Here is a 115,343-nt window from a genome sequence, read left to right as displayed (position 1 = left end):
CGCGTGCGGCCATCTCGTCCTGTACCCGGCTGGTGAACAGGGCGCCCATGATGGCGGCGCCGAAGGAGCCGCCGAGCGTACGGAAGAGGGTGGTGGTGGACGAGCCGACGCCCATGTCCTTCATCTCGACGCTGTTCTGCGCGACGAGCATGGTGATCTGCATCAGGAAGCCCATGCCCGCGCCGAGGACGGCCATGTAGAGGCCGGAGGTCAGCCGCGAGGTGCCGGTGTCCATCTGCGCCAGCAGGAACAGACCGACGACCATCAGGGCGCCGCCCAGGATCGGGAAGATCTTGTACTTGCCGCTGCTGGTGGTGACCCGGCCCGCGATCAGCGAGACGACCATCATCGACAGCAGCATCGGCAGCAGGAGCAGACCGGAGTTGGTGGCCGAGGCGCCCTGTACGGCCTGCTGGTAGAGCGGAAGGAAGAGCACCGCGCCGAACATCACGAAGCCGGTCAGGAATCCGATCACGGACATCAGCGAGAAGTTGCGGTTGCGGAAGATGTGCAGCGGCATGATCGGCTCGGGGACCTTGGTCTGCACGAAGACGAAGCCGACGAGGGCGGCGACGCCGATGGCGATCAGCTCCATGATCATCGCGGAGCTCCAGGCGTACTCCGTACCGCCCCAGGTGGTGACCAGCACGATCGCCGTGATGCCGATGGTCAGCAGCGCGGCGCCGAGGTAGTCGACCTTGGCCTTCGTCCGGTCCTTGGCGGGCAGATGCAGGACGGCCGTGATCATCACGAGCGCCAGCGCGCCGAGCGGGAGGTTGATGTAGAAGCTCCAGCGCCAGCCGAGGTGGTCGGTGATGGTGCCGCCGACCAGCGGTCCGCCGATCATCGCGAGCGCCATGACGCCGGCCATCATGCCCTGGTACTTGCCCCGCTCCCGGGGCGGGATCAGGTCGCCGATGATCGCCATGACGCCGACCATCAGACCGCCGGCGCCCAGTCCCTGGACGGCCCGGAAGCCGATCAGCTGGCCCATGTCCTGGGCCATACCGCTGAGCGCGGAGCCGATCAGGAAGACCACGATCGAGGCGAGGAAGACGCCCTTGCGGCCGTAGATGTCGCCGAGCTTGCCCCAGATCGGCGTGGAGGCGGCGGTCGCCAGGGTGTACGCGGTGACCACCCAGGACAGGTGCGCGAGGCCTCCGAGCTCACCGACTATGGTCGGCATCGCGGTACCGACGATCATGTTGTCCAGCATCGCCAGCAGCATCGCGATCATGAGCGCGAGCAGCACCACGCGCACGCTGCGTGGCTGCGGCCCGGGTTTCTCCACTATTTCCGGCTGTTCGGTCTTCCCGGTCGGACTCATCGTGCCCACTCCCCTGTACTTCCCCTGGTACTTACTTGCCGCCCGGCAAGCTGACTACACTGGGGTAAGGTAGACCTCTACTTGCCGGGCGTCAAGTAAGTTACTTCTCGGGAGAGCACCCATGGGCAGCACACAGCACCCTCGGCGGGGAAACACCCGCCAGCGCATCCAGGACGTCGCGCTGGATCTCTTCGCCGAGCAGGGATACGAGAAGACGTCGCTACGGGAGATCGCCGAGCGGCTGGAGGTCACGAAGGCGGCGCTGTACTACCACTTCAAGACCAAGGAAGACATCCTGATCAGCCTCTTCGAGGATCTGACGCGCCCGCTCGACGACCTGATCGCCTGGGGCGGTACGCAGCCGCACACCCTGGAGACCAAGCAGGAGATCCTGCGCCGCTACAGCGAGGCGCTGGCGAGCGCGGCCCCGCTCTTCCGCTTCATGCAGGAGAACCAGGCGACCCTCCGCGAGCTGAGCATCGGCCATACGTTCAAGGAACGGATGATGGAGATGCTCGATCTGATCCTGGACCCGGACGCGTCCATGAAGAACCGGGTCCGCTGCGTCAGCGCGCTCTTCACGATGCACGCGGGCATGCTCGCCCTCAGAGACGTCGAAGGAGACCCCCAGGAGAAGCGCGAAGCCATCCTGGAGGTCTCCACCGAGTTGATGAGCCAGGCTCATCGGGTCACACCTTGACGCCCACCGAGCGCAGGAACGGGACCGGGTTGACGGCCGAACCGTAGTTCGGGGTCGTACGGATCTCGAAGTGCAGGTGCGGGCCGCTGGAGTTACCGGTGTTGCCGGAAAGCCCTATCAGCTTGTCGGTCGTGATCCGCTCACCCACGTACACCTTGATCTGGGACAGGTGCGCGTACTGCGAGTACATGCCGTCCTTGTGCTTGATCACGATGGCGTTGCCGTAGGCGGGGCCGTCACCGGCGCCGTTCGGGCCGGCCTTGACGACGGTGCCGCTATGGACGGCGTGGACCGGCGTGCCGCTCGGCACCGCGAAGTCCTGGCCGGAGTGCTTGCTCGCCCACATGCCGCCGCCGATACCGAAGCCGGCGCTGAGCTTGTAGCGCTTGACCGGGTCGGTCCAGGAAGCGGCCTTCTTGGCGTTCGCCTTGGCCTTGGCCTGCTCGGCCTTCGACTTCGCGGCCTTGGCCTTGGCGTCGTCGGCCTTGGAGGCGGCCGCCGCCTGAACAGCGGCCTGCTGCTTGACGGCCGAGGCGGCCGAGGTGGTGGCCGTGGCGCCGGTGGCCGCGCCACCGCCGGTCGCGGCGAAGGCGGCCCCGGTTCCGGCCACCAACGACACTCCGAGTCCGGCAGCCAGGACGCCGGCACGGGTACGAAGGACGGACGGTCGGGACAGACGGGACAGCTTGCGCTGCGACATACGGGTAAACCTCCGGGCATCAAGGGACCCGGCACACGAGAGCCGGGCTGGCCTCACCTTGGTAACCCGGCCCCCACCCCATCCCAAAACACCCCATCTACGGCATCACGTCGTAGCGATCCTCGCGGCAGTCCGCCTCTTGACGACCACGATCGGCACGCCACGATGGTGCACTATGAGCTGATTTAAACCTGTTTAATCGCACGTGAAACGCCAGAGAATCGGCATCCGGCCCCGGTGCCCGGTTCGGCCGTCGCCATTCCGCCGAACGACCCGCACCCGGCAGGGCCGAACGTCCCGGCCGATGCCCGGCGCCGTGACTATCGCGGCTAGTAGGGTCAAAAACACCTGTGCTGCTTGTCACGGCCGCCGGGTAGAAATGCCTTCCGATTCAGGACCAAAGTCCCGGTTGTTCCGACCGATCACCGGCAGGTACCCACTGCCTCGTACCGCGGGAATCCCGCCCAAGGGGGACACCACCATGACCGCCCCGGCCGACGGCCATGACATCGACGGCATCGAACTCGCCGACGCCATCGAGTCCGTACGCGACCAGCTCCTCGACGCCGCCACCCGCGGCACGGACCGGCCCCTGGCCTTCGAGGTGGGCGACATACAGATGGAATTCACGCTGGAACTGCGCAAGGAGGCCAAGGTCGGCGCCAAGGTCAAGGCCTGGGTGGTGGAAGCGGGCGCCGACGCCACCCTCGCCACGGGCCGCACCCACAGGGTCGCGTTCACCCTGACGCCCCGGGACGCCCGCACCGGCGCGCCGTGGCAGGTCGGCAACCAGGACCCGGGCAGTACGGCCGGATTCGGCCGCGGAGCGCGATGACCGCCGCCCGCGTCGTCGCCGTACAGGGAGAGACACAGGGCACCGGCGTGCTGCTCACCCCGCGACTGGTGCTGACCTGCGCGCATGTGGTCGGCGGCGACGACAGGCCGATGATCGCCCACCCCGACCGGGCGGGGCAGGTCAGCTCCGAGGTCCAGTGGCGCGACGAGTCCCTCGATACGGCGCTGCTCTTCACCGACCACGACCTCATCGACGCGGACCGGGCCGCCCCGCTCGGCCGGCTCCGTATCGGCGCGCTCGCCACCACCTCACCGCTCCCGCACTGCCAGATCGTCGGGTTCCCCGACATCCAGCGGTACGGGGACGACGGCGCCCTGGAGCTGGACCAGTACCGCGCGTCCGTACTGCCCTCGGCCGGCTCGCTCCGCTCCGTCCTCGTCTGTGAGCTGGACCACCCGGCGGCCGACGAGCGCCACGACGGTACGTCTCCGCTCCAGGGCCTCTCCGGATCGCCGGTCTTCGCGGGCCCGGTGCTGCTCGGCATCGTCACGCGGGTCCCGCAAGGGCGCGGCCATCTGCGGGTCGAAGGCATACCGATGGACCGGATCCTGGCCACCGAGGTCCTTCTGGACTCGTTCCGGTCCGAGCCGGTGACCGACTTCCACCCGGGCGACCAGTACTTCGAGGAGCAGTACGCGCGGGCTCTGCGGGCCCGGTACCGCAAGACCCGCATCTTCGGGATCGACGAACTGGGCACCAACGAGGCCACCTGGGACCTGGATACGGCGTATCTGAGTCTGGAGGCGGGACAGCGGGACGAGATCGTCCCCGACCCGCGGGTCTCTTTCCGGTCCGCCCCCGCCCAACCCCGCCGGATCGACGATCTGCTGGCGGACCGGCCCCGCACGCTGCTGCGCGGCGAGGCGGGCGCGGGCAAGACCACCCTCGTCTGGTGGCTCGCCTCCCACGCGGCGTGCGGCACGCTCGACCCCGAACTTGCCGATCTCAACGGGCTGGTGCCGTTCGTCGTCCCGCTGCGTACGCTGCACGCCCGCGGCACCGGCCTCGCGGACCTCGACCAGCTCCACACGGCGGCGCAGATCCCGGCGGGCAGGGCACCCGACGGCTGGGCGAGCCGGGTGCTGGCGTCCGGCCGGGCCTTCCTGCTGGTCGACGGCATCGATGAAGTGCCGCCCGCCGAGCGCGAGAAGGCCCGTACGTGGCTCACCGAGCTGCTGGACCTCTATCCCGGGACGCGTTGTCTCACGACCGTACGACCGCTCGCCGTCGACCAGGACTGGCTACGGTCCGAGGGCTTCGAGGAACTGCACCTCCTGCCCATGCGGGACGCGGACATCCAGCTCTTCGTCGCGGCCTGGCACAGAGCGGCCCGACGGGAGTGCGACGGCTACGCCGACCGGACGCGCGCCGCCGAGGAACAGGCCGAACTGCGCGAGCTGGAAGCGGAGTTACGGACGCGCTTCCGGCAGAACGCGTCCCTGCTCGCCCTCGCCCAGACCCCGCTGCTCTGCGCGGTCATCTGCGCCCTGCACCGCCGCAGACGCGGCCTCCTGCCGGACACCCGCTGGGACCTCTACCGCTCCACGCTGGCCATGCTCCTCGGCAGCCGGGACAGCCTGCGCGAGATCCGGCGCCCCGAAGGCATCACGATGGGCCTGGAGGAACACCAGGAGCTGTTGCAGTCCGTCGCGGTCTGGCTGGTACGGGCGGGTCAGACACAGCTCTCGTACCAGGACGCCGAGCGCCAGATCGAGGTGGCGATGCGACGGCTGTCCGCGGTGAACGCGCAGGGCTCGCCCGCGACCGTACTCACGCATCTGCTGAACCGCAGTGGTCTGCTCCAGGAACGCGGCGACGGAGAAGTCCAGTTCATCCACCGCACCTTCCAGGACTATCTGGCGGCCCGCGCGTTCATCGAGGACGGGTCGCTGATGGAACTGCTCCAGAACGCCCACGACGAGCGGTGGCACGACACGATTCTGCTGGCGGTCGGCCACTGCCGCCCTCACGAGGTCCGGAGGCTGATCAGCGGCCTGCTCGCCGCCGGGGAAGACGCCGTCTCCGACCGCACGCGGCGCGAGGCGCTGTACGTACTCGCGGCCCGCTGTTTCCTCAACGCCGTCGTGGTCGACGAGACGGTCGCTGAAGAGGTCGCGGCGCATGTCCGCGCCATTGTTCCGCCCAGCCCGATGGCGCCGGCGGAAACGCTCGCCTCATTGGGGCCCTACGTACTGCCCTTCCTTCCCGAACCGGCCGATGTCCATTCGGTGACGGCCCAACGCGTCGCCCGTCTCATCTGCGAAATCGGCGGCCCGGAGGCCATTCCCCTCGCGCGCCGGTACACGCCACACGAAAGCGTTTTGGTCCGGTCGGAGTTCGCGAGCAGCTGGAGCCGATTCCCGACGGAGGAGTACGCACGGGAGGTACTGGCCCGTTTGCCGTTGGCGGACACGCTGCTCGTCGTGACGGGCATCGACCAATTGCGACACCTTCGCCAACTGCCCGAGATCGGACGACTCGGGCTCGCGGGCAGTTACGACGGAGCACAACTCCACTCGTTTCTTAAGGGTGTTGACTTCGGAGTGCTGCGTGTCCACTCCAACAACACACTGGACGAGCTGTCGTTTCTCCGTGAACTGCCACGGCTGAGCCTGCTTGATTTGTGGGCCTGTTCGGCGCTGAAAGACCTCTCGGGGCTGCGAGAGTCACGGATCGAAGTGCTCCACTTGGACGTGGGCCGGCTGACGCACGCGGATCTCTCCCCCATCCACCGGATGCCGAAACTGAAGGAGCTGCAGCTCGTCTACGGAGATTCGCCGCTCGCACAACAACTGCCCACCGCACACCCCGCTGTGGAGAACCTTGTCGTCGAGTGCGATAAACCGATCGACTTCTCCTCGCTCCCGGAGTGGCCCGCGCTCCGCTACCTCACTTTGTCGTTCGGCTCATGCGCCTGGCTGGTCCACAGCGGCCGGAGCATGGCCCCCGCTCGACAGGTCCGCAATCTCAGAGTACGTATCCGGTCGGGATATGCGGGACTGGCACATCTCGCCGAGATCTTTCCCTCCCTCTCGCTGCTCGAAATCTCCATGGAGGTATCGGAGAACGCCGAGCTGAATCTGACTCCCCTGCAGAGCCTGCCCGGTCTCCGGGTAGAGGTCTTGCCGGCCTGGGACGGCGTACTGCCCACCGTCATCGGCGGTGAGCCCTTCGGCGACCGGCTGACCGTACACGGTTGAGACACGGCCCCGCGCACACACAAAAGAGGCTGCCCCGGAACCGTGGAAAACACGGTCCGGGGCAGCCCCTTCAGTCACTCAGCCCTGGGGCGTGAGCCTCACACGTCCTTCGTCAGGTTCGGGCCGCCGCCGGCCGCCTGCTCGATCGGAGGGACGTCCGGCAGAGGCGACTTCTCCTCGCCGCGGAAGGTGAACTTCTTCGCCTCACCCTCGCCCTCGGTGTCCACGACCACGATGTGACCGGGGCGCAGCTCACCGAAGAGGATCTTCTCGGAGAGGACGTCCTCGATCTCGCGCTGGATCGTCCGGCGCAGCGGCCGGGCGCCCAGGACGGGGTCGTAACCCTTCTTGGCGAGCAGCGACTTGGCGTTCGGGCTGAGCTCAAGGCCCATGTCCCGGTCCTTCAGCCGCTCGTCCACCTTGTCCACCATGAGGTCGACGATCTGGATGATGTCTTCCTCGGTGAGCTGGTGGAAGACGACCGTGTCGTCGACGCGGTTCAGGAACTCCGGCCGGAAGTGCTGCTTCAGCTCTTCGTTGACCTTGTTCTTCATCCGCTCGTAGTTGGTCTTGGTGTCGCCCTGGGCGGCGAAGCCCAGGTTGAACCCCTTGGAGATGTCCCGGGTCCCGAGGTTGGTCGTCATGATGATGACCGTGTTCTTGAAGTCCACGACCCGGCCCTGGGAGTCGGTCAGCCGGCCGTCCTCCAGGATCTGGAGCAGGGAGTTGAAGATATCGGGGTGGGCCTTCTCGACCTCGTCGAAGAGGACGACGGAGAACGGCTTCCTGCGCACCTTCTCGGTGAGCTGGCCGCCCTCCTCGTACCCCACGTATCCGGGGGGAGAGCCGAAGAGACGCGAGACGGTGTGCTTCTCGCTGAACTCCGACATGTCGAGGGCGATCAGCGCGTCCTCGTCGCCGAAGAGGAACTCGGCGAGCGTCTTGGACAGCTCCGTCTTACCGACACCGGACGGGCCGGCGAAGATGAACGAGCCACCGGGGCGCTTGGGGTCCTTCAGACCCGCTCGCGTACGGCGGATCGCCTGCGAGAGCGCCTTGATGGCGTCCTTCTGGCCGATGACGCGCTTGTGGAGCTCGTCCTCCATGCGGAGCAGCCGCGAGGACTCCTCCTCGGTGAGCTTGAAGACCGGGATGCCCGTGGCCGTCGCCAGAACCTCGGCGATCAGCTCCTCGTCCACCTCGGCGACGACGTCCATGTCGCCGGCCTTCCACTCCTTCTCCCGCTTGGTCTTCGCCGCCAGCAGCTGCTTCTCCTTGTCACGGAGAGACGCCGCCTTCTCGAAGTCCTGGGAGTCGATGGCCGACTCCTTGTCGCGGCGGACGCCCGCGATCTTCTCGTCGAACTCACGGAGGTCCGGCGGAGCGGTCATCCGGCGGATACGCATCCGGGAGCCGGCCTCGTCGATCAGGTCGATCGCCTTGTCCGGCAGGAAGCGGTCCGAGATGTAGCGGTCGGCGAGCGTCGCGGCGGCGACCAGGGCGGAGTCCGTGATGGACACGCGGTGGTGCGCCTCGTAACGGTCGCGCAGGCCCTTCAGGATCTCGATCGTGTGCGGCAGCGACGGCTCCGCGACCTGGATGGGCTGGAAGCGGCGCTCCAGGGCCGCGTCCTTCTCCAGGTGCTTGCGGTACTCGTCGAGCGTTGTCGCACCGATGGTCTGCAGCTCGCCGCGGGCCAGCATCGGCTTGAGGATGCTCGCCGCGTCGATCGCGCCCTCGGCGGCGCCCGCACCCACCAGGGTGTGGAGCTCGTCGATGAACAGGATGATGTCCCCGCGGGTGCGGATCTCCTTCAGGACCTTCTTCAGGCGCTCCTCGAAGTCACCGCGGTAGCGCGAGCCGGCGACGAGCGCGCCGAGGTCGAGGGTGTAGAGGTGCTTGTCCTTGAGGGTCTCGGGCACCTCGCCCTTGACGATGGCCTGGGCCAGCCCCTCGACGACCGCCGTCTTTCCGACGCCGGGCTCGCCGATGAGCACGGGGTTGTTCTTCGTACGGCGGGACAGCACCTGCATGACCCGCTCGATCTCCTTCTCGCGCCCGATGACCGGGTCGAGCTTGGATTCGCGGGCGGCCTGGGTGAGATTCCGGCCGAACTGGTCGAGGACCAGGGACGTGGAGGGCGTGCCCTCGGCAGGACCGCCCGCTGTGGCGGCCTCCTTGCCCTGGTATCCGGAGAGCAGCTGGATGACCTGCTGCCGCACCCGGTTGAGATCGGCGCCCAGCTTCACGAGGACCTGGGCGGCGACGCCCTCACCCTCGCGGATCAGGCCGAGCAGGATGTGCTCCGTGCCGATGTAGTTGTGGCCCAGCTGAAGAGCCTCGCGGAGCGACAGCTCCAGGACCTTCTTGGCACGGGGGGTGAAGGGGATGTGGCCGGACGGGGCCTGCTGGCCCTGGCCGATGATCTCCTCCACCTGCTGGCGGACCGCCTCGAGCGAAATCCCGAGGCTCTCCAGGGCCTTAGCGGCGACACCCTCACCCTCATGGATAAGGCCCAGGAGGATGTGCTCGGTGCCGATGTAGTTGTGGTTGAGCATCCGGGCTTCTTCCTGAGCCAGGACGACAACCCGCCGCGCGCGGTCGGTGAACCTCTCGAACATCGTTAATCGCTCCTCAGAGCGGTCAGGCAGTAAAGGGGTCGGTCCCCTCCCTGTCCTTCCGCAGCTTAGTCCCGCAAGCGGGGACCGCTCATTCCAACTGCCGACTACCTGTCCCAGGCTCCCAGCCCCGAACGCCGGACAACAGCTCCAACCCGATGGTGCGAGACGATGTTCCCGCAGGCCAGGCATATACCCCCACCATCAGTACGCCGATGGCGAACGTGAGACGCCCGGTAACCGCGTGTCGCCCCTTCCCACTAGGAATGTCTTACCCGCAAGCAGTGACACTCCATGCGGCGCACCCCGGTTCCCTCCGCTACGGGCGAACACCCTTGCGCTCCCGAACGCGCTCCCGCGCCCCCGAGTTGACCACTCTCCGCGATCGGATACGGACCCAGCGTAACTCCGGGCGGGGTGGGGGAGTTGCCCCGGGTATGTCCTTCACCGTCCCGTCCCCCCGCGCCCCGCTCGAAGGGGCGCGTACGCAGTGGCACGACCGCGCGCACGACGGGTGGTCGTTGGCGCGGTGGTACGAGAAAGGCCTGGGCTGGGCGACCGTCCCGGGGCCACAGGTCCAGCTGCTCACCGGGCTCCGCTTCGACGTACTGGAACTGCCCGCGGACGCGGGGGACGCCGTGCTGCGGCGGACCGGCGCGACGGGGCCGGTGGCGCTCCACGGGGAGCGGATGGCGTTTCTGGTGGCCGCGGGGAGCGCCGACGAGGTGCCGGGGCTGCTCGACTGGCTGGAGTGGGGCGGGATCGCCCTGGGCCTGACCACGCTCGGCGCGGACGGCCGGATGCCGGCCCCCGTACCGCCGCGGTGGCCGTGTGCCACCGCTGCCGCTGCGCAGGGGGCCGCTGTCTGGCTGCGGCCCCCCGAGCCCGGAAGGAAGGTGGAGCCGACACTGCCGGCGCTCGCACCGTTCGGGTACGGCGGCGGTGACGGGGGCAGCGGTGGGGATGCCCCCGATCTCGTACGACTCGTGGACGCGGCGGCGACGGAGTGCCACCGGGCCCGTTTGCTGCGCAGAAATATTCTTCGTGCGAGAACTCAGCCGTTGGCCTTCTCGTAGGCTTCACGGATCTCAGCGGGAACACGGCCGCGGTCGTTGACGCTGTAGCCGTTCTCCTTCGCCCACTTGCGGATTTCCGCGGTGTCCTTGTTACCGCCCGCGGCGACACGGCCCTTGCCACGGCTGCCCGCGGCGCGACCGCCCGTACGCCGGCCACCCTTGGTGTACGGATCGAGCAGGCCCCGCAGCTTGTCCGCATTGGCGGTCGTGAGGTCAATCTCGTAGGTCTTGCCGTCCAGAGCGAACGTCACTGTCTCGTCCGCCTCGCCGCCGTCGAGGTCATCGACAAGAAGGACCTGAACCTTCTGTGCCACCGGATTCCCTTTCATCGAAAATGCAGTACGCGGAAAGGAAACCGCTTTTCTCAGGAAAACACAAACCCCCGGCAGAGGTTCAGTCCAGCGAGAACACGGGAAACGTGCGCGATTCGGACATAGGGTCTGGTGTCTTCCCGGCGATCACAGGTGCAGAAGCATCCGGCTGTTGCCCAAGGTGTTCGGCTTCACCCGTTCGAGACCGAGGAACTCGGCAACACCCTCGTCATAGGAACGCAGCAGCTCTCTGTAGACATCTCCGTCGACCGGCGTCTCGCCGATCTCCACGAAGCCGCGCTTCGCGAAGAACTCGACTTCGAAGGTGAGACAGAATACGCGCCGCACTCCGAGCCAGCGGGCGGTCTCCAGCAACTTGTCCAGTAGTTGATGCCCGGCGCCGGTGCCCCTGACCGTGGGATCCACCGCGAGTGTGCGCACTTCGGCGAGGTCTTCCCACATCACATGCAAGGCACCACAGCCGATGACAGTCGCGTCCTCGTCGCGTTCCGCGACCCAGAACTCCTGGATGTCCTCGTAAAGCGTCACCGGCGCTTTGTCGAGCAGGATGCCTTCGCTCACGTAAGGGTCCACGAGACGGCGGACCGCCGGTACATCCCTGGTCCTGGCCCGTCTGACGGTGAGGGCATTTGCTTCGGCATTGGGAAGCGGAACGGCTGACGGCATGACTGGACGCTATCGCCCCGACTCGCGCCCGGTGTCGGCACCCTCGTCCGGCTCTTCGGACGCGTCCGGCTCTTCCCGCTCTTGGGGCTCTTCGGGTTCTTCCCGGTCTTGCACACCGGCGCCTTCGTTACTGACCGCTTCCGTTTCCGTACTGATCGCTTCCGTATCGGCTTCTTCGGAAGCGTCCCGGCGCACCAGGGCGACCGCGTCCTCCAGCGAGCGGCGCTGCTCGGACGACATCATGCCGAAGAAGGCGACAAGGGCGGCGGCGGGGTTGTCGCTCTTCGACCAGGCTTCGTTCATCAGCGCCGCCGCGTAGGCGGCGCGGGTGGAGACCGCCGTATATCGATAGGCGCGGCCGTCGACTTCCCTGCGCACCCAGCCCTTCTGATGGAGATTGTCCATTACGGTCATGACGGTGGTGTAGGCGATGGACCGCTCCTGCTGAAGGTCTTCGAGGACTTCCCGGACGGTGACCGGACGGTTCCATTGCCAGACGCGTGTCATGACGGCGTCTTCCAGGTCTCCCAATTGTCGGGGCACAGCGCCACCATAGTGCGAGATGTCCGAATGGCCGGTTATTGACGTAACAAAAAGGACGTACGACTGATTTCAGTCGTACGTCCTGGTCATATGTTGAGCGCGCGTACCTCGCGTGCCTCGCGAACCCTCAGGCGCCGTGCGGATCCGGGGTGCGGCCCTGCTCCTGGGCGGCCTCCGCGCGAGCCATCGCCGCGTCGACGGCGGCGTCCTCCTTGGACTTGTTGGAACCGCCCTGGCTCTTGACGATCGTCACGACCAGGCCGGTGAAGAAGGCGGCCATCACCACGGGGGGCAGGAGCGCGGATACGTAGTCCATGCCGTCCAGAGTAGCTATCCGGCGGCGCGCTCCTCCGGCGGGGGCGCGGGTCGGCGGCGCGGCGGGAAGACCTCGGACGGCTTGGGCATCGGCCGGTCCTTCTCCGGGCGCTCCGGGTGCTCGGGCCGGCGGGGCTCGCGGGGTTTCTGGGGCTTATGGGGCTCGCGGGGCTCCCGGGCCGGCTCGTCGGCGGCGCGTCCGCCGGGGAGCGCGAGGAGACGGGTGCGGGGAGCGGGGGCCGTGGCGGCGGGGACGCCGGTCAGATGGGCGCGCACCGACCGGTCCGCGAGCCGTCGGCAGCGGTCGAGCAGGGCCGCCGCGACCGGATTGCCGCGCAGGGCGCGCAGCGCCGCGAGATCGTCGGGCCGGGGGCGGTAGCCGGCCGCAAGAGCGTCCTGAAGCAGCTCCAGATAGCCCGTGAGGGACCCGGGAAGCGCTTGCCGGTACCTGGCGAGGTCGGCCTGGAGAAAGGCCCGCAGACGCCCGGCCTCGCGCACCGCCTCGTCCACGGACTCGGCGAGGGCCAGGCAGGCCCGGACGTCCTCGTTCGGGAGCGGGGCGGGGTGGAGGGCAACGGCGAGGGCACGTCGGAGCACACTCAGCTCGTCCGCACCGAAGGCCATGCCGCCGCGGGATCCGTATGGCGTGGGCATGCGGCGACACTACGCGCCAAAGGGACAAAATCCGCTTAACACCCCTCTTCTGGCGCGGCCCGCCCGCCGAACGAGGGACGGACGAACGAGGGACCGGCGAACGGGGTACGCCGGTACGCGCGCGCCCGTACACCCGTACGCGTACGGGTGTACGCCCCTGCCGCCCGCCCGCGCTCCTCACCGCCCGGCCCGGGCCGGTCCCCGCGCGCTCACATACGCGAGACGTTGCGCTCGTACACCAGGCGCAGGCCGATCAGGGTGAGCCAGGGCTCGTGCTCGTCGATCACGGACGCCTCGCCGAGCACCATGGGGGCCAGGCCGCCGGTCGCGATCACCGTGACCTCCTCGGGGTCCTCGGCCAGCTCGCGCGCCATCCGCGCCACCACTCCGTCGACCTGGCCGGCGAAGCCGTACAGGATGCCCGCCTGCATCGCCTCGACGGTGTTCTTGCCGATCACGCTGCGCGGCCGGGCCAGCTCGATCTTGCGGAGCTGGGCGCCCTTGACGCCAAGCGCCTCGACCGAGATCTCGATGCCGGGGGCGATGACGCCGCCCGCGTACTCACCTCGCACGCTGACCGCGTCGAAGGTCGTCGCCGTACCGAAGTCGACGACGATCGCCGGGCCGCCGTACAGCTCGACCGCCGCGACCGCGTTGATGATGCGGTCCGCGCCGACCTCCTTGGGGTTGTCCATCAGGATCGGCACGCCCGTCTTGATGCCGGGCTCGACGAGGACGGCGGGGACGTCGCCGTAGTAGCGGCGGGTCACCTCGCGCAGTTCGTGCAGGACGGACGGGACCGTCGAGCAGATCGCGATCCCCTCGATGCCGTCGCCCAGTTCGTCGCCGAGCAGCGGGTGCGTCCCCATCAGTCCCTGGAGGAGCACGGCGAGTTCGTCGGCGGTGCGGCGCGCGTCGGTGGAGATGCGCCAGTGCTCGACGATCTCCTCACCGTCGAACAGACCGAGGACGGTATGGGTGTTGCCGACGTCGATGGTGAGCAGCATCAGGCGCCGGCCTCTCGCAGGTCGAGGCCGATGTCGAGGATCGGGGAGGAGTGGGTGAGCGCCCCGACCGCGAGGAAGTCGACGCCCGTCTCCGCGTAGGCGCGCGCGTTGCCGAGGACGAGCCGGCCCGAGGACTCCAGGACCGCGCGGCCCGCGACGATACCCACGGCCTCCGCCGTCTCGGACGGGGTGAAGTTGTCCAGCAGGATCAGATCGGCGCCCGCGTCCAGGACTTCGCGGACCTGGTGGAGGGTGTCGACCTCGACCTCGATCGGTACGTCGGGGAACCGGTCCCGTACGGCCTTGAACGCCTCGGCGACCCCGCCCGCCGCGACGACGTGGTTGTCCTTCACCAGGGCCGCGTCGGAGAGCGACATCCGGTGGTTGACCCCGCCGCCGCAGCGCACCGCGTACTTCTCCAGGGCGCGCAGCCCGGGAGTGGTCTTGCGGGTGTCGCGGACCTTGGCGCCGGTGCCTTCGAGCACGTCGGCCCACGCGCGCGTGGCGGTCGCGATACCGGAGAGCCTGCACAGCAGGTTGAGCGCGCTGCGCTCGGCGGTGAGCAGATCGCGGGTGCGGGTGGTGACGCTCAGGAGTTTCTGGCCGGCCTCGACGCGGTCGCCGTCGGCGGCATGGCGCTCGACGGCGAACTCCTCCGTGCAGACGAGGGAGAGCACGGCCTCGGCGATGTGCAGGCCCGCGACCGTACCGCCCTCGCGCGCGGTGAAGTCGCCGGTGGCGACGGCGTCCTCGGGGACGGTCGCGACGGTCGTCACGTCCACGCCGTGGTCAAGGTCCTCCGCGACGGCGACATGCGCGATGTCCTCGACCTGGACGGGGTCCAGACCCGCGTCGGCGAGCAGTTGGGCGAGGGCGGGATCGAGGGCGCACTCCAGGTCGTCGGGTCCGTAGCCGTCCTCGCCCGCGGAACAGCCGCAGCCGTCGCCGCAGCCGCCTCCCGGGGCCTGCGCCGCGGCCGGGGCGCCGATCTGGATGAGCGGTACGTCCACGGGCTCGGGGCGCGGACTGTCTTCGGGCGTGCTCACGGTTACGGCTCCCTGGGGGCGTCGGCGGGGGGTGGGGTTGCGGGGCTGGATGCGGCATGGGACACCGGGGCGGGGTCCGCGGGGCCGGGGTCCACGGGCGGGAACGCGGCCGTGGCCGTGCGGCGCAGTACCGGCCGGCGGTCGGGCGTCAGGGTGATGACGAGGTGGCGGGCCCAGTCGGCGTCGTCGCGCTCCGGGCGGTCCTCGCGCCAGTGGCAGCCGCGGGTCTCCTCGCGCTCCAGGGCGGCGGCGACCAGGACGCGGGCCACACAGAGCAGATTCGACGTCTCCCAGGACTCGACGCCGGGAACGGCGGCCTTTCCGGGGCCGTCGTGGTCCTGGGCCTGCTCGTACACGGTCTCCAGGGCCGCGGCGGCGGTGCCCAGGCTGCCGGCGGATCTCAGCACGCCCGCGCCCTCGGACATGATCCGCTGGATTCCGGCGCGGGCCTCGGGGGCGATCAGCGGCAGCGGGACGGTGCCGGCCGGTTCGGCCGGGAGGGCGGCGGGCTCGGGCGTCGCCGCGCGGCGCGATGCTGTCGGACTGTCCGCCACGCTGTCCGCCGCGATGTCAGCCGTTTCGGCCGCCGTTTCGGCCGCCGCGATGTCCGCCGCTATCCGTTCCGCGAAGACCAGCCCCTCCAGGAGGGAGTTGGAGGCCAGCCGGTTCGCGCCGTGGACGCCCGTGCAGGCGACCTCGCCGCACGCGTACAGCCCCGGTACGGTCGTCCGCCCGCGCAGATCCGTACGGACTCCGCCCGACGCGTAGTGGGCGGCGGGCGCCACCGGGATGGGCTCCGTTACCGGGTCGATGCCGTGCGCCCGGCAGGCCGCCAGGATGGTGGGGAAGCGGGTCTCCCACATCGCGGCGCCGAAGTGCCTGGCGTCCAGATACATGTGCTCGGCGCCCTGTTCCAGCATCCGGCGCATGATCGCCTTGGCGACGATGTCGCGCGGGGCCAGCTCCGCCAGTTCGTGCTGTCCGAGCATGAAACGGACGCCGTCGGCGTCGACGAGATGGGCTCCCTCGCCCCGTACCGCCTCCGAGACCAGCGGCTGCTGGCCCTCGGCTCCGGTGCCGAGGAAGAGCACCGTCGGGTGGAACTGGACGAACTCCAGGTCGGAGACCTCCGCGCCCGCCCGCAGCGCCAGCGCCACGCCGTCGCCGGTGGAGACGGCGGGGTTGGTCGTCGCCGAGAAGACCTGCCCCATACCGCCGGTGGCCAGGATCACCGCGGGGGCGCGGACCGCGCCGACGCCGTCGTGCTGGCCCTCGCCCATCACATGGAGGGTGACGCCCGACGTATGGCCGTGCTCGTCCGTCAGCAGGTCCAGGACCAGCGCGTTCTCGACCGTACGGAGCGCGGCGTCGCGGACGGCTTCCACCAGGGCGCGGGAGATCTCCGCGCCGGTCGCGTCGCCGCCCGCGTGGGCGATACGGCGGCGGTGGTGGCCGCCCTCGCGGGTGAGCTGGAGCTCGCCGGTGGCGGAGGTGTCGAAGTGCGCGCCGGTGCCGATCAGCCGCCGTACGGCCGCCGGGCCCTCGGTGACGAGGGCCCGGACCGCCTCCTCGTCGCACAGGCCCGCGCCCGCGACGAGGGTGTCCGCCAGATGCTGTTCGGGGGTGTCGCCCTCGCCGAGCGCCGCGGCGATGCCGCCCTGTGCCCAGCGCGTGGAGCCGTCGTCGAGCCGGGCCTTGGTGACGACGACCGTACGGAGCCCGGCGGCGGTGCAGCGCAGGGCGGCGGTGAGACCGGCGACGCCGGAGCCGACCACGACGACATCGGCGTCGATGGCCCAGCCGGGTGCGGGGGCGGTCAGCCGTATACCGGTTCCGGTCACTGTGAGGCTCCGAAGGTCAGCGGGATGTTGTCGATCAGCCGCGTGGCACCGACGCGCGCGGCGACGGCGAGGACCGCCTCGCCGGTGTGGTCGTCGGACACCTCGGTGAAGTCGGCGGGGTCGACAAGGGCGAGATAGTCGAGGGTCAGCGGCGGTACGGTCCTGGCCGCCTGGTCGAGGACGGCGCGGGCCGCCGCCCGTACGCCGTCCGCCCCGTTCCAGTCCTCGCCGGCGCTGCCCGCGGCGGCCACCGCGTGGGCGTCGGCCGCGAGCCGGGCCTCGCCGAGGGCGGAGAGCGCGGCGGCCCGCGCGCCGGGCGTGGGCGCGTACTCGGCGCGGGCGCGCAGCGCCTGCTGGGCGCCGAGCCGGTCGCGGGCGGCGAACAGGGCCCGGGACAGCGCGAGGGCGGTGCGGCGCTCGGGGACGGACAGATAGCGGTTGCGGCTGGAGAGCGCGAGACCGTCGTCGGAACGGACCGTCGGTACGCCGACGATCTCGGCCGGGAAGTTCAGATCGCGGGCCATCCGGCGCACCAGGGCGAGCTGCTGGGCGTCCTTCTGGCCGAAGAAGGCGGTGTCGGCCCGGGTGAGGTGGAGCAGTTTGGCGACGACCGTCAGCATGCCGTCGAAGTGTCCGGGGCGCGAGGAGCCTTCCAGACGCGCGCCCATGGGGCCCGCGGTGATCGTGACCTGGGGGGCGCCGCCGGGGTAGACCTCGTCGGCGGACGGCGCGAAGACGGCGTCGGCGCCCGCCTCCGCCGCGGTCTTCAGATCGGCTTCGAGCGTGCGGGGGTAGCGCTCCAGGTCCTCGCCGGCGCCGAACTGGAGCGGGTTGACGAAGACGGTGACCACGACGAACCCGTCGGGTCCGGCATGGGCGCGGGCGGCCCGTACGAGGCTCGCGTGCCCGTCGTGGAGCGCGCCCATGGTCATCACCACCGCGATCCGGCCGGGTGCCGCGCGCCTCTCCAGGAGGCGGTCGAGGTCCGCGCGCGTGGGGGCGAGTTCGAGGCTCATCGGATGGTCTCCACGTCTCCAGGATGCGCGTGCGCGGTCCTCTTCGCGGTCCCGTGCGCGGTCCTGCTCGCGGTCCTCCTCACGAGGCGCGTGCGGTCCTCTTCGAGACACGCGTCGTCAGGATGCGTACGCGTGATCATCGGGTGCCCCCGGCGCCGTCCCCGCGGACGTCCCCGAGGGCATCGCCGTCGGCGAGGACATCGAGAAGGTCCTCCGCGAGCTCGGGCTTGAGCAGACCGTGCGCCAGCGCCCGGTCCGCGGTCGTACGGGCCATCGCGAGATACCCCGCCACGGCGCCGGGCGCGTGCGCGCGCAGCTCGGCGACATGCGCGGCGACCGTACCCGCGTCCCCGCGCGCGACGGGCCCGGTGAGCGCGGCGTCCCCGGAGCGCAGCGCGTTGTCCAGCGCGGCGCCGAGCAGCGGGCCGAGCATCCGGTCGGGCGCCTCGACCCCGGCGGTGCGCAGCAGCTCCATCGACTGGGCGACCAGCGTGACCAGGTGGTTCGCGCCCAGGGCGAGGGCCGCGTGGTAGAGCGGACGCGACTCCTCCGCGACCCACTCGGGCTCGCCGCCCATCTCGATGACCAGCGCCTCGGCCGCCAGTCGCAGTTCCTCGGGAGCGGTGACGCCGAAGGAGCAGCCGGCCAGCCGCTGGACATCCACCGAGGTGCCGGTGAAGGTCATCGCGGGGTGGAGGGCGAGCGGCAGTGCGCCGGCGCGCAGGGCCGGGTCGAGCACCTTGGCGCCGTACCGCCCCGAGGTGTGCACGAGCAGCTGTCCCGGCCGTACGGCACCGGTCTCGGCGAGCCCGTCGACCAGTCCGGGCAGGGCGTCGTCGGGAACGGTCAGCAGCACCAGATCGGCGCGGGCGAGGACTTCGGCGGGGGTGACGATCGGGATGTCGGGCAGCAGCGCCGCCGCCCTCCGTACCGAGGCGTCCGATACGCCGGAAACGGCGACCGGACGGTGCCCGGCGAGCCGGAGGGACGCGGCCAGGGCAGGGCCGACACGGCCCGCTCCGACGACACCGACCGTGAGCCGCGCGGGGCGGTCACGGGGATCGGAGGGTTCCTGTGCTGTTGGGTTCACGCGGTGGGGCCTTCCGTTCCAGTCCGCGGTGGGTACCGGACGATTTCTCGCCATGCTACGCCAGCCTCGTACCCCGTCACTTGACTGTCCACAGGCTGTGGGCAGGGGGCCGCGGGTGAGCAATGATCGGTCCATGGGAGAGACAAGTGAGCAGGCCGGTGGAGCCGATCGGGCCGATCGGGCCCATGAGGCCGGGCCGGACGGCGAGAAGGACGGCGAGAAGACCGCACAGGCCGCGCGGCGGCGCAGGCTGGCCGCGTGGCGGGCGTCGGAGCGGGTGATGCTCCGGGCGCCGATGGACCGGCCGATGAGTGAACGGCTGACCGCCCTGGCGGCGGACGCGGGGTCCGTGTACGACGTGGGCGAACAGCCGGACCTGTACGGCGACGGGATCGTCGCGGAGGTGGAGCGCCGGGTGGCCGCGCTGCTCGGCTTCCCGGCCGCGGTCTTCTTCCCGACGGGCACGATGGCGCAGCAGGTGGCGCTGCGCTGCTGGGCGGGGCGTACGGGCAACAGCACGGTGGCGGTGCATCCGCTCGCCCACCCCGAGGTGCACGAGGCAGGTGCGCTGTCGGTGGTCAGCGGGCTGCGTACGGTCCATCCGACCAAGGAGCCGCGGCTGCCGACCGCCGGAGAGATCCAGGACCTGGCCGAGCCCTTCGGCACGCTGATGCTGGAACTGCCGCTGCGTGACGCGGGGTTCGTCCTGCCGTCCTGGGACGAGCTGGTGGCGACCGTGGACGCGGCGCGGGAGCGGGACGCGGTGGTCCATGTCGACGGCGCGCGGCTGTGGGAGTGCGCGTCGCACTTCGGGCGCCCCCTGTCCGAGATCGCGGGGCTCGCGGACAGCGTGTACGTGTCCTTCTACAAGTCGCTCCACGGGCTGTCGGGTGCGGTGCTCGCCGGTCCCCCGGAGCTGGTGGAGGAGGCGCGGATCTGGCGGCACCGCTATGGGGGCCAGGTCTTCCAGCAGTACCCGGCGGCGCTGACGGCCCTCCTGGGCCTGGAGCGCGAACTGCCGAAGCTGCCCTCGTACGTGGAGCACGCGCGCGTGGTGGCGGCGGCGCTGGCCGAGGGCTTCGCGGCGTCCGCGGTCCCGTGGTTCCGCGTACACCCGGAGCCGCCGCACACCCATCAGTTCCAGGTGTGGCTGCCGTACACACCGGACGTGCTGAACGAGGCGGCGGTGCGGCAGGCGGAGGAGACGAAGACGGCGCTGTTCCGGGTCTGGTCGGAGCCGCCCGGCGGCCTCCGTGGTCTCTCCCTCACGGAGGTCACGGTGGCGGAGCCGGGGCTGGAGTGGACGGCGGAGGAGGTACGGGCGGCGGTCGAGGAGTTCGTGACCCGGGTGCTGGAGGCGCGGTCCTGAGGGGCTGACGGTCAAACGGGCTGTCGGGCTGTCGGGCTGTCGGGCTGTCGGGCTGTCGGGCTGTCGGGCTGTCGGGCTGACGAGCTGACGGGCTGACGGGGCACCGGGAGCCGCCGGGCAGCGGCACGACGGCTCCCGGCCGCCCGAACCCGCTCGGGCGGCCCATTTGACGCGGGCCGTCAATCGACGGACCGGCTGTCAGTGGCAGCGTGCACCATGGCTCCATGAGCGTGTTCATCGACATCACCGGCCTGCCCCGGGAGCGGATCACCTTCGGCCCGTCCCCGCTGGCGGAGCTGGGTGCCGCCCTGCACGCGCTCTCCGAGCCCGCCCACCACGCCCGGCTGCACGGCTGGATCACCACCACCTCCGCCACGCTCAAGCCCGAACTGGCCGACCGGCTGCATGAGGCGGACTTCCTGTGGCGGTCGACCCGCGCGGACATCCTGCTGCCCGCCGCCCCCCGGGACACGCTCGCGGAGGAGCTGGACGACCTCGATCTGCTGGACGACGAGAAGTATGTGGCGGCGGCGCTGGAGATCTCCTGCGCCAGCCAGTACGGCGAGGGTCTGCCCTCGCCGCTCGTCGACGCGGGCGTGCGGCAGCGCGCGCTGGAGCTGGCGGCGGCCCGCGGTCCGCGCCAAGCCGCTTTCGTACGGCAGATGCTGGCCGATCCTCCCGGGGTCAGGGCCTGGATACGGCGGCTGCTTGAGGACTGCGAGGAGGTGTTCTTCGCGGACACCTGGCGGCGCGTGCGGGTCCAGCTCGCCGCCGACGCCCGGCACAAGACCGAGGTGCTGCGCCGCAAGGGCCTCGCGGAGGCCGTCGCCGCGGTCTCCGCCGCCGTCACGCTGGAGGAGGACGGGCTCCGTACGAGGATGGTGGTGGACAAGCTGTCCCACGGCTGTACGACCGCGACGGGACGGGGGCTGACGTTCCTGCCCACCGCCTTCGGCTGGCCCCATGTGGTGGCGCTGCACACGCCCGGCTGGCAGCCGGTCGTGCAGTACCCGCTCTCCACGCGGGAGCTGGCCGACACCACGCCCGTCGACACGGTCAAGCTGCGTCTGGAGGCGGTCGCCCACCCCATGCGGATGCGGCTCTGCCGGAGCCTGGCCCGCGGCTCGTACTCGACGGGCGAGCTGGCCGATACGTACGGGATCACCGCACCCGAGGTCTCCCGGCATCTGGCGGTGCTGCGGAAGGCGGGGCTGCTGACGACCCAGCGGCGCGGGCGCTATGTGCTGCATCAGCTGGATGTCGCCGTGGTGGCCCGGCTCGGGAGCGACTTCCTGGAGGGGGTGCTGCGCTGACGGCACGCCGCCCCCGGAAACCCGGAAGGACACGACCTTCTCCGCGACCTGAGGGACGGTCAGCCGGTCCGTACGGATGTGCTCGGCGAACCGCGCGTCCGCCGGCGCCTCCAGGCAGGGGTCCTGTTTCGCCACGGCGAAGCTCTCCCGCCGCGACCCGCCGCAACCCGCCGCGCCCCCAGCCGCGCTCGGTCAGCCGGCGCCCCCGGCCCGCACCATTCCCGTCTCGTAGGCGAGGACGACCACCTGTACCCGGTCGCGCAGTCCGAGCTTGGTGAGGATCCGGCCTACATGCGTCTTCACCGTCGCCTCGGAGAGCACCAGCCGGCCGGCGATCTCCCCGTTCGACAGCCCCTGCGCGACCAGCAGCATGACCTCGCGCTCGCGCTCGGTCAGCCGGTCGAGTTCCTTGTGCCGCGGCTTGCTCGCGCTGGGCAGCATCGGCGAGAAGCGGTCCAGCAGCCGCCGGGTGGTGGACGGGGCGACGACGGCGTCACCGCTGTGCACCGAGCGGATCGCGCTCAGCAGTTCGCCCGGCGGCACGTCCTTCAGCATGAATCCGCTCGCCCCGGCCTTGAGCCCGGAGAACGCGTACTCGTCCAGGTCGAAGGTGGTCAGGATGAGCACCTTCGGGGCGTCGGGCTCCGCGCAGATCCGGCGGGTCGCCTCGACGCCGTCCAGCCGGGGCATACGGACGTCCATCAGGACGACGTCCACGGCGGCGGAGCGAAGATTCTCGATCGCCTCCGCGCCGTCCCCGGCCTCCGCGACGACCTCCATGTCGGGCTGCGCGGCCAGCACCATACGGAATCCGGTGCGCAGCAGCACCTGGTCGTCGACGAGCATGACGCGGATCGACATCTGCGGGGTCCTTGTCCGGTAGGAGGGAGTGGGCGCGGATAGCGGGGAGTGGTCCGGTAGCCGGTACGCCCCCGGCGCCCGGCTCCGTGCCCTGTTCGGTGCGCTGGTCAGTGCCTGTTCGGCTGTTCGGCTGTTCGCCTGTTCAGTGCGCCGTTCAGTGCGCTGTTGCGCTGTTCAGTGCGCGGGTTTCAGCGGCAGCAGCGCGCTGATCCGGAAGCCGCCGCCGGGGCGCGGCCCGGCGTCCAGTGTGCCGCCGACCATACCGACCCGCTCCCGCATGCCGATGAGCCCATGGCCGCGCCCGTCGGCCCCGCCGTCCTCGTACAGCTCGTGGGCGGCGCCCCGCCCGTCGTCCTCGACGAGCAGCCCGAGCCCGTCGTCGAAGTAGACCAGACGCACGCTGGCGCCCACATCGGGTCCGCCGTGCTTGCGGCTGTTGGTGAGGGCTTCCTGCACGATGCGGTACGCGGTCAGCTCCACCCCGCTGGGCAGCGGTCGCGGGGTGCCCTCTATCCGGAAGTCCACGGTCAGCCCGGCGCCCCGCACGTTCTCGACCAGCTCCTCTATCTGTCCGACATCGGGCTGCGGTACGTACTCGCCGCCCTCCTTGGCGTCACCGGTCCGCAGCACGCCCAGCAGTCTGCGCATCTCTGCGAGCGCTTGTCTGCCGGTGCTCGAAATGGTCTCCAGGGCCTGTTTGGCCTGGTCGGGCGCGGCGTCCAGCACATAGGCGGCGCCGTCCGCCTGGACCACCATCACCGAGACGTTGTGCGCGACGACATCGTGCAGCTCACGGGCGATCCTGGCCCGCTCGGCGGCGACCGCCACCTTGGCCTGCGCCTCGCGCTCCTTCTCCAGCCGGGTGGCGCGCTCCTCCAGCTGGTCGAGGTAGGCGCGGCGGGTACGGACGGAGTCGCCAAGCACCCAGGCGAGGACGAACGGCAGGCTGATGACGATGGCGACGAAGACCAGGCCCCAGGTGCCGTCGGTGTTCTCATTGGGCCAGCGCACCTGCGCCAAGGGGGTGGCGAGCAGTCCGCCGATCAGCGCGAGACGCGAGGCCCAGCGCGGCCCGCCCTGCGCGGCGACGGTGTAGATGATCACCAGCATCGCCAAGTCCGCCGGGTTGGGCCGCACATCCAGGGCGAGCTGCGCGAGGCCCAGGCCCAGCACGAGCAGCAGCACCTTCTCGGGCGCGCGACGGCGCAGCGCGACGGACAGACTCAGCAGCAGGACCAGCGGGATGGCGACCAGCCTGGTGCCGACGCCGTCGTTCTCCTGAACCACCCACAACAGGGAAGGCCCGAAGAACAGGACAGCCCAGAAGCTGTCGACGCCCGTCGGGTGTCCGCGGAGAAAGTCGTAGAAGCGCTGCACGTAACCCAGCGTAGTGAGACGGACAAGGGGGGCGGGTCAGCCCGAGGGCCGATCCGGTCGGCGGAAGCGTACTCCCCAAGGTGGAGACTTGACACCGTGACGGATGAGACGTGTAAGTCGCGCGGGGTTCCGGGTACGGGGCGAGGGGTTCCGGGTACGGCGCGAGGGGTGACCGACGGCCTGCGCTGCGACGCCGGACCGCTCCGGTGGCGTACGGCCGCCGAGCGCGCGCTGTACGGACCGGGGGGCTTCTATCTGCGCCCCGAGGGACCGGCCGGGCACTTCCGTACGTCGGTCCACGCCTCCCCGCTCTTCGCCGCCGCGGTCGCCCGGCTGCTGGTCCGGACCGCCGAGCGGCTGGACACGGACGAGGTGGCGCTCGTCGACATCGGCGCGGGCCGCGGCGAGCTGCTTTCCGAAGTCCTGGCGGCGGTCCCTGACGGGCTCGGGGTGCGGCCGTACGCCGTCGAACGCGCCCCTCGCCCCGCCGGCCTGGACCCCCGTATCGAGTGGTGTACGGAGCCGCCGCCCGGGGTCAGCGGGCTGCTCTTCGCGAACGAGTGGCTGGACAACGTCCCCGTCGACATCGCCGAGACCGGCCCCGACGGGGTCGTACGGTACGTCCTCGTCCGGCCGGACGGCTCCGAGGAGCCGGGCGATCCGGTCGAAGGACCCGACGCCGAATGGCTCGCCCGCTGGTGGCCGCCGGCCGGCCCCGGCACCCGCGCGGAGATCGGCCGGCCGCGCGACGAGGCGTGGGCGGCGGCCGTCGCCACCCTGGAGCGGGGGCTCGCGGTCGCGGTCGACTACGCGCATGTACGGGACGCCCGGCCGCCGTTCGGCACCCTGACCGGCTTCCGGGCGGGCCGGGAGGTGCCCCCCGTACCGGACGGCGGCTGCGATCTCACCGCCCATGTGGCGCTGGACGCCTGCGCCCTGCCCGGCGCGGAACTGCTGGGCCAGCGCGAGGCCCTGCACCGGCTGGGGGTGAGCGGCGAACGGCCGCCGCTGTCCCTCGCCACCACGGATCCGGCGGCGTACGTACGGGCGCTCGCGGCGGCCGGGGAGGCGGCGGAGCTGACGGCCCGGGGCGGTCTCGGGGACTTCGGCTGGCTCATGCAGCCCGTCGGCCTCGGAGGCACGACCGGAGGCGCCACCGAAGGCGCCACCGGAGACGCCATCGGAGGCACGACCGACGCTCTGAGAGACTGTCGCCCATGACGGAGACCACCCGGACGACGGTCGGTATCGGCGGCGCGGCGGAGAGCACGGACATGGTGCTCAATATCGGCCCGCAGCACCCCTCCACCCACGGGGTGCTCCGGCTCCGTCTCGTGCTCGACGGCGAGGTGATCCAGCAGGCCGAGCCGGTCATCGGCTATATGCACCGGGGCGCGGAGAAGCTTTTCGAGGCGCGCGACTACCGGCAGGTCCTGGTCCTCGCCAACCGCCACGACTGGCTCTCGGCGTTCTCCAACGAGCTGGGCGTGGTGATGGCCGTCGAGCGGATGCTCGGCATGGAGGTGCCCGAGCGCGCCGTATGGACCAGAACGCTGCTCGCCGAGCTGAACCGAGTGCTCAACCATCTGATGTTCCTCGGCTCGTACCCCCTGGAACTGGGCGGTATCACCCCGGTGTTCTACGCGTTCCGGGAGCGCGAGGAGCTTCAGGGCGTGATGGAGGAGATCTCCGGCGGCCGGATGCACTACATGTTCAACCGGGTCGGCGGTCTCAAGGAGGACCTTCCCGCGGGCTGGCAGGGGCGCGCCAGGTCGGCGATCGCGTCGGTGCGCTCGCGGATGGACGTGTACGACCGGCTGGTTCTCGGCAACGAGATCTTCCGGGGCCGTACCCGCGGGGTCGGGGTGCTGACGCGGGAGACGGTCCACGCGTACGGGGTGTCCGGGCCGATCGCCCGCGCCTCGGGGGTCGACTTCGACCTGCGCCGCGACGAGCCGTACCTCGCGTACGGCGAACTGCGCGACACGCTCAGGGTCGTGACCCGCGAGGAGGGCGACTGCCTGGCGCGGTTCGAATGCCTGCTGGAGCAGGCGCACAACGCGCTGGCCCTGGCGGACGCCTGTCTGGACCGGATCGCGGAGCTGCCGCCCGGACCGATCAACCAGCGGCTGCCCAAGGTGCTGAAGGCGCCCGAGGGGCATACGTACGCGTGGACCGAGAACCCCCTCGGCATCAACGGCTACTACCTGGTGTCGAAGGGCGAGAAGACGCCGTACCGGCTGAAGCTGCGCTCGGCCTCGTTCAACAACATCCAGGCGCTGACCGAACTGCTGCCCGGGACGCAGGTCGCCGACATGGTGGCGATCCTGGGCTCGCTGTTCTTCGTCGTCGGCGACATCGACAAGTAACGCGTTCCGGGCGGCCGTTCGGGCGGTCCGTTCAGGGGGCCGGGTCGCGACCGGCGGCTCCCTCGCTCAGCGACAACCCCTCGTCATCGGCCGCGTCAGCTGCCTCGGCCCCATGTGCCCCATCTGCCCCATCTGCCCTATCTGCCGCGTCAGCCGCGTCAGCCGCTGATCGCGTCGCGCAGCTCTTCCAGTTCGAGCGGCTCGGTCTCGTCGTGCACGGTCAGATCGATGACCTGCCCGATACCGCGCTCCTCGGCCCTGCGCCGCTCGGCGAGAGCTTCCTCGCCCACCACGTCCGCCAGGTCCTCCCGCTCGACGCGCGCCAGTTCGGCGGCCGACGCGGGCTCCTCGGTGTCGTCCGCGTCCGTCTTCCCGGTCCCGCCGCGGGCGTCCCGCGCGGCGGCCTGCGCACCGAAGAAGTCGAAGCCGCCCTCGGGCCGCCGCGCGGGACGGCCGCCCTGTGGGGCGTACGGGACGATCGCGGACGCCGTGGGCACGCGCGTGGCGGGGAGGGCGGACGACGGGCGGCTGTGCTGCTCAGCCCCGGCGGCCGCCGTGTGCTTCCCCCGCGACTCCCCCGCCTCCGTGGCCCGCTCCGCGAGATCGCGCGCACGCGCCGCCTCGACCGTACGCCTCGCCTGCTGGACCGCGGCGTTGCGCGGCAGTTCGTCCAGGGCCCGCGCGGCGCTGACAAACGCCGCCTTGGTGGGTGTGCTGCCCCCGGCGGGCAGCGCCTTGGGCTCGGCCGCCGCCTCCAGGGCGAGCTGACGCCGCCCCTCCAGCGCGGTGGCGCGCTCGGTCTCCGCGGTGGCGTACCGGCGCAGCAGCGCGGCGTGCTCACCACGCAGTCCGGCCAGCTCGATCCGCTTGGAGCGCAGTTTGGCCTCAAGCTTGAGGCGCAGCTCGCGCGACTCCTCGGCGTCGGCTTCCAGTTCGGCTATGCGCTCCTCGGCCTTCCAGCCGTCGCTCTCCCGCGCGCGCGTCAGCTCGGCGACCCGGCGCCCGGCGGCGCGGTCCCAGCCACGCATGAAGACCCCGCCGGTGACCGCCGCGGCGGCCGCCACCGCGACCAGACCGCGGAGCGCCACGGGCTCCGCGAGGAACCAGGCGCCCGCGGCACACAGAACCGCGGCTCCGGCGACCGCCGTCGGCGGCAGAAGCTTGTGGAGGGGTGGGGAATGGCGGTGGCGTCCACGTGGCATGGCCTGAAATTTACCGTGCGTGGAGACCGAATGGGGGGCCGGTCGGACAATCTTTCCCGGCCCGTTGCCGGCCTTCCTCCCCTTCCACTCCTGTTTCCTCTACAGAACTCCGTTTTGCCTGGCGCCGGTTACCGCGCCGATGCCGTCCGGTCGCTACTTCTTGACCAGACCTTTGGACTCCAGGTACTCCTTGGCGACATCCTCCGGCTTCGCACGCTCGGCATCGACCTTGAGGTTCAACTTCGCCAGATCGTCCGTCGTCAGCGCGTCGGTCAACTGGCCCAGGACATCGGCTATCTCCGCCGAACCGGCGTCCTTGGCATTGACCACCGGCAGTACGTTGTCGGCGTTCTGGAGCTTCTTGTCGTCCTCAAGCACGACGAGTCCGAAACTGTCGAGCGTGCCGTCGGTGGTGGTGCTCAGGACCAGCTGGTCAACCCCGTCCTTGACGGCCTGCTTGGACTGCGGGGTGCCGACGCCCTTGGGGTCGATGCCCGCCACGTCGATGCCGTACGTCTTCTTCAGGCCCGGCACGCAGAACGGCCGTACCTCGCACTCGTCACCCGCCGCGATCTTCACCTTGATCTTCGACTTTCCAAGATCGGAAAGCGTCTTCAGCTTGTTCTTCTCGGCGAATTCCTTGGTGACCGCGAAGGCATTCTGGTCAACCGCCTGACCGGCGGGCAGCACCTTCAGTCCGCGCGGCTCGGCGAGCTTCTTCAGCTCGGCGACCGTCGCGGCGGAGTCACTGGACGCGAGCGGCTTCTCCTCGGCCGCCTTGGCGCCGTTCACCTTGGCGTTGAGGAATTCCGTGATCGTCGCGGCGTATTCGGGCACCACGTCGATCTCGCCCTTCTCCAGGGACGGTTCGTACAGCTCACGGTTCTTCACCGTGGTGACGGACGTGGAGTAGCCGGCGTCGCCCAGGATCTGGGCGTACAGCTCCGCCAGCACCTTGGACTCCGTGAAGGCCGCCGCGCCGATGACGAGCGAGCCCTTCTTCCCCGAGTCGGATCCGGAACCGGAGTCGGCGGATCCGCTCTTGTCCTTCTCCAGGCTGTCGCCGCCGCACGCGGCGAGCGAGGTGGTCAGGGCCACCACTGCCAGTACGGCACCCGCGAGGCGCGAGGTCTTGCTCATGAGGTTCACCATCTCCAAGAAGCCAAAGGTTCGGTCGTCACACGGTCGTACGGGCGGGCCGGGCGGCGGGCGAGGGCGCCGGGTCGATGACCCGGTCCAGCGCCACCAGCACGCCTTCGACGAGCAGCGCGAGCAGCGCGACGAGAAGCGCACCCGCGACCACCTGCGGGGTGTTGTACGTGTTGAAGCCGGCGGTGATGATCCGGCCGAGGCCGCCCTGTCCCACCATCGCCGCGATGGTGGCGGTGGCCACCACCTGCACGGAGGCCGAGCGGAGCCCGGTCATGATCAGCGGGTACGCGAGGGGCAGCTCCACCCGCAGGAAGAGCTGGCGCCCGGACATGCCCATCCCCCGGGCGGCCTCCACGACCGCGCTGTCCACCTCCCGCATCCCGACGTAGGCGTTGGTCAGCAGGGGCGGCACGGCGAAGAGCACCAGCGCGATGATCGTGGGCACCGAGCCCGAGTTGCGCAGCGGCGAGACCATGAACAGGGCGAGCACGGCGAACACCGGCACCGCCCGGCCCACATTGGAGATATTGATCGCGAGCGCGCCGCCCTTGCCGATATGCCCCAGATAGAGCGCTATGGGCAGGGCTATGGCACACGCCAGCGCGAGCGCGACCCCGCTGACGAATATGTGCTCCTCCAGCCGCCGCCACACCCCGCTGTCGCCGGACCAGTTGGCACCGGTCGTCAGCCAGCCGAACGCCTCTCCCAGAACTCCCATGGTCAGCCCACCGCCTTCACGGCATCGGCCGGCTCGGCCCCGGCGGGCCCGGCAGGCCCGGCAGGCCCGGCAGGCCCGGTCCGCGCGGCTTCACGATGGGACGGGCGCGCCGGCCGTATTCGGGTCCAGGGCGTCAGCAGCCGCTGCGCTCCGAGCAGCAGCAGATCGGCGACGACCGCGAGCAGCACGCACAGCACCGAGGCCGTCAGCACCTGTGCCTTGAAGAAGCTCGGCAGCGCGTCCTCGATGAGATTGCCGAGCCCGCCCCGGCCGACGATCGACCCGACCGTGGTCAGCGCGACCGTCGACACCGTCGCTATGCGCAGGCCCGCCATCAGCGCGGGCAGCGCGAGGGGCAGCTCGACCTCCCAGAGCAGCCGCCCCGGTCCGTACCCCATCCCGCGGGCCGCCTCCCGTGCCTCTTCCGGCACCGATTCGAGCCCCGCGATGATGTTCCGCACGAGAATGGTCAGTGAGTAGAGCACCAGGCCGGTGATCACCAGACCGGCGGAGAGCCCGAAGAGCGGCAGCAGCAGCGAGAACATCGCCAGCGACGGAATCGTGTAGAGCAGCGTCGTCAGCCCCAGCACCGGTCCGGCGAATGACGGCCTGCTCCGCGCCAGCAGGGCCAGCGGAAATGCCACCAGCAGCCCTATGGCGACCGAAACCGCGGTGATCCACACATGCTGGACCGTGGCGTCGATCAACTCCTGGCTACGGGAGCGGAGATATTCCCCGCAGATCCAGTCGTTGGCCGCCAGGCACCCTTGCGTACTCATCCATCCCCGCCTCCCCCGTCTTCCCGAACGTATGTCTGGCTCTATGTCCTGGCGACCCTAACCCCGACCACTGACATTCGCGGAAGCCCGCCACATTCCAGCAACATGGCCTTCACACAACACGCCGCACAATGGGGAACCATGATCCGATTCGAGCACGTCACCAAGCGGTACCCGGATGGCACGACCGCGGTCGACGACCTCTCCTTCGAGGTCCCCCAGGGCGAACTGGTCACGCTCGTCGGACCGTCCGGCTGTGGCAAGACCACCACCATGAAAATGGTCAACCGCCTCATCGAACCGACCGAGGGACGGATATTCCTCGACGGTGACGACATATCCGCCATCGACCCGGTGCAGCTCAGGCGCCGTATCGGCTATGTCATCCAGCAGGTCGGCCTCTTCCCGCACAAGACGGTCCTGGAGAACACCGCGACCGTCCCGCATCTGCTCGGCTGGCAGCGCGACAAGGGCCGCCGGCGCGCCGCCGAACTCCTCGACCTGGTCGGTCTCGACCCGTCCGTCTACGGCGACCGCTACCCCGAGCAGCTCTCCGGCGGCCAGCGCCAGCGCGTCGGCGTGGCCCGCGCCCTGGCGGCCGACCCGCCCGTCCTGCTGATGGACGAGCCGTTCGGCGCGGTCGACCCCGTCGTACGCGACCACCTTCAGAGCGAGTTCCTCAAGCTCCAGGCGGCGGTCCGGAAAACTGTGCTGTTTGTCACGCACGACATCGAGGAAGCGGTCCGGCTCGGCGACCGTATCGCCGTCTACGGACAGGGCAGGATCGAACAGTTCGACGCCCCCGCCGCCGTGCTCGGCACGCCCGCCACCCCGTACGTCGCCGATTTCGTCGGCGCGGACCGGGGCCTGAAGCGGCTCTCCGTCACCTCCATCGAGGAGGGCGACCTCGAACAGCCGCCCGTCGTCCATCTCGACGACCCACTGGGGCGCGCCGCGGCGAAGCTCGCCAAGGAGGGCGCGCGCTGGGCCGTCGTCCTGGACTCCGCCGACAATCTGCACGGCTGGATCTCCACCGAGCAGACCGGCGCCTCCGGGACCGTACGGGAGCACGCCCGCCGGATGGAGGCATGGCTGCCGGTCGGCGCCTCCCTGAAGCAGGCGTTCGCCACGATGCTCCAGCACGACGCGGGGTGGATCGCGGTGATCGACAAGGAGGAGACGGGGCGCTTCCTCGGGGTCCTCACCCCGGCCAGGCTGCACGAGGCGCTGCGCAGGTCGATCGACGCGGACGCGCAGGCCATCCCCCGTACGGAGGTGGAGCTGGAGACGGTCAGCACGGTCGCCTCCGTCTGAGGGCCGCCACGAGGGCAGGGCCCCGGACCGGCAGAGCACCGGACGGCAGGTCATCAGACAGCAGGGCGTCGGACAGCTGGGCCCCGGACAGCAGGCGTCAGTTCGAGTAGAGCCGCCCGCTCATCCACTCCAGGGCCGGCGGGATCTCCCGGCGCCAGGTGTTGAAGTTGTGCCCGCCGCTGTCGAGGATGATCGACGACACGTGCGAGGGCGCCTTGACCTTGCTGATGAACGTCTGTGTGGCGTTGAGATTTCCCTCACCCTTCTTGGACGAGGTGACCAGGAGGGACACAGGGCCCTGCGGCCGGTTGTCCAGGCTCCACAGCAGATCGGAGCGGTTCCGCAGCTGCTTGTCGCCCCGGAAGAGATCACCGGTCGTCGGGTCGACGGGCGCCTTGTAGTACGCCGAGAGCCCGACGCCCACGGAGAACCGCTCCGGATGGTGCATGGCGATCTTCAGCGCGCAGTAGCCGCCGGTGGAATTGCCGATGATGCCCCAGCTCTTCGGCTCGCGTCCCACCCGGTACGTCCGGGACACCGCCAGCGGCAGGTCCTTGGCGAAGAACGTCTCCGTCTGCGGCCCGCGGGGGATGTCCACGCACTCGGTGTCCCTCGGCGGCGCCACGGTGGGCCTCAGCATCACCAGCACCATCGGCTGCATCTTGCCGTCCTTGGCCAGCTGCCAGGCGGTCTTCGGATAGTTCAACCCCTTGATCAGGTTCTCCGCCATCCCCGGATAGCCGGTGAGCACCACGGCGACCGGGAAGGTCCGGTGCGCGAATCCCTGCCGGAAGTACTCCGGCGGCAGATAGACATACGCGGTGCTGTCGATCCCGGACTTCGGGCCGCTGACGACGATCCTCTGGACCTGGCCGGCCACCGAGGGCACCGAACCGCCGGGCGTGGGCGTCCGCTGTGTGTCCATCACCGTCACGTGATTGCCGCTCGCCGAGTGGTCGACCACCGCCCCCAGGTCCTGCTTGCGCCCGAACAGGTCGGACCACGAACCGTAGAAGAGGAAGGAGTTGTTGGCGACGAGACCGACCGCCATGAACACCGCCACTTGCGTGGCGAACAGCAGTCCGATCCGGCCGAGCACGACACGCGGCGTACCGCGCGACAGACGCGGCCAGAGCCAGATGGTCACGACGAAAAGCGCAACAGCCAGCAGGACGGCCAAGGCCAGGACTTTACGGCTGGTAAGACCCATGTCGACCGAGCTTTCTCCTGTGAGATTTTCCGAAACGCTGAGGAACCCGACCCTCGAAAGCCCCGTCCTAGAGGTCGCGAAATGTCCGGCCCGCGAAGAAGAAGCGGAGACGGGCACCACACTCTCTCGCGGAACCACGGGAAGCGATGTCTGTGACGTTGGATGGGGATAATTCAGGATTGGTTCCGGGTCGGTCACAGCACAACACGGGCATACCTCCCAAGCCACTGACACGCCGTCCGTTCCGGCGGACCCGGCGTCTGTTCCGCGGCCCGCGCCCCGAATCCGTCCCCGCGCTGGTCGGCACCGCCTGCACCCTCGTCGGGCTGATGGACATCGCCGCCGGGGTCTTCCCCCGCTTCCGCCACAGCCGGATGCACACCTTCGCCGAGGTGCTGCCGGGGGCGCTCGGCCCCCTGTCCGCCGCGCTCTCCCTCAGCGCCGGCGTACTCCTCCTGCTGCTCGCGCACGGCCTGAAACGCCGTAAGCGCCGCGCCTGGCGGGCCGCGGTCGTGCTGCTGCCCGCGGGCACCGTGGCGCAGTTCGGCTACCGGCACTCGCTCGTCGGCGCCCTGCTCTCGCTGGTGCTGCTCGCCCCGCTGCTCCGCCACCGCGCCGAGTTCGCCGCCCTGCCCGACCCGCGCAGCCGCTGGAAGGCGCTGGCCAACTTCTTCCTCATGGGCGCGGGCTCCATCGGCCTCGGGCTGATCATCGTGAGCGTCCATCCGCACCGGACCGTCGGCAACCCCAGCCTCGCCGAACGGCTCGAACATGTGCTGTACGGCCTCTTCGGCCTCGACGGGCCCATCGACTACAGCGGCGTCGTGAGCGGCACCGTCGGCGACTCCCTCGGCGCGCTCGGCCTGCTCACCGCCCTCACCACCGGCTATCTCGCCTTCCGCCCCGAACACCCCGCCGCCCGCCTCACCGAGGACGACGAACGGCGGCTGCGCGCCCTGCTCGCCCGGCACGGCGGCCGTGACTCCCTCGGCCACTTCGCCCTCCGCCGCGACAAGGGCGTGGTCTTCTCCCCCAGCGGCAAGGCCGCCGTCTGCTACCGCGTCGTCTCCGGGGTGATGCTCGCCAGCGGCGACCCGATCGGCGATGTCGAGGCCTGGCCCGGCGCCATCGAACGCTTCATGGACGAGGCCAAGGCCCATTCCTGGACCCCCGCCGTCATGGGCTGCAGCGAGACGGGCGGCGAGGTCTGGACCCGCGAGACCGGACTCGACGCGCTGGAGCTGGGCGACGAGGCGGTGGTGGACGTGCCGGATTTCTCCCTGCACGGACGCGCCATGCGGAACGTACGCCAGATGGTGACGCGCATCGAGCGCGCCGGCTACGAAACGCGGGTACGGCGCGTCCGTGATCTCTCCGACGGCGAACTGGCCAGAATCCGCCGCGCCGCCGACGACTGGCGCGGCACCGACACGGAACGCGGCTTCTCCATGGCCCTCGGCCGGATCGGCGACCCCGCGGACGGCGACTCCGTGATCGCCACGGCCCACAGGCCCGGCCAGGACGCGGCCGGCCCGTACGGCGACCTGAAGGCCCTGCTCCACTTCGTCCCGTGGGGTACGGACGGGATGTCCCTGGACCTGATGCGCCGCGACCGCTCCGCCGACCCCGGCATGAACGAACTGCTGATCGTCGCCTCCCTGCGGGCCGCCCCCGCGCTCGGGGTGGCACGGGTCTCCCTCAACTTCGCGATGTTCCGCTCGGCACTCGCCCGCGGTGAACGGCTGGGCGCGGGACCGGTCCTGCGCGGCTGGCGGGGGCTGCTGGTCTTTCTCTCCCGCTGGTTCCAGATCGAGTCGCTGTACCGCTTCAACGCCAAGTTCCAGCCACGCTGGGAGCCGCGCTACGTGGTCTTCCGCAGCACCGGCGAACTGCCCAGGATCGGCTTCGCCGCGATGCGGGCCGAAGGCTTCGTCACCCTCTCGCTGCCCCGCCCCCTGCGCCGGCTCACCCGCGACCGGAACCCCCGCCCCTGCGCCCACGACATCGCGAGCCCGCCCGACCACGAGGTCCGTACCGCATAGGTCGTGTCCGGCCCGCCTCCAGGGCCGCTCCGGCGCCCGTCACGCGCCCGTCGCGCGGATCCGGCCGGGCGGCCCGCCCCCGGGGAAACCCCCTAGGGTGGGCGTATGAGTACGTTGCGCGCGCGGGGCACGGTCGAGGGGCTGCCGGAGTGGGACCGCTGTGCGGTGATGGGAGTCGTCAATGTGACCCCCGACTCCTTCTCCGACGGTGGCCGCTGGTTCGACACCACCGCCGCCATCAAGCACGGCCTCGGCCTCGTCACCGAAGGCGCGGACCTGGTGGACGTCGGCGGTGAGTCGACCAGGCCCGGCGCCACCCGCGTCGACGAGGACGAAGAACTCAGGCGTGTGGTCCCCGTCGTACGCGGCCTCGCGGACGAAGGCGTCACCGTCTCCGTCGACACCATGCGCGCCTCCGTCGCCGAGCGGGCGGTCGCGGCCGGCGCCGCGCTGGTCAATGACGTCAGCGGCGGACTCGCGGACCCGGCCATGGTGCCCACCGTCGCCGCCGCGGAGGTGCCCTTCGTGGTGATGCACTGGCGCGGCTTCAGCGAGCGGATGAACAGCCGCGCCGCCTATACCGACGTCGTCGCGGAGGTCGTCGCCGAACTGCGCGCCCGGATGGACGCGGTGATAGCCGGAGGCGTCGCCCCCGAGCGGCTTGTCATCGATCCCGGCCTCGGCTTCGCCAAGCAGGCCGAGCACGACCTCGCGCTCCTCGCGCACCTCACCGAGCTGCGCGCCCTGGGCCGGCCGCTTCTGGTCGCGGCCTCCCGTAAACGCTTCCTCGGACATGTCCTCGCCGGCGGCGAGGGCTCCCCGCCGCCCGCCCGCGAGCGCGACGCGGCCACCGCGGCCGTCTCCGCGATCGCCGCCCACCAGGGCGCCTGGGCGGTCCGCGTCCACGAGGTACGGGCGACCGCCGACGCGGTACGGGTGGCCCGCGCCGTCGAGGGAGCCCAGTGACCGCGCGTACGGACAACGAACAGGTCGAGGTGGCCAACACCACGTTCTACGAGGCCATGGAGCGCGGCGACTTCGACGCGCTGTCCGCGCTCTGGCTGGACGGCGACGACGACGGGATCTCCTGCGTCCACCCGGGCTGGCCCGTACTCACCGGCCGCGGCGAAGTGCTCCGCTCGTACGCGCTGATCATGGCGAACACCGAGTACATCCAGTTCTTCCTGACCGATGTCGTGGTGTCGGTCTGCGCCGACACCGCGCTGGTGACCTGCACGGAGAACATCCTCAGCGGCGGCCCCGCCGAGGAGAGCGGCGAGCTGGGACCGCTCGTCGGCCAGTTGGTCGTCGCCACCAACGTCTTCCGCCGCACACCCGAAGGGTGGAAAATCTGGTCACATCACGGCTCACCGGTTCTGGCCGAAACCGACGAGGAAACGGACGACGAGACACCCGCGTAAGTGGGTAGGCAGCCTCTGCGGGCCGATCGGCGGGACCCGGGCAGGGGTGGCCGCCGGGCAGGCCCGCACCTGTCCCTCACCCCCGCACGAGAGCACTGTCCGTGCCCGCGGGTAGATTCGAATCAGGGGACCCGGCCGCCCGCACCCGACCGGGTGCTCCGACGACCAACGACAGCAGGAGTGATTCGCGTGGATCGTGTCGCGCTGCGCGGCCTCAAGGCCCGCGGGCATCATGGCGTCTTCCCCCGGGAGCGCGAGGAGGGCCAGACCTTCATCGTGGATCTGATGCTCGGCCTCGACACCCGCCCCGCGGCCGCCGACGACGACCTGGCGAAGACCGTGCACTACGGGATCGTGGCCGAAGAGGTCGTGGAGGTCGTCCAGGGAGAGCCGGTCGACCTGATCGAGACGCTGGCGGAACGGATCGCCCAGCAGTGCCTGAAACACGACGGCGTCCAGGAGGTCGAGGTGGTCGTACACAAACCGGACGCCCCGATCACCGTCCCCTTCGACGATGTGACCATCACCATCACCCGGAGCCGAGTATGAGTGTGTTTTCCGCCAACGGTCCCCAGGGCGACCCGACCGTACAGCCGGTACCCGCCTCCGTGGTCGCGCAGGTCGACGCCGCGGACACCACGCTGTCCAACCCGAAACGCGCCGTGGTCTCCCTCGGCTCCAACCTCGGCAACCGCCTGGAGACGATCCAGGGGGCCATCGACGCCCTGGAGGACACCCCGGGACTGCGGGTCAAAGCGGTCTCCCCGGTGTACGAGACCGAGCCCTGGGGCGTCGAGCCCGGCTCCCAGCCGTCCTACTTCAACGCGGTCGTCGTGATCAAGACGACGCTGCCGCCGTCCTCACTGCTGGAGCGCGGCCAGGCCATCGAGGAAGCCTTCGACCGCGTCCGCGAGGAGCGCTACGGTCCGCGCACCATCGACGTGGACATCGTGGCGTACGCGGACGTCGTCTCGGACGACCCGGTGCTCACCCTGCCCCACCCCAGGGTCCACGAGCGCGCCTTCGTCCTCGCTCCGTGGCACGACGTGGAGCCGGAGGCGCAGGTCCCGGGCCATGGCCCGGTCGCCGAACTGCTGGCGGACGTCGACCGCGGTGGTGTCCAGACCCGGACCGATCTGGAACTCCGCCTGCCCGAGTAATGGTTAGGGTCAGCGGGGCCGGTACCGCGAGGGCCGGTACGGCGAAGGTCAGTACGGCGCAGGTCAGTACGGCGAGGGTCGGTACAGCGAGGCGAAGGGCTTTCTCGGTGAAGCAGTTGCGGATCGGCGTCCTCGCCGGCCTGTTCGTGGTGGCAGGCGTGCTCTCCTGGGGCGCCGCCCGCCTGTGGGACTCCTTCGGCACGCTGCCGAGCGTCCCCCTCGCGGCGCCGATCGTGCTCGCGGTGATCGCCGTCGTCCTGGCCGCGACAGCCCTCTCGCTGCGCGCGAGGCTGAAGGCCCAGCGGGAGCGCCGCCCCGGCGCACAGGGCGTGAACCCACTGATGGCGGCCCGCGCGGTCGTCTTCGGCCAGGCCAGCGCCCTGGTCGCGGCCCTCGTCTCCGGCATGTACGGCGGCACCGGCGTCTTCCTGCTCGGCTCCCTCGACATCCCCGCCCGCCGCGACCAGGCCATCTACGCGGCCTTCTCCGTCCTGGCGGGCATCGCGGTGATCGTCGCGGCGTTCTTCCTGGAGCGGGTCTGCAAACTCCCGGAGGACCACGACAAAAACGGCACGGCCCCGGCGGGCCCCACCGCCTGAACGGCCGCGCCCTCGGACGACCCTGCTCGGACGGCCCGGCTCAGCGGGCCATTATCAGACTCATCGCCTCCGCGCGGGTGGCCGGAACGCGCAGCTGGCCACGGACGGCCGAAGTGATCGTCTTGGCACCGGGCTTCCGTACGCCCCGCATGGTCATGCACATGTGCTCGCACTCGACGACCACGATCACCCCGCGCGGGTCAAGAATCTCCATCAGCGAGTCGGCGATCTGCGTCGTCAGCCGTTCCTGGACCTGCGGCCGGCGGGCGAAGACATCCACCAGCCTGGCCAGCTTGGACAGTCCGGTGATCTTGCCGTCCGAGGACGGGATGTAGCCAACATGAGCAACCCCGACAAATGGCACCAAGTGATGTTCACAGGAAGACATCACTTCGATGTCCTTCACAAGGACCATCTCGTCGTGGCCGAGGTCGAACGTCGTGGTCAGCACCTCTTCAGGTGTCTGCCAGAGCCCCGCGAATATCTCCCGGTACGCCCGCGCCACCCGGCCCGGAGTCGCCCGCAGGCCCTCGCGGTCCGGGTCCTCCCCGACCGCGATCAGCAGCTCGCGCACCGCATTCTCGGCCCGCTTCTCATCGAATTCGCGGATGGGGCTCTCCCCGTCCAGCATCACCGGGTCGGTCATGTGTGCCTCGTTCCTGTGCCGTTCTGTGGGCGGGCAAACGAATGCCGCGCCCCCACAGGCTAAAACCTGGGGGGCGCGGCATCCATTCCGGGCCAGGTGAGGCGCCCGGATCAGCTCTCGGGACGCTCCTCGGGGACCGCCTCGTTGGGCGTCTCGCCGCTCGTCACCGCGGGCATCCCGCCGTTCGAGCCCGAGGCGCCATTGGTCAGCGCCAGCTCCTTGGGCGAGAGCACCGGCGGCCGCGTCGAGGGTGTACGACGCGAGGAGCCGGTCCATGCCGGACGGGACGGGCGCTTCACGATGGTCGAGAAGATCTCGGCGATCTGTTCCTTGTTCAGCGTCTCCTTCTCCAGGAGCGCCAGGACCAGATTGTCGAGCACGTCGCGGTTCTCGACGAGAATCTCCCACGCCTCGTTGTGCGCGGTCTCGATGAGCTTCTTGACCTCTTCGTCGACCAGCGCCGCGACCTCTTCCGAGTAATCGCGCTGATGCGCCATCTCCCGGCCGAGGAACGGTTCGGTGTTGTCGCCGCCGAACTTGATCGCGCCGAGCCGCTCGGTCATGCCGTACTGCGTGACCATCGCCCGAGCCGTGGCCGTGGCCTTCTCGATGTCGTTGGCCGCGCCTGTCGTCGGGTCATGGAAGACCAGTTCCTCGGCCGCGCGCCCGCCCATCATGTAGGCGAGCTGGTCCAGCATCTCGTTGCGCGTGGTCGAGTACTTGTCCTCGTCGGGCAGGACCATGGTGTAACCCAGGGCCCGGCCGCGCGACAGGATCGTGATCTTGTGCACCGGGTCGGAGTTCGGAGACGCCGCGGCGACCAGGGCGTGACCGCCCTCGTGGTACGCGGTGATCTTCTTTTCCTTCTCGGACATGATCCGGGTCCGCTTCTGCGGGCCCGCCACGACGCGGTCGATCGCCTCGTCCAGGGAGTGGTTGTCGACCAGCTTCTTGTCGCTGCGCGCCGTCAGGAGCGCCGCTTCGTTCAGCACGTTCGCCAGATCCGCGCCGGTGAAGCCGGGCGTACGACGGGCGACAGCGCCCAGATCGACGTCCGGGGCGACCGGCTTGCCCTTCTGGTGGACCTTCAGGATCTCCAGCCGGCCCTGCATGTCCGGCCGGTCGACGGCGATCTGCCGGTCGAAGCGGCCCGGGCGCAGCAGCGCGGGGTCGAGGATGTCGGGCCGGTTCGTGGCGGCGATCAGGATGACGCCGCCCTTCACGTCGAAGCCGTCCATCTCCACGAGCAGCTGGTTCAGCGTCTGCTCGCGCTCGTCGTGGCCACCGCCGAGACCCGCACCGCGGTGCCGGCCGACGGCGTCGATCTCGTCGACGAAGACGATCGCCGGGGCGTTCGCCTTGGCCTGCTCGAAGAGGTCACGCACACGCGAGGCGCCGACACCGACGAACATCTCGACGAAGTCGGACCCGGAGATCGAGTAGAAGGGCACCCCGGCCTCACCCGCGACCGCGCGGGCGAGCAGCGTCTTGCCCGTACCGGGCGGGCCGTAGAGCAGCACGCCCTTCGGGATCTTGGCTCCGACGGCCTGGAACTTCGCCGGCTCCTGAAGGAACTCCTTGATCTCGTGGAGCTCCTCGACCGCCTCGTCGGACCCGGCCACATCGGCGAAGGTCGTCTTCGGGGTGTCCTTGGTGATCAGCTTGGCCTTGGACTTCCCGAACTGCATGACACGGGAGCCGCCGCCCTGCATCTGATTCATCAGGAACAGGAAGACCACGACGATCAGGACGAAGGGAAGCAGCGAGAGCAGCACCGAGACGAACGGGCTCTGCTTCGTCGGCGAGACCGTATAGCCCTTGCTGATGTCGCCGTTCTGGAACTTGGTCTGGAGCGTCTTGGCCAGCGTCGCACCCTGGCTGCCGATATAGCTCGCCTGGATCTTGTCGCTGCCGTTGATCTTCTGGCCGTTTTTGAGGTCGACCTTGATGATCTGTTCGTCGCCGGTGGTCAGTCTGACCTGCTCGGCCTGGTTCTTGTCGATCGCCTGGACGACCTGACCGGTGTCCACTGTCTTGTAGCCGCCCGACGAGCCGACGACCTGCATCAACACGACCACGGCGAGGACGGCCAGCACGATCCACATGACCGGCCCACGGAAGTATCGCTTCACGTCCATCCATACGGAGCGAAGTCGCCCCGTCCCTCCTGCCCGTAGGTAAATGCTGCTGTGAGAAAAGACTGTTCTTCGGACGGTACCCCAGCATTGTGGCCCGCGACCGCACGGGACGGCTGGCAAACCCGTCTTCCCATGCTCCAACGGCGCGAGGGGGTCTGGGGTTCCCGGCCGCGGCGAAGCCTTTCCCTGGGACTTCGCCGCTCTTCGGAGCGCTCAGGTGCGCCGAGGTGCGCTCTAGCCGCGTGCGCGCTAACCGCCGTACACATGCGGAGCGAGCGTCCCGACAAAAGGCATGTTGCGGTACTTTTCCGAGTAATCCAGGCCATATCCCACGACAAACTCATTGGGAATGTCAAAGCCGATCCATTTGACGTCGATCGCGACCTTTGCGGCATCCGGCTTACGGAGCAGGGTGCAGACTTCGAGCGAGGCCGGCTCCCGCGAACCGAGGTTGGAGAGCAGCCACGACAGGGTCAGACCCGAGTCGATGATGTCCTCGACGATCAGTACGTGCTTGCCCTTGATGTCGGTGTCCAGGTCCTTGAGGATCCGGACCACGCCGGAGGACTGTGTGCCCGCTCCGTACGAGGAGACGGCCATCCAGTCCATCGTCACGGGGGTGGACAGCGCCCGCGCCAGGTCCGCCATGACCATCACGGCGCCCTTGAGGACTCCGACGAGAAGCAGGTCCTTGCCCGCGTACTCCGCGTCGATCTTCGCGGCCAGTTCGGCCAGCTTCGCGTCGATCTCTTCCTTGGTAATGAGCACCGACTGGAGGTCGTTGCCCATGTCCTTGTCGTCCACCCGCATCACTTTCGTCGTCGGCCGGGGGTCCGGGGCCAAGGCACTGGCGGCCCGGGAGACACAGCCGTAAGTGCATCAGCGCTTCAGCCCTGCCGGATGACCAGTCTGCCACCCTGCCTCCGGGCCTCCACGCGGCCGGGCAGGTTGATGGCTCCCTGGCCGCGCCAGCCGGTGATCAGGCGGTCGACCTCTTCGATGTGACGGGCGAACAGCGAACCCGCGGGGGCGCCCGCGGCGATGACCGCCCGGCGCAGCACGCGGCGGCGGACGGCGGCCGGGAGGACGTACAGCTTGGCGCACCGCAACTGCCCGGAATCGTCCCGTACGGACTCCTCGACGGTGGCGGCCCAGGTGTCCAGGGCGTCGGCGTCGTCGCGGGAGAGCTGTGCCGTACGGGCCAGGGCCTCGACGACGCCCTTGCCGAGCGCCTTCTCCAGGGCCGGCAGCCCTTCCTGGCGCAGTCGTGAACGGGTGTACGCGGGGTCGGTGTTGTGGGGGTCGTCCCAGACGGGGATCGACTGGACCAGGCAGGCCTTGCGGGCGGTCTGCCGGTCGAGTTGGAGGAAGGGGCGCCGGTAGCGGCCGGCCGCCCCCGAGACGGCGGCCATCCCGGACAGCGAGCGGGTGCCGGAGCCGCGGGCGAGCCCGAGCAGCACGGTCTCGGCCTGGTCGTCGCGGGTGTGGCCGAGCAGGACAGCGACGGCGCGGTGGCGCTCCGCGGCGGCGTCGAGGGCGGCGTAGCGGGCGTCACGGGCGGCGGCCTCCGGCCCGCCCTCCCGGCCGACGGTCACGGCGACGGATTCGACGGGGTCCAGGCGCATGGCGCGGAGTCGGGTGACGACTTCGGCGGCGCGGAGGGCGGAGCCGGCCTGGAGGCCGTGGTCGACGGTGACGGCTCCGGCGCGGACGGAAAGTTTGGGGGCCTCGAAGGCGAGGGCGGAGGCGAGCGCCATGGAGTCGGCGCCGCCGGAGCAGGCGACGAGCACGAGCGGCGGCTCGCCGGCGGGGACGGACGAGATGGCGGAGAAGTTCTCCGCCCGGTCGGTGAGAACGTCGTGGAGTACGCGGCGGACCGCCAGGCGTATCGCCGCGACCGCAGGATGGGGACCCATATCCGGTGCCCTTCGTGATGTTATTTGGGGGGTGCCTCGGTCGGAGTAAGGACGGAGAGCGTCACTCAGAGTGCGTCGATGGTGACAGAACCGAGCCATTACCCGAGCATTGCACGCCTATCCCTCACCCACGGTCCCTCGGATGGGTGATACCTGAGGCGTACTTCTGCCGTGAGCCGCGCCCGTCTCAGGAGTCCGCCCTGCGGTGCACCCGCGCGATCCAGTCCGCCGGTTTAGCGATCTCCGCCTTCGTGGGGAGGGTGTTCGGCGAGGTCCAGACCCGGTTGAAGCCGTCCATGCCGGTCTCCTCGACCACGGCCCGTACGAACCGCTCCCCGTCCCGGTACTGGCGCAGCTTGGCGTCGAGGCCCAGCAGTTTGCGCAGCGCCTGGTCGAGACGGCCCGCGCCGCGGGCCCTGCGCTGCTGGAACTTCTCGCGGATCTCGGCGACCGACGGCACGACGGCCGGTCCGACGCCGTCCATCACGTAGTCGGCGTGCCCTTCGAGGAGGGACATCACGGCCGTGAGCCGGCCAAGGATCTCGCGCTGCCCGGGGGTCTGCACCAGTTCGACGATGCTGCGGCCGTCCTCGTTCTCCTCGCCCTCCGGGCGCCCGCCGGCGAGCGACTGCGCGGCTTCGCGGAGCCGTTCGACGAGGGTCATCGGGTCGACCTCGGTCTGGTCGAGGAATGACTGGATCTCGCCCTGGAGGTGGTCGCGCAGCCAGGGCACGCCGGTGAACTGGGTGCGGTGGGTCTCCTCGTGGAGGGCGACCCAGAGCCTGAAGTCGTGCGGCTGAACGTCCAGTTCGCGTTCGACATGGACGATGTTGGGGGCCACGAGCAGCAGTCGGCCGCCGCCGTTCGCGGCCGCGGGGAGATCGCGGGTGGCGGGGGCGAACGTCTCGTACTGGCCGAGGACGCGGGACGACATGAACGACAGCAGCATGCCCAGCTCCACGCCGGTCACCTTGCCGCCGACCGCGCCGAGCACGGCGCCGCCGGGACCGCCGGGACGGCGCTCCTGCATCTTCGACAGGAGGGGCCCCAGCAGCTCACGGAATCCGGCCACGTTCGCCTTGACCCAGCCGGCCCGGTCCACGACCAGGACGGGGGTGTCGGGCGGCTCATGGCCGTCCGGAACCATGCGCGTGTACGCGCGGACGTGCTCCTCCGAGGACTTCGCGTGCCGCCGCAGCTCGGCGACGATCTCTCGCGCCTCGTCCCGGGTCACTTCCGGTCCCGGCCGCACGAGGCGGGTCGCGGTCGCTACCGCGAGATTCCAGTCGACCATCTGGGCACCACCGATGCTCGTCATGCGTCAACCGTACGTGCTCGACCCGGGGAGCGGTGGGGTGTGCGTGGCCCGGTTCTTCCCCTACGGGACCCTTAGGGGGCGCCGCGGGCCAGGCGGGACTTCGACAGGCCCTATGGGACCAGGGCCGCGGAGAGCCTGTCCAGGGCCTCCTGGGCGGTGCCGGGGGCGGGGGTGGCGCCCGCCATGAAGGCGAAGGCCAGCAGCCGGCCCCGCGCGTCGACGACCGTGCCCGCCAGGGCGTTCACCCCGGTGAGCGTGCCGGTCTTGGCGCGGATGAGTCCGGCTGCGGGCCCGGCGTCCGCGAACCGGCTCCGGAGGGTGCCGTTGAACCCGGCGACCGGCAGTCCCGTGAGTACGGGGCGCAGCTCCGGGCGCGCGGGGTCGGCCGCGCGGGCCAGCAGCGCGGTGAGCAGGGCGGCGCTGACCTTGTCCTGGCGGTCGAGGCCGCTGCCGTCGGCGAAGCGGGCGCCGGTGACCGGCAGTCCGAGCTTCTTGAGCTCGGCGGCGACTGCGCGGCCCGCGCCCTCGAAGCTGGCGGGTTCGCGCGCCGCGATGGCGGTCTGCCGGGCCAGCGACTCGGCGATGTCGTTGTCGCTGTCGGTCAGCGCGCGTTCGACGAGATCGGAGAGCGGGCGCGAGTAGGTTCGCGCGACGGTCTTCGAGCCCTTGGGTGTCTTACCGGGCTCGGGCGCCGCGGAGGTACGGACGCCTCGCTCGCGCAGCAGTCCGGCGAAGACGCGGGCGGCGTCGCCCGCCGGGTTGCCGCTGCGGGGGGCGGGTCCGCTGCGGGAGGTGTCGAGCCTGCCCTGATCGGCCATCAGGGCGACGACCGGGGCGATGTTGTCGTTGGGGCCGATCGGGTGTTCCCGGCGGCCGGAGTAGAGGGAGGTGTCGTAGCGGAGTTCGACTTTGGTGACGCCCCGGTCGCGCAGCGCGCCGGCGGTGTCGTCGGCGAGGGCGCGCAGTCCTGCCTGGCCGAGGGTCGCGTCACCGCCGCCGACCAGGGTGATCCTCCCGGCGTCCGCGGTGGCTGTCACCGTGGTGGCGATGCGGTGATCGGGGCCGAGCGCGGAGAGCGCGGCGGCCATCGTCGCGATCTTGACCGTGGAGGCCGGGACCATCGGGGTGCCGGCCGCCTTCCCGTACAGCGGTTCACCGGTCGTGGCGTCGATGACGGACGCCGACCGGGCCGTACCGAGCGCGGGGTCGTCGAGGAGCCGCCCGAGCTTCTTCTTGAGATCCACGGACGCGGTTCCGGCATTCGGGGGCTCGGTACCGGGTGCGGAGAGCGCGGAGAGCACGCCGGCGGCGCTGGGGGCGGGCTCGGGCGTACGGGGGGCGGACGGGCCGTGATGTGCGCCACCCGTACGGCTCTGCGCGACCGCCCACTCCCGCTCGGCCTTACGCTGACCGGAGTCCCAGGGGCCGGCCGCGGCCACCGCCGTGGCGGCGAGCGCCATGCCGACCACGACGGAACCCGCCGTGAGCTGCCACACTTTCGGCTCAAGCACGGTTGACCAGCCCCTTTCGCGATCACACTGCTGCGTGGGGGACACTTAATCACTGCGCCTTGCCACGAGCATGGCACCCCGGCCAGGAGTGGGCCCGCTGTCCGCTCCCGGACGGGGGGTCTCCTGCGTGAAGACGCAGCACCACTGACAAATGTGTTGATCATGGAGGAGCCACCCGTGGAGTTCGACGTCACCATCGAGATCCCTAAGGGTTCGCGGAACAAGTACGAGGTGGACCACGAGACCGGTCGGATCCGCCTGGACCGTCGTCTCTTCACCTCGACCAGCTACCCGGCCGACTACGGATTCGTCGAGAACACCCTCGGCGAGGACGGCGACCCGCTGGACGCGCTGGTCATCCTGGACGAGCCGACCTTCCCGGGCTGCCTCATCAAGTGCCGTGCCATCGGCATGTTCCGGATGACGGACGAGGCCGGCGGCGACGACAAGCTGCTGTGCGTCCCGGCGTCCGACCCCCGGGTGGAGCACCTGCGCGACATCCACCACGTCTCGGAGTTCGACCGCCTGGAGATCCAGCACTTCTTCGAGGTCTACAAGGACCTGGAGCCCGGCAAGTCCGTCGAGGGCGCCGACTGGGTCGGCCGCGCCGAGGCCGAGGCCGAGATCGAGGCCTCGTACAAGCGACTTGAGGCCCAGGGCGGCGCGCACTGATCAGGCACTGACCGCGCACCGGCCGCGCATCGGCCGCGCGCTCCCGCGTGTGACCGGCCGGCCGCCGGGCCGATGGCAGGCGGATGACGGGCGGCGTACCCCCGCGAGGGGTGCGCCGCCCGTCCGCGTGTGTGGACCGTCCGCGTGTGTGACTGCCCATGTCCATGCCCATACTGGGCAGACGTGTGGCTGCGTGGCGCCGAGATCCGGCCCCAGGAGCGAGGGAGCAGAGGGTGGTGGCGGAGTCCGGCGGTCCGGAGGACCGGAAGCCTCAGACGGACGAGGCGCACAGCGCCTTCACGTCGCCGTCCGGAGTGGAGCAGCCGCCTCCCGAGGACGACCATCCGAGCTCGGAGTTCGCCCTTCCCGAGGGGCTGAGTACGGAGCACCAGGCCGAGCCGGAGGGCTCGGCCTTCGATCTGCCGGGCGGTACGCCGGCCGACGGGTCCGGCGCGGGCGGCGGATGGCGGTCGCACCACCCGTACACCCCTACCCGGGGCGTCCCGGTGATCCAGCTGAGCAAGGAAGCGCCCTGGCAGGACCGGATGCGCACCCTGCTGCGGATGCCGTCCGGCGAGCGCCCCGTACCGGAGAGGGTCCAGCGCCACGACGACCAGGGGCCGGCCGTGCCCCGGGTGCTCGACCTGACACTGCGTATCGGTGAGCTGCTGCTGGCCGGCGGCGAGGGGGCCGAGGATGTCGAGGCCGCCATGTTCGCGGTCAGCCGCGCGTACGGCCTCGACCGCTGCGAGCCGACCGTCACCTTCACCCTGCTGTCCATCTCCCATCAGCCGTCGCTGGTGGACGACCCGGTGACGGCCAGCAGGACCGTACGCAGACGGGGCACCGACTACACCCGGCTGTCCGCCGTCTACACGCTCATCGACGACATCACCACCGAGGACACGGACGTCACGCTGGAGGAGGCGTACCGGCGGCTCGCGGAGATCCGCCGTAACCGGCACCCGTACCCCGGCTGGGCGCTGACCGTGTCGAGCGGACTGCTGGCCGGGGCGGCGTCCGTGCTGGTCGGCGGTGGCGTGGTGGTGTTCGCGGCGGCGGCGCTCGGCGCGATGCTCGGCGACCGTCTTGCCTGGTTGTGCGCCGGGCGCGGGCTGCCGGAGTTCTATCAGTTCGTGGTGGCCGCGATGCCGCCCGCCGCGATGGGGGTGGCGCTGACGCTGCTGGGCCCGCATGTGTCGTGGGAGGGCCGGCCCTCGGCCGTGATCACCGGTGGTCTCTTCGCGCTGCTGCCCGGGCGGGCGCTGGTGGCGGGGGTGCAGGACGGGCTGACGGGCTACTACATCACCGCCGCCGCACGACTCCTGGAAGTCATGTACTTCTTCATCGCGATCGTCGTCGGTGTGCTGCTCGTGCTGTATCTGGGCGTTCAGCTGCACGCGCAGCTGACGCCGGAAGCCGCGCTGCACAGCGAGGTACGGCCGGTGGCCCAGACGCTCGCGGCGGTGACGCTGAGCTTCGCCTTCGCGATCCTGCTCCAGCAGGACCGCTCGACCGTACTGATGGTCTCGCTCAACGGCGGTGTGGCCTGGATCGTCTACGCGGCGATGCATGACGTGGGCGGTATCTCGCCGGTGGCCTCGACGGCGGTCGCCGCCGGTCTGGTGGGGCTGTTCGGACAGCTCTTCTCGCGCTACCAGTTCGCTTCCGCGCTGCCCTACATCACGGCGGCGATCGGACCGCTGCTGCCCGGCTCGGCGACCTACTTCGGGCTGCTGGGCTTCGCGCAGAACGAGCCGGCCCGCGGGCTCACCTCGCTGTCCCAGGCGGTGGCGCTGGCGCTGGCGATCGCCGTCGGGGTGAACCTCGGTGGGGAGATCGCCCGGCTGTTCCTCACGGTGCCGGGGGCGGGCCGGGCGTCGAGCCGCCGCGCGGCCAAGCGGACGCGCGGCTTCTGAGGGGTCTCGGATATCTGAGGGATCCCGAGTACGAGGGGTCCCGATATCCGAGGGGTCTCGTGGAGTTCAGCGCTTGGCGTGACGGCCGCGGCCACCGCTGCCCGGGGCGCCCGGCGTACCCGGGGCGCCCGGAGCGCGCCCGTCCGTCGCGGCCGTACCCGGACCGACCAGACCGTCATCGACGCCGGGCAACCGCGCGGCGTCCTTCTTGGACTTGGAGCGCGCCCGCAGGAACTCGATCACGATCGGCAGCACCGAGATCACCACGATGCCGATCAGGATCATCTCGATGTTCTTGGTCACGAACTCGATCTTGCCGAGCGCGGCCCCCAGCAGCGTGACGCCCGCGCCCCACAGCGTGCCGCCGATGATGTTGTACGTGATGAACGAGCGGTAGTTCATCTGGCTCACACCGGCGATGATCGGCGTGAACGTACGGACGACGGGCACGAAGCGCGCGAGGACCAGCGACTTGGGGCCGTACTTCTCGAAGAATTCGTGCGCCTTCTCGACGTTCTCCTGCTTGAAGAGCTTGGAGTCCGGGCGCTTGAACAGCGCGGGACCCACCTTCCGGCCGAAGAGATAACCCACCTGGTCACCGATGATCGCGGCGCACACGATCAGCAGACAGACCAGCCAGAGCGGAGTCTTGAGCGTGCCGGCCGTCACCAGCAGGCCGGTGGTGAAGAGCAGCGAGTCGCCCGGCAGGAAGAAGCCGATGAGCAGGCCGGACTCGGCGAAGACGATGACCAGAACACCGATCAGCCCGAAGGTCCCGATCAGATAATCCGGATCCAGCCAGCTGGGTCCGAGCGCAAGGGTGGTCACGGGTTCCGGACTCCTGTGTCATTAGTCGGTCGATCGTCAATTCGGCGTGGTCGGCCGCGCACAAGCTATCAACGCCTACCTTCCCTTCCAGGTTCCACCCGGCCCCTAAGCGACGCACTCCGGATCCGGCCGGGGACCCACACCGGACGCAGCCGGGTCAGACCCGCCCAAAGCCGCGTGCCGGCCGGGCGCGACCGCGTTCCCGGGACGCCCCGGGAAAGGGCCGCGGGGGCGTTACGGGCGGTTACGGTGAGCGCGTGGCCCATGACGCTCCGTCCGCTGCCCCTTCCGCCGCCCCCTCGCCCTCGGCCCGCACGCTGTTGCCGCTGGTCGTGCCCTCTCTCCTGGTCGGCGCCGCCTCGGCGCTCGTACTGCTGGGCGTGAGCGAGATCGCGCATCAGCTGGAGGACGTGCTGTGGGGGACGCTCCCCGACGCCCTCGGGGTCGGCCGCTACTCCACGCTCTGGATGATCGTGATGCTCACGGCCACCGGGATCGCGGTGGGGATCGTCGTACGGCAGGTGCATGGACACGCCGGACCGGACCCGGCCACCACCGGGCTGGTCGACGAACCGATGCGCCCCGGGGTGGTGCCGGGGCTGCTGGTGGTCACGGTGCTGGCGCTGGCCGGCGGGGTGAGCCTCGGCCCGGAGAACCCGATCACCGCCACCAATGTCGCGCTCGCCTACTGGCTCGGCCGCAAGGCGGCGCCCGGCGCTCCGGCGGCGCTCTGGTTCTCCCTCGCCGCCGCGGGCACGATCGGAGCGCTGTTCGGTACGCCCGTGGCTGCGGCGCTGGTCCTGACCGAGACACTCGCCGCGCGGCCCGGCCCCGGCTCGCTCTGGGACAAGCTGTTCGGTCCGCTGATCGCGGCCGGCGCGGGCGCGCTCATCACCGCCCTGGTCGCCCATCCGGCCTTCGACCTCGCCCTGCCCGCGTACACCGGCACCCACTGGAGCGATCTGCTGGCGGCGCTCGTGATCGCCCCGCTCGCGGCGGCGCTGGGGCTGGCGGCCAACTACGCGTTCCCGTACGTCCACGCCGCCTTCCGGCGTCTCGGCCACCCCGTCCTCGCGGTCACCTCCGGCGGGCTGGTCCTCGGTCTGCTGGGGGCGCTCGGCGGGCCGCTGACGCTGTTCAAGGGGCTGGACGAGGTGAAGACGCTGGCCGCCGATCCGGATGGCTGGTCGGCGGGCTCGTTCGCGCTGATGACGGTGGTGAAGCTGGCCGCGCTGGTCACCGCCGCCGCCTGCGGCTTCCGGGGCGGGCGGATCTTCCCCGCCGTCTTCGTCGGGGTCGCGCTGGGCCTCTGCGCCCACGCGCTGGTCCCGGCCGTACAGCCCGGCCTGGGGGTGGTCTGCGGGGTGCTCGGCATCCTGCTCGCCATCACCCGGCAGGGCTGGCTCAGCCTGTTCACCGCGGCGGTCCTGGTCGCCGATCCCAATGTGCTGCCGCTGCTCTGCGTCGCCGCCCTGCCCGCCTGGCTGGTCGTCACCGGCCGCCCTCGGATGCAGCTGAGCGAGGACGGCACGCCCCTGCGGTGACCCCCCGAACCCGGCGGGCGGTTCGCCGCTTTCGTCCGTATTCTCGCGAGGGGAACCGTACCCATCCCGAGGAGATCCGCCGATGCCACTCCACCGAGGCGCGGACAAGGCGGCCGGAGTGCCCCGGAGCGAACGCGACGAGGTGCTCAGGCTCTCGATCAACCCCTTCTACGGGGAGGCCGATCCGACCAGCGAGATGACCTCGGCGCCGGCCACCCAGCGGCTTCCCGACGGCCCGACCCCGCCGGACACCGCGTACCAGCTGGTCCACGACGAGCTGATGCTCGACGGCAACTCGCGGCTCAACCTCGCCACCTTCGTCACCACCTGGATGGAGCCGCAGGCCACGACCCTGATGTCGGAGTGCCGGGACAAGAACGTGATCGACAAGGATGAGTACCCGCGCACCGCCGAACTGGAGCGGCGCTGTGTGGCGATGCTCGCCGACCTCTGGAACGCCCCCGATCCGGCGACGACCGTCGGCTGCTCGACGACGGGATCCAGTGAGGCCTGCATGCTGGCCGGCATGGCGCTCAAGCGCCGCTGGACCGCGCGCAACGCCTCGCGCTATCCGGCGACGGCCCGGCCCAATCTCGTCATGGGCATCAACGTGCAGGTCTGCTGGGACAAGTTCTGCAACTTCTGGGAGGTCGAGGCGCGACAGGTGCCCATGGAGGGCGAGCGCTTCCATCTCGACCCGCGGGCCGCCGCCGACCTCTGCGACGAGAACACCATCGGGGTGGTCACCGTCCTGGGCTCCACCTTCGACGGGTCGTACGAACCCGTCGCCGAGCTGTGCGCGGCGCTGGACGCGCTCCAGAAGCGTACGGGGCTCGACATCCCCGTCCATGTCGACGGGGCGTCGGGGGCCATGGTGGCGCCCTTCCTCGACAAGGACCTGGTCTGGGACTTCCGGCTGCCGCGCGTCTCCTCCATCAACACCTCGGGGCACAAGTACGGGCTGGTCTACCCGGGCGTCGGCTGGGCGCTGTGGCGCTCGCCCGCCGAACTCCCCGAGGAACTGGTCTTCCGCGTCAACTACCTGGGCGGTGACATGCCCACGTTCGCGCTGAACTTCTCCCGGCCGGGCGCGCAGGTCGTCGCGCAGTACTACACCTTCCTGCGGCTGGGCAGGGACGGTTACCGCGCCGTCCAGCAGACGGCGCGGGACATCGCCGGGAGACTGGCCGGGCGGATCGAGGAGATGGGCGACTTCCGGCTGCTCACGCGCGGGAACGAACTGCCGGTGTTCGCCTTCACCACCGCCCCCGGCGTGACGTCCTTCGATGTCTTCGACGTCTCGCGCCGGCTGCGCGAGCACGGCTGGCTCGTACCCGCGTACACCTTCCCCGCCAACCGCCAGGATCTGTCCGTGCTGCGGGTGGTCTGCCGCAATGGCTTCTCGGCCGACCTGGCGGCGCTGCTGGTGGCCGACCTGAAGCGGGTACTGCCAGAACTACGCGGCCAGGAGGCCCCATTGGGGCGGGACAGGTCGAAGGCGACGGCCTTCCACCACTAGGTCCTGTCTTCAAAGTAGCGCCGTCCGCCCGGAGGGCGGGCTCGGAGGCGGCCGGTGCGTGCGATCGCAAGGCGGAGGGTCGCCCCAGTACTGGATGTACTGGGGTGATCCCGACAACGCCGCGAGCGTACGTGCCGGGCGTCGCCGAGCAGGCGGGACCGACCCCGTACGAGGTCAGCGGCTGAGCCTCCCGAACCGCCGTACCGCCAGCGGGAAGAAGAGCGCGAGCAGCACCACCGGCCATAGGACCGCCAGCGTCCCGGCGTGCTCCGCCGGCCAGGAACCGCCCACCGCGCCCGGGCTGCCGAACAGATCGCGTACCGCCGTCGCCGTCGCCGACATCGGGTTCCACTCCACGACCGCGCCCAGCCAGCCCGGCATGGACTCCGGTGTCGCGAACGCGTTGGAGAGGAAGCCGATCGGCCAGACCAGGATCTGGACCGCCTGCACCATCTCGGGGCGGCCCGCCACCATCGCCAGCTGGATGCCGAGCCAGAGCATCGCGAACCGGAACAGCAGCAGCAGTCCGAGGGCGCCGAGGAAGGACGCGGTGCCCTCGTGCCAGCGCCAGCCGATCGCGTAGCCGACGCCGGTCATCACGATCAGGCTGACCGCCGACTGGAGCATGTCCGCCACGCTCCGGCCCACCAGGACCACCGACGACGCCATGGGCATCGAGCGGAAGCGGTCCACCACCCCCTTGTTCAGGTCCTGGGTGACGGCGAGCATCGTGGACTCCAGGCCGAAGGCCATGGTCAGGGCGAGCATGCCGGGGACGAGGAAGTCGACGTACGCCCCCTCGATCCCCCGTCCGCCGCCGATGAGATAGCCGAACATCAGCAGCAGCATCACCGGGAAGACGAGTCCGACGACGATCTGGACCGGCTGCCGTGCCCAGCGGGCGAGTTCGCGCCGGGTCATGGTCCAGGAGTCGGCGAGCGCCCAGCCGAGCCTGCTGCCTTCAGGGCCCGTGCCCGAGCCCGTGCCCGAGCCCGGACCCCTGTCCGTGGACGCCGATGCCGTGGCGTTCACCGTCGTCACGCCGTCACCACCTGTCGGTTCCGCGGGGCGGCCCCGTCCCGCTCGCTCTTCGCGGTGGCGTCCTTGCCCGTGAGCTGGAGGAAGACCTCGTCCAGCGTCGGCCGGCGCAGCGCGATGTCCTCCGCCTCGATCCCCTCCGTGTGCAGGGTCCGTACGGTCTCCGTCAGCGCCGCCATCCGGTCCGCCACCGGCGCGCTCAGCAGCCGCCGGTCCACGTCCGTACTGACGGCGTGCGTACCCGTTGCGCGCGCCAGCGCCCGCGCGCCGTCCGCGAGCCGGTCCGCGTCGCGCAGTACGACATCGATGCGGTCGCCGCCGATCCGCGCCTTGAGTTCGTCCGGCGTGCCCTCCGCGATGACCCGTCCGCTGTCCACCACCGAGATACGGTCGGCCAGTTGGTCGGCCTCCTCCAGATACTGCGTCGTCAGCAGTACGGTCGTACCGCCGCCGACCAGCGAGCGCACCGCGCTCCACACCTCCGCCCGGCCGCGCGGGTCGAGTCCGGTCGTCGGTTCGTCCAGGAAGAGCACCTCCGGGTCGGTGATCAGGGACGCCGCCAGATCGAGCCGGCGCCGCATGCCGCCGCTGTACCGCTTGACGGCCTTGCGCCCGGTGTCCGTCAGACCGAACCGCCCCAGCAGTTCATCGGCCCGCTCCCCCGAGCGCCGGGCGCCGAGGTGGTAGAGCCGTCCGAACATCTCCAGGTTCTGCCGGCCGCTCAGATCCTCGTCCAGGGCCGCGTGCTGCCCCAGCAGCCCGATCCTTCGCCGTACGTCGCGCGCACGGGTGCGCACATCGAGCCCGGCCACCCGCACCAGCCCCTCGTCGGGCCGCAGCAGCGTGGTCAGGATCCGTACGGCCGTGGTCTTGCCCGCGCCGTTCGGCCCGAGCACGCCGTGCACCGTGCCGCGTTCCACCGTCAGATCGAACCCGTCGAGGGCCCACTTCTCGCCGTACCGCTTCCTTGCTCCCGTCACCACGATCACGTCGGTCACCTCGGCCACTTCGGCCACATCGGTCAACGTCTTCGCCTCCCACCGGGTAATCAAACTTGACTACCGAGCGGGAAGAGTAACCCCGGCCCCTCGATTGGTCAAACTTGATTAGCGATGATCTCCGTCATGGGGAACGCCCGTCGCGTACGGGTTCTCCTCGCCCTCGCCGACCACCGCCACAAAGGGCTCGCCCTCACCCGCGAAGGTGTACGCACCGCCCTCGATGCGCTTGATCAGACCCCGCGTCCACTCCGCGCCCGAGTCCGCCGAGTGCACCCACAGGTTCATGATCTCGCCGATGTGCCCGAGCTGTTCCGGGCCTTCCTCGGGCACGTAGTGCTCGGTCACCGCGGCCCGCCAGGCCTCGATTCCGGCCACCCGCTCCTTGAGCAGTTCCACGACCTCGGCGCGCGGCAGATCGACGATGGCGCCGATCCCCGCCGACAGCACGTCCATCTTCTGGTCGTAGACGGTCAGCGCCTCACGCACGAGCCGCAGATACTCCTCGCGGCCCGCCTCCGTCATCTCGTACTCGGTACGCGGCGGCCCGCCCGCCGTGCTCGGCGCGACCTCGTGCGCCAGCAGCACGCCCTGCTTCGCCATCTGCTTGAGCGCGTGATAGATCGAGCCGGGTTTGGCGTTGGACCACTCGTGGGCGCCCCAGTACTCCAGGTCATTGCGTACCTGATAGCCGTGGGCCCGGCCGTGCTGGCGGACCGCGCAGAGCACGAGCAAACGGATCGCTGACATTGCTCCAGGTTATGACTCCGGAGCGCGACGCCCCCGCCGGGCCCGCGACAGCACGACCGCGCGACTCGTCAGAAGGGGAACGCGGTACGGCCGTGCTGCACCGAGATCCACTTCTGCGTCGTGAACGCCTCCACCGTCGAGTCGCCGTTGAGCCGGCCGAGCCCCGAGAACTTCTCCCCGCCGAAGGCCACCAGCGGCTCGTCCTGCACGGTCGAGTCATTGACGTGCATCATGCCGGTGACGATCCGCTTGGAGAACGCGACGCCACGCTCCACGTTCGCGGTGTGCACGGCCCCGCTCAGCCCGTACGGCGTGTTGTTGGCGAGCCGTACCGCCTCTTCCTCCCCGTCGAACGGGACCAGCAGCACCACGGGGCCGAAGATCTCCTGCCGCATCAGCGGGGAGCTCTCGTCCAGGCCCGCCAGCACCGTCGGCTCCACCAGATTGCCGCGGGTACGCCCCCGTACGAGCGCGGTCGCGCCCTCCGCCAGCGCCTGGTCCACCAGCGCCGTCAGGGCGTCCGCCTGGAAGGAGTTGATGACCGGGCCGATCTGGGTCTCGGGGTCGCGCGGATCGCCGGTCCTGAGCGACGCCACCTTCGCCACGAACTTCTCGGTGAACCGCTCCTCGACGGCGCGGTCCACGAGGATCCGGTTGGCGGCCATACAGACCTGGCCCTGGTAGACGAAGCGGCTGACGACCGCCGCGTCGACCGCGTAGTCCAGCCCCGCCTCGTCGAGATCGTCGAGGACGACCAGCGCGCTGTTGCCGCTCAGTTCGAGTATCGCCCGCTTGAAGTTGCCGCCCGCCACCGCGCCGACATGACGGCCGACCCGGTCCGAGCCGGCGAACGAGATCACCTTCGGCACGGGGTGCTCGATGAGCGCGTCCCCGACCTCCGCGATATCCGTCACCACGACGTTGAGCAGCCCGGCCGGCAGACCCGCGTCCTCGAAGAGCTTGGCTATGAGCCCGCCGCCGACGACCGGCGCGTTCTGGTTGGGCTTGATCACGACGGCGTTGCCGAGCGCCAGCGCGGGCGCCACCGACTTGATCGTCACAAGGAAGGGGAAGTTGAAGGGCGTGATCACGCCGATGACACCGACCGGCAGCCGGTAGACGCGGTTCTCCTTGCCGTCCACCGGGGACGGCAGGATCCGGCCCTCGGGCCGCAGCGACAGCTGTACGGCCTCGCGCAGGAACTCCTGCGCGGCACTGACCTCGTACACCGCCTTGAGCCGCGTACCGCCCAGCTCGTCGATGATCGCCTCGATGATGTCGTCCTTGCGCTCCTCGACCAGCCTGAGGACACGCTCGAAGACCCGGCGACGGGTGTACGGATTGGTCGCGGCCCAGTCGGGCTGGGCGCGTTCGGCGGCGCGGTACGCCTCGTCGATCTCCCGGACGGTGGCGATCGTGATGGCCGCGAGCTTCTCCCCGTTGTACGGGTTGAAGTCGATGATGTCCCACGAGCCGCTGCCGGTCCGCCACTCGCCGTCGATGTACTGGTGGGCCAGGTCGGTGAAGTAGGACATGCGATCCCTTACTGCAGGTGCTGCAGGTGCAAACTCCTGATATGAGGCCATCGTACTGATGTCTCAGATCAGTTGGAGTAGTCCGCGCAGGACATCTCGGCTCTCCTCGGATCCCGGGCTGTCCTGCTGTAGTCGCTCCATCACCCGTTCGTACTGGGCGACCTCCTCGCGCTTGTCCAGATACAGCGCACTGGTCAGCTGCTCCAGGAAGACGACGTCGGAGAGATCCGACTCGGGGAAGCTCAGCATGGTGAAGGCACCGCTCTCGCCCGCGTGGCCGCCGAAGCTGAAGGGCATCACCTGGAGCGTGATGTTCGGCTGCTCCGAGATCTCGATCAGATGCCTCAACTGCCCCTGCATCACGGAGCGCTCGCCGTACGGGCGGCGCAGCGCCGCCTCGTCGAGGATGGCGTGGAAGCGCGGCGCGCGCTCGGAGACGAGGACCTTCTGCCGCTCCAGCCGGAGCGCGACGCGGCGCTCCACCTCGGCGCGGGGCGCCTCGGGCTGGCCACGGGTGACGACGGCGTGCGCGTACGCCTCGGTCTGCAACAGACCGTGCACGAACTGCACTTCATAGATACGGATCAGTGAGGCGGCGCCTTCGAGACCGATATATGTCTGGAACCAGCCGGGCAGCACATCGCCGAAGCTGTGCCACCACCCCGCGACATTGGCCTCCCGGGCGAGGCCGAGAAGGGCAGCGCGCTCGCCCTCGTCGGCGACCCCGTAGAGGGTCAGCAGGTCCTCGATGTCTCTGGCCTTGAAGCTCACCCGTCCCAACTCCATACGGCTGATCTTGGACTCGGATGCGCGGATCGAGTAGCCGGCGGCCTCACGTGTGATGCCGCGCGTCTCGCGCAGCCGCCTCAGTTGTGAGCCCAGCAGGATGCGCCGCACCACGGAACCGCCCGATTCGGCTGCGGTCACGTCTCCAACCCTCCCCATCACATGTGGATCTCCCCGGAGCACCCCCGCAACTCCAAGTGCCGGATTCTGCCATCAAAACGCTTCAGCCCGTACTCATTCGATTACGGAAATAAGAAGGCTTTGCGGAGAGGATAAAACTGGTCACGGGAAGAAATGCCCCAGAACCGGCACGGGACGGGCGAAGTCCGGCGCGTGCACGTGCATCTGCCCTTGCATCTGCCGTACGCATTCGGAACCATGGTCCCCGCGCACCTGCGTGCTCGTTCGTGATTGACGTGATGTGACTCTGGACCACCGCAGTATCGCTACGGCCGCGAATCCCGGGAGTGCCTCGCATGGGGACGGATGGATCGACCATGCTCAAGCCATTAAGGCAGGGGCTTCCCCCCATCGATCCCTCGGCGGCCGCCGGTTCCGTGTCGTGCGCCCTGCCCGCCCGCTATGAAGCGGTGCGCGGGGCACGGCATTTCACCAGGAACACCCTGACCCAGTGGGAGCTGAGCGATCGCTTCGACGACGTCGCGCTGGTCGTCTCCGAACTCGTCACCAACGCGCTGCGGCACGCCCTGCCGGCCGACACCCCGCGCGAGCCCCAGGACGCTCCCGTACGACTGCACCTGATGCGGTGGTCGTCGCGGCTGGTGTGCGCGGTACGGGACCCCAGCCACGCGAGCCCGGAGGCGCGGAAGACCGAGGAGGACTGCGCGGCGGAGTCCGGCCGGGGACTGTTCCTCGTCGAGTCGTTCAGCGACACCTGGGGCTGGCACCCACTGGCGGGATCTCTGCACGGCAAGGTGGTCTGGGCGCTGTTCCAGCTTCAGACGGCCGACTGACGGGCCGCACCGGCCGACGCTTCGGTCATCGGTTGTCGGTCGTCGGTCATCGGTCATCGGTCATCGGTCATCGATTGTCGGACGTCGATCGTCGGACGTCGGTCGTCGGCACGAGCGCCTGGTACGGGCTACCGCTCACCGGTAGGTACTGATGCTGGTACGGGCTTGACGGTGGCTTGACAGCGGACCATTTCGGCCATCGGGCCCTGGAAATTGGCCGGAACCTGACGTGCCGTACGCTCAGCCGCCCTTTTTCGGTCAGCCGCCCGCCGTCAGATGGTCGAACTCCCCATCCTTGACGCCCAGCAGCATGGCCTCGATCTCGGCGATCGTGTAGACCAGCGCCGGACCGTCGGGGTGGCGTGAGTTGCGTACCGCCACCTCGCCGCCGGGCAGCTTGGCGAACTCCACGCACGATCCTTGGGAGTTGCTGTGCCTGCTCTTCTGCCAGACGACTCCGTGAAGCTCTGTGGCCGTAATGCCGTTGTACACGTGGTGCACAGGTCGCTCCCCGAGTTGCAAGGTGCAGTCGTCAACTTTCTCGGATCATAGCTGTGTTTCATGTGCTGATGCATGAGCAAATGCACGTGCACGCGGGGTGTTCCTTTGGTTACAGTCGCCGCCCCCGGCCCCGATCCCCCGCGCTGTCCATAGAGACGCGTTTCAGGGCCTTCCGGATCCCTCGCCGGGCCGAATGCTGTTCACGTACCCCGCGAAGACAGGAAGACTCCCCACGCGGTTCGAGCGCGGGGAGCCTCTGTGCGGCGGTCGCGGGACGCTGTCCGGCGGTCAGCGCGGCGTCGTGCGGTACGGCAGCAGCGCCGTCTCCCGGGCGTTCTTGATCAGGCGGCGTCGGGCAGCGCCGCCGGCCAGGGGCCCACGCTCTCCACGCAGAGCGCGCCGCCGGCCGCGTCCGTGGAGAGCAGCGCGGTGGCGTCGCGGACGGTACGCACGACGGAGCCGCGCGTGGCCGCCGACAGATCGTGGTGGAGCGCGACGCTGCCGGGCACGGTGGCGAGAAGCCGCCGTACGGCCGCCTCGCGGGCGTCGGAGTGCGGCCCGCAGACGATCGCGACGGGGAGTCCACTGCCGGTGTCTCCCACTATCGGGCCCCGGGGCGGCGGCCGTAGCGGCGTTCGAAGCGCTCCACGCGGCCGGCGGTGTCGAGGACGCGCGCGGTACCCGTATAGAAGGGGTGGCTCGCCGAGGAGATCTCGACATCGATGACGGGGTAGGTGTGGCCGTCCTCCCAGACGACCGTCTTCTCGGCGGTGGCGGTCGAGCGGGTGAGGAAGGCGCAGTCCGCGGCCTTGTCGCGGAAGACGACGGGCTGGTACGCCGGGTGGATTCCGGGCTTCATGTCGGCCTCTTCGTTCTCTTCGTTCTCTTCATACGGGTCTTCGTACGTCTCTTCTTGTTGCTTCTCTTCTTGTCGCCGTGGGTCAGCGTTCTTCGCGGAAGTCGGTGTGCCGGCGCAGGAGCGGGTCGTACTTGCGCAGGGTCAGGCGATCCGGGTTGTTACGGCGGTTCTTGCGGGTGACGTACGTGTAGCCGGTCCCCGCGGTGGAGCGGAGCTTGATGATCGGGCGCAGTTCGTTGCGTGCCATGGGGCTAGTATATGGAAATGGTTTCCATTTCCAAAAAGAAGGATGTGTGACCTTGTCCGCCCACTGCCAGCTGACCGGGGCGAAGCCCGGCTTCGGTAACCGGATCTCCCACTCGCACCGGCGCACTCCGCGCCGCTTCGACCCCAACGTCCAGCGCAAGCGCTACTGGCTGCCGAGCGAGGGCAGGCATGTCCGGCTCACCCTCAGCGCCAAGGCGATCAAGACCATCGACTCCATCGGCATCGAGGCCGCCGTCGCCCGGATCCGTGCCCGGGGGGTAAACGTCTGATGGCGAAGAAGAGCAAGATCGTCCGCAATGACCGGCGCAAGGAGGTCGTGGAGCGGTACGCCGTACGCCGCGCCGAGTTGAAGGAGTTGATCCGCCGCCCCGGCACGCCCGACGGCCAACGGCCGGCCGCCCGGGATGAATTGCGACGTCAGCCGCGCGACGCGAGCGCCACGCGAGTGCGGAACCGGGACAGTGTGGACGGCCGGCCACGCGGCCATCTCAGGAAGTTCGGCCTGTCCAGGGTGCGGATGCGCGAGCAGGCGCACGCCGGATTCCTTCCCGGAGTGCGTAAGTCCTCCTGGTAGTTTTGCGCGGTCCGGCCACCGACCAGGGCCTATCGTTTGGATCAGGCCCCGCGAGCCCGGCAAGATCCAATCGATAGGCCCTAGGGGGACTTGAACGTGCAGAAACTCGTACGGACCAGTGCGGCCGCGGCCGGGCTCGTCACGGCGCTCGCACTCGCGCTCACGGGCTGCGGCGGTGACAGCGGGGGCGACCCGGCCAAGGACGAGGGCGGCGCCACGGCACCGAGCGGGACCGGCGGCGAGGGCTCCGGTTCGACCGCGGACTCGGGCTCCGGCTCCGGCGCGGACGCGGACGCGGCGAGCGTCGAGGGCACCTGGGCCGGGCTGAGCGACGGCAAGACCGTCGCCCTGTCGGTCAAGTCCGGCAAGGTCGCGCTGGTCGCGGACCAGCATGTCTGCCAGGGCGCGGTGGAGGACATGGGCGAGCCGATGTTCTCCCTCAAGTGCGCCGACGGCAACACCGACCGCACGATGGGGACGATCGAGTCGAATGACGGCAAGACCCTGGTGATCTCCTGGGGCAAGGGCCTGAAGGACACGCTGGCGAAGGCCGGGGACAACAAGCTGCCGGACGGACTGCCGAGCGACCTGCCGACGCCGTAATGCCGTCGCGATCGCGGTCATGCCGTCGTGATCGCGGTAGTGCCGTCGTGATCGCGTCATGATGCCTGCCTGGCCGACTGGGGCGATCAGCGGGCGGGGCGGATACGGCCACGCCGATCCGTCCCGCCCGGCCTGTCGGGCGAGTCCGTCCCGCCCGGCACCCGCGCCGCGTCCGCCGCGGAGGTGCCATGGGTCCAGCCCTCGGCGTCCGTCGCCCCGCGCACGCGCGTGGCCACCGTCTCCGGGAACATCCGGTCCGTACGGTCGGCCACCGCCACCTCGCGGGCGGCGAGTACGGGCAGCAGCCCGCCAACGTCCTTGTCCGGCCGGTCCGCTCGCTCCTCGGTCAGCTGCTCCGCCGTCACCTGTTCCGTGGCCAGGGCCAGGCGTTCGCCGATGCGATGGGCGTACGCCAGCAGGAACGACTGCCGGAAGGTCTTCGTCCGCTTGCGCCCGGCCGCCCGTTGAGCGGCCTCCGCGCGGGTCATCGCGGCCGTGCCCTGGACCAGCAGCGAGGTATGGAGCAGTTCGACCGCCTCCAGGTCCGGTTCGAAGCCGACGACCGTCGAGAAGCCGTACGCGCTGTTCCAGACGGCACGGCAGCGGTTCGCGGAGGCCACGGCGTCGAGCAGGATCGCCTTCGCCGTCTCGTACGGAGCGTCCACCCCGATCCGGCACGCGCCGGGCACATCGCCCCGGTGGGTACGGTCGGCGAGCAGCGCCTCGTCGATGCTGTGCCGCGCCATCAGCTCCTGCGCCTTGGCGGTGAGCGCCTCCGCCTCCTGCGGATATCCGGTCGCCTCGGCCTTGGCGAGCAGGGCGCGGATCCGGGTGAGCATGCGCGGCTCGCCGTCCGCGGGGGCGGTCAGATGGAGAGGCGTACCGGGCACGGGACCGACCGGTTCGATCGCGGGCAGCCGGATGAGCAGCAGATACAACTCCAGTACGGCGGTGGCGTACGAGAAGCGGTCGGCCCGGTAGGGACGCGCTGCCCGCGCCTCGTCGAGATCCGCGAGCTGGGCGGCCCAGCGCGGCGGCAGCCGCTCGTAGCGCCGCGCCTCCGCGGCTGTCAGCTCGGCGAAAAGCCGCAGGTGCGGGCCGTCGAGGTCACGGCGTACGAGCCGTACGACATCGGCGGGCTGCCAGCCGCGCTCCCAGGCCAGCCGTACGAACCGCTCGCCGCGCCGCCGCAGTTCGGCGTCCGCCGCCGGATCCGCGGCGAGGAGGGAGGCGCCGGTGTCGATGCCGTCGGCACCGCCGCCGTCCCCGGTCCGGGCGGAGAGTACGGCCGTGAGGGCGCGCTCGACGGTACGGGCCGCCGCGCCGGCGGCGTCCTGGTCGGTCATGCCGCGGCCTCGCTGTGCTCCATGATCATGCGGGGTGCCTCCTCGGAACTGCTCCTTGCCGCGTTCCGATGGTCGCAGGTCCCCTTCGGCGATCTTTGTCCACAGGCTGTGGATATCTCATGGCCGTTTCGTACGGCGCACTACCGTGGACGCCTCCGACCGATGACAGATCCGACCGATGACAGAGAGGGCGTCCATGGGCGAGAACAAGCGGCGCATGCTGACCGGGGAGTGGTACCTCCCCGACGACGAGGAGCTGGGCGCGGACACCGAACGGCGCTTCGCGCTGTGCGCGGCGTACAACGCGAACGGCGGCGCCGCGCCGGCCGATCGCGCCAAGATCCTTGCGGAACTGCTCGGTTCGGTGGGGGAGGATGTCCGTATCCGGCCGCCCTTCCAGTGCGACTACGGGACGTACATCAGTATCGGCGCCCGTACGTTCATCAACTTCAACGCGGTCTTCCTCGACGCGGCGCCGATCACCGTCGGATCGGACGTCCAGATAGGACCGAATGTCCAACTCCTCACCCCGACCCATGAACTCGGCGCGGAACGGCGCCGCGCGGGCTGGGAGAAGGCGTCGCCGGTGACGATCGGTGACAACGTCTGGCTGGGCGGCGGGGTGATCGTCTGCCCGGGAGTGACGATCGGCGAGAACACGGTCGTCGGCGCGGGGTCGGTGGTGACGAAGGATCTCCCGGCGGGTGTGCTGGCGGTGGGCAATCCCGCGCGGGTGATCCGCGAGTTGGAGGGCTGAGCCGGGGCGCGACCGCACCTCGCGACCGCACCTCGCGACCGCTACCTCACGGGCACTGTCGCGGGCGCTACCTCGCGGGTGGGCCGACGGCGGGCCCGGCGGCAGGGCGTGGGGCGGCGGGAGCGGTGGCGCCGCGAGTGGCCACGGGGGCGGCGCGAGTGGCGGGGGCGAACTCGCACCACACCACCTTTCCCCGCGTGGGGCCCGCCTGGTCGCCCCAGTCCGCCGCCAGGGCCGTGACCAGCAGCAGCCCCCGGCCCTCCTCCGTCTCCGCGTCGACCGACTCGATCCCCGTGGGCCACCTCGGGGGCGTACGGGACGGATCGGCGACCTCGACCCGGAGACGGCTCCCCGTCCGCAGCAGGGTGAGGGAGACCGTGCCGCGGGTGCAGCCGCAGAGGCAGAGGCCGTGCCGCACCGCGTTCGTGACGAGTTCACTGACCGCGAGCTCGACGGTGGCGATCAGCTCGCTGTCCACCCGGCGCAGCGCGAGGACCTCACGGGCGTGACGACGGGCCCTGGGAGCCGCCTCCGGCCGGTGCGGGAGCGGGATCCTCGCGAGGGGCAGCCAGGGCGGACCCTGGTCGTAGACATCGTGCACAAGTCCACTGTCAGTGAGCATCGTTACTCTCGGACATCAGTAGGTCACGGAAAGCAACCTATGTTGCCCGAGAGGAGTGCCGCCATGCCACATCACCCATACGAGGCCGCACCGAGCGTTCCGGCCGAGCGCCGTGTGTCCCGCCGTTCAGGGCGTGACGCGTCAGGGCGTGATGACGAGCTTCCCGTTCGCGTGACCGTCCTCGCTCGTCTGCTGCGCCTGTGCCGCTTCCGCGAGCGGGAACGTACCGGCGATCCGCAGCCGCAGCGCGCCCTCCGCCGCCAGGCGGGCGTTCTGCGCGAGGCCGGCGCGCTTACGCTCGGGCGCCGTGCCGTCGGACCCGCCGGACGAGAAGGCCACGCCGAGTTCGGCGGCGGCCGGGTCCGCGATGGTGACGATCCGGTCGGTCGTCCCGCCACGCAGCTCGATCGAGTCGGGCAGCGCTCCCTTGCCCGCCACGTCGAAGACCGCGTCCACGCCCTGCGGCGCGACCGACCGGACGCGTTCGACCAGCCCGTCGCCGTAGGTCACGGGGATGGCGCCCAGCGAGCGCACGTAGTCGTGGTTGGCCGGGGACGCCGTGCCGATCACGATCGCGCCACGGGCCGTCGCGAGCTGGGCCGCCACCGACCCGACGGCGCCCGCCGCCCCGTGCAGCAGCAGGGTCTCGCCGTCGCGCAGCGCCAGTTCGTCGAGCACCCGCGCGGCGGTCTCCCCGGCGACCGGGATCGCCGCGGCCTCGGCCCACCCCAGCGAGGCGGGTTTGGGTACGGCCGTGTCGGCCAGGGCGTACTGCGCGTAGGCACCGGTGGCGGACCACCCCAGCACGTCATCGCCGACGGCGACGTCCGTGACCCCGGCGCCGACCTCGTCCACGACCCCGGCGATCTCCACACCGGGTACGGCGGGCAGCGGGGTGGGGAAGGCCTGTTCCATCCATCCGTGGCGGATCTTGTAGTCCAGCGGGTTGACGCCCGCCGCCTTCACGGCCACCCGGATCTCACCGGGGCCCGCGTGCGGCTCGGTGATCTCCTTGACGTGCAGGACGTCCGGGCCGCCGAACTCCTCGAAAACGATCGCTTGCATCTCAGCCTCCATACGGTGGGGACGGTTGGGCGGGCTCCCGATGACAGGGGCCTCGGTCCCGAGCCCGATCCAGGTCTCGATCCCGGTCCTGGTTCCGGAATCGATCCTCCCGTCGTAAGGCCCGGCTCGCCTGCCGGACGGATCCGCCCGTCGTTGTCAGACCCCCCTGCGAGACTCGGTGGTATGAGCGAACGATGGGCTCTGGCCCCGGTGGACGGCGGCGGCGCGCTGCTCGCTTCGCTGGGCCCGGACGGCCGCCCGGCCGGGCCCGTGGTGCGGGAGCCCGATCTTGTCGCGGCGGTCAGGACCCGGCTGCCGGAGGTCGGGCGCTGGGTGTGGCGCTCCACCGCCGAGGTGTATCCGCGACTGCTGGCGGCGGGGGTGCGGGTCGAGCGGTGCTATGACATCGAGGCGGCCGAGCTGCTGCTGCTCGGCCATGAGGGACGGCTCGGGGAGCCCCGGTCGGCCGCGGCGGCCTGGGCCAGGCTGCGGAACGCGCCGGTGCCGCCCGACCCGCCGCCCCGGTCGGCGGCGCCCGGGTCGCAGTCCTCGCTGTTCGAGCCGCACGCGGGCGTGGAGGTGCCGTTCGAGGGGCTGCTCGATGTGTACGTGGAGCAGCAGCGCCGCCATGCGGCCGCCGAGCACCCCGGGCGGATGCGGCTGCTCACGGCGTCCGAGTCGGCGGGGATGCTGGTGGCCGCCGAGATGCATCACGCGGGGCTGCCCTGGCGCGCGGATGTGCACCGTGAGGTGCTGGGGGATCTGCTCGGTGAGCGGTACGCGGGCGGGGGCGAGCCCCGGCGGCTGGCGGAGCTGGCTGACGAGGTGTCGGCGGCGTTCGGGCGACGGGTGCGGCCGGATCTGCCGGCGGATGTGGTGCGGGCCTTCGCGCAGGCCGGTATCAAGGTGAAGTCCACCCGGCGCTGGGAGTTGGCGGAGATCGACCATCCGGCGGTCGAGCCGCTGATCGAGTACAAGAAGCTGTACCGGATCTGGACGGCGCACGGCTGGAGCTGGCTCCAGGACTGGGTACGGGACGGCCGGTTCAGACCCGAGTATCTGCCGGGCGGTACGGTCTCGGGCCGGTGGACGACCAATGGCGGCGGGGCGCTGCAGATACCCAAGGTCATCCGGCGGGCGGTCGTCGCCGACGAGGGCTGGCGGCTGGTGGTGGCGGACGCCGACCAGATGGAACCACGGGTGCTGGCCGCGATCTCCCGTGACCCGGGGCTGATGGAGGTGGCCGGGCACGAGGGCGATCTCTATACGGCGCTCTCCACGCGGGCGTTCTCGGGGGACCGCGCCCACGCGAAGATCGCGCTGCTGGGCGCGATCTACGGCCAGACGTCCGGTGACGGGCTGAAGAATCTGGCGGCGCTGCGCCGGAGGTTCCCGCTGGCCGTGGCGTATGTGGACGACGCGGCGCGGGCGGGTGAGGAGGGCAGGCTCGTCAGGACCTGGCTGGGGCGGACGAGTCCGCGAGCGGCCGGAGCCGAGGAGGACGACGGCGAGGCCGGGATCCCGCAGGAGATATCCCCGGCGCCGGGGGCGGAAGGGGACGGATCACCCGCGTCCGGCGGCGAGTTCACCCCGGGATACGCGTCGTCCAACGGACGGGCGCGCGGTCGCTTCACCCGTAACTTCGTCGTCCAGGGCAGCGCCGCCGACTGGGCCCTGCTGATGCTGGCCGCGCTGCGGCGGGCGACCGCCGGTATGCGGGCGGAGCTGGTCTTCTTCCAGCACGACGAGGTGATCGTGCACTGCCCGGAGAAGGAGGCCGAGGAAGTGGCCGAGGCGATCCGCGCGGCCGGGGAGCTGGCCGGGCGGATCGCCTTCGGGGAGACACCGGTGCGGTTTCCGTTCACGACCGCGACGGTGGTGCGGTACTCCGACGCGAAGTGAGGGGCGGCGCGGCGCGGACCGCGCCGTCACGGACTTCGGACCGCGGACCGCGGACTGCGGACTGCGGACCGCGGGCTGCGGACCGCGGACCGCGGACGTCTGACGATTACGGACGTCCGGCGTCCGGGTCGGCCGACGTCCCGGAACCACCGTCGGCCGGCTGCCGCGCGGACGGCAGGGCGGGCAGTTCGTTCAGTGGCCCGCGCCACTCGTCCGAGGTGACCAGCGCCTTCAACCGCGCGGGGCTCAGCGGCGGATCGGTGCGGGCGATCCCGCCTCCCTTCTGGGGCGGAACGTTGTACGCGGTCGCCTCGACCAGGAAACCGTCGGAGGTGTACAGGACGGCCCGCCAGCTCTTGGTGCCCTCGGGGCGGTCCCCGTACTCCGCCCCCTCAAGCACCATGAGCCGGGAGCCGCCGGCCAGTTCGGATTCGACGCAGTTCTCGTGCGGGATGAACGCCTTGTCGGGGCAGGTCACCTGCTGGTCCGCCCCGGTGCCGGTGCGGTCGGCGCGGATAAGACCGACCGTGACCACGGCGGCGCCCTTCCCGTCGTCGAAGGATCCGCGCACGCTCCGGTAGCCCGGGATGCTGGGCGGGCTCAACGTCGTCGGCATCTTCAGCTCTCCCCCGGGAAGCAGCCCGGCGAGAATCGCGAGGAGTTCCGCGTCGTTGCCCGGCCCGGGGCCGGCGGGCGTGGTGGCGGGAGCGGCCACGGATGTCCTGCCGTCCTGTCCGCCCCCGCCGTCCAGCAGTCCGCCTCCGTACGCGCCGCCGATCCCCACGGCGGCCAGCGCGAACACACTGCCCGTCACCGCCGCCGCGCGCCGCCGGGCCAGCCGGCGGCGGCCCCGGGTCAGCCCGGCGTCCACCAGGGCGGTCCCGTCCGTGGGCGCGAATGTCTCGCCGGTGCGGCGCAGCGCCTCGCCGAGTCCGTTCTCGAAGGGCTCTTCGAATGGCTTTTCAGAGGGCATGGTCGACCCCACTCCTTGGTCGCGTATCGGATGTATCGAGATGTATCGAGATGTATCGGGCGGAATCGGAACCGAGCCCCATGGGACGAGCGCTCAGCGTTCGGCCAACTCGGCGAATCTGTCGCCCAGTTGCTCCCGCAACTTCGCGAGCGCCCGCACCGATCTGGTGCGTACGGCGGCTGAGCTGACACGCATGGCGTCGGCGGTCTCCTCGACGCTGCGGTCCTCCCAGTACCGCAGCACCACCACCGCGCGGTCCTGGGCCGACAGCCGCCCGAGCGCGTCGAGCAGCGCGATCCGCAAGTCGGGGTCGGTTCCCGGGACCTGGGCCGGCTCGGGGAGTTCCCCGAGGGGCCGTTCGGTCGCCGAGCGACGCCGCTGATGTGTGAGGAAGGTACGGACGAGGACGGTCTGCGCGTACCCGGCCGGGTTCTCGATCCGGGCGACGCGCCCCCACAGCGCGTACATGCGGCCCAGCGTCTCCTGCACCAGGTCCTCGGCGAGATGGGTGTCGCCGCCGGTCAGCAGGGAGGCGGAGCGGAAGAGCTGGTTCGCGCGGGCGGCGGCGAACTCCCTGAAGTCATCGGCGCGGGAGGTCCGTGCCGGCTCGCCGCCCGTACGCCCCAGCCACGCCGTACGCCCCATCCATCCCGTGCGCCTCATGGTCCCCGATCCCCCGTTTCCCCGTGGCGCCCGGCTTCCCGCCCGCCCTTCACTCCACTGACGCGGTGGGCGGGCGGAAATGTTTCACCGGGCCCCGGGAAAACGAGCATCCCGGCAGGCGAACGGCGCCGGCCGGGATGCTCGGGGTGGGACACCTGCCCTCTGGGGGCCGGTCACTCGCTCTGTGTCGCGGGATACCTGTCGCGGGTCACTTGCCGTTGGTCACTTGAGGTAGACGATGCCGTCGGTCGTGAGGGTGGGACGGCCACTGGTGCCGACCACGACGATCTTGATCGTGTGCTTGGCGCTGGACGCCCAGGTCTTGGTGAAGATCGCGTCCCGGTACTTGGTGGTGGACGACTTGAGGTCGACGGTCGCCACCTTCGTCCCGTCGAGGTAGACGTACGCCTGTCCGGAGGTCGACGCCCGGGAGACCACCCATGCCACCGAGCGCCCGGTGAAGGTCCAGCTGAGGGAGGCGTTCTTGGCCGAGCTGCTGTAGGACTTGCCGCCCAGGTAGCTGCTGGACGACTTGGTGGTCCAGGACCCGGTCCTGGTCGCCGAGCTCTCCTGGACGATCATCGGCGTACCGGCGACGGACGCGGCGGCGGTGTTGCCCGCCTGGTCGTACGCGGTCATCGACCAGGTCGTCGCCGCACCGGACTTGGCGGTGTGCGACGCGCTCGTGGTGGTCGGCCCGTACGTCTTGGCGACCGGGGCCGTCAGCCGGACTTCCTTGAGCGCCGCGCTGTCGGCCGCCTTCCAGCTCAGGGTCAGCGGAACGGCGGTGGTGTTGACCAGGCCGGCGCGCAGGGCGAGCGCGGGCTTCGTGGTGAAGGTCGGGGCGGTGGTCTCCGCGACGACCGTCGCCGCGGCGCTGGTGGCGGTCTTGCCGGACTGATGGACGGCGCGGACGGAGACCTTGTGGGTGCCGACCGCGAGCGTGACCTTGCCCGAGGTCGTGGCACCGGAGACGGTCGCGGCCACCTTGCCGTCCACCAGCAGCTCGTTCTTGGTGATCAGCTCCGAGGGCGTGGTCGTCGACCAGTTCACGGTGACGGCGGCCTTGGTGTAGTACGTCGAACCCACGAGGCCCGCGCCGGTGACGGACGTGACGGCCGGCGCCGCGGCGGGCCCGGCCGCCCAGGACCGGATGGTGGCGAGCTTGCCGTAGAAGGCGTCGCCGGGGCACTGCGTGTTGTAGCCGTCGCGGTGTCCGTGGATGGCCGGGAAGGACATCTGCGCGCCCTTGGCCCAGGTCTTGCCGAAGTAGTTGCGCCCGCTGTCACCGGCGGTGAGCGTGGCGGTGCCGGCCGGGTTCACCCCGTACTGGCCGAGCTTCCAGGCGGCGATCCGGGCGACCGAGACCATGGCGGCCGACGACGGCGCGGTGTCGGTGTACGTACCGAGGACGGAGATACCGGTCGTCTCGGTGTTGAAGCCGTAGGCGTGCGCGCCCAGCACGGGCCGGTCGACGCCGCCCTTGCGGCCCTCGTAGACCGTTCCGCACTTGTCGACCAGGAAGTTGTAGCCGATGTCCTTCCAGCCCAGTTCCTTCACGTGGTACGCGTACACGCCGCGCACCACGGCCGGGGCCTGGGCGCAGGTGTAGGTGTTGCTCTCGGCGGTGTGGTGCACCACGACCGCCTTGATCCGGCCGTCCGGCAGATAGCCGGGCTCCTCGGGGCTGATCGACTCGTCGGCTCCCCAGCCGGCCCGTGAGGTGATCGGCGGGCGCGGCGCGGTCGACGGCGGCGCGGTGGGGATACTGGCCGTCGGGGTCGGCGCGGGGGACGACGCCGGAGGCGTCGAGGGCTGTGTGGTGCCCGGCGGCTCCGAGGAGGGCGGCGGGGTCGAGGGGGCGTCGCTCGGGCTCTCGCTCGGCGCGGGCGGGACGGAGGGGTCCGTGCCGTCCGTGGGAGCGGTGCTCGGGCCGTCGCTCGGAACGGGGGCGTCCGAGGGCTCGCCCGGCGCCGGGGTGACGGGATCGTCGGCGGTGTCCGCGGCGAAGCCCGCGGGCGCCATCGCCAGGTCCTTGCCGCCGTCACTGCCGCTGTTCGTGCCGCCGTCACTGCCGCTGTCCGTGCCGCCGTCACTGCCGCTGTTCGTGTCGATCATGGCCAGGCTGAGGCCGGCCGGCAGCTGTGCCGAGGTGTTCCCGCCGCTGGTGACACGTACCTCGACACCGTCGGAGGGCCCCACCCACGCGGGCTCGGTCCCGCCGCGCTCGGCCGCGCTCTCGCCCTGGCCGCTGTCGCCGTCGAGCACCAGCCAGCGGGACCATGTGCCGGACCCCACAGCGCGGGTACGTGCCTCGACCTTGCCGGACACGCGTGCCCTCGGGTCGTTCCAGGTGACACCCAGCATGCTGAACCGATCGGTGTCCCGGCGCGGGAGGGCGGCGCCACGGCCGTCGTCCTGGAGCCGCAGATCGGCCGCCCGGACGTCCGTAGGCACCGGTCCCGAGCGCTTGCCGTCCCCGGACGTGTCCGAGGACCCGGGAAACCCGAGGTCTCCGGACATGCCCTGGAAGACGAGTACCCCCGAGACACCGACAGCTGTGATGCCGGCCGTGATCCAGATCCGACGCGACGTCACGCCGTACCTCCCCCTGTTGACGTGGCGCAGAAGAATGCGCGAGCGCGCCATCTCACCACATGACAGCGCGCGAAAAAAGTGCGGTCTTCACGTCGTTTCCGTACAACCATTTCGCCGTGGGCGCGCGGCGGACGCCGTGTGTCCGGCCGACCGCCCCCAGCAGTCACCCCGTTCGCGCCCGGGAAGCGACCAGCGGGGACGGTTGAATGGGGTGGGGGACGCGGTTGAAGCGGCGTGCCCGGCGGTGCGATCCTTTCGGGCGTGCCGCCGACGCTCCGGGAACGGACGTGGTGGAGCGGGGCGCTCACCACGGGGAGGGGGCGCGGGTGAATCCGTATCGTGTGCTGGCGGCGGTGGCCGCCGACTGGGGCCGGCTCGGCCCCTACCTGCGATCGGGTACGGCCGGTACGGAAGGTGCGGCCGGTACGGAAGACGCGGCCGGTACGGAAGACGCGGCTGTGACCGCGAACGGGCTCTCGTCCGCGCTGCGTTCCCTGCGGTCCATGGAGCGCCATGCCCCCGGCCGAACGGCGGCGGCCGGCGAGACCGCGCGCTTCGTCCTCGCCCTGCTGCCTCCCGCCGAGGCCGAACGGCTCGTCGCCGCCCACCCGGACCGCCTCGCCGGAACGCTGGAGGACGGGACGTCGGAAAAGGCGCCGGCGGAGGAGGTGTACGCCGGTTTCACCGTCGCCGACCTCGCCTTCCTGCTGCTGGACGACAACCCCATGGTCGGTCCGCTGCTCGGCCCCGTACGGGAGCGCCTTCTGTCGTATCCCATGCTGGACGACTGGGCCGCCGAGGCGCACGCGCGCACCCACGGGCTGATCCGGCTGCGCGGTGAGTCGGGCGCGCGGGGCATGGACCGTATCCGTATCCGTATCCCGTCCTTCCAGTTCGGCGACGCGGTCACCCCCTGGCCGGTCGTCGTGGCGGTGAACGGGCTGCTGGACGCCGGGCGCGATCCTTGGGGCGCGGCGGACTGGTGGCTGTCGGCGAACGGCTACCTCGGCGTCGCCCCCGCGGAACTGCTCGGCCGCGGCCAGGACAGCCAACTCGTCGGTACCGCACGCTACTTGGTGGAGGGGGAGTAATTCCGTGCCGAACAGCCGTCCGCCCACCACGCTCCCGGGCACGCCCACGAAGGTGCCGCTGCCCGCCGGTACGCCGCTCTTCCGGGTCCACGCGTCCAAGCGTCCGGGCACCGCGTTCAACCCCGTACCGTCCGACTGCCTCTACGACGGGGGCCGGTTCGACGCGACGCGCTGCGACGACTACCCGTTCCTCTACGCCGGGCGTACCGCGCCCGCCGCGGTCTGCGAGTCGCTGCTCCGGTCGGTCCCCTTCACCCCGGGCGGCGGGATCCGGCTGCTGCCGCGCGCCTCCGTACGCGGCAAGCGGCTCTCCTTCCTGCGGCTGACCGCCGATGTGGACGTCGTCTCGCTGGTGTCCGGGGCGGATCTCGCCTCCGTCGCGCAGGACGCCTGGCTGGTCCAGTCCGAGCCCGGCGAGTACGCGTACACCCGGCACTGGGGGCACTGGATCAGGGGCAGGACCGCCCCCTGGGCCCAGGGGTTCGTCTGGCCGTCGAAGCGCGAGCCCGCCGCGCACGCGGTGATCCTCTTCCAGGACCGATGCCAGGACCGGGGCCTTACGGAGATCGTCGAGGAGACGGACGAGCCGCCCGTCGACTTCGCGACGCCCGAGGGCGAACGCTGGCTCAACTCCGTACTCGCGCCGTATCTCGCGCAGATCGCACCGTAGGAGCACCGTCGTGTCCGAGAACGAGCTGCCGGACGTCTCTCGATTGTCCGACGAAGAACTGCGCGCTTCCCGCGATGAGTTGCTGGCGATGCTGGCGCGGACACCGGACGACGACCCCGAACGCCCGTACATGTGGGCCTGGGCCGGGGAGTGGACCTTCCAGCTGCATCTGCGGCAGGGCCGGGACGACGACCTGAGCCGCGCCGCCGAGGCGCTGTCGCGCGCGTTCTCGGCACGGGGCGAGGACGGCGAGGAGATCTGGTACGCGTGGCGGGTGCTGTACGGCCAGGTGCTGCTGTACCAGTACGGCCAGGAGCCGGCCCCCGCCCTCCTCCACCGGGCGGAGGAGCAGCTGACCGCCGGCCTCGCGGGGCTGCCCGACAGCTCACCGTTCGCCGCCGGGAACGCGCCACTGGCCCGCTTACTCGTGGCCCGGACGTCCGCCGCCCGGTACAACGGCGCCCCGGAGGGCGACCCCGGCCGTGCGGACCTCCTCGCCGCGGCCGTACGCCGGCAGCGGGACGCGCTGGCCGACCACGCCGCCGGTTCCGAGGAAGCCACCGAGCTGTACACGTGTCTGGGCGAGCTCACCCTCGAACAGGGCGACTTCGGGGCCTCGGTGGAGTGCTTCCGGACCGCCCTCGCCGGGGCGGCACCCGGCTCCGACATCCCGCTGCTCCGGTACGGGCTCGCGACCGGCCTGCTGTCGAGCGGCCGGGCCGCCGCCGACCGTGAGCAACTGCGCGAGGCCCGGGACGAGTTCGTCCGCGCGCTCGCCGAAGCACGAGAGCGGCGACAGCTACGGCAAGAGGGACAGCAACAGGGGCAGGGACAAGGGCAGGGACAGGAACAGGAACAGGAACAGGAACAGGAACAGGAACAGGAACAGGGACAGGGACAGGGACAGGGACAAGGCGCGACCGACGCGGAAGAGCCCTGGTGGGCCTGGCAGGCGCGGGCCAGGATCATCTTCATCCGCGCCGCCCTGCTCTTCACCTGGCAAGAGCGGGAGCAACTGGCTCCGGCCGTCGCCGAACTGCACACCCTGCTCGCCGAACCGGGTGCCGAGGACGACCTCTCGCCGGTCTTCGCGGACGCGTTCGGCCGGCTGCTCTACGAGCACGCCGCCGAGCAGGACGACGACTCCGCTCGCGAGCGGGCCATCGCCCTGCTCAGGCGGGGCGTACGGGACTGGCTGCCCGCGCGGGACGGCGACCCTGTGCCCAGGGCGATGCTCCTCGCCTCCATACAGCTGGCGCGCTATCTGGTCGACGAGAACCCGGCCCGGCTGGCGGACATCGAGGACTGCACGCGGCGCGTACTCGCGGTCGAGGAAGCCGACGCGGACCCGGAGCTGCGGCGTCACGCGAAGATGCTGCTCGCCTTGGCGCGGTTCCACTTGGCGTCGACCCCGTTCGGGCGGGTGGACGACCCCAACGGGGTGCTCGAAGAGGGCCAGAAGGCGGTCCAGGAGTACACGGAGGACTTCTTCCAGGGCCGAAGCTTCCTCGACTTCGACGACTTCGACGCGGAAACGTACGGCTCCATGTTCCATGACGTGGCGGGCACCGATCGGCTCACCCTCACGTTCGATCACCTCTATGAGAAGTGGCGCTCCCTGGATCCGGCGAGCGAGGAGTACGGGATCGCCGCCGGCCATCTCCTCAACATGGCGCCGATGCTCGACCCGCACGGCGACCACATCACCGAGGAGCGGAAGACCGCCCTCTTCGAGGCCGCCAGAGCGAGCGGACCGGAGAACGCCACCTGGCAGAGCAGGGTGCACGGGGTCGCCGGATACGTCAGGCTCCAGGACGAGATGGCCGGCGCGGGCACGGGACTGGACGAGGTCATCGCCGAGTTCGACCGGGCCCGGACCACGTTGGGTGGCGAGCCCGGCATGTCCGGTACGACCCGGGCGGCGACCGACGCGACCCAAGCGACCGGCGCGTCTCACGAGAACGGCGCGTCCGCGGCCGGTCGAGCGGGCGCCGCGAACGTACCGGAGTCGGGCGACACCGAGCGCGATCACCTCGACGGCGTCAGCCTCCTGCGGTTGTTCGCCACGAACCAGCGCGGCCAAATGCGCGGCGCCGTGGACGACCTGGACGCCGCGGAGGACGCCTGGCAGCAACTGAAGGACAGCCCCACCTTCACCCCGCACATGCGCCGGCTCCTGGACGGCCAGCAGGCGGGTCTCCAGGCGTACCGGGCCGCTCTCAGCGGCGATCTGGCCGGCGTCGACCGGGGCCGCGCCAAGCTGGCGGCGCTCTACGCGGAACTGAACCCCGAGGATCCCTCGCGCATCGAGGTGTGGACGATGCTGGTGAACGTCCACTCGCAACGCGACCACCTCGCGGACAGGCTCGGCGTACCGCCGCTCCCGCCGCCGTCCGGCCAGCCCAGTACGGCCGAGCTGCGGCGGCTGGCGGCCAGGCTGCCGCGTGATCACCGCGCCTGGGTACTCGGCGACAACGGCATCGCGCGCAACGTGCGCGCGGGCGCGCTGGGCGACGCGCGGGGCGTACGGGAGTCCCTCACGCTGGTGGAAGAAGCGCTCACGTTCGTCGACGAGGGCAGCGACAGCTGGCTGCGGTACGCGAGCATCGTCGGCATCTCCCTCTGCGCGCTCGCCGCCGGTGGGCACGACCGCCGTGATCTCGACACCGGCATCGACTGGCTGGAGCGCGCCGCGCGCCAGGCCGGCGGACCCGAGCACCGGCTGTACGGGGCGATGGGGCTCAACCTCGGCCGCGCGTACCGGCTGCGCGCCGCCCCCGGCAGGGACGAAGGGCGCACCGGCCGCCGCACCGGGCTCAAGGCGCTGCGCGGGTGGACCTGGGCCGCGCTGTTGCAGTCCGGCACCTCGCATGCCGCCGAGGTCGCCGCGAACGCCACGGAGGCGGCCCTCGAAGTGGCCTCGTGGTGTCTGGAGGACAACGTCCCCGACGAGGCGGTCCAGGCGCTGGACTCCTGTCGCGGGCTGGTCCTGCACACGGCGATCACGTCGAGATCCGTCCCCGAGCGGCTGGCCGCCGCCGGACGCCGGGACCTGGCCGACGAGTGGCGGGCGGCGGGCGGCATGGACATGCAGCCGGGCGCGGGTACCGGCCCGATGGGGGACGCGGCGCAGGCCGTCCCCAGCGAGCTGCGCCGGCGCGTCCTGGCCGTACTCACCGGTCCCGACGAGACGGGCCGGCCCCGGGACCTGCTGCTCGAACCGCCGTCGCCCGCCCGGATCGGCGACGCGCTCGGCGCCGTAGGCGCCGACTATCTGGTCTATCTCGTCCCCGGCTACGAGGCCCGCCCCGGCGCGGCCGTCGTCGTCACCGCGGCCGGGCGGGTGGGCTCGCTCCCGCTGCCCCTGCTCCGCGAGGACGCGGCGCCCCTGCGCGCCTACGATCCGGCGCCCCTGGCCGCCCGTGACATGGGCCCGGTGCCGGACGGCGGCGGCCCGTACGACGGGGACGCGCACGGGACGGCCGGACAGACCCCGCGCAAACCGCTCGACCGGCTGTGCGGTTGGGCGTGGTACGCCGCGATGAAGCCGCTCCTGGAAGGGCTGGGGGTGGGCGAGGCGCCCGGCGAACCCCCGCCCGCCTTCGTCCTCGTCCCGATGGGCGCGCTGGGGATGGTCCCCTGGCACGCCGCCTGGGAATCCCTCGGGGCGGGAGCCCGGCGTTATGCCGTCGAGGCGGCCGGGATCTCGTACGCGGCCTCCGCGCGGCTGTTCTGCGAGGTCGCGGAGCGGCCCGCGGTCCCGCACACGGGCGCTGCCCTGGTCGTCGGCAACCCGACCGGTGACCTGCGGTACGCGGGCGAGGAGGCCGACGCGGTACGTCACGCCTTCTACCCGGCCGGGCGCTTCCTCGGGCGCGGCCCGGCCAAACCCGACGGCCCGGCCACCCCCGACGGCATGGCAACCCCCGGCGAGGTCACCGCCTGGCTGCGCGACCCCGCGAACACCGGCGGCGTACTCCATCTGGCCTGCCACGGAACGGTCGCGGCGAACCGGCGGCACAGCGCGTATCTCTCCCTGTACGGCGGCGAGCTGGCCGCCGAGGAACTGACCGAGGCCGCCGCGGGCGCCGGGCGCGGCGAGCTGGAACTCGTCGTGCTGGCGGCCTGCCGCAGCCATGTCTCGGGGCGTGGCCACAACGAGGCGTACAGCCTGGCCACGGCCTTCCTCGTGGCCGGGGCCCGGTCGGTCGTGGGCTCGCTCTGGCCGGTGCCGGACGACGCGACCTCACTGCTCATGTTCATGACCCACCACTATCTGCGCGACGAGAACCTGTCCCCCGGTCCCGCCCTGCGCCGCGCCCAGTTGTGGATGCTCGACCCCGCGCGCGTACTCCCGCCCGCCATGCCGAAAACGCTGGCGCTGCGCGCCGGGGCCCTCACCCCGGACGACCTCACCGCGTGGGCCGGCTTCACGCACCTCGGGCGCTGAACCCCGGCACCGGACAGAAGACATCACTGGACATCACTCGGGCACCACCGTGCGCAGGGGGATCGTGAGGGTGTGCCACTGGCCGGGCGCACCGTCGCCGCCAGAACCCGGACCCGGACCCGCGTCGCGGCCCGCGTGCGGAGGACGGGTGAAGCGCAGGACGTGATCCTCCTCGATGCCTCGGGCGGCGGGCGGAGCGTCCGCGCTCCACGGCGCGAGGTGGAACGGAACGGTGCTGAACTCGCCCTCGGCCACGATGAGTTTGAGCCAGTCGCGGACGGACGCGCCGGGCTCTGCCGTGCGCGACTCGGGCAGCGAGAGCCGCACACGAGCGTTGCCGAGGGCGTAGCCGGTGCGCCCCGGGCCGATGAAGTCGCCGGGAAAGAGCACCGAGTGGCTGGCGTAGCTGTCGGTGAGATCGAGCAGCACGCACCAGAGCGTGCGGTCGTGGGAGCGGTTGTGGATCCGTACGGAGAGCAGCGGCTCGCGCCCCTCCGCGTACGCGCAGCGGATCTCGCCGTGGCCGTCCGGCAGAATCCGCTCGCCGTTCCAGACGGACACCTCGACGTCCACCAGCGAGGCGAGGGACGACGCCGGGTTGGCGAGATCCCGCAGCTGGTGCCAGCGGGTGAGATGGACCAGGCAGTCCGGCACCCGGTGGACGGGGAGCGGAGCGGTCAGCTCGGTCCCGTCCCGGCGCAGGACACGGGCCTGTCCACCGTCCCGGACGACGACCTTGAAGACCTGGCCGTGGCCGATTCCGGAACCCGCGCCACCGTCCGCGAGGCGCAGCAGCGGGGCCGCGTCGATGGCGTCGAGGAGCGTGCGGTCGCCGCCGTCCACCACGACCGAGGCCGGTGGCAGGGCCAGCGCGGACACCGCGACGGGATAGATCCGTACCGGATCCGGGGTCCAGCCCACCGGGGTGACCAGCGCGCGCAGGGGCTCGACGGCCCGTACGCGTACGACGCCTCCCTCGCGATCCGCTTCGACGACGCTGAACTCCGTACCACCGTTGTCCCGCGTACCCGGCGTCCCCGGCGTCCCCGGCGTACCCCGCGTACCTTCCGGACCGCTCGGCAGCCCATGCGTGCTACCGCAGTCGACCTGCCAGCCGTCCGGGCCGTGCAGCAGCAGATGCGGGCCGAGCGGGCGGTCCGCCGCGCCCCCGAGGACCGCCCGGTCGGCGATGCCCCCGGGCTCCGCCGGGTACAGCACGGGGTTCTGGTGCTCGGTCGCGGACCGCACCCGCGAGCCGGCCGCGGCCAGCGCCTGCCGGTAGGTCGTGCCGGGCCCCATGTCGCGCAGGGCGCCGAGCAGGGCGCGGGTGAACAGCCCCTGCCGCCCCGTGCCGTGCCCGTCCTCGTACGACGCCTGGTTGAGGCGGCACGCCGCCAGCAGCACATGCCGCGCCGCTCCGGCGGGAACCGGGACGTCGCGTGCCTGAGGGCCACCCGCCCGGGAGCCACCCGCCCGGGAGCCACCCGCCCGGGGACCACTCGCCCGGGAGCCACTCGCCCGGGGGCCCGGGTCCCCGTACGCCGGCCATGACGGGTCGTGCGGCAGCGAGCGCCTGACGAGGTCGTCGCTCAGCCGGGTGGCGCCACCGGAGAAGCAGGAGTCGAGGACGGCGACGGTGTGCGCGCCGTCCGAGGCGACCCCGTCCAGGAGCGCGCCGAGATCCTTGTCGATCAGGATGCCGTCGGCGCAGACCAGGGCCTGGCAGTAGCCGGTCGGCTCGACATACAGATGGGCGCGCTCGGTGGCGGCGAACTGAGTGCCGTGGCCCGCGTACCAGAACAGCGCGGTGTCGCCGGGGCCCGCCTGACCCAGATGCGTACGGAGGGCTTCGGTGACGGCGGCCACCGTCGCCTCGCCGTCGGTCAGTTGGAGGATCCGGGGCGGCGGGCCGCCGAGCCGCCCCTCCAGCCAGCCCCGCGCGGCCCGGATGTCATTGACGCAGCCGCTCAGCGAACCCGGCGCCCCGGACGATCCCGGCGGGGCGGCCGACGACAAGGCCGCGTAGTCGTTGATCCCCACCAGAAGTACGAACACGTTCCCCATGGGAGAAGTCTGTCAGGGAGCGCACGGGCGTGGCGGGCGCGCGCCGGTCGTGAACTGGGCGCTTGCCGGGCGTACTTCGGTTATCCGCTGTCGTTGGCGCACAGCGCTTAGCAGTATGGAGGTGCCGTCGCTATTGTTCTGAGCCCGCGCGGTTCAGGCCGTGCCGGACGGACGCATGACACACGGGGGATCTTGGGGGATCCATGGGATTCATGGAAGGACCGCGCCGGGTGGTACGCCCCGCCGCGGGACCGGCCGCCGCACCGGGCAGGAGCGCCGTACCCGCGCCGCCGACGGGCCGCCCGGCCGTCTCGCCCGACCGCTACCGGGACCGTACGCGCGAACTGATGGACTCCGTGGGGCGGTTGGACGCCGGGCTGAACGAGGCGGCGGTGCGGGAGCTGTCCGGCTGGATCCGCGAGCAGTACGCCATGACGTACGGCGACGTCCCGGTGGGCTTCGTGGCCGTGTGCCGGCTCGGGCCGCCCTTCGTGGACCACCGGCTCAGCCTCTTCCACACGATCATCGACCACTTCGCCCCGGGCGATCCGATGCCGGAACCCTTCGCGGCGGCCCGGATGCTGGTGCGGTCCGGGGCCTATGAGTACGTCGAGGTCTATGCCGGCGGGACGGTACTGCCGGTCCTGGACGACGGCTCGGTCGTACGCCCGTAGAACCCGCCAACCCCGCCAACCCCACTCGCCACCCCCGCCACCCCCACCAGCCTCGAATCCCAGAACTCCAGAGCCACAGACAACGACGGAGGATCCATGTCCGAGGTGGACTACCACCTGCGGCGGCAGGTCGATCGCGTGAACAGCCTCGTGGTGCGGCTGGGCGAGCAGGTGGGAGCGGTCTCCGGCCAGGTGTCGGCCGTCGGCCAGGCCCAGCAGGAGACCCGCACCGAACTCCAGCGACTGCGGGCCGACTTCATGACGTTCGTGCGGCAGGCCGAGCTGACGGCCAACGTCCAGCGTGCCGAGACCCGGGTCGGGGTGATCCAGGACAAGGTGGACCACGAGTTCGGCCATCACAAGGTGGTCAGGCGCTCGGCGGTCGGCATGCTCCAGGCCTTCGACACCGGTCTGGTCTCCGACGAGACCGTACGGAACGTGAGCGAGCAGCTCATGATCCAGACGCCGCGCTACTGGCTGGCCCCCGCGCTGATCGCGATGTCCAGCTGGGCGGCGGACGACCGGTCGCTGTGCGAGCGCGCCGTGGAGGAGGCGTTCCGCCGCTCCCCCGACCGGACCTCGCTGTTCTTCGCGCTCGTGCTGCGCCGCCAGGGCCGTCACGCCGGCGCGGTGCGCTGGCTGCGCCACTACCTCAACGTCCAGGACCCGGCCGCGCTCGGCCGGGAGTTCGCGGTGATCCTCGAATCGATCTCGCAGGGCGCGTTCGGCGCGGCGGGGCGCGAGCTGCTGCGCGACACCCTCGCCACCTGGCGCGAGACCCTGCTCGCCGACGAGACGACCGAGACCGCCCAGGTCACCCGCTGGCGGGCGGAGATCGACTCGCTGCGCGCGCCGTCCGCCGGGGCCGACTTCCCCCGGCTGGCCGCGGTGTCCCCGGAGTGGGCGCGGCTGGACGCCGTGCTCTCCTCGGCCCGTGCCCAGCAGACCGTACTCGACAAGTACACGGCGATGATGGCGCGCGAGTCCGGGCCCACGGACCGTATCGAGGACGCGGTCGACGACATCCTGGACCGGCTGGTCGGGGAGTACGACAACGAGGAGCTGCCGCTCCGCCGCGATCTGGCCTTCAACCACGCCGTCATCGACAACGGCGGCGATCTGGACGCCGCGAAGCAGGCCGTCGACACCGACTCGGCGTCGCTGGAGGAAACCCTCGACTACCTCACCGTCCAGACCACCTCGGCCCTCAACCCGGCGGCCATCGGCGCATCCCCGGCCACTCAGCGGCTCTCGGTGGCCGCCTGCCACAGCTGGTTCAAGCGGGCGCACGCCTCCTTCAGCCGGGACTACCGGGCGGCCATCCCGGCGGACGTGGGGGCGTACTTCGCCACGGCGCACGGCGTGGGGGCTCAGACCTTCGCGCTGCCGCCGTGGTCGGGTTCGTTCACGACCCCGCTGGCGGCCCTGGAGGCGTCCTTGGCCGCGCACTGGGACGGGCACGCCCGGCCGTTCATCGACTCGCTAGCCTTCCCCTGGCGGCAGAAGGCCCTGCTGCCGGGTGGGATCGTGCTCGCCGTCCTGGTGCTGTTCAGCCCGTTCCATATCGGCTTCGCGCTGGTGGCGGCGCTGATCGTCGGTGGGGTGTGGGCGCTGGTCCTGAACAACCGCGCCGACGCGGCCCGCACGCTCCAGGAGACGGCGAGGCAGTCCCTGGAACGGGCCAAACAGGAATCCGTCGAGACCCTGCGCGCGGCCCGCGCCGAACTGACGGACTGGCAGAGCCGGTTCCAGCAGGCGGACGCCGTGGAAGCCGCCACCCGCGCCATGATCGCCTCGCTGGCGACCGCCGCGCACGCCTCGTCACCGTACGAGGGCCGTACCGTCACCGAGCCGGCGGAGGAGCAGTCATCGTGATCCCCGAGCAGCAACCCCGCCGCGTCGTCCCACCCCCCGCGCCGTCCGGGACCCCCCAGGCCGCGCCGTCCGGGACCCCCCGGGTGGCTGCCCAGGCCGCCTCACCCTGGGCGGCCACCCCCACGCGCCCCAAGGAGCGCGCCACCTCCCGGCTGCGCAAGGTGGTGGAGGGGCTGCCCGACTGGGAGCCGCTGCCGCCGGGTGAGATGACCGTACGACGCCCGAAGCAGGACCTGTGACCGGGAGTCTCTGGGCCCATGGGGGTACGTACGAGACCTGGGCGGCGTTCCTGACCGACTGGGCGGCCGGCGGCCGGTCCGACGGCGTGGGGCTGCCGGCCCTGCGCCAGGAGGACTTCGCCACCGACACCTGGGAGCGGCTGCGGCTGCGGCTCACCGACGCGCTCTCCGCGCGCCTCCAGCGCTGCGCCGACGCGCTCGGCGCGGCGCTCGGCGAGGCGGCGGACGAGTTCTCGGTCGGGCGCGCCCTGGCGCAGGCCCGGTCGGGACTGCGTCCCGTACGGGCCCTGGCGACCCACCCCGGGCTGCCCGAGGACCTGCGGCCACGGCTGCTGAAGATGGTGGACGACGCGACCCGCTCCCTCCAGCAGGACCTCGAACGGGCCGTCGAGACGATGGTGTCGGAGGGCGGCGACCCGCGCCGCGTCGAGGCCCGGCGGCGGACGCTGCGCGACAACCCGCTCACGGCGGTGACCTCCGCGCCACCGCCCGTACCCACGGGGGAGCCCGCCGCGACCGGCGGCTGGTCGTACGACCCGACGGCGACGGGCAGGCGCCGGGTGACCCCGCCATAACTCCACCGCCTTCCCGTCCTTCGCGAATGCCTGCGAATGCCCCACTTCCCCTTCCCTCAGCAGAAGGCCCCGCATGCCGAACTACCGTGAGTGCCACGACGACCTGGACAACTACCTCACCGCACGCGTGCCGGTCATCGGCCTGCGCACCATCGAACAGCCGCGCGCGCTGCGCCTCGTGAAGGAGGTCGCCGCGCAGCCCCGCCGGTCGGGGCAGCCGTTCTGGATCTATACGCGCGCCACCGGGCTGCGGGATCTGCGGTCCAACGCGACGGTCCAGGACGACCGTTCGCTGACGGGTGCGATGGAGTTCGCCGCGGCCCAGTTCAGCGGGCGGCCGTACGCGACCCTGGTGCTGGTGGATCCGGACGATCTGGACACCGACACCCCGTTCACCCGGCATGTCGCCGAACTCGCCAGGCTCGCCGACGCCAATTCGGGCAGCCTGGTCCTGATCACCGACAAGCCGATCTGGAGCGGCCTCCAGCGGCTCGGGATGAGCCTTCAGCTCGAACTCCCCGACCCCGACGAGATGTACGCGACGATCCACAGCTTTCTCGCCGACCATCACGAAGTCGTGCCGATCGCCTGGACCGAGGAGGACGCGCGCCGGGCCGCGGAGTTCCTTCAGGGCGTCACCGAGGGCGAGGCCGTCAATCTGATGGCCACGCTGGTCGCCAAGGGCTCCGTGGAGAAGGACGACGTCCTGGCCCTCGCCCGCTCCAAGGACCGGATCTTCAGCGATCTGGCCGGACTCGAACGTATCCACCTCAAGAGCGAGGAGGACTACGGAATCGGCGGACTGACCAATCTCCGCGACTGGCTGCGGCGCAAGCACCAGCTGATGCACTCAGATCTGCGGGGCACGGGCCTGCGGCCGCCCCGCGGCGCCCTCCTGGTCGGCGTGCCCGGCTGCGGGAAGTCGCTCTCCGCCAAGGCCATCGCGTCCCAGTGGCGGCTGCCCCTCTACCGGCTGGACATGGCCAGCATCCACGGCAAGTACCTCGGTGAGTCGGAGAGCCGGATGCGCGAGGCCCTGGAGACCGCGGATCGCGTGGCGCCGTGCATCCTGTGGATCGACGAGATCGAGAAGGGCCTCGCCGGCAGCCATGACATGTCGGGCGTGCCGCAGCGGGTCATCGGTCAGTTCCTCTTCTGGCTCCAGGAGTCCGACTCGCGCGCGTTCGTCGTCGCCACCGCCAACGACGTCCGCAGTCTGCCTCCCGAACTGCTGCGCAAGGGCCGCTTCGACGAACTCTTCTTCGTGGACCTGCCGGACGCGCAGGACCGCAGGGAGATCATCCAGCTCTACTACCGCCGTTACGTCAAGGCCGAGCCCGCCCCGGACCGGCTGGACCTGCTGGTCGACCTCTCCGACGGTTTCGCGGGCTCCGACATCGAGGCCGCGCTCCATGACGTCGGCGCCGAACTCCACCTCCAGGGCGACGACCCGAAGGGGCTCGACCCCTCGTTCGTCGAGGACACCTTCGCCAACGCCTCCCCCATGATCCGCACCAACCCCGAACAGATCGAGGAGATCCGCTCCTGGGGCCGCGACCGCGCCGTCCCGGCGGGCCGCTCCCTCACCACCTCGACTCCGGGCACGGCGGGCCCCTCGCGCCGGGTCGTCTTCATGGGCGACTGACAAGGGACGAGGGGCGAGTGACGAGGGACGAGTGAAGAGGGGCGAGGGACGAGTGAAGAGGGGCGAGTGACGAGGGGCGACTGACACGTCGCGTCGTACGAATCCGCGCCAGGGCCTCTGTGCCGGTTGCCCTGTGTGCCGCTGCCGCGCGCCAAAAACTGGGCAGGCGTGCGAGAACCGTTGACAAACACATGACATGATTGCAGCCTGTGACTCGCAAAAACATCGATAACTAGCTCAATTTCTTTGCGCTCACCGTGCAACTTCGTTTGCGACCGTACGTGCTCCTCGCGTGCGACTTCACGGCAGGGACCCGCCCCCGCCTGCCGCCACCGCACCGCACTGTTCCGGACCGCACCGCTCGCTCTCAGGGCGGCAGCTGTCCGGGATCCCGGCCCGGCGCACCGGCACCGCGCGCCTCGCCCCCCACGCACCCGCGTGGCGCGTGACGCGGGTCCCGCGCGCCGTACGGCCGGCCCAGTCCAGCGGGCTGTCCGTTCTCTCGTTCCGAACAGGCTCTCTCGTTCCGACAGAACAGAGGACACCATGAAACGGAAACAGCCCCGCCGACGGCTGATCATCGGCGCGGTCATCGCCGCCCTGATCACCGTCGGGCTCCTGCCCGTCTCAGCCGCCGGCTCAGGCTCCGGCGCCGCCTACGCGGCCGAACGGCCCAGCGGTGGCGGCGGCGACAGAGTCGCCGCCGCCAATCTGGCCCAGGGCAAGCCGATCGAGGCCTCGTCGACGGTCTTCACGTTCGTCGCGCGCAACGCCAACGACGGCAATACCGGCACCTACTGGGAGGCCGCGGGACACCCGTCGACGCTGACGGTGAAGCTCGGCGCCAACGCCGACATCACCTCGGTCGTCGTCAAGCTCAACCCCGATCCGATATGGGGGACCCGTACCCAGAACCTCCAGGTGCTCGGCCGCGACCAGGCGGCGACCGCGTTCACGTCGCTCGTGGCCCGCGCGAACTACACGTTCAACCCGGCGTCGAACGAGAACACGGTCACGATCCCGGTCACCGGACGCGCCGCCGATCTACAACTGCAGTTCTTCAGCAACACCGGCGCGCCCGGTGGACAGGTCGCCGAACTCCAGGTGATCGGCACCCCGGCCCCCAATCCGGACCTGACCGTCAGCGCCCTGTCGTGGACCCCCGCCTCCCCCGTGGAGAGCGACACGACCAAGGTGAACGCGACGGTACGGAACACGGGAACGGCCGCCGCGGGCGCGACCACGGTGAACGTCAGCCTGGGCGGCGTGGTCGCGGGCAGCGCGCCGGTGCCCGCGCTCGGCGCGGGGGCCTCGGCCACCGTCCCGGTCGACATCGGTAAGCGCCCGGCGGGCACGTACCGCGTCACGGCGTTGGTGGACCCGACCGACACGATCATCGAGCAGGACAACGACAACAACAGCCTCACCGCGCCCTCGGACCTGGTCGTCGGGCAGAGCCCCGGCCCCGACCTTCAGGTGCTCGGCGTCGAATCCACCCCCGCGAACCCGGCCGTCGGAGCGGCGGTCAGCTTCACCGTCGCGGTGAAGAACCGCGGGACCACCAGCTCCGGCGTCACCACGGTCACCCGGGTGGCGGTGGGCGGCACCACGCTCAACACCAACACCCCGGCGATCGCGGCGGGCGCGACGGCCAATGTGAGCGTCAACGGCACCTGGACCGCCACCAACGGCGGAGCCACCATCGTCGCCACCGCCGACGCCACCAATGTCGTCACCGAGACCAACGAGACCAACAACGCGTTCTCGCGGTCGATCGTCGTCGGACGCGGGGCGGCCGTCCCGTACGTCGAGTACGAGGCCGAGGCCGCCCGCTACCAGGGCACCCTGCTGGAGACCGACCCGCTGCGCACCTTCGGGCACACCAACTTCGCCTCCGAGTCCTCGGGCCGCAAGTCGGTACGGCTCAACTCCACCGGTCAGTTCGTCGAGTTCACCTCGACCAACCCCTCGAACTCGATCGTCGTACGCAACTCCATCCCCGACGCCCCGAACGGCGGCGGCACCGAAGCCACCATCAGCCTCTACGTCAACGACACCTTTGTCCGGAAGCTGACTCTCTCGTCGAAGCACAGCTGGCTGTACGGCAACACCGACGGCCCCGAGGCCCTGACCAACACGCCCCAGGCCGACGCCCGTCGCCTCTTCGACGAGTCGCACGCACTGCTGCCGTCGACCTACCCGGTCGGCACCAAGTTCCGGTTGCAGCGCGACGCCGCCGACTCGGCCTCGTTCTACATCATCGACCTGATCGACCTGGAGCAGGTGGCGCCCCCGGCGAGCAAGCCGGCCGAGTGCACCTCCATCACGGAGTACGGCGCGGTGCCCGACGACGGGATCGACGACACGGCCGCCATCCAGCGGGCGGTGACGGCCGACCAGGAGGGCGCCATCGCGTGCGTATGGATCCCGGCGGGGCAGTGGCGCCAGGAGAAGAAGATCCTCACCGATGACCCGCTCGACCGCGGTCAGTACAACCAGGTGGGCATCAGCGATGTCACGATCCGCGGCGCGGGAATGTGGCACTCCCAGCTCTACACCCTGACCGAGCCGCACCAGGCGGTCGGCAGCATCAACCACCCGCACGAGGGCAACTTCGGCTTCGACATCGACGACAACACCCAGATCTCCGACATCGCCATCTTCGGCTCGGGCACCATCCGCGGCGGACCGGGCGGCGCCGAGGGCGGAGTCGGCCTGAACGGCCGCTTCGGCAAGGACACCAAGATCTCCAACGTCTGGATCGAGCACGCCAACGTGGGCGTCTGGGTCGGCCGTGACTACGACAACATCCCGGACCTCTGGGGCCCGGCCGACGGCCTCCAGTTCACCGGTATGCGCATCCGCAACACCTACGCCGACGGCATCAACTTCACCAACGGCACCAGCAACTCCCGCGTCTTCAACTCCTCGTTCCGCACCACCGGCGACGACTCCCTGGCGGTCTGGGCCAACCGCTATGTGAAGAACCCGTCGACGGACATCGCGCACGACAACCAGTTCATCAACAACACGATCCAACTGCCCTGGCGGGCGAACGGCGTCGCGGTCTACGGCGGCTACGGCAACAAGATCGAGAACAACCTGATCTACGACACGGCCAACTACCCCGGCATCATGCTGGCCACGGACCACGACCCGCTGCCCTTCTCCGGCCAGACCCTGATCGCCAACAACGCCCTTCACCGCACCGGCGGCGCCTTCTGGAACGAGGACCAGGAGTTCGGCGCCATCACCCTCTTCGCCCAGAGCAGAGACATCCCCGGGGTCACGATCCGCGACACCGACATCCTGGACTCGACCTACGACGGCATCCAGTTCAAGACGGGCGGCGGCGCCATGTCGAACGTCGCCATCAGTAACGTCAAGATCGACAAATCCAACAACGGCGCGGGCATCCTCGCCATGAGCGGCGCCCGCGGCGGCGCGAACCTGACGAACGTGACCATCACGAACTCGGCCGACGGCAATATCGTCACCCAGCCGGGCTCACAATTCGTGATCACGGGCGGCACCACCTCGGCCAAGGCGCAGAAACGCACCCTGGCCAACCGCTGGTAACGAATGACCCCCGTGGTGGTCGGCCCCATCCCCACCGGCCGACCACCACACAGCGGCCTGTCCCCGCTGCCCGGCCACGGGATCCCCAGGCGAAGATCGACCGGACAGGGCCTAGGCGGCCGGGTGGTCCGTGGAGCGGCTGACCTCGGCCCACTTCCGGGCCTCGGCAAGCCGCTCCTCACCGGAGGCCAGGGCGATGCCCAGGGCGTCGCCGCCGAGCAACAGCCGGCGCGGGGGCTCCTGCGCGTCCACCGCGCCGATGATCGCCTCGGCCATACGGGCGGGGTCGCCGGGCTCTTTGCCGTTGTAGGCCGCGAACCGCTCCAGCGAGGCACCGACCGTCTGCTCGTAGTCGGCGGAGACCGGCCCGGCCGCCATCGCCGCGCCGGCGGCCCAGCCCGTACGAATGCCGCCCGGCTCCACGACGGTCACCTTGATGCCGAGCGGGGCCACCTCGTTCGCAAGGACCTCGGAGAAGCCCGCGACCCCGAACTTCGCCGTCTGATAGGCGCTGAGTCCGGGCGTGCCTCCGACGCGCCCGCCGATGGACGAGATCTGCACGATGTGCCCGGACCGCTGCCCGCGCAGGACCGGCAGAGCCGCCCGGGTCACATTGACGACGCCGTAGAGGTTCGCCTCGATCTGCGCCCGGAACTCGTCCTCCGGGAAGTCCTCGACCGAACCGGTCGCGGCATAACCGGCGTTGTTCACCACCACGTCGAGGGAACCGAAACGCCCGACCGCGGCGGCGACCACGTCACGGGCCTCGGACGGCGAGGTGACATCCAGGGCCACCGCCTCCAGCCGCTCGGGGTGCTCCGCCTTCAGGGCGGCCAGGGACTCCGGCCTGCGCGAGGTCACCACGACCTGGTCCCCCGCGTCCAGGGCCGCGCGGGCCAATGCCTTTCCCAGCCCCTGGGAACCACCGGTGATCAACCAAGTCCGTGCCATGGCGTACTCCTCCTGTCTCGTCCCGCGTTCGCGATCCGACACGGGGCCATGACGCCACTGTAGCGATTCTTCGAGCAAACGCAACACTCATGTTGCAGTAACGAGCTGGGGTGCTGCCGCTGCGACGACTATGCTTGCCCAATTGCCACTATCCGAAAGGACCGGCACTCCATGAGGGCTGATGCCGCACGCAACCTGGCCGCGGTCCTGCGCACGGGGGCCCGCCTCCTCGCCGAGGATCCGGGCACCTCGCTGTCGGCCATCGCCGGCGCGGCGGGGGTGGACCGCAGCACCGTCCACCGGCGCTTCGCCACCCGCGAGGCCCTGCTCAGCGCCGTTTTCCAGGCCAAGCTCGACTCGGCCGAGCGGGTGCTCGACGACGCCAGGCTCACCGAGGCCCCGGTGGCCGTCGCGCTGCACCGCTACGTGGAGGGGATCGTCCCCGTCAGCCGCGAATGGCCGGTCGACACGCGCCGCATGATGCGGGCGGACCCCGCCGCCCAGCCCCGGCGCACGGAGCAGAGCAAGCGGCTGGACGACTTCCTCCGGCGGGCGGCCGACGAGGGCTATCTGCGACCGGAGGTGCCCCTGGACTGGGCGAGAATCGTTTTCGACGAACTGGTGGACAGCGTCGCCCACCGGCTCCCCGAGATCGAACCCCCTCAGGCGGCCGACCTCGTGGTGGACACCTTCCTGCGCGGCCTGGGCGGTTCCTGACGGACAGGGCCTAGCGGCACCTGCTGTCTGAACGGGTGACGCTCACCGTCGGTCCGTGTCGCCGGACCGGCGCGCCGACCCCTGCGTGGACGATGCAGGAATGCCAACTTCCGCACAGGCCGCCGGGATTCTGCTGCGGGCCGCGGCTTCGGCCGGTGACCCGTCCCAGCTGCTGCCCGCCCGGGAACAGATGGCCTTCACTCTCGGCTTCCACATCATCCTGGTGCCGTTCGGAGTGGCGCTCACCGCCCTGATGCTCATCGCCAACTACCGGGGTCTGCGGCACGGCGACGACCAGGCGCTGCTGCTCGCCCAGCGCTGGTCGAAGGTCGCCGCCGTGCTGCTCGCCGTGGGAGCGGTCACCGGTACGGTGCTGAGCTTCGAACTCGGCATCCTGTGGCCGGGTCTGATGGGCAGATATGGCGCCGCGTTCGGTTTCCCGTTCGCGATCGAAGGCATCTTCTTCTTCCTGGAAGCGATCTTCGTCTCGATCTATATCTACGGCTGGAAGCGGCTTCCTCCCTGGGTGCACTTCTGGACGGGCGTACCCGTGGTGCTGGCGAGCATGGGCGGCACCGCCGCCGTCGTGGCGGCGAACAGCTGGATGAACCAGCCGGGCGGTATCACCATGCGCGACGGCCGTGTCGTGGAGGTCCGTCCGGCCGAGGTCTTCTTCAACGGTGCCTTCTGGTTCGAGAGCGTGCACATGCTGCTTGCCGCCTATATCGTCGCCGGTTTCTCGGTGGCCGCGGTCTACGCGGTCGGCATGCTCAAGGGCCGCCGCGACCACTACCACCGGCTCGGCTTCCTCATCGGATTCGTCGTGGCCGGCGTCGTCCTGCCCGTACAGATGTATGTCGGCGATGTCGTCGCACGCCAGGTGTTCCACAGCGAGCCGGCGAAGTTCGCCGCGATCGAACTGCTGCCCAGAACCGGCAGTCATGTCCCCGAGACGCTGGGCGGAGTGCTCGTGGACGGCGAGGTGCGCTACGGCCTCAGGCTTCCGGACGTGGCCTCGCTGCTCGCCGGGTTCAGACCGTCGACGGAGATCCGCGGACTCGACGCGATCGACCCCGCCGTACGGCCCGACGACAGAACGGTCAGCGTTGTCCACCTCGCGTTCGACGTCATGGTGGGAACGGCCTCCCTGCTGCTCCTCCTGGTCATCTGGTTCGCCTGGCTGTTGTGGCGCCGTCAGCGGGTGCCCACCAACCGGTGGTTCCTGCGCTGCGCCGCCCTCAGCGGAGTCGTCGCCGTGGTGTGCCTGGAGAGCGGCTGGGTGACCACCGAAGTGGGGCGGCAGCCGTGGACCGTGGTCGGTCTGCTGCTCACCAAGGACGCCGTGACGACCCAGGGCAATCTGTGGCCGTTCTTCGCCGCCGCCCTCGCCATCTACCTCGCGGTGGGCACCGGCGCGGTACTGATCCTGCGGTCCCTGACCAGACGATGGAGAGCCGGCGAGGACGAGGGGGAGGACGAGGGGCTGGATGTCCCCTACGGTCCCAACCGGCCGCTGACCGACGCGCACCCGGGGAAGGCAGGCGGCCATGAGTGACGCCATCGCGGTCCTGCTGTTCATCGGTGTCATCGCCTACGCGCTCTTCGGCGGAGCGGACTTCGGCGCCGGATTCTGGGACCTGACCGCCGGCGGGGCGGCACGCGGCAGCAAGCCCCGCCAACTGATCGACACCTCGATCGGCCCCGTCTGGGAGGCCAACCACACCTGGCTGATCTACTGCCTCGTCATGCTGTGGAGCGCTTTCCCCACCGCGTTCGCGGCCATCACCACCACGCTCTACATCCCCCTGGGCCTGGCCGTGCTGGGAATCGTGCTGCGGGGCGCGGGCTTCGCCTTCCGCAAGTCGTCGATGCGCACTCCCGAACAGCGGATCTACGGGGCGACGTTCGCGCTGTCCTCGGTGCTCACCCCCTACTGCTTCGGCAGCGTTGCCGGTGGCATCGCGTCGGGCCGGGTACCCACCGGCGGCAACGGCGATCCGCTCGGAAGCTGGAACAACCCCACATCCGTACTCGGCGGGGTGCTGGCCGTGTCGGTGTGCGCCTACCTCGCCGCGGTGTATCTGACCGTTGCCGCGCGACAGAACGGGAGCCCGCGGCTCGAAGCCTGGTGCCGCCGACGCGCCCTGCTCGCGGGGATCGTCACCGGGTTGATCAGCCTGGCCGGCGTCTTCCTTCTCCGGGCCGACTCCCCTCGGCTGTTCCACCAGTTGAGCCACCTCGGCCTGCCGCTGCTCATCGTCTCGGCGCTGAGCGGACTGCTCAGTCTTTTCCTCCTCGGACGCAAGAACACCTTCGCCCTGCGCATGCTGGCCGCACTGGCCGTGGCGACGGTCGTATGCGGCTGGGGCGTGGCCCAGTACCCGTACCTGCTGGGCACGCATCTCAGCATCGCCGAGGCGGCGGCGCCGACGGCCACACTCTGGGTGCTCGCCTCCGTGGCGGGCGCCGCGGGGGTGCTCATCGCCCCGTCCCTGGCCGCCCTTTACATCCTCCAGAACCGGGGGAAGCTGGAGTCGCGGCAGTGACCGCGGCCGCCACGCCGTCGTCCCCTTGACCACCGCGCGGCGGGCCATGATAAAGCCCGCGATCCTGACAGGCGACCGGTGGGAACCCTCTCGCCATAAAAAGTGGCGAAAAGCGCGGGCGAGGTCCCGGCGCTAACCTTGAGATGACGGAGAGGCCGATGTCGGCCCGCGCGGAAATGCCGTTCCAGGCCATGCGGAGTCGACGCACTCAATGGGCCGGGGAAAGAGCCGGCAGGCCTCGGCGAATCGGCCTGCCCCCGGCCGGCGAGCTCGGTGGGGAGGTTCCCGGGCAAGCCCTCAAGAAAAGAAACCAGAACAGGAGCCAACCATGGCACCGAAATCTGCCGGCACAATTACGCGTCCGGATGTCGCCGTCACCGACGGTTTCACGCTGGCTGTCGACGCGCTGCAGGCCAATGGAGTCGACACGATGTACGGGGTGGTCGGCATTCCTGTCACCGACCTTGCCCGCATAGCGCAGGCCAAGGGGATTCGCTACATAGGGTTCCGGCAGGAGCAGGACGCCGGCCACGCCGCGGCCGCGGCCGGTTTCCTCACCGGCCGGCCGGGCATCTGCCTGACGGTGTCCGCACCGGGCTTCCTCAACGGGCTGGTGGCGCTGGCCAACGCCACCACCAACTGCTTCCCGATGATCCAGATCAGCGGGTCCAGCGAGCGCAGTGTGATCGACCTTCAGCAGGGCGACTACGAAGAACTCGACCAACTCAACGCGGCCAAGCCGTTCGCGAAGGCCGCGTTCCGGGTGGACCGGCCGCAGGACATCGGTCTCGGCGTCGCCCGCGCCATTCGCGCCGCGGTGTCCGGCCGGCCCGGCGGGGTGTATCTCGACCTGCCGGCCGCGGTGCTCAGTGACACCATCCCGGCCGACGAGGGCCGGGCGTCGCTGTTCCGGGCGGTCGACCCGGCGCCCGCGCAGATTCCCGCGCCCGAATCCATCACCCGGGCCCTGGATCTGCTCGCGCACGCCGAGCGTCCGCTGATCGTCCTCGGCAAGGGGGCCGCCTACGCCCAGGCCGACCAGGACATTCGCTCGTTCGTCGAGGCGACCGGCGCCCCGTTCCTGCCGATGTCGATGGCCAAGGGGCTGCTGCCCGACGACCATCCGCAGTCGGCGGCGGCCGCCCGGTCCCTGGTACTCGGACAGGCCGACGTGGTGATGCTGATCGGCGCCCGGCTGAACTGGCTGCTCGCGCACGGGCAGCCGCCGCGCTGGTCCGCGACGGCGAAGTTCATCCAGGTCGACGCCGCGCCGGTGGAGATCGACAGCAACCGGCCGATCGCGGCTCCGGTGGTCGGGGACATCGCCTCGGCGATGGCCGCGTTCACCCGAGCCGCGCAGCCCGGTCAGTTCGCCGTGCCGACCGCCTGGTGGGACGCGATCAAGGACCGGACGGCGCAGAACGTGGCGAAGATGCGGGCCAGGCTCGACGCCGACGCGACACCGATGAACTTCTCGACCGCGCTGCGCGCGATCCGCGACGTACTGGACAAGCACCGCGACGCCTACCTGATCAACGAGGGCGCCAACACACTCGACTTCGGCCGCGACATCGTGCCGATGTACGAGCCGCGGCACCGGCTCGACTCCGGCACCTGGGGCGTCATGGGTGTCGGTATGGGCTACGCCATCGCCGCCGCCGTCGAATCCGGCAAGCCGGTGGTGGCCGTGGAGGGCGACAGCGCGTTCGGGTTCAGCGGCATGGAGCTTGAGACGATCTGCCGCTACCGACTGCCGATCGTCACGATCGTGTTCAACAACGGCGGTGTCTACAAGGGCGACGAGGTGAACACGTACTCGGCCGACCCCGCGCCCACGGTGCTGCTGCACTCCAGCCGCTACGACAAGCTCATCACGGCCGTCGGCGGCATCGGCTATCAGGCCGACACCCCGGAAGAGCTCGGCCACGCGCTGCACGCCGCGCTGCACGCCGGCAAGCCGGCCCTGATCAACGCCGTCACCGACCCGACAGCCGGCACCGAGTCCGGCCACCTCACCAGCATGAACACCACCAGCTCCCTGCAGCCGGCGCACTGACCAGGACACCAGACCGGGAGGAAACGCCATGAAGGAGAAGACCACGCACGGTGCCGCCACCCCGGACGAGCACCTGGATCCGAGCAAGCCGCACGCCCTGGAGCACATCACGGTCGTGGACTTCACCCGCGTCCTGGCCGGGCCGACATGTACCCGGATGCTCGCCGACGCCGGCGCACGGGTCATCAAGATCGAGCGGCCCGACACCGGCGACGACACCCGCCAGATGGGCCCGTTCGCCGGCGACGGCACCTCCGAGTACTACCGGTTCGCCAACCTCGGAAAAGAGAGCATCGCCCTCAATCTCAAGGACCCCGGCGATCTCGCCGTGGTCGAGTCGATGATCGCCGAGGCGGACGTGGTCGTGGAGAACTTCCGCCCCGGCGTCATGGCCAGGCTGGGCCTCGACCCGGCCAAGCTCGTCCAGGAGCACCCACGGCTGATCGTCTGCTCCATCTCCGGCTTCGGCCAGTACGGTCCGCTCCACATGCAGGCCGCCTACGACACCGTCATCCAGGCCATCTCCGGGATCATGGACGCCACCGGCGAGCCCGACGGAGGCCCCACCAGGGTCGGCACATCCATATCCGACATCCTGGGCGGCATCTTCGGCTACTGCGGTGTGGTCACCGCCCTGGCGGCCAGGGAACGCACCGGCAAGGGAACCACCGTCGATGTCGCCATGCTCGACGCCACGTTCGCCACCCTGGAGCAGGGCCTCATGGACTCGCTCGGCGTTCACAAGCGTCCGCACCGCATCGCCAACCGCCACCCGTCCATGGCGCCGTTCGACACGTTCAGCTGCTCCGACCAGCTCATCGCGATCTGCGTCGGCAATGACCATCTCTTCGGCATCCTCGCCAACACCCTCGGCAAGCCCGAGCTGGCCACCGACCCGCGCTTCGCCACCAACGTCGACAGGATGGACAACCAGGCCGACCTCAAGGCGGTCATGGAAGAAGTGCTGGGGACCGACACGGCCGCCGCCTGGCACAATCGGCTGGACGACGCGGGCATACCCGTCAGCCTGATCCTCAACGTCGATGACACCCGCAAGATGGAGCAGATCAAGGTACGCGGCATGGTCAAGGACGTCGGGGGATTCCAGGTCCCCGGCAACCCGATCAAGTTCGGCTCGTACAACTCGCTCGGCACCATGATCCCGTCGCCGGAGCTGAACAGCAGCTCTGATGCCCTGCGCACCGAGTTCGTACCGCACGCGAACCACCATTGACCGGTATGGCCGGGCTGATCGAGGACAGCATCCAGCGCACGCCGGACCGGACAGCCGTCGGAGTGGCGGACGGCAGCGTGCGCCTGTCCTACCGGCAGTTGGGCCGGCTCGCGCGGACACTCGCGCGCCGGCTCTCGGAGGCCGGGATCAGCCGCGGCGACCCGATCGCCCTCTACAGCGACAACCGCCCCGAGTTCGTCCTCGCGCTCCTGGCCGCCTGGACCACCGGGGCAGTGGTCGTCCCGATGGATCCGCAGCTGACAGGACCGGAGATACGCACGCGCCTGGCCGCCGTCAACGCCAGGGCCGTGCTCCTTCCCCACCGGCTGCGCGACAGCTACCCCGCGGAAGCCAGGACCATCCCCGCGTGGGCGATCGATCTCGACGCCGTCCACGACCAGTTGGCCCTCACCGACATCCGCCACGGCAGGAACTCCGGCAAGGCTCAAGACCCCGGAAGGGCTTCGGATCCGGGCCTCGCGCTCCTGCTGTTCACGACGGGAAGCACCGGCACGCCCAAGATCGTGCCCCTCACCCACGCCAACCTGGCCGCGTCCGTGGCGGGCGTCCGGTCGACCTGCCACCTGGCGCCCGACGACGCGACACTGCTGGTCATGCCGCTGTTTCACGGACACGGCCTCATCGCCGGCCTGCTCGCCACCCTCGCGAGCGGCGGCGCCGTTCATCTCCCGGCCACGGGACGGTTCTCCGCGCACCTGTTCTGGGACGAGATCACCGGCGTGAAAGCGACGTGGTACACCGCCGTGCCCACCATCCACCAGATCCTGCTGGCCCGTGCCGACACCGACTACCCGGCCGCCGACCCTCCCGCACTGCGGTTCATCCGCAGCAGCAGCGCGCCGCTCGCGCCCGCGGTCCTGCACAGGACCGAGGAGCGGTTCGGCGCACCGGTGATCTCCGCGTACGGCATGACCGAGACCGCGCACCAGGCCGCGTCGAATCCGCTCCCGTGTGACGGCGCCCGCGAGGACGCCTCCGTAGGCCTGCCCACCGGCCTGGAGGTCCGTATCGTCACCGGCGACGGCGAGCCGGCCGCCGTCGGTGAGACCGGCGAGATCTCCGTCCGGGGACCGGCGCTCACCGCCGGTTATCTGAACGACCCGCGGGCAACCGCCGCGTCCTTCGTCGACGGGTGGTTCCACACCGGAGACCTCGGCCACCTGGACCCCGACGGCTATCTGTTCCTCAGCGGCCGGACAAAGGAAATGATCAACCGCGGCGGCGAGAAGATCGCCCCGCACACCGTCGAGGCGGTACTGCTCTCCCACCCCGCCGTCCAGGACGCGCTGGCGTTCGCCGTACCCGATCCGAAGTACGGCGAGGAGATCAACGCCGCCGTCATCCTCCAGCCCGGCCGGCACGCCACCCAGGACGACCTGCGACAGCACTGCCTGGCTCGGCTCAGCGCCTTCGAGGTCCCCAAGAGGATCTACTTCCTGGACCGCTTCCCCCGCACCGCCAAGGGCGCCGGCGACCGCGGCGCACTCGCCGCGTCCCTTCGCGCCCCGACGCCGGGATCGCGCTGACCGCCGCCCCCAACAGCCCGGGACGGCGGTCATGTTCAAGCGTGTCACCGCGCGCGGGAACCGGGCTTGGGGCCCGAACCGTCGTCGACGATGTTCAGGACGGCCATCATGCCCATGTCCTCGTGGTTGAGGAGGTGGCAGTGTGCCACCGTCTTGCCGGGGAAATCCTTGAAGTGGACGCGGATGACGATGGTCTGGCCCCGGATGATGTTCACCGTCTCGTACCAGCGGTGACCGGGATCGGTGGGCTTTCCGTTGACGCTCATCAACTGGAAGTGGTCGGTGTGGAGATGGAAGGAGTGGTCTTCCTCGGTGTTGTTGAAGACGGTCCACTCCTCCACCGTGTTGAGGCGCGAGGTGAAGTCGATGCGGTTCGGGTCGTACATCCGGCCGTTGATGAAGTACTTGTCGCCCGACTCCGTGTACACCAGCTTCTTCCGGTCGGCGATGGTGGCCTTGGCGAGATCCGGGCTGGGCGCGAAGGCGGTGGGGATCGCGGCCGGCGTCATGGGGGCACCGCCGGTGACCACACTGGCGAGATTCACTTGAGGGAAGGTGTTGCCGGCCGGTCCGGTGTAGAACGGGAGGGTTTCCAGCTGGGTGGTGCCCTCCTTGCCTCCCTGTACCAGGACGTCGAACCGCGCGGCGGCCGAGATGATCAATGTCTTCGCGGCGTAGACCCGTTGAACGGGATAGCCGTCCTGGGCGATGACATGGAAGGTGCCGCCCGGCAGATGCAGCTTGTAGTAGATATTTGCCCCGATATTGGCGAGCCGCCATAGCTGGGTCTCACCGGGGCGGATGCTGATGACCGGATTCTGCTGGCCGTTGACGGTGCGGTTGGTCTTCGGCTGGATGGTCAGCGGATGGATCTTGATCTCGTCGCCCTGGATCTGGTTGTCCTTCAGGGCGATGACACGTTCGGTGATGTCGCGCAGGGACGGCGGCAGATACTTCCGCAGTCCGTCGATGATGATGAGGCCCGACTCCCCACCGGCCACCTGTGCGGCGGAGAACATGTCGATGTGTGAGTGGTACCAGTAGGTGCCCGGTGTGATGTCGCGCGGCAACTGGTACGAGTAGTTGTACGTCGTACCCGACTTGATGGACAGGAAGATGTTGTCCGCGGGGCTGCGCGGTGAGACATGGAGCCCGTGCACATGCAGATTGGTGTCCGTCGTCACGCCCTGCGCCTTCGACGTGACCCGGTTCACCAGAGCCAGTTCGATGCGGTCGCCGGGCTTGACGCGGAGGGTGGGCGGCATATAGCGGCCGTTGTAGGTGAGACCCCACAGCCGGCGGTCTCCCACCTGCACCTTTCGCCGTTCGACCACAACGCTGGTGCGCAGAACTCCGTTGTGGCTCACCACCTGCGGGGGATTCCGCAGCGGCGCGCCCTTCCCTGTCTGCTCGGCCTGCGACGCCCCGGGCAACGGCCCTTCGTTGGCCTGGGTCGCCCGGTCGGGCAACGAGCCGGTACAGCCGACCAGCCAGGCCGCAGCGAGCACCAGGCCGACGATGAGCCAGGTGAGCTTGGAACGCGACCGAGTCACAACTCTCTCCCTACGGGCGGCGTGTCGTGCTCCTGGGTCACGGCCCGGAGCACGGGGGGGGATGCGACGGACCGTGGTCCGCGTCGAGCGGGGGATGCCCGGTGCGGCTGATGCTCCGTACAGCCGATGCTCGATACGGCCGATGCTCTGTACGGCTGACGCTCAGTACGGCATGCGGTCGATCCGTCCAACCGGAGATTAGGGAACGAATCCCGCTTCGCCGGTGCACCACACTTCCCGCCCACACAAATCCGCCCTAACGGCGGCAGCGGACAACCGGAGACCGCCCCGCTCGGCGTCGGCCGCGCTTCACTTCAGCGCGCAGGAATTGACCACATCACCGCTCGCGGGCCGGTGGATCGTACGGTCCGCGGGCGGCGCCGTGCCCTCCTCCACCCAGGCCGTGAGGGCCGTGAACGCCGAGCGGTAGCAGGGCAGGATCGGGCGCAGCCTGTCCGGATAGGTGTCGTAGAGGCCGTCGGTGTGGGTGCCGTTCTCGACGGTGTAATAGCGGTGCAGCCGGCCGCGGCCCTGGCCGTCGATCATCCGTGTGTACACATCCGAGTCGGTGGCGATCGGCAGCAGCGAGTCCAGATCACCATGCAGCGTGATCAAGGGCTTGCCGATCCGCCCGGTCAGCGCGACCTTCGCCACGGCGCGGTGGACGGACGCGGGGCGGGAGGCGTAGTCGTAGGCGGCGTCGGAGGGACAGGCCGCGAAGATCTCCTCGGTCGTCGAACCGGCCGACGCCCCAGGGCACTTGGGGTCGTACGAGGGGTCGAACTCCGCACGGAAGATCTTCTGGGTCAGTCCCCAGTAGGCCGTCTGGTGATACGGCCACAGAAATTGGGACCCGTCCGCGAAGCCGGCCGCGAGGAGATCGTCGTCGTCCGCCGTACCGAGGCTCCGGGCGACGGTGACCGGCAGACTCGTCAGCGGATTGGGTCCGCGGGTGGTCCAGAGCGTGCCTTCCCAGTCCACACCGCCGTCGTACAGCTCCGGGTGGTTCTCCAGCTGCCAGCGGGTCAGATACCCGCCGTTGGAGATGCCCGTCATATACGTATGGCGCGGCCCGTGCCCGTAGCGCTGCTGTACGGCCTTCTTGGCGGCGCGCGTCAGCTCGGTGACCCGGCTGTTCCATTCGGCGACCGCGTCACCCGGCCGTCCGCCGTCCGCGAAGAAGTCGGTACCCGTGTTGCCCTTGTCCGTGGCCGCGTAGGCGTATCCCCGGGCCAGCACGGCGTCGGAGATCAGGACGTCCGTGGAGTACTGCTTACGGTTGCCCGGCGCGCCCGTGACGACCAGGCCGCCGTTCCACCGGTCGGGCAGCCTGATCACAAACTGGGCGTCGTGCCGCCAGCCGTGGGTGGCGTTGGAGCGCGAGTCGTCGGGGAAGTATCCGTCGATCTGGACGCCCGGCACCCCGGAGGGCTTCTTCGTCCCCGCGGCGGACAGTCCTGCCTGGTCGGTCGAATCGGTGTACGGCGTGCCGGCGAGCGCCGTCGTCGTCAGATCTCCCAGACACGCGCTCCGCTGATGATCCGCTCCCGGCACATCCAGCCGGTGCTGCCGGGCGCAGTGCGCGTCCGCCCGGTCCGGTGGCGCCGTGTCCATCGCCCCGGCGGGGCCGATGGAGGACAGCCCCATCAGAAGGGCGGCGAGAATCGGGATGCCTCGGGACAGACGCATGGGGGCGGGCCTCCGGGGATTGGCGATACGGGTGGGTGCGCCGCCATATCGTGCTGGGGCCGTTCCCGTACGACCATGGGGCCGGCCCACACCTCCCGAGATCCGGTCATGTGCGTCTCACCAGTGAGTCTCGCCGGTGCGTCTCTCTAGGTCGGCGGCTGGTTCATCACCGATGCCCCCTCACCCGTACCCCCGTGTCGGGCTAGCCCGGCACTCCATTTCATGCCACGTTTCCCTGGTGCCGATCACAGCCCCGGAATCGACCGCGAACAGCCGGCGGCGTGCGTCCGGGCCCGCGCTGAGGGGCCAACGGTGAGCACGCACCACGAAGCGTCCGATCACGGTGCACTCAACAAGGAAGAGCCGGATCTTTCGGTGAAGCGGCGTATCTTCGCCGCGCTGGCGGTCCCGAATTTCCGGAGGTATGTGAGCGGACAGGCTCTCAGCCTCATCGGCACCTGGGTCGAAACGGTCGCACAGGCACTGTTGGTGCTGCGCCTGACCGACTCCGGTACCGCACTCGGTCTGACCACCTCGGCCCGGTTTCTTCCTGTCCTCCTGCTTTCCCCGTACGCGGGCCTGATCGTCGACCGGTACGACAAGCGGCGCCTTCTGATCCTCACGCAGGTGGGCCTGGGGCTGGTCTCCACGGTCCTGGGCGTCAGTGTCCTCGCCGGAACCATCACCCTGTGGCAGGTCGTCGTCCTGGCCCTTCTCTTCGGGATCTTCAGCGCCGCGGACAACCCCGCGCGGCAGGCGTTCGTGGGAGAGGTCGTGGGACCCTCCTTGCTCCGCAACGCCGTGACCCTGAACAGCACGCTCGTCAATGTCGCCCGTGTGCTCGGGCCGACCATCGCCGCCGTCCTGGTCACTACCGTGGGCATCGGCTGGTGCTTTATCGCCAACGCCGCCAGTTTCAGCTTCGTCGTACTGTCCCTCCTGTCACTCAATACGAGACACCTGCACACCGGCGCCCATGCCCCGAGGGCGAAAGGACAGTTGCGGGCAGGCCTGCGCTATGCCAGGAACCACAACTCGATCGCCCGGCCGCTGCTGATGATGGCCGTGGTGGGGACATTCACCTTTGAATTCGAGGTGAGCCTGCCCCTGTTGGCGCACGACACCTTCCACGGCGTCGAAACCACATACAACTGGCTGATCGGATCGCTCGGCGCGGGCGCTGTCGCGGGCGGGCTGTACGCGGCCCGCGCCTCGCACACCGGAGTTCCCTTTCTCGTACGGATCGCTTGCGCTTATGCCGCGTCCGTCGTTTTCCTGGCTCTTTCTCCGACGGTGCCGGTAGCGATCGTCGCGTGCGTATGCGTCGGAGCGGCGAGCGTCATATTCCTGACGACGGGGAACGCCACTGTCCAGCTCGCCTCCTCCCCGCAGTACCGCGGGCGCGTCACCGCCTTGTGGTCCACCGCGCTCGTGGGAAGCACGCCCATCGGATCACCCGTCATCGGCGCGGTCTCGGACGCGGCCGGTCCCCGGTACTCGCTCGCCCTGGGAGCGGCCGCTTGTGTCGCGGCCGCGCTGATCGGCTGGTGGCCCCGCGGAAGACGCGCGAACGATCACTGACCGCTCCTCCGGCACCATCACGGCCCACCGTTTGCGTGCTGGAGATGAGGACGTTGTACTAAAGCCATCAAACCGCACTTTCCGGGCCGGGCTGTCCGGCGCTCGCCGATGGCTACCGGATCCGTGTGCTGGTCGGTCATGTCGTGGCGCGAGAAGAGAAGTGACCATGCGGAATCCATGTCTCACCGTCGGACAACGGTCTCTGCGTGCGGCCGGGAGCGCCGTCGGCCCGGCCGCCGGGTGGACCGACGCCGGGCTGCTCACCCTCCGCGTCGTCGTCGGAGGGCTGGTCGCCGCCCACGGCCTGCAGAAGATGACGCACTTGCTGGGCGGGGGCGGCCTGGCCGGCGGTGCCGAGGAGTTCCGGCACGACGGCTTCCGCGGCGGCCGGCTCACCGCGGTGGCGGCCGGGAGCGGTCAGACGGGAGGCGGCCTGCTGCTCGCGGCCGGGTTCCTGACACCGCTCGGGGTGGCGGCCGTCGCCGGTGTCATGACCGTCGCGGCCACGGTGAAAGGCCCGCACGGGCTGTGGGTCCAGGACGACGGTTACGAGTACCCGCTGGTCCTGATCGTGTCCGCGGCCGTCGCCGGGCTCGCCGGGCCGGGCGTCTGGTCACTCGACCGGCTGGCCGGCATCAACTGGCCCGCGCCCGCCGGCATCGTCGGCTGTGCGGCCGGAGTACTGGGGGGCCTGGCCACGCGGCGCGCGCTGCTGCGGACGAGCCCGCCGGGCGGAAAGCCGGAAGACACATACGGCCCCTGAACCGGCGTTACGCAGGCGCCGAACGCTGAAACGCGCCCGTGATCGCCGACGGGCCCGCAGTCCAAGGACTCAAGGACTCAAGGACCCAAGGAGGAACGGATGGCCGTTACGGTCGCGGATGCCATGGTCTCCACCCTCAAGGCCGCCGGTGTACGGCGCGTCTACGGCCTGCCGGGAGACTCCCTCAACGGGTTCACCGACGCCCTGCGCCGCGACGGCGGCATCGTCTGGGAACACGTGAGACACGAGGAGGCCGCCGCGTTCGCGGCCGCCGCCGAGGCAAGTGTCACCGGCGGGCTCGCGGTCGCGGCCGGCAGCTGCGGCCCCGGGAACCTGCACCTCATCAACGGCATGTTCGACGCACAGCGCAGCCGGGTGCCGGTGCTCGTCATCGCCGCCCACATCCCGCGCGTGGAGATCGGTGGGGGCTACTTCCAGGAGACACACCCGCAGGAGATGTTCCGCGAGTGCAGTGTGTACTGCGAGATGGCGAGCGTGCCCGAGCAATTGCCGAGGCTGCTGGAGATCGCCATGCGCAGCGCACTGGAGCGCGGCGGCGTCGCGGTGCTGATCGTCCCCGGCGAGGTGTTCCTCGACCGCGCCGCCTCCTCGCCGACACCACGCCCGGTGGTCAGGTCGGCCTCGGTCATTCGGCCGGACGACCAGTCGCTCGCGCGCGCGGCGCGTGTCCTCAACACCGCCGAACGAGTGACCATCCTGGCCGGGGCGGGCTGCGCGGGCGCCCACGACGAGGCGGTCGCCCTGGCCACCGCGCTGAAGGCGCCGATGGTCCACTCACTGCGCGGCAAGGACTCCCTTGAGTACGACAACCCCTACGACGTCGGCCTGACGGGACTGATCGGCTACAGCTCCGGCTACCGGGCGATGGAGCACTGCGACGCGCTGCTGATGCTCGGCACCGACTTCCCCTACCGGTCGTTCTACCCCGAGAACGTCCCCGTCGTGCAGGTCGACGTGCGCGGCGAGCAGATCGGCCGCCGTACGCCGGTGGATGTCCCCTTGGTGGGGACCGTCAAGGACACCGCACCGGCGCTGCTGCCCCTGCTGAGGCACCGGACAGACGGCGACTTCGCGGAGAGGATGACCGGGCACTACCGGCGGGTACGGGCCCGCCTGGACCGGCTGGCCGAGGCCAAGCGGGGCGACTCCCCCATGCATCCGCAGCAGGTCGCCGCCGCGATCGACCGGCTGGCGGCGCGCGACGCGGTCTTCACCGCCGATGTGGGGACTCCGACGGTGTGGGCGGCCCGTTATCTGCGTATGAACGGTGAGCGGCGGCTCATCGGCTCCTTCACCCACGGCTCGATGGCCAACGCGCTGCCGCACGCGATCGGCGTCCAGGCCAGTCAGCCCGGCCGCCAGGTGGTCGCGCTGGCAGGTGACGGGGGCCTGGCCATGCTGCTCGGCGAGCTGATCACGCTGCGCCAGCTGAACCTCCCGGTGAAGATCGTCGTCTTCAACAACTCGGCGCTGTCCTTCGTCGAGCTGGAGATGACGGCCGCGGGCATCGTCACCTACGGCACGGAGCTCAACAACCCCGACTTCAGCGCCCAGGCCCGCGCCGCCGGCCTGTTCGGGGCGCGCGTCGAACACACCGACGAGCTGGAGGACGTTCTGCGGGAGGCCTTCACGCACGACGGTCCGGCGCTGATCGACGCTCGCACGGAACGGTACGAGCTGTCGTTGCCGCCGAAGATCACCCTTGAACAGCTCAAGGGCTTCACCCTGTTCGCCACCCGGACCATCCTCTCCGGCCGGGGAGACGAGATCTTGGAACTCACCAAGTCCAACCTGCGCCAACTCGGCGTTGACTAAGGCGTGTTGCGCGGATCCTTACGCGGCCCCTCAGCCTCGGGTCCGGGCCAGCAGCTCCGCGAGGTGGTCGCACCAGACCTCGGCGACGTGGAGCGTTTGGTGCCCGCGCGTCTTCGGGCCGGCCGGGAGCGTCATGGCCCGTCCGTGGGGAACCGAGGCGATGGCTCTTTCGAGTCCGCCGAGTTCGACGGGGTTGAGTTCGTCGTCCGCGAAGTTGACGGCCAGCAGCGGGGCCCGTATCGACGGGAGGCCGGGGGCCGGGTCGTAATCCCTGGACGCGTCGAACTCCCAGATGACGTCGTTGGCGTCCTCGTTGTCCAGCGCCTGCGACTCGGTTTCCTCGATCTGTGTGTCGCAGGCTTCGATGGACCGCGGACCGGACGCCATGTGCCCCGCGCTGCCGACCATGAGCTGGAACAGCGCCATCGCGTGGCCCACTCCGGCCGGCTGCTTGTTGTAGCGGCCGTCGGCGTATCCGGGATCGGACTTGATCAGATGGATGAGCATCCTCCGCCACAGCAGATTCCGCCCGGTGATCCGCTCGGGGAGACTGGCGATCGCCATCAGAGCCTGCTGGTCCGGGTACCGCCCGCCCCATATCCACGTCTGCATCCCGCCCATCGACGTACCGAGCAGCAGCCGTAGTCGCTCGATGCCCAGCCCCTCCACCAGCAGCCGATGTTGCCCCTCGACCATGTCGCCGTAGCCGTAGTGCGGGAAGTCGGGTCCGAGCCCTTCGCTGGGCCGGCTCGACGCGCCGTGACCGATGGCGTCCGGCATGATCACGAAGTACTCGTTCACATCGAGGGGCCGGCCACTCCCGAACAGATGGTCCGCGATCGACGGTCGCAGGAACTGCCGGCCGGAGCCGGTGGTGCCGTGCAACAGCATCACGGCGTTGTCGGCGCCCGCGTTCAGGGAACCGAGTGTGTGGTACGCCAGGGTCACATCGAGGTGGTTTCCGTCATCGAACCGAAAGTCGCTGACGGTGTGGAAACCTGACACGGCTTGGGATTCCCAGTCGGTGGTCATGAGCGACCCCTAGAAGAACGAGAGGGTCTCGATGCCGACCCCCGCTTGCACGGTACGCAGGACCTCACCGCGTTCGAGGTTGCACACGGCGAGCGAACCCTCGTTGTGATTCGCGATGAGCACCGTCTCCCCGTCCTCGTGGAAGGCCATGTTCATGGGGCCCTGGCCGAGGTGGAGAAGGGATTGTGACGTGAGGTCCTCGGAGAGGACCGTAGCCAGCGGTTCCTCGAAGTTCGTGACCACCAGGTGCCTGCCGTCGGGGCTGTAGCGCGCGATCTGGGCCGCCTTCTCGTGCCCGTCGAGTGTGATCGTCGAGCGGATCTCGTCCGAGTCGGTGTCCACCACGAAGAACCGGGGCTGCTGCGCGTCGACGAGAATGACCGTCTCTCCGTCGGGGGGCATGCCGATTCCCGCCGTGCCGTTCGGCGTGGGAATCTTCTTGACCACCTGCTTCGTGGCGAGATCGACCACCGAAGCGAATGTGTCTTCCTCGTTCTCGGTATAGAGCTTGCTGTTGTCCGGCAGCACCTCGACGCGGTGCGCCTTGTTGGAGCCCACCTCGATCACGTCCTCGATCGTGCCGCTCTCGGGGGACATTTCGAGCACCACGCCGCTGTTCTCGCATACGCAGTACAACTGGCCGTCCTTGCCCCAGCGCAGGCCGTGCGGAGCGAGATGCGGAAACGTGCTGAGGTCTCCGACATGTCTCCGTTCCTCCAGGTCGAACTGGGCGATCAAGTGGCCCGGATGGGGATTGTCACCGTGAATTCCGGCGCCGTAGATGGGGACATACGCGAAGCGGTGATCGGGCGAGACGAGCAGTTCGTGCACCCTCGGCGCGAAACCTTCGAGGGTCGTCTCGACCTCGTATGTCTCCGGATCGAGGAACAGGATGTGATTCCCGACCTTGTCGACCGCCACAAGACCATTGCTGCCTGTCAAGAAGTTGGCGTCTGCCATGACAAACCCTCCTGCTGTCCGAGCCCGTCGATATGGGGCGCTCAGTCCGGCGCCCCGTCGTCGGTGTCGACTTCGATACCGAACTGCCTCCCGGCCGCCCTCAGCCGGTTCAGATCTCCGGCCGGGTCGGTGTCCGGCCCGGGAGACGGACGGCACGCGGAGCGGTAGTAATCCTCGATCCCGCCGGGCACCGTCAGGTCGAACAGCCTTACGGGCTGATCGGTGCGGTTCCGCACCCGGTGGCGTACGCCCCAGGGCACGAGCACGACTGTTCCGGGGGAGGCCACGTATTCCTCTCCGTCGATCAACGCGTCGGCGGTTCCTTCCAGGACGTAGAAGGCTTCCTCGTAGCGGGCATGCCGATGGGCGGGCATCTCGCCGCCCGGCTCAAGCGTGATCTCGGTGACCGTGTAGGCGGACGCGGTCGCGAGACCCGCCGCCTTGATGGTGTACGTCACTCCGGCGGCGTACCGGCGGTCGCCCTCATCAGGGAGGACCAGGGTGGGACCGCGTCCTTCCCCCATCGGAAGGGGCCTTTCGTGCCCGTCCGCGGTGTTTTCCAGGTAGGTGACACCGTAGCGCGGGGTACGGGCGTTGATTTCCTGGACCGGCATCGTCCCGCGTTTTCCCGGAGGCTCATCGCCCGGCGCACCCAATTCCAGGAAGAAACCCTCGTTACCGCCCGGGGTGGTGAAGGTGATGAGTTCCGCGCTGTCCTCCCCGACATTGCGCCACTCATGTGCGATGCCGCGGGGCGCCGCGAAGAACGTGCCGTCGCCCACCGTGGTGTGGATTCCCCCCGCTTTCAGCTCGATTTTCCCCCGGAGCAGATAGAAGCCCTCTTCCTCACGCGAATGGACATGCCTGGGCGGGCCGGTTCCGGCCGGTGGATAATCGATCCAGAACGCGTACTCACTTCCCGTGTCCTCGCTGACAGCGGCGAAGGTGATCCGGTCGTCGCCCATCCACCAGATGGAGACACCCTCGCCCGGCTTCACCAGCTTGCCGCGCCTGAGCAGAGGCGCGTCCTGCTCGATCGGCCTGTTCAGACTCTGAGGGGTCCCGGCTTTGTTGTGAGGTGTCGCTGCCCCGTGAGGTGTCCTGGCCTTTTTCTGCGGTGTCCTGGCCTTGGCCATTGCTCAACCTTCCCGCCCGAAGTCAGCGCGTCGGCCACTATGCGTAGCCGGTTATTCCGTGACCTGAGTGATGGGCCGGGTCTCGGACCTCGTAGTCGCACACCTCTCCAATTTTCATCCGCCATCAGCCGTTGTCAAAAGATGCGGATGTCAAAAGACGCGGAATCCACGACGCGGCGACCGGCCTTCGGTGTCCACTGTGACAAAGTGACTCGGCGCGACCCCCGCACGGCGCCGGCCCCGTGGCACCATGCGCCCCATGAAGGCTGCGTACATAGAGAGGTTCGGGCCGGCCGACGCCATTCGGTACGGTCAACTCCCCCTGCCCTTAGGGGGTCCGACGGATGTGCTGGTCGACGTCATCGCCACGACGGTCAATCCGGTGGACACGTTCATCCGCTCCGGCGCCTGGCGGACCCCGGTGACCTTCCCGTTCGTCATAGGCCGTGACGTGGTCGGCACCGTCTCCGCCACCGGCGCGGGCGTGGCCGGCTTCGCCGTGGGGGACACCGTGTGGTGCAACAGCCTCGGCCACGGCGGCCGGCAGGGCGCCGCGGCGGAGCGGGTGGTGGTGCCCGCAGACCGGCTCTACCACCTGCCGGACCGGGCCTCCCCGACGCGGGCGGCGGCCGTGCTGCACCCGGCGGCCACGGCGTATCTCGCGCTGTACACCCGTGGCGCGCTGCGTACCGGGGAGAACGTCCTCGTCGTCGGGGCCGCCGGGAACGTGGGCAGTGCGCTGGTCGTGCTCGCCGCCGAGGCAGGCGCGCGGGTGATGGCCATGGCACGCTCCGACGACGAGGAGCACTGCCGCGGCCTCGGGGCCGAGGGGTTCGCCGACTATCGCGAGCCCGGACTCGCGGGCCGCTGCCGGGAGTTCGCTCCCCACGGGTTCGACCTGGTGGTCGACGCGGCCGGCTGGAACGATCTGGACACCTCGGTCGATCTCCTCGCCTTCCGCGGCCGTGTCGTGGTGCTCGCCGGCCTGGGATCACGTCCCGTTCTCCCGGTGGGGCCGCTGTACCTCAAGGACGGGTCCGTCACCGGTTTCGTCATCTCGCGCGCCACGACCGCCGAACTCGCTGATGCCGCACGCGCCCTGAACCGGCTTCTCGCGCGGGGGCGGCTGCGGTCCCGGGCGGTCGAGAAGGCACCGCTGAGTGCCGCGGCCGAGATCCACGCCCGTCTGGAGCGGGGCGGCCTGCATGGCAGGCGCGTCGTCCTGTGCCCGGACCCAGGCGCCTGATACGACCGTCACGTCGTCCGCGACGGTGGCGACTTGACGGACCCAAGCAGCTCCCGTTGACCGGGTTCCACGCCACCGACGACGCTTCCGGCCATGACCGACACCGAAGTTGAGAACACACCGCCGGAGAACATCCCGCTCGACACCCCTCTCTTCCAGGTCAGTGCCGAGACACACATCACCGCATCGCCGAACGACGTGTACGACACGGTCAGCGACCTGACACGCAGCGGCGAGTGGAGCGTCGAGTGCACCGGCGGGCAGTGGCTCTCCGGCACTCCCGCGACCGTGGGCGCGGTCTTCCGCGGCGAGAACCACCGGCCCGAGGACGTGGTCGCCTGGGCACCCGTCGTACGCGGCGCGTGGACCACCGAGTCCGAGGTCGTCGAGGCCGAACGGGGCCGTGTCTTCCGCTGGGCGATCCGCGACCGCGCGGGACGGCGGCAGGAGAGCGTCTGGTCGTTCGAGACGCGTGCCGCGGACCACGGCTGTGTCCTGGTGCACCGGTTCTGGATGGGCAGGCCCACCGAAGGCATCCGCGGCATCACCGCCGACATGGACACGGCGGAGAAGCGGACGTTCTTCAGCGACTGGACGGCCAAGCTCACGGCGGACATGACCGCCACCGTCCAGCGGATCAAGCAGGTCGTCGAAAAGCGGTGACCAGGCGCTCCGGCCCGGGAGGCGCCGGCCGGCCACGCGTCCCGCACACGAACCACCGAACCCGACCCTGACCCTCGACCCTCCGCGGCAACGGCGGAAAGGCGGACAGATGCTGCTGCAGCGCATAGGAAACCGTGGAATACGGCTGGGGACGCTCTTCGAGCGCGCGGCGTCCCGGCATCCGGCGAACATACTGATCCTCGATCACGACCTGGACCTGGCGCCGGACCTCGGCCGCCGGACCACCGTGGCGGAGCTGGCCGAGCTGGTGGCCGAACAGGCCTCGCGGCTCTGGGAGGCGAGGGTCCGGCCCGGCGAACGCGTCGTGGTCCACAAGTCCGACAGCTTCGACATCACCCTGCTCGCCTGCGCGATCAGCCGCATCGGCGCGGTGCCCGTGCTGCTCTCGCCCCAGCTCGACGGCTCCACCGTGGTCGAACTGATGCGCCGCGCGGACCGGCCCCATCTGGTCACCGACCAGGCCAAGCTGGACGCCTCGCTGCCCGGTACGGTCTTCGACCTGGCCGAGAGCGTCCTGCTCACCTCGGGTCGCCATGACCGTGCCGTGGCACTGGCCGACTTCGCCGGCGTCCGGCGGATCGCCGCGGTGACCATGCCCGCCGACCACCCGGCCCTGATCACCCACACGTCAGGAACCACCGGCATCCCCAAGCTGGCGGTGCACACGGGGGCGACCCTCCAGGCCCGCTACCGCCCGCAGCGGCTGGTGCTCGAACCGGTCGTCCGGGGGCGGGAAGCCGTCGCGATGCACGTCTCGTTCGTCCACTCGCGGCTGTTCACCGCCCTGGCCATCTCGCTGCTGAGAGGCTTCCCGATCGTCGTGCTGTCGGACTCGGACCCGGCGCGGGCCGCCGACCTCTTCACCCGGATCCGTCCGGGCATCCTGGAGGCCCACCCCAACACCTTCATGCGCTGGGAGAGCCTGGCGGACGACCCGCGCGGGCCGCTGGCCAACGTCAAGCTGTTCAGCAGCACGTTCGACGCCATCCATCCGCGTACGGTGCACCGGCTGCTGCACGCCTCACGCCGCAGGGCCCCGCTGTTCGGGCAGCTCTACGGGCAGAGCGAGGTGGGCCCCACGGTGGTGCGCGCCTTCACCCGGCGGCGCGCCCCGGACGCGGACGGGCGCTGCGTCGGCAGGCCGTTCCCCGGCATGACCGACGTCCGCGTGGTGAGCCGCGGTGGACGGCCCCCCTCGGAGACCGACCCGGGCTATATCGAGGTGCGCAGCGACGGACGGATCAAGACCTATCTCGGCGAGCCGGAGCGCTACGCCCAGCAGCTCAGCGACGGCTGGTGGCGGATGGGCGACGTCGGTTACCGGACCAAGTGGGGGTGTCTGCACCTCCTCGACCGCGAGGTCGACCTGATCCCCGGGTTCGGCAGCACGCTCGCCGTCGAGGACACCCTGTTCGCGAAGCTGGACGACCTCACCGAGGTGATCATCGTTCCCGGCGCGGACGGCACCGCCGTACCCGTGGTGTGCACCAAGGACGACAAACCGCTCGACCGGGAGGCGTGGCACGGCGCGGTGGCCGGACTGCCCGCGATGGCGGAGCCGGTGCAGTGGCGCCTGGCGGACCTGCCGCAGACCGCCACCACGAAGATCAAGCGACTCGAACTGGCGAAGCGGCTGACCGCGGCCGGTCCGGCCGAATAGGGGGCGGCATGGCGAGGACGGTCATCGTCGGGGGCGGTATCGGCGGGCTGGCGGCGGCCCTCGCCGTCACCCGGCGCGGACACCGGGCCGTGGTGCTTGAGCGGGCCGTGACGTTCGCGGAGATCGGCGCGGGTATCCAGCTGGCGCCGAACGGGCTCCACGCCCTGGACCGCCTCGGTCTCGGCGACGCCGTGCGTGCCCGCGCGGTGCACATCGACGAGCTGAGGTTCATGGACGGCGTGAGCGGCGCGCATGTGGCGAGCCTGCCGCTCACCGGCGTCTACCGGCGCCGGTTCGGCAATCCGTACGTCGTGGTCCACCGCGGCGAGCTGTACGGGCTGCTCCTGGACGCCTGCCGCCGGTCGGCGGCGATCGAACTGCGCGCCGGCGCCCGGGCCACCGGCTACCGCCAGGACGCCTCCGGCGCGAGCGTGCTCCTGGACGGCGGGGAACAGGTCGCCGGTGACGCGGTGATCGGCGCCGACGGCATCCGCTCGGCGATCCGGCGGCAGCTCGTCGGCGACGGCGAACCGCGGGTCGCGGGCATCACCGTGTTCCGCGCGGTCATCCCGATGGAGCGCGTCCCCGAGGAGCTGCGGTGGAACGCCGTGACCTGGTGGGCCGGGCCCGGCCGGCACTTCGTGCACTACGCGATCGCCGGCGGCCGCTACCTCAATCTCGCGCCGAGCGTCGAGAACGGGGTCACCGAGTCATTCGCCGGAGTACCCGTGGACCGGGAGCGGGTGCGCGGCGCGTTCGCCGCCCTGGACACGACCGCGCGGCGCCTGCTGGCCCTCGGCGAGGACTGGAAGTCATGGTCGCTGGTCGACAGGGATCCGGTGGACCGCTGGACCGACGGACGGGTGACGCTGCTCGGCGACGCGGCACACCCGATGCTGCACTACGCCGCCCAGGGCGCGTGCCAGGCCCTGGAGGACGCGGTCGTGCTGGGCGACCTGCTCGACGAGGACGCGGACACGATCCCCGACCGGTTCGAGAAGTACAACGCCGAACGGCGAGAGCGCACCGCCCGGATCACCCACACCGCCCGGGCGAGCACCCGGCTGTGGCATCCGGCCGGAGCCGAAGCGAAAGCGAGGAACGAGATGTTGTCGGCCCTGTCCGGCACGGCCCTGCACGACCAGGTGGCATGGCTGCACGGAGCGCGCGAGTTCGGTACCGCCGGAGCCCGGCGATGAGCGGCGGGCGCCTGACGGTGTGCCTCGTGGGCGCCGGCCCGCGCGGGCTGTGCCTCCTGGAGCGGCTGTGCGCCAACGAGCGTGCGGCGCCCTCCCACACATCCGTCACCGTGCATGTCGTCGACCCGGCCGCGCCGGGCGCGGGTGCCGTCTGGCGCACCGACCAGTCCCGCCGGCTGCTCACCAACACCGTGGCGTCCCAGATCACCGTGTTCACCGACGCGGAGACACGGATCGAGGGACCGGTCGAGCCCGGCTCCAGCCTGTACGAGTGGGCGGCCGGCCTGGCCCGCTTCGGGGACCTGGGCGGCTACGACGAGGCCGTACTCGCCGAGGCCCGCGCCGTGGGACCGGACTCGTACCCCACCCGCGCCCTGTACGGACAGTATCTGCGGGACTGTTTCCACCAGGTGGTCGCACGGGCTCCGGCGCATGTCACCGTGACCGTGCACCGCTCGCGCGCCGTCGCGATGGCGGACACCCATGGCGTCCCCGGCGGGCCCCAGGGCATCCGCTTGGCGGACGGCACCCGGATCCACGATCTGGACGCCGTGGTCCTCGCCCAGGGACATCTGCCCGCCCAGCTGACACCGCATCAGGAAAGGACGGCCAGTCTGGCCCGTATCCACCACCTCACCTACATCCCGCCTGCCAATCCCGCCGATGTGGACACGGGCAGCGTCGAACCGGGCGAGCCGGTGCTGCTGCGCGGCCTGGGCCTGAACTTCTTCGACTACATGGCGCTGTTCACCGCCGGCCGGGGCGGCGTCTTCGACCGCGTCGGGGACCGGCTGGTCTACCGGCCCTCCGGCCGCGAGCCGCGGCTGTACGCCAGCTCCCGCCGGGGCGTGCCGTACCAGGCGCGCGGGGAGAACGAGAAGGGCGCGTCCGGCAGGCACACCCCGCGCCTGCTCACCCCCGAGGTGATCGCCGCGCTGCGCGGACGCTCCCGGGGCGGCGAGCGGGTGCGCTTCCGGGCCGACGTGTGGCCGCTGATCGCCGCTGAGGTCGAAGGCGTCTACTACGGCACGCTGCTGGCCTCCCGGAAGGCCGGCCCGGAGGCGTTCGTCCGCCGCTATCTCTCCGCGTCGCCGTCTCGGCGGACGGCGCTCCTGGACGACCACGGCATCGCCCCCGACGACCGCTGGGACTGGCAACGCCTCTCCCAGCCCTGTCACGGGCGGACCTTCACCGACCGGAAGGACTTCCGCGACTGGCTGCTCACGTACCTGGCGCGGGACGTACGCCAGGCGCGGGCGGGAAACGTCAGCGGCCCGCACAAGGCGGCCCTGGACGTCCTGCGCGACCTGCGCAACGAGATCCGCCTCGTGGTCGACCACGGCGGCCTCGAAGGCGGCTCGCACCTCGACGAACTGGAGGGCTGGTACACCCCGCTGAACGCCTTCCTCTCCATCGGGCCCCCGGTCTCCAGGACCGAGGAGATGATCGCGCTGATCGAGGCGGGGATCCTGGAGCTCACCGGCCCCGGTACCCAGATCCGCGTCGACACCGAACGGCCCGCCTTCGTCGCCCGGTCGACCGTCGTGCCCGGCCCGCCCGTACGGTCCCGGCAGCTGATCGAGGCCCGGCTGCCCCTGCCCGACATACGGCGCACCGCCGACCCGCTGCTGCGCCAGCTGCTCCTCACCGAGCAGTGCCGCCCCTACCGCGTCGAAGGGGAGCGGGGCATCAGTCACGAGACGGGCGGTCTGGCCGTCACCGAGCGGCCGTGCCGGATCGTCGACGGGCAGGGCCGGCCCCACCCACGCCGGTTCGCCTACGGCGTTCCGACCGAGTCGGTGCACTGGGTGACCGCCGCCGGAGTCCGGCCCGGCGTGGACTCGGTGACGCTGGGCGACGCCGACGCGATCGCCCGTGCCGTGCTCGCCCTGGGCTCCGCCCGGCAGGCGCCGGCGGAGCCGGCCGTGGCCGGGAGCGGCCGGTTCACGGGGGTGATCGTATGAGTGGCGATCTCATCGACGCGGGTCTGCTCTCACCGGTGCGCGCGGGAACTCCCGTCGAGGCCGCCGTGTGCGACCGGGCCTGGCTACAGGCCATGCTGGACGCGGAGGCCGCACTCGCCCGGGCTCAGGCCCGGCTCGGTGTGGTCCCGCCACGGGCGGCCGAGGCGATCACCCGGGCGGCCCGCGCCGAACCGCTCGATCTGCGGGCGCTCGCCCTCGCGGCACGCGAGACCGCCAACCCCGTGGTGGGACTGGTGGCCGCGCTCAAGGAAGCGGTGCGGGCCGTGGATCCGGAGGCCGCCGGGTATGTGCACCGGGGCTCCACCAGCCAGGACGTCTTCGACACGGGGGCCATGCTGGTCGCGCGGCGGGCGCTGCGGCCGGTCCTGGCGGATCTGCGCACCACCGCGGAGGCGCTGGCCCACCTGGCGGCCGAGCACCGGGACACCCCGATGGCGGGCCGCACGCTGGCGCTGCACGCGGTGCCCACGACCTTCGGCCTGAAGGCGGCGGGCTGGCGGCACCTCGTACTGGACGCCGCCGAGCGGATCGGGGCGGTGGACGCGGCCCTGCCCGTATCGCTCGGCGGAGCGGCGGGCACCCTGGCCGGCTATCTCGCCGCCGCCCCCCTCAGCGGGTCGGCCGCCGCCGCGTATCCCGACCGCCTGATCACGGCCTTCGCCGAGGAGACCGGGCTCGCCCGGCCGGTGCTGCCCTGGCACGCGCTGCGCTCCCCGGTGGCCGACCTCGGCTCGGCCCTGGCGTTCACCGCCGGGGCGCTGGGCAAGGTCGCCGTCGATGTGCAGTCGCTGGTCAGGACCGAGGTGGGCGAGGTCGCAGAACCCGACGGGCCCGGCCGGGGCAGGTCCTCGGCCATGCCCCACAAGCGCAATCCGGTGCTGTCCACCCTGCTGCGCGGCGCGGCGATCCAGGTCCCGCCGATCGCCTCGATCCTGACGCAGTGTCTGGTGTCGGAGGACGAGCGGTCGGCGGGCGGCTGGCACGCGGAGTGGCAGCCGCTGCGTGAATGCCTGCGCCTGACCGGGGGCGCCGCCCACACCGCCGTACAACTCGCCGAGGGGTTACGGGTACGGCCCGAGCGGATGCGGGAGAACCTGGCGCTGACCGGCTCCCGGATCGTCGCCGAGCGGATCGTCTCCGTGCTCGCGCCCCGCCAAGGAGGCGAGGCCGCCAGGAAGCTGCTCGACGACGCCTCGCGGGAGGCCGAGGAGTCGGGGCGCACGCTGGCCCAGGTCCTGCGTGACATACCTGGACTCGGTCTTGACGAGGACGAGTTGGCGGCCCTGTGCGATCCCGCCGGCTACACCGGCGCCGCCGGCCCGCTCGTCGACCGGGCACTGCGCGCCCGCCCCTGAAGCGCGTACCGAAGCGGCAGTGGGGGGGGGGGGGAGCCCCCCCCCCCCCCCCGGGG

At 70.5% G+C, this 115,343-nt stretch carries 97 protein-coding genes and 1 pseudogene (1 of these 98 running past the window's edge); 49 read left to right on the top strand and 49 right to left on the bottom strand.

Annotated elements, in window-relative coordinates; genetic code table 11:
- Positions 1–1,327 carry the 5' portion of an MDR family MFS transporter gene (locus ACFRMN_RS24740; protein ID WP_383022902.1) on the bottom strand. The gene continues 284 nt to the left of window position 1, outside the view, so the window shows 1,327 of its 1,611 coding nt (coding positions 1–1,327); the start codon lies at positions 1,325–1,327; its stop codon lies off the left edge, out of view.
- A 121-nt stretch (positions 1,328–1,448) separates the two neighbouring features.
- Between ACFRMN_RS24740 and ACFRMN_RS24735 the strand changes: the two genes are divergently transcribed.
- Positions 1,449–2,027 carry a TetR/AcrR family transcriptional regulator gene (locus ACFRMN_RS24735; RefSeq protein WP_383022900.1) on the top strand — a complete coding sequence of 193 codons (579 nt, stop codon included), beginning with the start codon at positions 1,449–1,451 and terminating at the stop codon, positions 2,025–2,027.
- Here the strand turns inward: ACFRMN_RS24735 and ACFRMN_RS24730 are convergent.
- Positions 2,017–2,727, bottom strand: coding sequence for a M23 family metallopeptidase (locus tag ACFRMN_RS24730; protein WP_383022898.1), 711 nt, complete (start codon positions 2,725–2,727; stop codon positions 2,017–2,019). The two genes, ACFRMN_RS24735 and ACFRMN_RS24730, sit on opposite strands and share 11 nt — an antisense overlap.
- 481 nt (positions 2,728–3,208) lie before the next feature.
- Here ACFRMN_RS24730 and ACFRMN_RS24725 point away from each other — a divergent pair, with 481 nt between their 5' ends.
- Complete coding sequence (locus ACFRMN_RS24725; RefSeq protein ID WP_383022896.1) at positions 3,209–3,562, top strand: trypco2 family protein; 354 nt, start codon at positions 3,209–3,211, stop codon at positions 3,560–3,562.
- Entirely contained in the window at positions 3,559–6,783 is a 3,225-nt protein-coding gene (locus ACFRMN_RS24720; protein ID WP_383022894.1) for an NACHT domain-containing protein, read from the top strand. The genes ACFRMN_RS24725 and ACFRMN_RS24720 overlap by 4 nt, the downstream gene beginning before the upstream one ends.
- Before the next feature lie 98 nt (positions 6,784–6,881).
- Here the strand turns inward: ACFRMN_RS24720 and ACFRMN_RS24715 are convergent, their stop codons facing one another.
- Complete coding sequence (locus ACFRMN_RS24715; protein ID WP_030354442.1) at positions 6,882–9,404, bottom strand: ATP-dependent Clp protease ATP-binding subunit; 2,523 nt, start codon at positions 9,402–9,404, stop codon at positions 6,882–6,884.
- A gap of 434 nt (positions 9,405–9,838) precedes the next feature.
- On the opposite strand from ACFRMN_RS24715, the gene ACFRMN_RS24710 reads away from it, so the two are divergent.
- Positions 9,839–10,477, top strand: coding sequence for an SCO3374 family protein (locus ACFRMN_RS24710; RefSeq protein ID WP_383022892.1), 639 nt, complete (start codon positions 9,839–9,841; stop codon positions 10,475–10,477).
- Here the strand turns inward: ACFRMN_RS24710 and ACFRMN_RS24705 are convergent.
- The 10 genes from ACFRMN_RS24705 to ACFRMN_RS24660 all read right to left on the bottom strand — a co-directional run bounded on the left by ACFRMN_RS24705 (position 10,456) and on the right by ACFRMN_RS24660 (position 18,987).
- On the bottom strand, positions 10,456–10,791 hold the full coding sequence (locus ACFRMN_RS24705) for an Lsr2 family protein (RefSeq protein WP_030354444.1): 336 nt from the start codon (positions 10,789–10,791) through the stop codon (positions 10,456–10,458). The genes ACFRMN_RS24710 and ACFRMN_RS24705 overlap by 22 nt on opposite strands.
- 144 nt (positions 10,792–10,935) lie before the next feature.
- Positions 10,936–11,475: an amino-acid N-acetyltransferase gene (locus ACFRMN_RS24700; protein ID WP_383022890.1), complete on the bottom strand. Its 540-nt coding sequence runs from the start codon at positions 11,473–11,475 to the stop codon at positions 10,936–10,938.
- A 9-nt stretch (positions 11,476–11,484) separates the two neighbouring features.
- Entirely contained in the window at positions 11,485–11,982 is a 498-nt protein-coding gene (locus ACFRMN_RS24695; protein ID WP_383022952.1) for a BlaI/MecI/CopY family transcriptional regulator, read from the bottom strand.
- Between the two features lie 163 nt (positions 11,983–12,145).
- Positions 12,146–12,334, bottom strand: coding sequence for a hypothetical protein (locus ACFRMN_RS24690; RefSeq protein ID WP_383022888.1), 189 nt, complete (start codon positions 12,332–12,334; stop codon positions 12,146–12,148).
- Between the two features lie 14 nt (positions 12,335–12,348).
- Positions 12,349–12,957, bottom strand: coding sequence for a hypothetical protein (locus ACFRMN_RS24685; RefSeq protein WP_383022951.1), 609 nt, complete (start codon positions 12,955–12,957; stop codon positions 12,349–12,351).
- A gap of 239 nt (positions 12,958–13,196) precedes the next feature.
- The gene (locus tag ACFRMN_RS24680) at positions 13,197–13,994 is read right to left on the bottom strand and encodes a type III pantothenate kinase (RefSeq protein ID WP_383022886.1); all 798 of its coding nucleotides are present in this window, start codon (positions 13,992–13,994) and stop codon (positions 13,197–13,199) included.
- Positions 13,994–15,040 (bottom strand): carboxylating nicotinate-nucleotide diphosphorylase, encoded by a 1,047-nt coding sequence (gene nadC / locus ACFRMN_RS24675; RefSeq protein ID WP_383022884.1) that lies wholly within the window; start codon positions 15,038–15,040, stop codon positions 13,994–13,996. Before nadC ends, ACFRMN_RS24680 begins: the two co-directional genes overlap by 1 nt.
- Positions 15,041–15,042: 2 nt before the next feature.
- On the bottom strand, positions 15,043–16,881 hold the full coding sequence (locus ACFRMN_RS24670; RefSeq protein ID WP_383022883.1) for an L-aspartate oxidase: 1,839 nt from the start codon (positions 16,879–16,881) through the stop codon (positions 15,043–15,045).
- The gene (gene panC, locus ACFRMN_RS24665; protein ID WP_383022881.1) at positions 16,878–17,897 is read right to left on the bottom strand and encodes a pantoate--beta-alanine ligase; all 1,020 of its coding nucleotides are present in this window, start codon (positions 17,895–17,897) and stop codon (positions 16,878–16,880) included. Before panC ends, ACFRMN_RS24670 begins: the two co-directional genes overlap by 4 nt.
- Before the next feature lie 136 nt (positions 17,898–18,033).
- Positions 18,034–18,987 carry a Rossmann-like and DUF2520 domain-containing protein gene (locus ACFRMN_RS24660; RefSeq protein WP_383022879.1) on the bottom strand — a complete coding sequence of 318 codons (954 nt, stop codon included), beginning with the start codon at positions 18,985–18,987 and terminating at the stop codon, positions 18,034–18,036.
- Positions 18,988–19,120: 133 nt separating this feature from the next.
- Between ACFRMN_RS24660 and ACFRMN_RS24655 the strand changes: the two genes are divergently transcribed.
- Together ACFRMN_RS24655 and ACFRMN_RS24650 are read left to right on the top strand one after the other, a co-directional pair.
- Complete coding sequence (locus tag ACFRMN_RS24655) at positions 19,121–20,356, top strand: threonine aldolase family protein (protein WP_383022877.1); 1,236 nt, start codon at positions 19,121–19,123, stop codon at positions 20,354–20,356.
- Between the two features lie 224 nt (positions 20,357–20,580).
- Positions 20,581–21,669: a DUF5937 family protein gene (locus tag ACFRMN_RS24650; protein WP_383022876.1), complete on the top strand. Its 1,089-nt coding sequence runs from the start codon at positions 20,581–20,583 to the stop codon at positions 21,667–21,669.
- A gap of 192 nt (positions 21,670–21,861) precedes the next feature.
- Here the strand turns inward: ACFRMN_RS24650 and ACFRMN_RS24645 are convergent, their stop codons facing one another.
- Positions 21,862–22,530 (bottom strand): response regulator, encoded by a 669-nt coding sequence (locus ACFRMN_RS24645; RefSeq protein WP_383022875.1) that lies wholly within the window; start codon positions 22,528–22,530, stop codon positions 21,862–21,864.
- A gap of 174 nt (positions 22,531–22,704) precedes the next feature.
- Positions 22,705–23,907: a sensor histidine kinase gene (locus tag ACFRMN_RS24640; RefSeq protein ID WP_383022874.1), complete on the bottom strand. Its 1,203-nt coding sequence runs from the start codon at positions 23,905–23,907 to the stop codon at positions 22,705–22,707.
- A 168-nt stretch (positions 23,908–24,075) separates the two neighbouring features.
- Between ACFRMN_RS24640 and ACFRMN_RS24635 the strand changes: the two genes are divergently transcribed.
- Together ACFRMN_RS24635 and ACFRMN_RS24630 are read left to right on the top strand one after the other, a co-directional pair.
- Positions 24,076–25,128, top strand: a complete 1,053-nt coding sequence (locus ACFRMN_RS24635; protein WP_383022873.1) for an SAM-dependent methyltransferase — start codon at positions 24,076–24,078, stop codon at positions 25,126–25,128.
- A complete protein-coding gene (locus ACFRMN_RS24630; RefSeq protein WP_383022871.1) occupies positions 25,125–26,276 on the top strand; it encodes an NADH-quinone oxidoreductase subunit D in 1,152 nt (383 codons plus the stop codon). The genes ACFRMN_RS24635 and ACFRMN_RS24630 overlap by 4 nt, the downstream gene beginning before the upstream one ends.
- A gap of 158 nt (positions 26,277–26,434) precedes the next feature.
- Here the strand turns inward: ACFRMN_RS24630 and ACFRMN_RS24625 are convergent, their stop codons facing one another.
- The 4 genes from ACFRMN_RS24625 to ACFRMN_RS24610 all read right to left on the bottom strand — a co-directional run bounded on the left by ACFRMN_RS24625 (position 26,435) and on the right by ACFRMN_RS24610 (position 30,127).
- Complete coding sequence (locus ACFRMN_RS24625; protein ID WP_383022869.1) at positions 26,435–27,478, bottom strand: hypothetical protein; 1,044 nt, start codon at positions 27,476–27,478, stop codon at positions 26,435–26,437.
- Between the two features lie 153 nt (positions 27,479–27,631).
- The gene (locus tag ACFRMN_RS24620) at positions 27,632–28,618 is read right to left on the bottom strand and encodes an ABC transporter substrate-binding protein (RefSeq protein WP_383022868.1); all 987 of its coding nucleotides are present in this window, start codon (positions 28,616–28,618) and stop codon (positions 27,632–27,634) included.
- 37 nt (positions 28,619–28,655) lie between these two features.
- Positions 28,656–29,348: an ABC transporter permease gene (locus tag ACFRMN_RS24615; RefSeq protein WP_383022866.1), complete on the bottom strand. Its 693-nt coding sequence runs from the start codon at positions 29,346–29,348 to the stop codon at positions 28,656–28,658.
- Between the two features lie 2 nt (positions 29,349–29,350).
- The gene (locus ACFRMN_RS24610; protein ID WP_383022864.1) at positions 29,351–30,127 is read right to left on the bottom strand and encodes an ABC transporter permease; all 777 of its coding nucleotides are present in this window, start codon (positions 30,125–30,127) and stop codon (positions 29,351–29,353) included.
- A 141-nt stretch (positions 30,128–30,268) separates the two neighbouring features.
- On the opposite strand from ACFRMN_RS24610, the gene ACFRMN_RS24605 reads away from it, so the two are divergent.
- Entirely contained in the window at positions 30,269–31,441 is a 1,173-nt protein-coding gene (locus ACFRMN_RS24605; protein ID WP_383022863.1) for an ABC transporter ATP-binding protein, read from the top strand.
- Positions 31,442–31,538: 97 nt separating this feature from the next.
- Here ACFRMN_RS24605 and ACFRMN_RS24600 read toward each other — a convergent pair whose 3' ends face one another.
- Entirely contained in the window at positions 31,539–32,651 is a 1,113-nt protein-coding gene (locus ACFRMN_RS24600; protein ID WP_383022861.1) for an alpha/beta hydrolase, read from the bottom strand.
- Between the two features lie 146 nt (positions 32,652–32,797).
- Between ACFRMN_RS24600 and ACFRMN_RS24595 the strand changes: the two genes are divergently transcribed.
- From ACFRMN_RS24595 to ACFRMN_RS24570, 6 genes are all read left to right on the top strand, one after another.
- Positions 32,798–34,693, top strand: a complete 1,896-nt coding sequence (locus tag ACFRMN_RS24595; RefSeq protein ID WP_383022860.1) for a phosphatidylglycerol lysyltransferase domain-containing protein — start codon at positions 32,798–32,800, stop codon at positions 34,691–34,693.
- A 105-nt stretch (positions 34,694–34,798) separates the two neighbouring features.
- Positions 34,799–35,659: a dihydropteroate synthase gene (folP, locus tag ACFRMN_RS24590; protein WP_383022858.1), complete on the top strand. Its 861-nt coding sequence runs from the start codon at positions 34,799–34,801 to the stop codon at positions 35,657–35,659.
- Positions 35,656–36,114, top strand: a complete 459-nt coding sequence (locus ACFRMN_RS24585) for a nuclear transport factor 2 family protein (protein ID WP_365750423.1) — start codon at positions 35,656–35,658, stop codon at positions 36,112–36,114. The genes folP and ACFRMN_RS24585 overlap by 4 nt, the downstream gene beginning before the upstream one ends.
- A 189-nt stretch (positions 36,115–36,303) precedes the next feature.
- Entirely contained in the window at positions 36,304–36,663 is a 360-nt protein-coding gene (folB, locus tag ACFRMN_RS24580; RefSeq protein WP_030354471.1) for a dihydroneopterin aldolase, read from the top strand.
- Positions 36,660–37,274, top strand: a complete 615-nt coding sequence (gene folK / locus ACFRMN_RS24575) for a 2-amino-4-hydroxy-6-hydroxymethyldihydropteridine diphosphokinase (protein ID WP_383022856.1) — start codon at positions 36,660–36,662, stop codon at positions 37,272–37,274. The genes folB and folK overlap by 4 nt, the downstream gene beginning before the upstream one ends.
- A gap of 107 nt (positions 37,275–37,381) precedes the next feature.
- Positions 37,382–37,873 carry a DUF3180 domain-containing protein gene (locus ACFRMN_RS24570; RefSeq protein ID WP_365750419.1) on the top strand — a complete coding sequence of 164 codons (492 nt, stop codon included), beginning with the start codon at positions 37,382–37,384 and terminating at the stop codon, positions 37,871–37,873.
- A gap of 40 nt (positions 37,874–37,913) precedes the next feature.
- On the opposite strand, the gene folE is transcribed toward ACFRMN_RS24570, so the two are convergent.
- The 6 genes from folE to dacB form a co-directional block, all read right to left on the bottom strand.
- Positions 37,914–38,519 (bottom strand): GTP cyclohydrolase I FolE, encoded by a 606-nt coding sequence (folE, locus tag ACFRMN_RS24565; RefSeq protein WP_129770978.1) that lies wholly within the window; start codon positions 38,517–38,519, stop codon positions 37,914–37,916.
- A gap of 110 nt (positions 38,520–38,629) precedes the next feature.
- Entirely contained in the window at positions 38,630–40,657 is a 2,028-nt protein-coding gene (gene ftsH, locus ACFRMN_RS24560) for an ATP-dependent zinc metalloprotease FtsH (RefSeq protein ID WP_383022854.1), read from the bottom strand.
- A 249-nt stretch (positions 40,658–40,906) separates the two neighbouring features.
- Positions 40,907–41,467, bottom strand: coding sequence for a hypoxanthine phosphoribosyltransferase (gene hpt / locus ACFRMN_RS24555; RefSeq protein ID WP_030354476.1), 561 nt, complete (start codon positions 41,465–41,467; stop codon positions 40,907–40,909).
- A gap of 77 nt (positions 41,468–41,544) precedes the next feature.
- Entirely contained in the window at positions 41,545–42,573 is a 1,029-nt protein-coding gene (tilS, locus tag ACFRMN_RS24550; RefSeq protein WP_383022852.1) for a tRNA lysidine(34) synthetase TilS, read from the bottom strand.
- 187 nt (positions 42,574–42,760) lie between these two features.
- Positions 42,761–43,891 carry a zinc-dependent metalloprotease gene (locus ACFRMN_RS24545; RefSeq protein ID WP_383022851.1) on the bottom strand — a complete coding sequence of 377 codons (1,131 nt, stop codon included), beginning with the start codon at positions 43,889–43,891 and terminating at the stop codon, positions 42,761–42,763.
- 110 nt (positions 43,892–44,001) lie between these two features.
- On the bottom strand, positions 44,002–45,402 hold the full coding sequence (gene dacB, locus ACFRMN_RS24540) for a D-alanyl-D-alanine carboxypeptidase/D-alanyl-D-alanine-endopeptidase (RefSeq protein ID WP_383022849.1): 1,401 nt from the start codon (positions 45,400–45,402) through the stop codon (positions 44,002–44,004).
- Positions 45,403–45,579: 177 nt separating this feature from the next.
- On the opposite strand from dacB, the gene ACFRMN_RS24535 reads away from it, so the two are divergent.
- Both ACFRMN_RS24535 and ACFRMN_RS24530 read left to right on the top strand, forming a co-directional pair.
- The gene (locus ACFRMN_RS24535) at positions 45,580–46,074 is read left to right on the top strand and encodes an inorganic diphosphatase (RefSeq protein ID WP_003968257.1); all 495 of its coding nucleotides are present in this window, start codon (positions 45,580–45,582) and stop codon (positions 46,072–46,074) included.
- A gap of 233 nt (positions 46,075–46,307) precedes the next feature.
- Positions 46,308–47,993: a threonine/serine exporter ThrE family protein gene (locus tag ACFRMN_RS24530; protein ID WP_383022847.1), complete on the top strand. Its 1,686-nt coding sequence runs from the start codon at positions 46,308–46,310 to the stop codon at positions 47,991–47,993.
- A gap of 66 nt (positions 47,994–48,059) precedes the next feature.
- Here ACFRMN_RS24530 and ACFRMN_RS24525 read toward each other — a convergent pair whose 3' ends face one another.
- A complete protein-coding gene (locus tag ACFRMN_RS24525) occupies positions 48,060–48,821 on the bottom strand; it encodes a DedA family protein (protein ID WP_383022845.1) in 762 nt (253 codons plus the stop codon).
- 257 nt (positions 48,822–49,078) lie between these two features.
- Here ACFRMN_RS24525 and ACFRMN_RS24520 point away from each other — a divergent pair, with 257 nt between their 5' ends.
- The gene (locus tag ACFRMN_RS24520; protein WP_383022844.1) at positions 49,079–50,365 is read left to right on the top strand and encodes an ion channel protein; all 1,287 of its coding nucleotides are present in this window, start codon (positions 49,079–49,081) and stop codon (positions 50,363–50,365) included.
- A gap of 82 nt (positions 50,366–50,447) precedes the next feature.
- Complete coding sequence (locus tag ACFRMN_RS24515) at positions 50,448–51,884, top strand: glutamate decarboxylase (RefSeq protein WP_383022842.1); 1,437 nt, start codon at positions 50,448–50,450, stop codon at positions 51,882–51,884.
- 174 nt (positions 51,885–52,058) lie between these two features.
- On the opposite strand, the gene ACFRMN_RS24510 is transcribed toward ACFRMN_RS24515, so the two are convergent.
- The 5 genes from ACFRMN_RS24510 to ACFRMN_RS24490 form a co-directional block, all read right to left on the bottom strand.
- On the bottom strand, positions 52,059–52,805 hold the full coding sequence (locus tag ACFRMN_RS24510; RefSeq protein ID WP_383022949.1) for an ABC transporter permease: 747 nt from the start codon (positions 52,803–52,805) through the stop codon (positions 52,059–52,061).
- A 116-nt stretch (positions 52,806–52,921) separates the two neighbouring features.
- The gene (locus ACFRMN_RS24505) at positions 52,922–53,920 is read right to left on the bottom strand and encodes an ATP-binding cassette domain-containing protein (protein ID WP_383022947.1); all 999 of its coding nucleotides are present in this window, start codon (positions 53,918–53,920) and stop codon (positions 52,922–52,924) included.
- A gap of 108 nt (positions 53,921–54,028) precedes the next feature.
- Entirely contained in the window at positions 54,029–54,670 is a 642-nt protein-coding gene (locus ACFRMN_RS24500) for a PadR family transcriptional regulator (protein ID WP_383022840.1), read from the bottom strand.
- Positions 54,671–54,738: 68 nt separating this feature from the next.
- Positions 54,739–56,205, bottom strand: coding sequence for an aldehyde dehydrogenase family protein (locus ACFRMN_RS24495; protein ID WP_383022839.1), 1,467 nt, complete (start codon positions 56,203–56,205; stop codon positions 54,739–54,741).
- A 63-nt stretch (positions 56,206–56,268) separates the two neighbouring features.
- Positions 56,269–57,132: a helix-turn-helix domain-containing protein gene (locus ACFRMN_RS24490; protein ID WP_383022837.1), complete on the bottom strand. Its 864-nt coding sequence runs from the start codon at positions 57,130–57,132 to the stop codon at positions 56,269–56,271.
- 335 nt (positions 57,133–57,467) lie between these two features.
- Here ACFRMN_RS24490 and ACFRMN_RS24485 point away from each other — a divergent pair, with 335 nt between their 5' ends.
- Positions 57,468–57,965 (top strand): ATP-binding protein, encoded by a 498-nt coding sequence (locus tag ACFRMN_RS24485; RefSeq protein WP_383022835.1) that lies wholly within the window; start codon positions 57,468–57,470, stop codon positions 57,963–57,965.
- Positions 57,966–58,223: 258 nt separating this feature from the next.
- On the opposite strand, the gene ACFRMN_RS24480 is transcribed toward ACFRMN_RS24485, so the two are convergent.
- The 4 genes and pseudogenes from ACFRMN_RS24480 to rpmG all read right to left on the bottom strand — a co-directional run bounded on the left by ACFRMN_RS24480 (position 58,224) and on the right by rpmG (position 59,572).
- The gene (locus tag ACFRMN_RS24480; RefSeq protein ID WP_030354490.1) at positions 58,224–58,466 is read right to left on the bottom strand and encodes a DUF397 domain-containing protein; all 243 of its coding nucleotides are present in this window, start codon (positions 58,464–58,466) and stop codon (positions 58,224–58,226) included.
- 404 nt (positions 58,467–58,870) lie between these two features.
- Positions 58,871–59,071, bottom strand: a pseudogene (locus tag ACFRMN_RS24475) (cobalamin biosynthesis protein CobW); the annotation flags it as partial.
- A complete protein-coding gene (locus ACFRMN_RS24470) occupies positions 59,068–59,325 on the bottom strand; it encodes a type B 50S ribosomal protein L31 (RefSeq protein WP_383022834.1) in 258 nt (85 codons plus the stop codon). The pseudogene ACFRMN_RS24475 and the gene ACFRMN_RS24470, both read right to left, overlap by 4 nt.
- Before the next feature lie 82 nt (positions 59,326–59,407).
- Positions 59,408–59,572: a 50S ribosomal protein L33 gene (rpmG, locus tag ACFRMN_RS24465; protein ID WP_365750393.1), complete on the bottom strand. Its 165-nt coding sequence runs from the start codon at positions 59,570–59,572 to the stop codon at positions 59,408–59,410.
- A 52-nt stretch (positions 59,573–59,624) separates the two neighbouring features.
- Here rpmG and rpmB point away from each other — a divergent pair, with 52 nt between their 5' ends.
- From rpmB to ACFRMN_RS24450, 3 genes are all read left to right on the top strand, one after another.
- Positions 59,625–59,861 carry a 50S ribosomal protein L28 gene (gene rpmB, locus ACFRMN_RS24460; protein WP_383022945.1) on the top strand — a complete coding sequence of 79 codons (237 nt, stop codon included), beginning with the start codon at positions 59,625–59,627 and terminating at the stop codon, positions 59,859–59,861.
- The gene (rpsN, locus tag ACFRMN_RS24455; RefSeq protein WP_383022831.1) at positions 59,861–60,166 is read left to right on the top strand and encodes a 30S ribosomal protein S14; all 306 of its coding nucleotides are present in this window, start codon (positions 59,861–59,863) and stop codon (positions 60,164–60,166) included. Before rpmB ends, rpsN begins: the two co-directional genes overlap by 1 nt.
- A 96-nt stretch (positions 60,167–60,262) precedes the next feature.
- The gene (locus ACFRMN_RS24450; RefSeq protein WP_383022943.1) at positions 60,263–60,769 is read left to right on the top strand and encodes a hypothetical protein; all 507 of its coding nucleotides are present in this window, start codon (positions 60,263–60,265) and stop codon (positions 60,767–60,769) included.
- Positions 60,770–60,855: 86 nt separating this feature from the next.
- Here ACFRMN_RS24450 and ACFRMN_RS24445 read toward each other — a convergent pair whose 3' ends face one another.
- Positions 60,856–62,115, bottom strand: a complete 1,260-nt coding sequence (locus ACFRMN_RS24445; RefSeq protein WP_383022830.1) for a DUF2786 domain-containing protein — start codon at positions 62,113–62,115, stop codon at positions 60,856–60,858.
- 196 nt (positions 62,116–62,311) lie between these two features.
- Here ACFRMN_RS24445 and ACFRMN_RS24440 point away from each other — a divergent pair, with 196 nt between their 5' ends.
- A complete protein-coding gene (locus ACFRMN_RS24440) occupies positions 62,312–62,872 on the top strand; it encodes a sugar O-acetyltransferase (protein ID WP_383022941.1) in 561 nt (186 codons plus the stop codon).
- Positions 62,873–62,939: 67 nt separating this feature from the next.
- Here ACFRMN_RS24440 and ACFRMN_RS24435 read toward each other — a convergent pair whose 3' ends face one another.
- Positions 62,940–63,494, bottom strand: coding sequence for an ATP-binding protein (locus ACFRMN_RS24435; protein WP_383022828.1), 555 nt, complete (start codon positions 63,492–63,494; stop codon positions 62,940–62,942).
- Positions 63,495–63,635: 141 nt separating this feature from the next.
- A complete protein-coding gene (locus ACFRMN_RS24430; RefSeq protein ID WP_383022826.1) occupies positions 63,636–64,559 on the bottom strand; it encodes an NADP-dependent oxidoreductase in 924 nt (307 codons plus the stop codon).
- 183 nt (positions 64,560–64,742) lie between these two features.
- Between ACFRMN_RS24430 and ACFRMN_RS24425 the strand changes: the two genes are divergently transcribed.
- On the top strand, positions 64,743–66,461 hold the full coding sequence (locus ACFRMN_RS24425; protein ID WP_383022824.1) for a bifunctional 3'-5' exonuclease/DNA polymerase: 1,719 nt from the start codon (positions 64,743–64,745) through the stop codon (positions 66,459–66,461).
- Positions 66,462–66,567: 106 nt separating this feature from the next.
- On the opposite strand, the gene ACFRMN_RS24420 is transcribed toward ACFRMN_RS24425, so the two are convergent.
- The 3 genes from ACFRMN_RS24420 to ACFRMN_RS24410 form a co-directional block, all read right to left on the bottom strand.
- Entirely contained in the window at positions 66,568–67,434 is an 867-nt protein-coding gene (locus tag ACFRMN_RS24420; RefSeq protein ID WP_383022823.1) for a hypothetical protein, read from the bottom strand.
- A gap of 93 nt (positions 67,435–67,527) precedes the next feature.
- Positions 67,528–68,079, bottom strand: coding sequence for a SigE family RNA polymerase sigma factor (locus ACFRMN_RS24415; protein ID WP_383022939.1), 552 nt, complete (start codon positions 68,077–68,079; stop codon positions 67,528–67,530).
- Between the two features lie 240 nt (positions 68,080–68,319).
- Complete coding sequence (locus tag ACFRMN_RS24410; RefSeq protein ID WP_383022937.1) at positions 68,320–70,620, bottom strand: N-acetylmuramoyl-L-alanine amidase; 2,301 nt, start codon at positions 70,618–70,620, stop codon at positions 68,320–68,322.
- Between the two features lie 401 nt (positions 70,621–71,021).
- Between ACFRMN_RS24410 and ACFRMN_RS24405 the strand changes: the two genes are divergently transcribed.
- Genes ACFRMN_RS24405 through ACFRMN_RS24395 form a run of 3 tightly spaced genes read left to right on the top strand, consistent with a single transcriptional unit; the run spans position 71,022 to position 76,906 of the window.
- The gene (locus tag ACFRMN_RS24405) at positions 71,022–71,786 is read left to right on the top strand and encodes a hypothetical protein (RefSeq protein ID WP_383022821.1); all 765 of its coding nucleotides are present in this window, start codon (positions 71,022–71,024) and stop codon (positions 71,784–71,786) included.
- A gap of 4 nt (positions 71,787–71,790) precedes the next feature.
- Positions 71,791–72,456: an RES family NAD+ phosphorylase gene (locus ACFRMN_RS24400; protein ID WP_383022820.1), complete on the top strand. Its 666-nt coding sequence runs from the start codon at positions 71,791–71,793 to the stop codon at positions 72,454–72,456.
- A gap of 10 nt (positions 72,457–72,466) precedes the next feature.
- Positions 72,467–76,906: a CHAT domain-containing protein gene (locus tag ACFRMN_RS24395; RefSeq protein WP_383022818.1), complete on the top strand. Its 4,440-nt coding sequence runs from the start codon at positions 72,467–72,469 to the stop codon at positions 76,904–76,906.
- A 33-nt stretch (positions 76,907–76,939) separates the two neighbouring features.
- Here ACFRMN_RS24395 and ACFRMN_RS24390 read toward each other — a convergent pair whose 3' ends face one another.
- Positions 76,940–78,970, bottom strand: coding sequence for a caspase domain-containing protein (locus ACFRMN_RS24390; protein WP_383022817.1), 2,031 nt, complete (start codon positions 78,968–78,970; stop codon positions 76,940–76,942).
- Positions 78,971–79,182: 212 nt separating this feature from the next.
- Between ACFRMN_RS24390 and ACFRMN_RS24385 the strand changes: the two genes are divergently transcribed.
- The 6 genes from ACFRMN_RS24385 (at position 79,183) to ACFRMN_RS24360 (ending at position 87,557) form a co-directional block, all read left to right on the top strand.
- Positions 79,183–79,644 carry a hypothetical protein gene (locus ACFRMN_RS24385; RefSeq protein ID WP_383022815.1) on the top strand — a complete coding sequence of 154 codons (462 nt, stop codon included), beginning with the start codon at positions 79,183–79,185 and terminating at the stop codon, positions 79,642–79,644.
- Between the two features lie 96 nt (positions 79,645–79,740).
- Positions 79,741–81,519: a hypothetical protein gene (locus ACFRMN_RS24380; RefSeq protein ID WP_383022813.1), complete on the top strand. Its 1,779-nt coding sequence runs from the start codon at positions 79,741–79,743 to the stop codon at positions 81,517–81,519.
- Entirely contained in the window at positions 81,516–81,758 is a 243-nt protein-coding gene (locus ACFRMN_RS24375) for a hypothetical protein (RefSeq protein ID WP_383022811.1), read from the top strand. The genes ACFRMN_RS24380 and ACFRMN_RS24375 overlap by 4 nt, the downstream gene beginning before the upstream one ends.
- The gene (locus tag ACFRMN_RS24370) at positions 81,755–82,333 is read left to right on the top strand and encodes a hypothetical protein (RefSeq protein WP_383022809.1); all 579 of its coding nucleotides are present in this window, start codon (positions 81,755–81,757) and stop codon (positions 82,331–82,333) included. Before ACFRMN_RS24375 ends, ACFRMN_RS24370 begins: the two co-directional genes overlap by 4 nt.
- Before the next feature lie 73 nt (positions 82,334–82,406).
- The gene (locus ACFRMN_RS24365; RefSeq protein WP_383022807.1) at positions 82,407–83,978 is read left to right on the top strand and encodes an ATP-binding protein; all 1,572 of its coding nucleotides are present in this window, start codon (positions 82,407–82,409) and stop codon (positions 83,976–83,978) included.
- A gap of 546 nt (positions 83,979–84,524) precedes the next feature.
- Positions 84,525–87,557 (top strand): CARDB domain-containing protein, encoded by a 3,033-nt coding sequence (locus tag ACFRMN_RS24360; RefSeq protein WP_383022806.1) that lies wholly within the window; start codon positions 84,525–84,527, stop codon positions 87,555–87,557.
- A gap of 111 nt (positions 87,558–87,668) precedes the next feature.
- Here ACFRMN_RS24360 and ACFRMN_RS24355 read toward each other — a convergent pair whose 3' ends face one another.
- Positions 87,669–88,508 (bottom strand): oxidoreductase, encoded by an 840-nt coding sequence (locus tag ACFRMN_RS24355; RefSeq protein ID WP_383022804.1) that lies wholly within the window; start codon positions 88,506–88,508, stop codon positions 87,669–87,671.
- Positions 88,509–88,679: 171 nt separating this feature from the next.
- On the opposite strand from ACFRMN_RS24355, the gene ACFRMN_RS24350 reads away from it, so the two are divergent.
- The 6 genes from ACFRMN_RS24350 to ACFRMN_RS24325 all read left to right on the top strand — a co-directional run bounded on the left by ACFRMN_RS24350 (position 88,680) and on the right by ACFRMN_RS24325 (position 96,608).
- Entirely contained in the window at positions 88,680–89,225 is a 546-nt protein-coding gene (locus ACFRMN_RS24350; protein ID WP_383022803.1) for a TetR/AcrR family transcriptional regulator, read from the top strand.
- 100 nt (positions 89,226–89,325) lie between these two features.
- The gene (locus ACFRMN_RS24345) at positions 89,326–90,780 is read left to right on the top strand and encodes a cytochrome ubiquinol oxidase subunit I (protein ID WP_383022801.1); all 1,455 of its coding nucleotides are present in this window, start codon (positions 89,326–89,328) and stop codon (positions 90,778–90,780) included.
- Positions 90,773–91,771, top strand: a complete 999-nt coding sequence (locus tag ACFRMN_RS24340; protein WP_383022800.1) for a cytochrome d ubiquinol oxidase subunit II — start codon at positions 90,773–90,775, stop codon at positions 91,769–91,771. The genes ACFRMN_RS24345 and ACFRMN_RS24340 overlap by 8 nt, the downstream gene beginning before the upstream one ends.
- A gap of 328 nt (positions 91,772–92,099) precedes the next feature.
- On the top strand, positions 92,100–93,827 hold the full coding sequence (gene oxc / locus ACFRMN_RS24335) for an oxalyl-CoA decarboxylase (protein ID WP_383022798.1): 1,728 nt from the start codon (positions 92,100–92,102) through the stop codon (positions 93,825–93,827).
- A 28-nt stretch (positions 93,828–93,855) separates the two neighbouring features.
- Positions 93,856–95,061 carry a CaiB/BaiF CoA transferase family protein gene (locus ACFRMN_RS24330; protein ID WP_383022796.1) on the top strand — a complete coding sequence of 402 codons (1,206 nt, stop codon included), beginning with the start codon at positions 93,856–93,858 and terminating at the stop codon, positions 95,059–95,061.
- Between the two features lie 5 nt (positions 95,062–95,066).
- Positions 95,067–96,608, top strand: a complete 1,542-nt coding sequence (locus ACFRMN_RS24325) for an AMP-binding protein (protein ID WP_383022795.1) — start codon at positions 95,067–95,069, stop codon at positions 96,606–96,608.
- A 44-nt stretch (positions 96,609–96,652) separates the two neighbouring features.
- Here the strand turns inward: ACFRMN_RS24325 and ACFRMN_RS24320 are convergent, their stop codons facing one another.
- Complete coding sequence (locus ACFRMN_RS24320) at positions 96,653–98,161, bottom strand: multicopper oxidase family protein (protein ID WP_383022793.1); 1,509 nt, start codon at positions 98,159–98,161, stop codon at positions 96,653–96,655.
- A gap of 309 nt (positions 98,162–98,470) precedes the next feature.
- Positions 98,471–99,850 (bottom strand): tannase/feruloyl esterase family alpha/beta hydrolase, encoded by a 1,380-nt coding sequence (locus ACFRMN_RS24315; RefSeq protein WP_383022791.1) that lies wholly within the window; start codon positions 99,848–99,850, stop codon positions 98,471–98,473.
- 312 nt (positions 99,851–100,162) lie between these two features.
- Between ACFRMN_RS24315 and ACFRMN_RS24310 the strand changes: the two genes are divergently transcribed.
- The 3 genes from ACFRMN_RS24310 (at position 100,163) to poxB (ending at position 104,030) form a co-directional block, all read left to right on the top strand.
- The gene (locus tag ACFRMN_RS24310) at positions 100,163–101,431 is read left to right on the top strand and encodes an MFS transporter (RefSeq protein ID WP_383022789.1); all 1,269 of its coding nucleotides are present in this window, start codon (positions 100,163–100,165) and stop codon (positions 101,429–101,431) included.
- A gap of 166 nt (positions 101,432–101,597) precedes the next feature.
- On the top strand, positions 101,598–102,194 hold the full coding sequence (locus tag ACFRMN_RS24305; protein WP_383022788.1) for a DoxX family protein: 597 nt from the start codon (positions 101,598–101,600) through the stop codon (positions 102,192–102,194).
- Between the two features lie 99 nt (positions 102,195–102,293).
- Complete coding sequence (gene poxB / locus ACFRMN_RS24300) at positions 102,294–104,030, top strand: ubiquinone-dependent pyruvate dehydrogenase (protein WP_383022786.1); 1,737 nt, start codon at positions 102,294–102,296, stop codon at positions 104,028–104,030.
- Between the two features lie 30 nt (positions 104,031–104,060).
- Here poxB and ACFRMN_RS24295 read toward each other — a convergent pair whose 3' ends face one another.
- From ACFRMN_RS24295 to ACFRMN_RS24285, 3 genes are read right to left on the bottom strand one after another with little or no spacing between them, the layout of a single operon-like run.
- Entirely contained in the window at positions 104,061–105,062 is a 1,002-nt protein-coding gene (locus ACFRMN_RS24295) for an alpha/beta fold hydrolase (RefSeq protein WP_383022785.1), read from the bottom strand.
- A 9-nt stretch (positions 105,063–105,071) separates the two neighbouring features.
- Positions 105,072–106,022 (bottom strand): hypothetical protein, encoded by a 951-nt coding sequence (locus ACFRMN_RS24290; protein ID WP_383022783.1) that lies wholly within the window; start codon positions 106,020–106,022, stop codon positions 105,072–105,074.
- Positions 106,023–106,063: 41 nt separating this feature from the next.
- A complete protein-coding gene (locus tag ACFRMN_RS24285; protein WP_383022782.1) occupies positions 106,064–107,158 on the bottom strand; it encodes a cupin domain-containing protein in 1,095 nt (364 codons plus the stop codon).
- 259 nt (positions 107,159–107,417) lie between these two features.
- On the opposite strand from ACFRMN_RS24285, the gene ACFRMN_RS24280 reads away from it, so the two are divergent.
- From ACFRMN_RS24280 to pcaB, 6 genes are all read left to right on the top strand, one after another.
- Entirely contained in the window at positions 107,418–108,404 is a 987-nt protein-coding gene (locus ACFRMN_RS24280; RefSeq protein ID WP_383022780.1) for an NADPH:quinone reductase, read from the top strand.
- A gap of 93 nt (positions 108,405–108,497) precedes the next feature.
- On the top strand, positions 108,498–109,067 hold the full coding sequence (locus ACFRMN_RS24275; protein WP_383022778.1) for an SRPBCC family protein: 570 nt from the start codon (positions 108,498–108,500) through the stop codon (positions 109,065–109,067).
- A 109-nt stretch (positions 109,068–109,176) separates the two neighbouring features.
- Entirely contained in the window at positions 109,177–110,748 is a 1,572-nt protein-coding gene (locus ACFRMN_RS24270) for an AMP-binding protein (protein ID WP_383022776.1), read from the top strand.
- An 8-nt stretch (positions 110,749–110,756) separates the two neighbouring features.
- The gene (locus ACFRMN_RS24265) at positions 110,757–111,947 is read left to right on the top strand and encodes an FAD-dependent monooxygenase (protein ID WP_383022775.1); all 1,191 of its coding nucleotides are present in this window, start codon (positions 110,757–110,759) and stop codon (positions 111,945–111,947) included.
- A complete protein-coding gene (locus ACFRMN_RS24260) occupies positions 111,944–113,911 on the top strand; it encodes an FAD/NAD(P)-binding protein (RefSeq protein WP_383022774.1) in 1,968 nt (655 codons plus the stop codon). Before ACFRMN_RS24265 ends, ACFRMN_RS24260 begins: the two co-directional genes overlap by 4 nt.
- A complete protein-coding gene (gene pcaB / locus ACFRMN_RS24255) occupies positions 113,908–115,287 on the top strand; it encodes a 3-carboxy-cis,cis-muconate cycloisomerase (RefSeq protein WP_383022773.1) in 1,380 nt (459 codons plus the stop codon). Before ACFRMN_RS24260 ends, pcaB begins: the two co-directional genes overlap by 4 nt.
- The last annotated feature ends 56 nt before the right edge of the window (positions 115,288–115,343 follow it).

It is taken from the genome of Streptomyces sp. NPDC056835 (assembly GCF_042789485.1).
GTDB lineage: Bacteria > Actinomycetota > Actinomycetes > Streptomycetales > Streptomycetaceae > Streptomyces.
Note: the sequence above shows the minus strand (reverse complement) of the source record. Positions and strands in the feature narration are given on the sequence as shown.

Bases quoted from the DNA above. Each gene is read 5' to 3' on its own strand.
- ACFRMN_RS24735 (WP_383022900.1), top strand. From the start codon at position 1,449: ATGGGCAGCACACAGCACCCTCGGCGGGGAAACACCCGCCAGCGCATC.
- ACFRMN_RS24730 (WP_383022898.1), bottom strand. From the start codon at position 2,727: ATGTCGCAGCGCAAGCTGTCCCGTCTGTCCCGACCGTCCGTCCTTCGT.
- ACFRMN_RS24725 (WP_383022896.1), top strand. From the start codon at position 3,209: ATGACCGCCCCGGCCGACGGCCATGACATCGACGGCATCGAACTCGCC.
- ACFRMN_RS24720 (WP_383022894.1), top strand. From the start codon at position 3,559: ATGACCGCCGCCCGCGTCGTCGCCGTACAGGGAGAGACACAGGGCACC.
- ACFRMN_RS24715 (WP_030354442.1), bottom strand. From the start codon at position 9,404: ATGTTCGAGAGGTTCACCGACCGCGCGCGGCGGGTTGTCGTCCTGGCT.
- ACFRMN_RS24710 (WP_383022892.1), top strand. From the start codon at position 9,839: ATGTCCTTCACCGTCCCGTCCCCCCGCGCCCCGCTCGAAGGGGCGCGT.
- ACFRMN_RS24700 (WP_383022890.1), bottom strand. From the start codon at position 11,475: ATGCCGTCAGCCGTTCCGCTTCCCAATGCCGAAGCAAATGCCCTCACC.
- ACFRMN_RS24695 (WP_383022952.1), bottom strand. From the start codon at position 11,982: ATGACACGCGTCTGGCAATGGAACCGTCCGGTCACCGTCCGGGAAGTC.
- ACFRMN_RS24690 (WP_383022888.1), bottom strand. From the start codon at position 12,334: ATGGACTACGTATCCGCGCTCCTGCCCCCCGTGGTGATGGCCGCCTTC.
- ACFRMN_RS24685 (WP_383022951.1), bottom strand. From the start codon at position 12,957: ATGGCCTTCGGTGCGGACGAGCTGAGTGTGCTCCGACGTGCCCTCGCC.
- ACFRMN_RS24680 (WP_383022886.1), bottom strand. From the start codon at position 13,994: ATGCTGCTCACCATCGACGTCGGCAACACCCATACCGTCCTCGGTCTG.
- panC (WP_383022881.1), bottom strand. From the start codon at position 17,897: ATGAGCCTCGAACTCGCCCCCACGCGCGCGGACCTCGACCGCCTCCTG.
- ACFRMN_RS24655 (WP_383022877.1), top strand. From the start codon at position 19,121: ATGGGAGAGACAAGTGAGCAGGCCGGTGGAGCCGATCGGGCCGATCGG.
- ACFRMN_RS24650 (WP_383022876.1), top strand. From the start codon at position 20,581: ATGAGCGTGTTCATCGACATCACCGGCCTGCCCCGGGAGCGGATCACC.
- ACFRMN_RS24645 (WP_383022875.1), bottom strand. From the start codon at position 22,530: ATGTCGATCCGCGTCATGCTCGTCGACGACCAGGTGCTGCTGCGCACC.
- ACFRMN_RS24630 (WP_383022871.1), top strand. From the start codon at position 25,125: ATGACGGAGACCACCCGGACGACGGTCGGTATCGGCGGCGCGGCGGAG.
- ACFRMN_RS24625 (WP_383022869.1), bottom strand. From the start codon at position 27,478: ATGCCACGTGGACGCCACCGCCATTCCCCACCCCTCCACAAGCTTCTG.
- ACFRMN_RS24620 (WP_383022868.1), bottom strand. From the start codon at position 28,618: ATGAGCAAGACCTCGCGCCTCGCGGGTGCCGTACTGGCAGTGGTGGCC.
- ACFRMN_RS24615 (WP_383022866.1), bottom strand. From the start codon at position 29,348: ATGGGAGTTCTGGGAGAGGCGTTCGGCTGGCTGACGACCGGTGCCAAC.
- ACFRMN_RS24610 (WP_383022864.1), bottom strand. From the start codon at position 30,127: ATGAGTACGCAAGGGTGCCTGGCGGCCAACGACTGGATCTGCGGGGAA.
- ACFRMN_RS24605 (WP_383022863.1), top strand. From the start codon at position 30,269: ATGATCCGATTCGAGCACGTCACCAAGCGGTACCCGGATGGCACGACC.
- ACFRMN_RS24600 (WP_383022861.1), bottom strand. From the start codon at position 32,651: ATGGGTCTTACCAGCCGTAAAGTCCTGGCCTTGGCCGTCCTGCTGGCT.
- ACFRMN_RS24595 (WP_383022860.1), top strand. From the start codon at position 32,798: ATGTCTGTGACGTTGGATGGGGATAATTCAGGATTGGTTCCGGGTCGG.
- folP (WP_383022858.1), top strand. From the start codon at position 34,799: ATGAGTACGTTGCGCGCGCGGGGCACGGTCGAGGGGCTGCCGGAGTGG.
- folK (WP_383022856.1), top strand. From the start codon at position 36,660: ATGAGTGTGTTTTCCGCCAACGGTCCCCAGGGCGACCCGACCGTACAG.
- folE (WP_129770978.1), bottom strand. From the start codon at position 38,519: ATGACCGACCCGGTGATGCTGGACGGGGAGAGCCCCATCCGCGAATTC.
- ftsH (WP_383022854.1), bottom strand. From the start codon at position 40,657: ATGGACGTGAAGCGATACTTCCGTGGGCCGGTCATGTGGATCGTGCTG.
- hpt (WP_030354476.1), bottom strand. From the start codon at position 41,467: ATGCGGGTGGACGACAAGGACATGGGCAACGACCTCCAGTCGGTGCTC.
- tilS (WP_383022852.1), bottom strand. From the start codon at position 42,573: ATGGGTCCCCATCCTGCGGTCGCGGCGATACGCCTGGCGGTCCGCCGC.
- ACFRMN_RS24545 (WP_383022851.1), bottom strand. From the start codon at position 43,891: ATGACGAGCATCGGTGGTGCCCAGATGGTCGACTGGAATCTCGCGGTA.
- ACFRMN_RS24515 (WP_383022842.1), top strand. From the start codon at position 50,448: ATGCCACTCCACCGAGGCGCGGACAAGGCGGCCGGAGTGCCCCGGAGC.
- ACFRMN_RS24510 (WP_383022949.1), bottom strand. From the start codon at position 52,805: ATGACCCGGCGCGAACTCGCCCGCTGGGCACGGCAGCCGGTCCAGATC.
- ACFRMN_RS24500 (WP_383022840.1), bottom strand. From the start codon at position 54,670: ATGTCAGCGATCCGTTTGCTCGTGCTCTGCGCGGTCCGCCAGCACGGC.
- ACFRMN_RS24495 (WP_383022839.1), bottom strand. From the start codon at position 56,205: ATGTCCTACTTCACCGACCTGGCCCACCAGTACATCGACGGCGAGTGG.
- ACFRMN_RS24485 (WP_383022835.1), top strand. From the start codon at position 57,468: ATGGGGACGGATGGATCGACCATGCTCAAGCCATTAAGGCAGGGGCTT.
- ACFRMN_RS24470 (WP_383022834.1), bottom strand. From the start codon at position 59,325: ATGAAGCCCGGAATCCACCCGGCGTACCAGCCCGTCGTCTTCCGCGAC.
- rpmG (WP_365750393.1), bottom strand. From the start codon at position 59,572: ATGGCACGCAACGAACTGCGCCCGATCATCAAGCTCCGCTCCACCGCG.
- rpsN (WP_383022831.1), top strand. From the start codon at position 59,861: ATGGCGAAGAAGAGCAAGATCGTCCGCAATGACCGGCGCAAGGAGGTC.
- ACFRMN_RS24445 (WP_383022830.1), bottom strand. From the start codon at position 62,115: ATGACCGACCAGGACGCCGCCGGCGCGGCGGCCCGTACCGTCGAGCGC.
- ACFRMN_RS24440 (WP_383022941.1), top strand. From the start codon at position 62,312: ATGGGCGAGAACAAGCGGCGCATGCTGACCGGGGAGTGGTACCTCCCC.
- ACFRMN_RS24435 (WP_383022828.1), bottom strand. From the start codon at position 63,494: ATGCTCACTGACAGTGGACTTGTGCACGATGTCTACGACCAGGGTCCG.
- ACFRMN_RS24430 (WP_383022826.1), bottom strand. From the start codon at position 64,559: ATGCAAGCGATCGTTTTCGAGGAGTTCGGCGGCCCGGACGTCCTGCAC.
- ACFRMN_RS24425 (WP_383022824.1), top strand. From the start codon at position 64,743: ATGAGCGAACGATGGGCTCTGGCCCCGGTGGACGGCGGCGGCGCGCTG.
- ACFRMN_RS24420 (WP_383022823.1), bottom strand. From the start codon at position 67,434: ATGCCCTCTGAAAAGCCATTCGAAGAGCCCTTCGAGAACGGACTCGGC.
- ACFRMN_RS24415 (WP_383022939.1), bottom strand. From the start codon at position 68,079: ATGGGGCGTACGGCGTGGCTGGGGCGTACGGGCGGCGAGCCGGCACGG.
- ACFRMN_RS24410 (WP_383022937.1), bottom strand. From the start codon at position 70,620: ATGTCCGGAGACCTCGGGTTTCCCGGGTCCTCGGACACGTCCGGGGAC.
- ACFRMN_RS24390 (WP_383022817.1), bottom strand. From the start codon at position 78,970: ATGGGGAACGTGTTCGTACTTCTGGTGGGGATCAACGACTACGCGGCC.
- ACFRMN_RS24385 (WP_383022815.1), top strand. From the start codon at position 79,183: ATGGAAGGACCGCGCCGGGTGGTACGCCCCGCCGCGGGACCGGCCGCC.
- ACFRMN_RS24380 (WP_383022813.1), top strand. From the start codon at position 79,741: ATGTCCGAGGTGGACTACCACCTGCGGCGGCAGGTCGATCGCGTGAAC.
- ACFRMN_RS24365 (WP_383022807.1), top strand. From the start codon at position 82,407: ATGCCGAACTACCGTGAGTGCCACGACGACCTGGACAACTACCTCACC.
- ACFRMN_RS24360 (WP_383022806.1), top strand. From the start codon at position 84,525: ATGAAACGGAAACAGCCCCGCCGACGGCTGATCATCGGCGCGGTCATC.
- ACFRMN_RS24355 (WP_383022804.1), bottom strand. From the start codon at position 88,508: ATGGCACGGACTTGGTTGATCACCGGTGGTTCCCAGGGGCTGGGAAAG.
- ACFRMN_RS24350 (WP_383022803.1), top strand. From the start codon at position 88,680: ATGAGGGCTGATGCCGCACGCAACCTGGCCGCGGTCCTGCGCACGGGG.
- ACFRMN_RS24345 (WP_383022801.1), top strand. From the start codon at position 89,326: ATGCCAACTTCCGCACAGGCCGCCGGGATTCTGCTGCGGGCCGCGGCT.
- ACFRMN_RS24340 (WP_383022800.1), top strand. From the start codon at position 90,773: ATGAGTGACGCCATCGCGGTCCTGCTGTTCATCGGTGTCATCGCCTAC.
- oxc (WP_383022798.1), top strand. From the start codon at position 92,100: ATGGCACCGAAATCTGCCGGCACAATTACGCGTCCGGATGTCGCCGTC.
- ACFRMN_RS24330 (WP_383022796.1), top strand. From the start codon at position 93,856: ATGAAGGAGAAGACCACGCACGGTGCCGCCACCCCGGACGAGCACCTG.
- ACFRMN_RS24325 (WP_383022795.1), top strand. From the start codon at position 95,067: ATGGCCGGGCTGATCGAGGACAGCATCCAGCGCACGCCGGACCGGACA.
- ACFRMN_RS24315 (WP_383022791.1), bottom strand. From the start codon at position 99,850: ATGCGTCTGTCCCGAGGCATCCCGATTCTCGCCGCCCTTCTGATGGGG.
- ACFRMN_RS24305 (WP_383022788.1), top strand. From the start codon at position 101,598: ATGCGGAATCCATGTCTCACCGTCGGACAACGGTCTCTGCGTGCGGCC.
- poxB (WP_383022786.1), top strand. From the start codon at position 102,294: ATGGCCGTTACGGTCGCGGATGCCATGGTCTCCACCCTCAAGGCCGCC.
- ACFRMN_RS24295 (WP_383022785.1), bottom strand. From the start codon at position 105,062: ATGACCACCGACTGGGAATCCCAAGCCGTGTCAGGTTTCCACACCGTC.
- ACFRMN_RS24290 (WP_383022783.1), bottom strand. From the start codon at position 106,022: ATGGCAGACGCCAACTTCTTGACAGGCAGCAATGGTCTTGTGGCGGTC.
- ACFRMN_RS24285 (WP_383022782.1), bottom strand. From the start codon at position 107,158: ATGGCCAAGGCCAGGACACCGCAGAAAAAGGCCAGGACACCTCACGGG.
- ACFRMN_RS24280 (WP_383022780.1), top strand. From the start codon at position 107,418: ATGAAGGCTGCGTACATAGAGAGGTTCGGGCCGGCCGACGCCATTCGG.
- ACFRMN_RS24275 (WP_383022778.1), top strand. From the start codon at position 108,498: ATGACCGACACCGAAGTTGAGAACACACCGCCGGAGAACATCCCGCTC.
- ACFRMN_RS24270 (WP_383022776.1), top strand. From the start codon at position 109,177: ATGCTGCTGCAGCGCATAGGAAACCGTGGAATACGGCTGGGGACGCTC.
- ACFRMN_RS24265 (WP_383022775.1), top strand. From the start codon at position 110,757: ATGGCGAGGACGGTCATCGTCGGGGGCGGTATCGGCGGGCTGGCGGCG.
- ACFRMN_RS24260 (WP_383022774.1), top strand. From the start codon at position 111,944: ATGAGCGGCGGGCGCCTGACGGTGTGCCTCGTGGGCGCCGGCCCGCGC.
- pcaB (WP_383022773.1), top strand. From the start codon at position 113,908: ATGAGTGGCGATCTCATCGACGCGGGTCTGCTCTCACCGGTGCGCGCG.